At 41.2% G+C, this 115,343-nt stretch carries 115 protein-coding genes, 1 tRNA gene, 5 pseudogenes and 3 riboswitches (1 of these 124 only partly in view); of the genes and pseudogenes, 25 read left to right on the forward strand and 96 right to left on the reverse strand.

Features of this window, described 5'->3' with window-relative positions; all coding sequences use genetic code 11:
* Window positions 1-198 precede the first annotated feature (198 nt).
* Window positions 199-1,350 (forward strand): CdaR family transcriptional regulator, encoded by a 1,152-nt coding sequence (locus ACJROX_RS22505; protein ID WP_408007441.1) that lies wholly within the window; start codon window positions 199-201, stop codon window positions 1,348-1,350.
* 126 nt (window positions 1,351-1,476) lie between these two features.
* On the opposite strand, the gene ACJROX_RS22510 is transcribed toward ACJROX_RS22505, so the two are convergent.
* From ACJROX_RS22510 to ACJROX_RS22565, 12 genes and pseudogenes are all read right to left on the reverse strand, one after another.
* Window positions 1,477-3,294, reverse strand: coding sequence for a glycoside hydrolase family 97 catalytic domain-containing protein (locus ACJROX_RS22510; RefSeq protein WP_408007442.1), 1,818 nt, complete (start codon window positions 3,292-3,294; stop codon window positions 1,477-1,479).
* A 26-nt stretch (window positions 3,295-3,320) separates the two neighbouring features.
* On the reverse strand, window positions 3,321-4,394 hold the full coding sequence (locus ACJROX_RS22515; RefSeq protein ID WP_408007443.1) for a glycoside hydrolase family 97 N-terminal domain-containing protein: 1,074 nt from the start codon (window positions 4,392-4,394) through the stop codon (window positions 3,321-3,323).
* A 192-nt stretch (window positions 4,395-4,586) separates the two neighbouring features.
* Entirely contained in the window at window positions 4,587-4,724 is a 138-nt protein-coding gene (locus ACJROX_RS22520; RefSeq protein WP_408007444.1) for a hypothetical protein, read from the reverse strand.
* Window positions 4,725-4,910: 186 nt separating this feature from the next.
* Complete coding sequence (locus ACJROX_RS22525) at window positions 4,911-5,225, reverse strand: hypothetical protein (RefSeq protein ID WP_408007445.1); 315 nt, start codon at window positions 5,223-5,225, stop codon at window positions 4,911-4,913.
* A 12-nt stretch (window positions 5,226-5,237) separates the two neighbouring features.
* Entirely contained in the window at window positions 5,238-6,329 is a 1,092-nt protein-coding gene (locus tag ACJROX_RS22530; RefSeq protein ID WP_408007446.1) for a hypothetical protein, read from the reverse strand.
* 295 nt (window positions 6,330-6,624) lie between these two features.
* A pseudogene (gene tnpA, locus ACJROX_RS22535) lies at window positions 6,625-7,086 on the reverse strand (IS200/IS605 family transposase).
* 192 nt (window positions 7,087-7,278) lie between these two features.
* Complete coding sequence (locus ACJROX_RS22540) at window positions 7,279-7,989, reverse strand: DUF6710 family protein (RefSeq protein WP_408007447.1); 711 nt, start codon at window positions 7,987-7,989, stop codon at window positions 7,279-7,281.
* A gap of 141 nt (window positions 7,990-8,130) precedes the next feature.
* Window positions 8,131-8,206: transfer RNA gene (locus ACJROX_RS22545), tRNA-Ala, on the reverse strand.
* Window positions 8,207-8,363: 157 nt separating this feature from the next.
* Window positions 8,364-9,974 (reverse strand): FMN-binding glutamate synthase family protein, encoded by a 1,611-nt coding sequence (locus ACJROX_RS22550; protein WP_408007448.1) that lies wholly within the window; start codon window positions 9,972-9,974, stop codon window positions 8,364-8,366.
* 108 nt (window positions 9,975-10,082) lie between these two features.
* Window positions 10,083-11,801 carry a pyruvate oxidase gene (locus ACJROX_RS22555; RefSeq protein ID WP_408007449.1) on the reverse strand — a complete coding sequence of 573 codons (1,719 nt, stop codon included), beginning with the start codon at window positions 11,799-11,801 and terminating at the stop codon, window positions 10,083-10,085.
* Window positions 11,802-11,938: 137 nt separating this feature from the next.
* A complete protein-coding gene (gene chbG / locus ACJROX_RS22560; protein ID WP_408007450.1) occupies window positions 11,939-12,646 on the reverse strand; it encodes a chitin disaccharide deacetylase in 708 nt (235 codons plus the stop codon).
* Between the two features lie 71 nt (window positions 12,647-12,717).
* Complete coding sequence (locus ACJROX_RS22565; protein WP_408007451.1) at window positions 12,718-13,017, reverse strand: YggT family protein; 300 nt, start codon at window positions 13,015-13,017, stop codon at window positions 12,718-12,720.
* 86 nt (window positions 13,018-13,103) lie between these two features.
* On the opposite strand from ACJROX_RS22565, the gene ACJROX_RS22570 reads away from it, so the two are divergent.
* Window positions 13,104-13,859 carry an ion channel gene (locus ACJROX_RS22570; protein WP_408007452.1) on the forward strand — a complete coding sequence of 252 codons (756 nt, stop codon included), beginning with the start codon at window positions 13,104-13,106 and terminating at the stop codon, window positions 13,857-13,859.
* Here ACJROX_RS22570 and ACJROX_RS22575 read toward each other — a convergent pair.
* From ACJROX_RS22575 to ACJROX_RS22595, 5 genes are all read right to left on the reverse strand, one after another.
* Window positions 13,856-14,260 carry a YugN-like family protein gene (locus ACJROX_RS22575; protein ID WP_408007453.1) on the reverse strand — a complete coding sequence of 135 codons (405 nt, stop codon included), beginning with the start codon at window positions 14,258-14,260 and terminating at the stop codon, window positions 13,856-13,858. The two genes, ACJROX_RS22570 and ACJROX_RS22575, sit on opposite strands and share 4 nt — an antisense overlap.
* A gap of 197 nt (window positions 14,261-14,457) precedes the next feature.
* Window positions 14,458-15,810, reverse strand: a complete 1,353-nt coding sequence (locus ACJROX_RS22580; RefSeq protein WP_408007454.1) for a glucose-6-phosphate isomerase — start codon at window positions 15,808-15,810, stop codon at window positions 14,458-14,460.
* Between the two features lie 99 nt (window positions 15,811-15,909).
* Complete coding sequence (locus ACJROX_RS22585) at window positions 15,910-17,106, reverse strand: MFS transporter (protein WP_408007455.1); 1,197 nt, start codon at window positions 17,104-17,106, stop codon at window positions 15,910-15,912.
* Window positions 17,107-17,333: 227 nt separating this feature from the next.
* Entirely contained in the window at window positions 17,334-18,986 is a 1,653-nt protein-coding gene (locus ACJROX_RS22590) for an SLC13 family permease (RefSeq protein WP_408007456.1), read from the reverse strand.
* A 184-nt stretch (window positions 18,987-19,170) separates the two neighbouring features.
* Window positions 19,171-20,334, reverse strand: a complete 1,164-nt coding sequence (locus tag ACJROX_RS22595; protein ID WP_408007458.1) for an iron-containing alcohol dehydrogenase — start codon at window positions 20,332-20,334, stop codon at window positions 19,171-19,173.
* Window positions 20,335-20,538: 204 nt separating this feature from the next.
* Between ACJROX_RS22595 and ACJROX_RS22600 the strand changes: the two genes are divergently transcribed.
* Window positions 20,539-20,769 carry a DUF378 domain-containing protein gene (locus ACJROX_RS22600; protein WP_408007459.1) on the forward strand — a complete coding sequence of 77 codons (231 nt, stop codon included), beginning with the start codon at window positions 20,539-20,541 and terminating at the stop codon, window positions 20,767-20,769.
* 39 nt (window positions 20,770-20,808) lie between these two features.
* Here ACJROX_RS22600 and yugI read toward each other — a convergent pair whose 3' ends face one another.
* The 5 genes from yugI to ACJROX_RS22625 all read right to left on the reverse strand — a co-directional run bounded on the left by yugI (window position 20,809) and on the right by ACJROX_RS22625 (window position 25,957).
* Window positions 20,809-21,201: a S1 domain-containing post-transcriptional regulator GSP13 gene (yugI, locus tag ACJROX_RS22605; RefSeq protein WP_408007460.1), complete on the reverse strand. Its 393-nt coding sequence runs from the start codon at window positions 21,199-21,201 to the stop codon at window positions 20,809-20,811.
* A 163-nt stretch (window positions 21,202-21,364) separates the two neighbouring features.
* Complete coding sequence (asnB, locus tag ACJROX_RS22610) at window positions 21,365-23,278, reverse strand: asparagine synthase (glutamine-hydrolyzing) (RefSeq protein WP_408007462.1); 1,914 nt, start codon at window positions 23,276-23,278, stop codon at window positions 21,365-21,367.
* 369 nt (window positions 23,279-23,647) lie between these two features.
* A complete protein-coding gene (locus ACJROX_RS22615; RefSeq protein WP_408007463.1) occupies window positions 23,648-25,045 on the reverse strand; it encodes a class II fumarate hydratase in 1,398 nt (465 codons plus the stop codon).
* A 76-nt stretch (window positions 25,046-25,121) separates the two neighbouring features.
* Complete coding sequence (locus ACJROX_RS22620; RefSeq protein ID WP_408007464.1) at window positions 25,122-25,403, reverse strand: hypothetical protein; 282 nt, start codon at window positions 25,401-25,403, stop codon at window positions 25,122-25,124.
* A gap of 152 nt (window positions 25,404-25,555) precedes the next feature.
* Window positions 25,556-25,957: a hypothetical protein gene (locus tag ACJROX_RS22625; RefSeq protein ID WP_408007465.1), complete on the reverse strand. Its 402-nt coding sequence runs from the start codon at window positions 25,955-25,957 to the stop codon at window positions 25,556-25,558.
* A gap of 200 nt (window positions 25,958-26,157) precedes the next feature.
* Between ACJROX_RS22625 and ACJROX_RS22630 the strand changes: the two genes are divergently transcribed.
* Window positions 26,158-27,027: an alpha/beta fold hydrolase gene (locus ACJROX_RS22630; RefSeq protein WP_408007466.1), complete on the forward strand. Its 870-nt coding sequence runs from the start codon at window positions 26,158-26,160 to the stop codon at window positions 27,025-27,027.
* 94 nt (window positions 27,028-27,121) lie between these two features.
* On the opposite strand, the gene ACJROX_RS22635 is transcribed toward ACJROX_RS22630, so the two are convergent.
* Entirely contained in the window at window positions 27,122-27,403 is a 282-nt protein-coding gene (locus ACJROX_RS22635) for a hypothetical protein (protein WP_408007467.1), read from the reverse strand.
* Window positions 27,404-27,523: 120 nt separating this feature from the next.
* Here ACJROX_RS22635 and ACJROX_RS22640 point away from each other — a divergent pair, with 120 nt between their 5' ends.
* Complete coding sequence (locus ACJROX_RS22640; protein WP_408007468.1) at window positions 27,524-28,687, forward strand: CapA family protein; 1,164 nt, start codon at window positions 27,524-27,526, stop codon at window positions 28,685-28,687.
* A 59-nt stretch (window positions 28,688-28,746) separates the two neighbouring features.
* Here the strand turns inward: ACJROX_RS22640 and ACJROX_RS22645 are convergent, their stop codons facing one another.
* The gene (locus tag ACJROX_RS22645) at window positions 28,747-29,568 is read right to left on the reverse strand and encodes an SRPBCC domain-containing protein (protein WP_408007469.1); all 822 of its coding nucleotides are present in this window, start codon (window positions 29,566-29,568) and stop codon (window positions 28,747-28,749) included.
* Window positions 29,569-29,882: 314 nt separating this feature from the next.
* Between ACJROX_RS22645 and ACJROX_RS22650 the strand changes: the two genes are divergently transcribed.
* The 3 genes from ACJROX_RS22650 (at window position 29,883) to ACJROX_RS22660 (ending at window position 32,515) form a co-directional block, all read left to right on the forward strand.
* The gene (locus tag ACJROX_RS22650; RefSeq protein WP_408007470.1) at window positions 29,883-30,200 is read left to right on the forward strand and encodes a DUF3870 domain-containing protein; all 318 of its coding nucleotides are present in this window, start codon (window positions 29,883-29,885) and stop codon (window positions 30,198-30,200) included.
* A 100-nt stretch (window positions 30,201-30,300) separates the two neighbouring features.
* Window positions 30,301-31,467, forward strand: a complete 1,167-nt coding sequence (locus ACJROX_RS22655; protein ID WP_408011738.1) for a DUF819 domain-containing protein — start codon at window positions 30,301-30,303, stop codon at window positions 31,465-31,467.
* Window positions 31,468-31,495: 28 nt separating this feature from the next.
* Window positions 31,496-32,515 (forward strand): NlpC/P60 family protein, encoded by a 1,020-nt coding sequence (locus ACJROX_RS22660; protein WP_408007471.1) that lies wholly within the window; start codon window positions 31,496-31,498, stop codon window positions 32,513-32,515.
* 275 nt (window positions 32,516-32,790) lie between these two features.
* Here the strand turns inward: ACJROX_RS22660 and ACJROX_RS22665 are convergent, their stop codons facing one another.
* The 5 genes from ACJROX_RS22665 to ACJROX_RS22685 form a co-directional block, all read right to left on the reverse strand.
* Window positions 32,791-33,384: a sulfite oxidase-like oxidoreductase gene (locus ACJROX_RS22665; protein WP_408011739.1), complete on the reverse strand. Its 594-nt coding sequence runs from the start codon at window positions 33,382-33,384 to the stop codon at window positions 32,791-32,793.
* A 268-nt stretch (window positions 33,385-33,652) separates the two neighbouring features.
* A complete protein-coding gene (locus ACJROX_RS22670) occupies window positions 33,653-35,140 on the reverse strand; it encodes an IS1182 family transposase (RefSeq protein WP_408006191.1) in 1,488 nt (495 codons plus the stop codon).
* Between the two features lie 121 nt (window positions 35,141-35,261).
* The gene (locus ACJROX_RS22675; protein ID WP_408007472.1) at window positions 35,262-36,584 is read right to left on the reverse strand and encodes a Na+/H+ antiporter family protein; all 1,323 of its coding nucleotides are present in this window, start codon (window positions 36,582-36,584) and stop codon (window positions 35,262-35,264) included.
* Window positions 36,585-36,799: 215 nt separating this feature from the next.
* Window positions 36,800-38,299, reverse strand: a complete 1,500-nt coding sequence (locus ACJROX_RS22680; RefSeq protein ID WP_408007473.1) for a leucyl aminopeptidase — start codon at window positions 38,297-38,299, stop codon at window positions 36,800-36,802.
* Between the two features lie 54 nt (window positions 38,300-38,353).
* Window positions 38,354-38,731, reverse strand: a complete 378-nt coding sequence (locus ACJROX_RS22685) for a DUF309 domain-containing protein (RefSeq protein ID WP_408007474.1) — start codon at window positions 38,729-38,731, stop codon at window positions 38,354-38,356.
* 121 nt (window positions 38,732-38,852) lie between these two features.
* On the opposite strand from ACJROX_RS22685, the gene ACJROX_RS22690 reads away from it, so the two are divergent.
* On the forward strand, window positions 38,853-39,335 hold the full coding sequence (locus ACJROX_RS22690; RefSeq protein WP_408007475.1) for a divergent PAP2 family protein: 483 nt from the start codon (window positions 38,853-38,855) through the stop codon (window positions 39,333-39,335).
* Window positions 39,336-39,347: 12 nt separating this feature from the next.
* The gene (locus ACJROX_RS22695) at window positions 39,348-40,169 is read left to right on the forward strand and encodes a cobalamin-binding protein (protein ID WP_408011740.1); all 822 of its coding nucleotides are present in this window, start codon (window positions 39,348-39,350) and stop codon (window positions 40,167-40,169) included.
* Between the two features lie 227 nt (window positions 40,170-40,396).
* On the opposite strand, the gene ACJROX_RS22700 is transcribed toward ACJROX_RS22695, so the two are convergent.
* The 5 genes from ACJROX_RS22700 to ACJROX_RS22720 form a co-directional block, all read right to left on the reverse strand.
* Window positions 40,397-41,092, reverse strand: coding sequence for a 3D domain-containing protein (locus tag ACJROX_RS22700; RefSeq protein ID WP_408007476.1), 696 nt, complete (start codon window positions 41,090-41,092; stop codon window positions 40,397-40,399).
* A 323-nt stretch (window positions 41,093-41,415) separates the two neighbouring features.
* Window positions 41,416-41,739, reverse strand: coding sequence for a YuiB family protein (locus tag ACJROX_RS22705; RefSeq protein ID WP_408007477.1), 324 nt, complete (start codon window positions 41,737-41,739; stop codon window positions 41,416-41,418).
* 118 nt (window positions 41,740-41,857) lie between these two features.
* Window positions 41,858-41,992: a YuiA family protein gene (locus ACJROX_RS22710; protein WP_408007478.1), complete on the reverse strand. Its 135-nt coding sequence runs from the start codon at window positions 41,990-41,992 to the stop codon at window positions 41,858-41,860.
* Window positions 41,993-42,131: 139 nt separating this feature from the next.
* Entirely contained in the window at window positions 42,132-42,617 is a 486-nt protein-coding gene (locus ACJROX_RS22715) for an NUDIX hydrolase (protein WP_408007479.1), read from the reverse strand.
* Window positions 42,618-42,854: 237 nt separating this feature from the next.
* Window positions 42,855-44,054 carry an NAD(P)/FAD-dependent oxidoreductase gene (locus tag ACJROX_RS22720; protein WP_408007480.1) on the reverse strand — a complete coding sequence of 400 codons (1,200 nt, stop codon included), beginning with the start codon at window positions 44,052-44,054 and terminating at the stop codon, window positions 42,855-42,857.
* A 275-nt stretch (window positions 44,055-44,329) separates the two neighbouring features.
* Between ACJROX_RS22720 and ACJROX_RS22725 the strand changes: the two genes are divergently transcribed.
* Entirely contained in the window at window positions 44,330-45,322 is a 993-nt protein-coding gene (locus ACJROX_RS22725; protein ID WP_408007481.1) for an NAD(P)/FAD-dependent oxidoreductase, read from the forward strand.
* Between the two features lie 108 nt (window positions 45,323-45,430).
* On the opposite strand, the gene ACJROX_RS22730 is transcribed toward ACJROX_RS22725, so the two are convergent.
* The 7 genes from ACJROX_RS22730 to ACJROX_RS22760 form a co-directional block, all read right to left on the reverse strand.
* Entirely contained in the window at window positions 45,431-45,562 is a 132-nt protein-coding gene (locus ACJROX_RS22730) for a hypothetical protein (protein ID WP_408007482.1), read from the reverse strand.
* Window positions 45,563-45,721: 159 nt separating this feature from the next.
* Window positions 45,722-46,075 carry an iron-sulfur cluster insertion protein ErpA gene (erpA, locus tag ACJROX_RS22735; protein ID WP_408007483.1) on the reverse strand — a complete coding sequence of 118 codons (354 nt, stop codon included), beginning with the start codon at window positions 46,073-46,075 and terminating at the stop codon, window positions 45,722-45,724.
* A 57-nt stretch (window positions 46,076-46,132) separates the two neighbouring features.
* Window positions 46,133-46,330, reverse strand: a complete 198-nt coding sequence (locus tag ACJROX_RS22740; RefSeq protein WP_408007484.1) for a Spo0E family sporulation regulatory protein-aspartic acid phosphatase — start codon at window positions 46,328-46,330, stop codon at window positions 46,133-46,135.
* 63 nt (window positions 46,331-46,393) lie between these two features.
* On the reverse strand, window positions 46,394-47,278 hold the full coding sequence (gene dapF / locus ACJROX_RS22745; protein WP_408007485.1) for a diaminopimelate epimerase: 885 nt from the start codon (window positions 47,276-47,278) through the stop codon (window positions 46,394-46,396).
* 13 nt (window positions 47,279-47,291) lie between these two features.
* On the reverse strand, window positions 47,292-47,522 hold the full coding sequence (locus ACJROX_RS22750) for a hypothetical protein (protein WP_408007486.1): 231 nt from the start codon (window positions 47,520-47,522) through the stop codon (window positions 47,292-47,294).
* Window positions 47,523-47,887: 365 nt separating this feature from the next.
* On the reverse strand, window positions 47,888-49,105 hold the full coding sequence (locus ACJROX_RS22755) for a NupC/NupG family nucleoside CNT transporter (RefSeq protein WP_408007488.1): 1,218 nt from the start codon (window positions 49,103-49,105) through the stop codon (window positions 47,888-47,890).
* A 668-nt stretch (window positions 49,106-49,773) separates the two neighbouring features.
* On the reverse strand, window positions 49,774-50,010 hold the full coding sequence (locus tag ACJROX_RS22760) for a YuzB family protein (protein WP_408007489.1): 237 nt from the start codon (window positions 50,008-50,010) through the stop codon (window positions 49,774-49,776).
* Window positions 50,011-50,225: 215 nt separating this feature from the next.
* Between ACJROX_RS22760 and ACJROX_RS22765 the strand changes: the two are divergent.
* From ACJROX_RS22765 to ACJROX_RS22775, 3 genes and pseudogenes are all read left to right on the forward strand, one after another.
* A pseudogene (locus ACJROX_RS22765) lies at window positions 50,226-50,399 on the forward strand (TetR/AcrR family transcriptional regulator); the annotation flags it as partial.
* A 411-nt stretch (window positions 50,400-50,810) separates the two neighbouring features.
* On the forward strand, window positions 50,811-51,875 hold the full coding sequence (locus tag ACJROX_RS22770; protein WP_408011741.1) for an NAD(P)/FAD-dependent oxidoreductase: 1,065 nt from the start codon (window positions 50,811-50,813) through the stop codon (window positions 51,873-51,875).
* A gap of 285 nt (window positions 51,876-52,160) precedes the next feature.
* On the forward strand, window positions 52,161-52,382 hold the full coding sequence (locus ACJROX_RS22775) for a NifU family protein (RefSeq protein WP_221566648.1): 222 nt from the start codon (window positions 52,161-52,163) through the stop codon (window positions 52,380-52,382).
* A gap of 80 nt (window positions 52,383-52,462) precedes the next feature.
* Here ACJROX_RS22775 and ACJROX_RS22780 read toward each other — a convergent pair whose 3' ends face one another.
* Both ACJROX_RS22780 and yutH read right to left on the reverse strand, forming a co-directional pair.
* The gene (locus ACJROX_RS22780; RefSeq protein ID WP_408007490.1) at window positions 52,463-53,437 is read right to left on the reverse strand and encodes a 2-hydroxyacid dehydrogenase; all 975 of its coding nucleotides are present in this window, start codon (window positions 53,435-53,437) and stop codon (window positions 52,463-52,465) included.
* Window positions 53,438-53,568: 131 nt separating this feature from the next.
* Window positions 53,569-54,588 carry a spore coat putative kinase YutH gene (gene yutH, locus ACJROX_RS22785; RefSeq protein WP_408007491.1) on the reverse strand — a complete coding sequence of 340 codons (1,020 nt, stop codon included), beginning with the start codon at window positions 54,586-54,588 and terminating at the stop codon, window positions 53,569-53,571.
* Between the two features lie 283 nt (window positions 54,589-54,871).
* On the opposite strand from yutH, the gene ACJROX_RS22790 reads away from it, so the two are divergent.
* Window positions 54,872-55,378: a phosphatidylglycerophosphatase A gene (locus ACJROX_RS22790; RefSeq protein WP_408007492.1), complete on the forward strand. Its 507-nt coding sequence runs from the start codon at window positions 54,872-54,874 to the stop codon at window positions 55,376-55,378.
* A 35-nt stretch (window positions 55,379-55,413) separates the two neighbouring features.
* Here the strand turns inward: ACJROX_RS22790 and ACJROX_RS22795 are convergent, their stop codons facing one another.
* From ACJROX_RS22795 to ACJROX_RS22815, 5 genes are all read right to left on the reverse strand, one after another.
* On the reverse strand, window positions 55,414-56,181 hold the full coding sequence (locus ACJROX_RS22795) for a TIGR01457 family HAD-type hydrolase (protein ID WP_408007493.1): 768 nt from the start codon (window positions 56,179-56,181) through the stop codon (window positions 55,414-55,416).
* Window positions 56,182-56,357: 176 nt separating this feature from the next.
* On the reverse strand, window positions 56,358-56,807 hold the full coding sequence (gene hepT, locus ACJROX_RS22800) for a type VII toxin-antitoxin system HepT family RNase toxin (protein ID WP_408007494.1): 450 nt from the start codon (window positions 56,805-56,807) through the stop codon (window positions 56,358-56,360).
* A gap of 24 nt (window positions 56,808-56,831) precedes the next feature.
* Complete coding sequence (locus tag ACJROX_RS22805; RefSeq protein WP_408007495.1) at window positions 56,832-57,185, reverse strand: EAL domain-containing protein; 354 nt, start codon at window positions 57,183-57,185, stop codon at window positions 56,832-56,834.
* Window positions 57,186-57,199: 14 nt separating this feature from the next.
* Window positions 57,200-57,829 carry an EAL domain-containing protein gene (locus ACJROX_RS22810; protein ID WP_408007496.1) on the reverse strand — a complete coding sequence of 210 codons (630 nt, stop codon included), beginning with the start codon at window positions 57,827-57,829 and terminating at the stop codon, window positions 57,200-57,202.
* Between the two features lie 14 nt (window positions 57,830-57,843).
* Window positions 57,844-58,113: a hypothetical protein gene (locus ACJROX_RS22815; RefSeq protein WP_408007497.1), complete on the reverse strand. Its 270-nt coding sequence runs from the start codon at window positions 58,111-58,113 to the stop codon at window positions 57,844-57,846.
* 191 nt (window positions 58,114-58,304) lie between these two features.
* On the opposite strand from ACJROX_RS22815, the gene glpX reads away from it, so the two are divergent.
* The 3 genes from glpX (at window position 58,305) to ACJROX_RS22830 (ending at window position 60,134) form a co-directional block, all read left to right on the forward strand.
* Entirely contained in the window at window positions 58,305-59,273 is a 969-nt protein-coding gene (glpX, locus tag ACJROX_RS22820; protein ID WP_408007498.1) for a class II fructose-bisphosphatase, read from the forward strand.
* A gap of 14 nt (window positions 59,274-59,287) precedes the next feature.
* Window positions 59,288-59,560, forward strand: coding sequence for a DUF3055 domain-containing protein (locus ACJROX_RS22825; protein WP_408007499.1), 273 nt, complete (start codon window positions 59,288-59,290; stop codon window positions 59,558-59,560).
* A 346-nt stretch (window positions 59,561-59,906) separates the two neighbouring features.
* Complete coding sequence (locus tag ACJROX_RS22830; protein ID WP_408011742.1) at window positions 59,907-60,134, forward strand: hypothetical protein; 228 nt, start codon at window positions 59,907-59,909, stop codon at window positions 60,132-60,134.
* 32 nt (window positions 60,135-60,166) lie between these two features.
* On the opposite strand, the gene ACJROX_RS22835 is transcribed toward ACJROX_RS22830, so the two are convergent.
* Window positions 60,167-60,511, reverse strand: coding sequence for a YutD family protein (locus tag ACJROX_RS22835; protein WP_408007501.1), 345 nt, complete (start codon window positions 60,509-60,511; stop codon window positions 60,167-60,169).
* Window positions 60,512-60,625: 114 nt separating this feature from the next.
* Here ACJROX_RS22835 and ACJROX_RS22840 point away from each other — a divergent pair, with 114 nt between their 5' ends.
* Window positions 60,626-61,240 carry a YhcN/YlaJ family sporulation lipoprotein gene (locus ACJROX_RS22840; RefSeq protein WP_408007502.1) on the forward strand — a complete coding sequence of 205 codons (615 nt, stop codon included), beginning with the start codon at window positions 60,626-60,628 and terminating at the stop codon, window positions 61,238-61,240.
* Window positions 61,241-61,385: 145 nt separating this feature from the next.
* Here the strand turns inward: ACJROX_RS22840 and lipA are convergent, their stop codons facing one another.
* Window positions 61,386-62,285 carry a lipoyl synthase gene (lipA, locus tag ACJROX_RS22845; RefSeq protein WP_408007503.1) on the reverse strand — a complete coding sequence of 300 codons (900 nt, stop codon included), beginning with the start codon at window positions 62,283-62,285 and terminating at the stop codon, window positions 61,386-61,388.
* Window positions 62,286-62,501: 216 nt separating this feature from the next.
* Here lipA and ACJROX_RS22850 point away from each other — a divergent pair, with 216 nt between their 5' ends.
* Complete coding sequence (locus ACJROX_RS22850; protein ID WP_408007504.1) at window positions 62,502-63,497, forward strand: M23 family metallopeptidase; 996 nt, start codon at window positions 62,502-62,504, stop codon at window positions 63,495-63,497.
* A gap of 59 nt (window positions 63,498-63,556) precedes the next feature.
* On the opposite strand, the gene ACJROX_RS22855 is transcribed toward ACJROX_RS22850, so the two are convergent.
* From ACJROX_RS22855 to ACJROX_RS22935, 17 genes are all read right to left on the reverse strand, one after another.
* The gene (locus tag ACJROX_RS22855; protein WP_261130437.1) at window positions 63,557-63,661 is read right to left on the reverse strand and encodes a methionine/alanine import family NSS transporter small subunit; all 105 of its coding nucleotides are present in this window, start codon (window positions 63,659-63,661) and stop codon (window positions 63,557-63,559) included.
* Complete coding sequence (locus tag ACJROX_RS22860) at window positions 63,662-65,185, reverse strand: sodium-dependent transporter (RefSeq protein ID WP_408007505.1); 1,524 nt, start codon at window positions 65,183-65,185, stop codon at window positions 63,662-63,664.
* 628 nt (window positions 65,186-65,813) lie between these two features.
* Entirely contained in the window at window positions 65,814-67,382 is a 1,569-nt protein-coding gene (locus ACJROX_RS22865; protein ID WP_408007506.1) for a Na+/H+ antiporter NhaC family protein, read from the reverse strand.
* 393 nt (window positions 67,383-67,775) lie between these two features.
* Window positions 67,776-67,962: riboswitch (Lysine riboswitch) on the reverse strand.
* Window positions 67,963-68,064: 102 nt separating this feature from the next.
* Window positions 68,065-68,841 carry a sporulation protein YunB gene (gene yunB / locus ACJROX_RS22870; RefSeq protein WP_408007507.1) on the reverse strand — a complete coding sequence of 259 codons (777 nt, stop codon included), beginning with the start codon at window positions 68,839-68,841 and terminating at the stop codon, window positions 68,065-68,067.
* Window positions 68,842-68,915: 74 nt separating this feature from the next.
* On the reverse strand, window positions 68,916-69,221 hold the full coding sequence (locus tag ACJROX_RS22875) for a YunC family protein (RefSeq protein ID WP_408007508.1): 306 nt from the start codon (window positions 69,219-69,221) through the stop codon (window positions 68,916-68,918).
* A gap of 67 nt (window positions 69,222-69,288) precedes the next feature.
* Window positions 69,289-70,686, reverse strand: a complete 1,398-nt coding sequence (locus tag ACJROX_RS22880; protein ID WP_408007509.1) for a bifunctional metallophosphatase/5'-nucleotidase — start codon at window positions 70,684-70,686, stop codon at window positions 69,289-69,291.
* A gap of 42 nt (window positions 70,687-70,728) precedes the next feature.
* On the reverse strand, window positions 70,729-71,574 hold the full coding sequence (locus ACJROX_RS22885; protein ID WP_408007510.1) for a DUF72 domain-containing protein: 846 nt from the start codon (window positions 71,572-71,574) through the stop codon (window positions 70,729-70,731).
* 170 nt (window positions 71,575-71,744) lie between these two features.
* On the reverse strand, window positions 71,745-72,977 hold the full coding sequence (locus ACJROX_RS22890) for an SGNH/GDSL hydrolase family protein (protein ID WP_408007511.1): 1,233 nt from the start codon (window positions 72,975-72,977) through the stop codon (window positions 71,745-71,747).
* Between the two features lie 116 nt (window positions 72,978-73,093).
* Window positions 73,094-73,564 carry a peptide-methionine (S)-S-oxide reductase MsrA gene (gene msrA, locus ACJROX_RS22895; RefSeq protein ID WP_408007512.1) on the reverse strand — a complete coding sequence of 157 codons (471 nt, stop codon included), beginning with the start codon at window positions 73,562-73,564 and terminating at the stop codon, window positions 73,094-73,096.
* Between the two features lie 114 nt (window positions 73,565-73,678).
* A riboswitch (SAM riboswitch) is annotated at window positions 73,679-73,800 on the reverse strand.
* Window positions 73,801-73,984: 184 nt separating this feature from the next.
* Window positions 73,985-74,179, reverse strand: a complete 195-nt coding sequence (locus ACJROX_RS22900; protein ID WP_408007513.1) for a small, acid-soluble spore protein, alpha/beta type — start codon at window positions 74,177-74,179, stop codon at window positions 73,985-73,987.
* Window positions 74,180-74,989: 810 nt separating this feature from the next.
* Entirely contained in the window at window positions 74,990-75,457 is a 468-nt protein-coding gene (locus ACJROX_RS22905) for a divergent PAP2 family protein (protein ID WP_408007514.1), read from the reverse strand.
* A 269-nt stretch (window positions 75,458-75,726) separates the two neighbouring features.
* Window positions 75,727-77,001, reverse strand: coding sequence for a M20/M25/M40 family metallo-hydrolase (locus ACJROX_RS22910; RefSeq protein WP_408007515.1), 1,275 nt, complete (start codon window positions 76,999-77,001; stop codon window positions 75,727-75,729).
* A gap of 357 nt (window positions 77,002-77,358) precedes the next feature.
* On the reverse strand, window positions 77,359-77,556 hold the full coding sequence (locus ACJROX_RS22915) for a hypothetical protein (protein WP_408007516.1): 198 nt from the start codon (window positions 77,554-77,556) through the stop codon (window positions 77,359-77,361).
* A gap of 168 nt (window positions 77,557-77,724) precedes the next feature.
* Window positions 77,725-77,970, reverse strand: a complete 246-nt coding sequence (locus ACJROX_RS22920; RefSeq protein WP_408007517.1) for a hypothetical protein — start codon at window positions 77,968-77,970, stop codon at window positions 77,725-77,727.
* A 448-nt stretch (window positions 77,971-78,418) separates the two neighbouring features.
* A complete protein-coding gene (locus ACJROX_RS22925) occupies window positions 78,419-79,726 on the reverse strand; it encodes a S8 family peptidase (RefSeq protein ID WP_408007518.1) in 1,308 nt (435 codons plus the stop codon).
* Between the two features lie 476 nt (window positions 79,727-80,202).
* Window positions 80,203-80,526 carry a DDE-type integrase/transposase/recombinase gene (locus tag ACJROX_RS22930; RefSeq protein WP_408007519.1) on the reverse strand — a complete coding sequence of 108 codons (324 nt, stop codon included), beginning with the start codon at window positions 80,524-80,526 and terminating at the stop codon, window positions 80,203-80,205.
* A gap of 114 nt (window positions 80,527-80,640) precedes the next feature.
* On the reverse strand, window positions 80,641-80,814 hold the full coding sequence (locus ACJROX_RS22935) for a helix-turn-helix domain-containing protein (RefSeq protein ID WP_408007520.1): 174 nt from the start codon (window positions 80,812-80,814) through the stop codon (window positions 80,641-80,643).
* 597 nt (window positions 80,815-81,411) lie between these two features.
* Between ACJROX_RS22935 and ACJROX_RS22940 the strand changes: the two genes are divergently transcribed.
* Window positions 81,412-81,660, forward strand: a complete 249-nt coding sequence (locus tag ACJROX_RS22940) for a DUF3231 family protein (RefSeq protein WP_408007521.1) — start codon at window positions 81,412-81,414, stop codon at window positions 81,658-81,660.
* Between the two features lies 1 nt (window position 81,661).
* Window positions 81,662-82,432 (forward strand): DUF3231 family protein, encoded by a 771-nt coding sequence (locus tag ACJROX_RS22945; RefSeq protein ID WP_408011743.1) that lies wholly within the window; start codon window positions 81,662-81,664, stop codon window positions 82,430-82,432.
* Window positions 82,433-83,216: 784 nt separating this feature from the next.
* Here the strand turns inward: ACJROX_RS22945 and ACJROX_RS22950 are convergent.
* The 17 genes and pseudogenes from ACJROX_RS22950 to ACJROX_RS23030 form a co-directional block, all read right to left on the reverse strand.
* Window positions 83,217-83,447 (reverse strand): hypothetical protein, encoded by a 231-nt coding sequence (locus tag ACJROX_RS22950; protein ID WP_408007522.1) that lies wholly within the window; start codon window positions 83,445-83,447, stop codon window positions 83,217-83,219.
* Between the two features lie 35 nt (window positions 83,448-83,482).
* Window positions 83,483-83,671, reverse strand: a pseudogene (locus ACJROX_RS22955) (spore germination protein); the annotation flags it as partial.
* Between the two features lie 136 nt (window positions 83,672-83,807).
* A complete protein-coding gene (locus tag ACJROX_RS22960) occupies window positions 83,808-84,893 on the reverse strand; it encodes an endospore germination permease (protein ID WP_408007523.1) in 1,086 nt (361 codons plus the stop codon).
* 426 nt (window positions 84,894-85,319) lie between these two features.
* A complete protein-coding gene (locus ACJROX_RS22965; protein ID WP_408007524.1) occupies window positions 85,320-85,589 on the reverse strand; it encodes a hypothetical protein in 270 nt (89 codons plus the stop codon).
* A 503-nt stretch (window positions 85,590-86,092) separates the two neighbouring features.
* Window positions 86,093-86,473, reverse strand: a complete 381-nt coding sequence (locus tag ACJROX_RS22970) for a VOC family protein (RefSeq protein WP_408011744.1) — start codon at window positions 86,471-86,473, stop codon at window positions 86,093-86,095.
* A 109-nt stretch (window positions 86,474-86,582) separates the two neighbouring features.
* The gene (locus ACJROX_RS22975; protein ID WP_408007526.1) at window positions 86,583-87,062 is read right to left on the reverse strand and encodes an SRPBCC domain-containing protein; all 480 of its coding nucleotides are present in this window, start codon (window positions 87,060-87,062) and stop codon (window positions 86,583-86,585) included.
* A complete protein-coding gene (locus tag ACJROX_RS22980) occupies window positions 87,001-87,465 on the reverse strand; it encodes a DoxX family protein (RefSeq protein ID WP_408007527.1) in 465 nt (154 codons plus the stop codon). Before ACJROX_RS22980 ends, ACJROX_RS22975 begins: the two co-directional genes overlap by 62 nt.
* A gap of 62 nt (window positions 87,466-87,527) precedes the next feature.
* A complete protein-coding gene (locus ACJROX_RS22985) occupies window positions 87,528-87,842 on the reverse strand; it encodes an ArsR/SmtB family transcription factor (RefSeq protein ID WP_408011745.1) in 315 nt (104 codons plus the stop codon).
* Between the two features lie 305 nt (window positions 87,843-88,147).
* The gene (locus tag ACJROX_RS22990) at window positions 88,148-88,504 is read right to left on the reverse strand and encodes a hypothetical protein (RefSeq protein ID WP_225068300.1); all 357 of its coding nucleotides are present in this window, start codon (window positions 88,502-88,504) and stop codon (window positions 88,148-88,150) included.
* A 1,570-nt stretch (window positions 88,505-90,074) separates the two neighbouring features.
* Window positions 90,075-90,740: an AroM family protein gene (locus ACJROX_RS22995; protein ID WP_408007528.1), complete on the reverse strand. Its 666-nt coding sequence runs from the start codon at window positions 90,738-90,740 to the stop codon at window positions 90,075-90,077.
* Window positions 90,737-91,681, reverse strand: a complete 945-nt coding sequence (locus tag ACJROX_RS23000; protein ID WP_408007530.1) for a DUF1177 domain-containing protein — start codon at window positions 91,679-91,681, stop codon at window positions 90,737-90,739. Before ACJROX_RS23000 ends, ACJROX_RS22995 begins: the two co-directional genes overlap by 4 nt.
* Window positions 91,678-92,334, reverse strand: a complete 657-nt coding sequence (locus ACJROX_RS23005; RefSeq protein WP_408007531.1) for an aspartate/glutamate racemase family protein — start codon at window positions 92,332-92,334, stop codon at window positions 91,678-91,680. The genes ACJROX_RS23000 and ACJROX_RS23005 overlap by 4 nt, the downstream gene beginning before the upstream one ends.
* A 67-nt stretch (window positions 92,335-92,401) precedes the next feature.
* Window positions 92,402-93,857: pseudogene (locus ACJROX_RS23010) on the reverse strand (hydantoinase/oxoprolinase N-terminal domain-containing protein).
* Window positions 93,854-94,946: pseudogene (locus ACJROX_RS23015) on the reverse strand (DUF917 domain-containing protein). Before ACJROX_RS23015 ends, ACJROX_RS23010 begins: the two co-directional pseudogenes overlap by 4 nt.
* 34 nt (window positions 94,947-94,980) lie before the next feature.
* A complete protein-coding gene (locus ACJROX_RS23020; protein ID WP_408007532.1) occupies window positions 94,981-96,306 on the reverse strand; it encodes a cytosine permease in 1,326 nt (441 codons plus the stop codon).
* An 89-nt stretch (window positions 96,307-96,395) separates the two neighbouring features.
* Entirely contained in the window at window positions 96,396-98,045 is a 1,650-nt protein-coding gene (locus ACJROX_RS23025) for an OPT/YSL family transporter (RefSeq protein ID WP_408007533.1), read from the reverse strand.
* Window positions 98,046-98,133: 88 nt separating this feature from the next.
* Window positions 98,134-98,910 (reverse strand): IclR family transcriptional regulator, encoded by a 777-nt coding sequence (locus ACJROX_RS23030; RefSeq protein ID WP_408007534.1) that lies wholly within the window; start codon window positions 98,908-98,910, stop codon window positions 98,134-98,136.
* A gap of 244 nt (window positions 98,911-99,154) precedes the next feature.
* On the opposite strand from ACJROX_RS23030, the gene ACJROX_RS23035 reads away from it, so the two are divergent.
* Both ACJROX_RS23035 and ACJROX_RS23040 read left to right on the forward strand, forming a co-directional pair.
* Window positions 99,155-101,257, forward strand: coding sequence for a hydantoinase/oxoprolinase family protein (locus ACJROX_RS23035; RefSeq protein ID WP_408007536.1), 2,103 nt, complete (start codon window positions 99,155-99,157; stop codon window positions 101,255-101,257).
* Window positions 101,214-102,944, forward strand: coding sequence for a hydantoinase B/oxoprolinase family protein (locus tag ACJROX_RS23040; protein WP_408007537.1), 1,731 nt, complete (start codon window positions 101,214-101,216; stop codon window positions 102,942-102,944). The genes ACJROX_RS23035 and ACJROX_RS23040 overlap by 44 nt, the downstream gene beginning before the upstream one ends.
* A gap of 560 nt (window positions 102,945-103,504) precedes the next feature.
* Here the strand turns inward: ACJROX_RS23040 and sufB are convergent.
* From sufB to ACJROX_RS23090, 10 genes are all read right to left on the reverse strand, one after another.
* Window positions 103,505-104,902 carry a Fe-S cluster assembly protein SufB gene (gene sufB / locus ACJROX_RS23045; protein ID WP_408007538.1) on the reverse strand — a complete coding sequence of 466 codons (1,398 nt, stop codon included), beginning with the start codon at window positions 104,900-104,902 and terminating at the stop codon, window positions 103,505-103,507.
* Between the two features lie 110 nt (window positions 104,903-105,012).
* A complete protein-coding gene (gene sufU, locus ACJROX_RS23050; RefSeq protein WP_408007539.1) occupies window positions 105,013-105,453 on the reverse strand; it encodes a Fe-S cluster assembly sulfur transfer protein SufU in 441 nt (146 codons plus the stop codon).
* A complete protein-coding gene (locus ACJROX_RS23055) occupies window positions 105,443-106,663 on the reverse strand; it encodes a cysteine desulfurase (RefSeq protein WP_408007540.1) in 1,221 nt (406 codons plus the stop codon). Before ACJROX_RS23055 ends, sufU begins: the two co-directional genes overlap by 11 nt.
* Complete coding sequence (gene sufD, locus ACJROX_RS23060) at window positions 106,660-107,979, reverse strand: Fe-S cluster assembly protein SufD (protein ID WP_408007542.1); 1,320 nt, start codon at window positions 107,977-107,979, stop codon at window positions 106,660-106,662. The genes ACJROX_RS23055 and sufD overlap by 4 nt, the downstream gene beginning before the upstream one ends.
* 19 nt (window positions 107,980-107,998) lie before the next feature.
* Window positions 107,999-108,787 (reverse strand): Fe-S cluster assembly ATPase SufC, encoded by a 789-nt coding sequence (gene sufC, locus ACJROX_RS23065; RefSeq protein ID WP_408007544.1) that lies wholly within the window; start codon window positions 108,785-108,787, stop codon window positions 107,999-108,001.
* Window positions 108,788-109,115: 328 nt separating this feature from the next.
* Entirely contained in the window at window positions 109,116-109,271 is a 156-nt protein-coding gene (locus ACJROX_RS23070) for a hypothetical protein (protein WP_408007545.1), read from the reverse strand.
* Between the two features lie 234 nt (window positions 109,272-109,505).
* Window positions 109,506-109,832 carry a carboxymuconolactone decarboxylase family protein gene (locus tag ACJROX_RS23075; RefSeq protein ID WP_408011746.1) on the reverse strand — a complete coding sequence of 109 codons (327 nt, stop codon included), beginning with the start codon at window positions 109,830-109,832 and terminating at the stop codon, window positions 109,506-109,508.
* A gap of 433 nt (window positions 109,833-110,265) precedes the next feature.
* Window positions 110,266-111,087 (reverse strand): MetQ/NlpA family ABC transporter substrate-binding protein, encoded by an 822-nt coding sequence (locus ACJROX_RS23080; protein WP_408007546.1) that lies wholly within the window; start codon window positions 111,085-111,087, stop codon window positions 110,266-110,268.
* Window positions 111,088-111,105: 18 nt separating this feature from the next.
* Window positions 111,106-111,774: a methionine ABC transporter permease gene (locus ACJROX_RS23085; protein ID WP_408007547.1), complete on the reverse strand. Its 669-nt coding sequence runs from the start codon at window positions 111,772-111,774 to the stop codon at window positions 111,106-111,108.
* Window positions 111,752-112,792 (reverse strand): methionine ABC transporter ATP-binding protein, encoded by a 1,041-nt coding sequence (locus ACJROX_RS23090; protein ID WP_408007548.1) that lies wholly within the window; start codon window positions 112,790-112,792, stop codon window positions 111,752-111,754. Before ACJROX_RS23090 ends, ACJROX_RS23085 begins: the two co-directional genes overlap by 23 nt.
* Before the next feature lie 168 nt (window positions 112,793-112,960).
* Window positions 112,961-113,075: riboswitch (SAM riboswitch) on the reverse strand.
* A 233-nt stretch (window positions 113,076-113,308) separates the two neighbouring features.
* On the opposite strand from ACJROX_RS23090, the gene ACJROX_RS23095 reads away from it, so the two are divergent.
* Window positions 113,309-113,734, forward strand: coding sequence for a TlpA disulfide reductase family protein (locus tag ACJROX_RS23095; RefSeq protein ID WP_408007549.1), 426 nt, complete (start codon window positions 113,309-113,311; stop codon window positions 113,732-113,734).
* Here ACJROX_RS23095 and ACJROX_RS23100 read toward each other — a convergent pair.
* Window positions 113,702-114,199, reverse strand: coding sequence for a hypothetical protein (locus ACJROX_RS23100; protein WP_408007550.1), 498 nt, complete (start codon window positions 114,197-114,199; stop codon window positions 113,702-113,704). The genes ACJROX_RS23095 and ACJROX_RS23100 overlap by 33 nt on opposite strands.
* Before the next feature lie 155 nt (window positions 114,200-114,354).
* Window positions 114,355-115,343: the 3' portion of an anti-sigma factor domain-containing protein gene (locus tag ACJROX_RS23105; RefSeq protein WP_408007551.1), read on the reverse strand. 349 nt of this gene lie beyond the right edge of the window; 989 of the gene's 1,338 nt are visible here — the last part of the coding sequence; its start codon lies beyond the right edge, outside the window; it ends in the stop codon at window positions 114,355-114,357.

A 115,343-nucleotide genomic window follows, 5' to 3' on the forward strand; every position in this document is an offset into this window, starting at 1 on the left:
TGAAAGTGAACAGCTATCCCTCCTTTAATTTGTTAAACTATTAAAAATCATCTAATAACTATATTAAATTTATGGTAATCTTTTTAGTAAGTGCAATCAATGTACAAACCTATAGAAATTATCGGTTTCCCAATTCTATTTTTTGTGTGTTTGTCTAATTAATTAGCCTTCCTAAATAAAAATCGCGGGGTGTTGCTAATGAAACTGGTAAATGAACTGGCACAGAAAATCGTTGATGAAACACGCAGGGTTTTGAAGGAAGAAGTGATTGTGGTTGATACAAAAGGGACCATCATTGCATCGGTAGATCCTAAAAGAGTAGGGTACTATCATGAAGGGGCTACCATTTCTTTGAAGACAAAGGAAAAGTTATATATTACACAAGACATGGCCAAAACCCTTAAGGGAGTGAAACCGGGAATTAACATGCCCATTTTATTTAGGAAGCAAGTCATTGGAGTGATCGGCATTAAAGGGAACCCATATGAAGTGGAACCATTTGCGGACTTGATCAGAAGGTTTACCGAACTATTAATAGAGGAATTCCAACATAGGGCACAGCTGGAGTGGAAAACAAGAGGAATCGAAGCTTTCTTTTATGATTGGGTACACAATCAGGACATTAATTCCGATTTTATTGATCGTGGGAAGATACTTGGGATCGAGATTTCGGAAGGTTACTATTGCACTCTATTTTATTTTGTTGAAACCCCTCCTGCTGCTGGGTTTGATGTGATCGGATCAGAAATGGAAGACTGGTTTCATCATTACTTTTACAAACGAGAGAATGATTACTTTATCCGCTGGGGCCATGAACACTTTTTATTAGTTTCAAACTCACCGAATGAATCGATGTTCATTACAAAGATAAAAAAATGGCAGCGATACTTTAAGCGACATCATAACTGCAGTTTTGCAGTTGGAATTGGGAGAAAGGCAGAAAGCAATATGATCCATTCTTCCTATAATGAAGCAAAAAAAGCCTTGAAGGCAGCCCTCCGCCAGAAAAGCATCGTTTTATATCATCATCTGCTATTAGAACTGATCTTACAGGACGTCTCTCCTTCAAATCAAAATGAATTTTCTCATCGTGTCCTTTATTCCATTTTAAATGATGAAAGTCTGCTTGAGACGCTGTCAAGCTATTTATCGCATGACCAAAGTATTTCAGAAACGGCAGAACACCTGCATATTCACATTAACACCTTACATTACCGTTTAAAACAAATTAAGCAATTAACCGGCATCGACCCCAAAAAAACAGAAGGAGCAGTTCACTTTTATATTGCCTTATCTTTTTTGTCTGAATACACTTCAGACCTTTTATACCAATACAATAAAAATGCATAGTTTCGCAAGTTCAAAAAATTTTACATAATAAAAGGAAAAGAGCCTGATTGCCGAGTATTTCAATACCAGGAATCAGGCTTTTTTCTTATTCTCGACCTCGCTAGAATGGACTAACGTTTAACCAAATTAATCTTTTGTTTCGAGTACCTGGATCGGGCCCAGCGGTCCGCTATATAGGCCACCGCCACCACGTGCATCGAATACTCGTACGCTGATGACATTTTTCTCCCCGTAATTGATTGCTTCTGACGGAATTTCATATTCTCGGTCCCAATCCCACGCAGAGATCATGCCTTCTTCCCCTTCCCCGGTCGGGAATTCACCAGATTGGGCGATCTTTTGGCCATTGAAATAGGTGGCATCGACATCATCGATTTTACCTAGGTTCACTTTCAAGGAATGACCTTCCCATTCGGCTGGGATATCGATGGTCTTTCGGTACCAGCCGTAGACATAATCTTCGTGATAATTGGAGTGATCTTCCCAACTTGATGGAAGCGTAACTTCTTGCCACTGGTTGTCGTCAAAGGCTGGATCTTTCCAGCTTAGGTCGTCTCCTTTTTCGAATAACCAGGTTCCGGCCATTTCAATGACTGGCAATGCAATAGATTTGGGTTCAGAGTAACCTATAGCTGTTTGATAGATCCCTGCCTCTTCCGTTACTTCATACGTAAAGGTTACTTCCTTCGTACCGCCCCCAGGTGCTGCAGGGACCTCTATTTGCTGTTTGTCTACTACCTCGCCATTTACGATGAGGGGAACATCAGCTGTCCCTTCATAGCTGCCATAGTTCGTCACGGCAGCTTTCGCCGTAATTGTTTGATCAGCTGCTTCGACTTCCAGCCCACTATAAGCATAGGTCGGTTCTTTTTCGGTCACGGTGATGGTCTTATCATCAAGACCCTCGATTCCAACTTCATGGTCTCCGGTTTCAAACAATCGATCATAACCCAAGGTGGCCTCCTTCGTATTTCCTGGTCCTACACGGATCGATTCTTCAGCTACAGTTTCACCGTCAACCTTCAGCGCTAGCTGTTTACCAACTGTAAGATTGCCTTGATTGGTTACATCCACTTTTACTTCGAACTCATCATTCGATTGGATTGTTTCCGGAACTTCTGTATAATCCATCGTTATCGCTGGCGCTTCATAATCAGGAATCTCTTTGACTTCCTCTTTGTCAGCTGGATAGAGTCTTACAGCATGTCCTCCCCCTGCTGCCATCGAAGCTACCAGCGTATCTTTCGAATCCACGAGGACTCTATCAATTGAAACTGATGTAGGATTCGTCTCCAAATCCGCCTCCTGTCCATCTGAGTAGATTTCCGCAACATATTTCTTTCCATTATCCAAGAAATCAAGGGGTACATCGAGGTCTCTCGCTTTTTCATCAGTTACACTTCCGATATACCATTCTTCTCCACTGCGTCGAACAATCGTAGCATAATCTCCAATTTCAGCATTCGGAACCCTAATATCATCCCATGTTACTGGCACGTCTTTAATAAACTTGAATTCTGGTAAGATATTGCCATCTTCATCCTTATAATTTTCTGGTAAATCCGCAACCATTTGAGTTCCAGTTGAAATGGTGACATACAGTGCTAGTTGTTTGGCACGTGTGGAATGTACTCGGGTGTCCGCATGAGAAATTTCCACATCAAATATACCTGGAGTAAAATCGATCGGTCCAGCCATCATTCTAGTAAATGGCAGAATCGTATCATGTTCTGGCGGATTGTTTTGATCTCCAAAAGCCGCATATTCCATTCCCATTACACCTTCACGGCTCATCCAGTTCGGATAAGTACGTTCAAGACCTGTAGATTTAATGGGTTCATGTGTATCAATCATAATTTGGTAGTCGGCAGCTTTCTTAACTGCATTATTATAGTGATTCACCATATATTGTCCGTGGTGTTTCTGGCCCTCCGGATTATGCATGCCATGATCAGCAACGTACCCACTCTTTATCGCTTTGCATATTGAACAACTTCATCTAAATCATAGTCAGGGGCAAAATCGATATACCTTTTAGCATTTTCTGTTGTTGCCCCATGCTTTTCTCCTGATGACCAAGTTGATTTGCCACTGATCATCTCCCACCAGACACCCACATATTTCATCGGCTCGATCCAGGATGTATCCTCTATCGCAGATGGTTCATTAAGGTTTAGGATCATATCCGATTCAACAAGATCGCCGGCATCCTCACCGATTTCGATTGTCCTCCATGGTGTTTCAACAGGTAAGTCGTCTTTCTTTACTTTTACATCACTGTTCGGCCATGGCGCAAAATGACTTTTTAAAGTATTTTCTTCTCCATCCACTGCCTTCAGTGCCATGCCTGCATAATCGATCAATGCTGCTTCATGTATTGTAAGGTGGACTCCATCAGGTGTTTTCATGGTGAACGGTGTGCTTACTTCGTCTACTTCACTTAAAGGAGTTTTAGTATAGTTATACTCATAGCTGTCCCAGTCATTTGGGATCCACCAGGAAGTATTATTGTCTGAAAAACGGAATTCTGTATCCTCAGAAGTGATTTGAAGGTTTTGATCCAGGTTTTGTTGTTCTGGCAGTACATAACGGAAGCCGACACCATCATCAAATACTCTGAATTCGATGTTCATTTTCCTGTTTGGTTCGTCTTTCTCCTGGAGATGAACGGTCAATTGTTTATAATGGTTTTTAATTTGTTTCTTTTCTCCCCATACGGGCTTCCAAATCTCGTTGAAAGTTTTCACTGAAGTATTTACAATTTCGAAGTTGTTTTTCATTGGAGCCTGCTCTTTAAACTGGAATCCTAATGAAGATGGTTCAATCAAGTTATGATTGCCATAAGAAACCTCATATTGCGGCTCGCCCTCATCTGTAAGATGGAAATCAAGGTTGACCTTTCCGTCAGGTGAACTTACGGATGTTTTCATCACCTTATGAGTATCCCCTGATATTTCCGGAGAGTTAGCCCAAACCATTGATACGGAAAGTGAAAACATCATACACAACATAAACAACCAAATGAAACTTTTTTTGATAGCCATTTTCTCCTCCCAATGATAATGAAATAGATTAACCGGATTACAAAATAAACCTCCTTCCTCACCAATTGATTACGCTTTCATGCATTTTATCATGGTAAGAAGGAGGATAAGTTCCTAACTTTCTTCATTTTTTTGCCCTAAGGTGCATTATTTTGTCATCACGTTTTATAGGTATATACGATTACTTTTTTTTTACTTTTTCTTAATAAGGATACCTGTTAATAAAATGATTTGATCAAAAATTTCTTTTCTTTTGTCTTCTGGGAGATTTTTTTGAAACTCCTTGATCAAGCTTCTTATCTCTTTTATTAAATCTGCCTCTCTATCCATTGCCCCTCCCTATGTTTCTAATGATCATTTTTATTTCTTGCAAGAATTTGTAAATAATGCGAAGTTAGTTCTATATGTAATTCGGGAAAATAGTCACTGTATCCATGCGGATAAGGGAATTGCCTTTGAAAAGAAAAAAGTGCCGATTTCTGGCACTTAGGAATCAAATATTCATATACCTTGTATCTATACGCGATTTGGAGGAGAGTCTTTGATGATTCCATCGTGTGCTAGTAGGTTCACAGAGTCTTTAATGATCCCATCATGTGCTAGTAAGGTCACAGAGTCTTTAATGATCCCATCGTGTGCAAGCTTCGTAGATGAATCCTTGATGATTCCATCGTGTGCTAATTGGTCCACGGAATCCTTAATGATCCCGTCATGTGCTACCTTTGCAGGTGAATCCTTGATGATTCCATCGTGTGCTTCACTTGTGTTGAGGAACATTGGCAAAATAACGACAGACAGTGACAACATCAACAAGACAACCACTTTCTTCATCCAAAATCCTCCTTAACTTAATTTGTTTTTGGCGTGGATGACCAGTTTGTAATACTTCATGGCCTCTTCGATGTTTCTCTCTTGTTCATAATATTTCGCCAATTCCTGACTAAATTCCTCTAAATTTCCCCAATATTTTTTGTCGAGAAACGAAGAAATTTCTTCTCTTAGTATATACATGTAATCCTGAAGGTTTAATGTATGCTTTGCTTTTAGTATATTCAGCTTTCCAAGATATTCAGAGTCCTGGGTGTGTCGACAAACGTCATAGCATTGGGTTACCCAGTACATTGCATGATCAACTTGTCTAAGTCTAAAATACTCTTTTGCCATTATGTACATGGTTTTTACTTGGTAATGATATTGATTATTCTCCACCATCCATGTAAGGCTATTTTCTAAATACTCAATTGCTTTATTCGATTCCCCCATTTTTGAGTACATCCATCCCAGGTTCTGCAAGGACACCGATTCAGTTTCTAAACATTTTAAAAGTTGAGCATATTTTAAAGCCTTATTCAAATAATATTCAGCGCGTTTATAGTTCCCGAGGAGAATATAATTTGTTCCTAGTAAGTTTTTACAATCGGCTGTACGTGAATGATAATGTTCGTCTGTTTGAAATATTTCTAGACCCTTGAATGTATGCTGGATCGAATTTAAAATATTCATGTGCTGTGAATAAACCGATGCTAATTTATAATGGAATTCTGCTGTCTCAATAGGGTCAGGTATAGAAGTCAGCTTTTTTTCTGCATAATGAAAGTGGGCTAGGGCATCTTCATAATTCTTTTGTTTATATAAGTAGATACCTTTGAAAAAATGATAGTAATATTCAAGCATATCGTCCATCTCATTTTTTCCTTGATCGATTTCAAACATTAGTAGATCTGCGTCTTGCATAGTTTTGGAATGGATCAGATTGTACCGAAAAGTTAAAAGCGAGTAGTAAAGAAGCAGATTCTGATTCTCCTCCATATTGTTAATCTTTTCATCAATCTCTTCCTTTAATTTAAATGCTTTTTCGACATTACGATCACGAATCATTACGTACCAGGAATTCAAAAGGTTAGTCATCTCACTTGAACTTACCATGACTTTCATTTTAATTATCATCTCCTTTTAATAATACGAATGACGTCTATTTACACAGTTTTTCGACTTTCTTCTAAAAAAACCTTTCTATTATTGATAGATAGTCCATTTACACTATGAAAAATGAAGAATGGCAAAAAAGCCCTAAATTTGTATTATTGTAGAACATTGAAATCAAAACCACCAGTGTGAACTGGTGGTTTGCTCTGCGGCTGAAAGCCTTTGTTACCGGCCTAGGCCTCAAAGGCCACCGAAAGGGTTTCCCTCCTGCACCACACTCACTCACGAATTCTAAAGAATTTCTTTATTTCTTCCGATTTTTCTCTCCTGTAAATGGGTCATACTCTTCAAATAATGTTAGCTGATCGGCCATATAGTCTTCTTTCAGCTGATTTCTAATATAGTCTTGTTTTTGTTTCTTATTTCTTCCCACTGTATCAACGTAGAACCCTCGGAACCAGAATTTTCGATTCCCATATCGATATTTTAAATTGGCATGCCGATCAAATATCATGAGACTACTCTTCCCTTTTAAATAGCCCATAAATTGAGACACACTTAATTTTGTTGGGATGCTTACCAACTTATGAATGTGATCTGGACAAGCATTTGCTTCGTGGATGATTACACCTTTCCGTTCACTTAAGTCCCTGATAATTTCGCCTATACTCTTTTTGTATTTTCCATAAATAATTTGTCTTCTGTATTTCGGGGCAAATACAACATGCTACTTACAATTCCATGTTGTGTGTGCTAAACTGTTCATGTCCTTCACAGGGCACTCCTCCTTCTATGGTGAGATGAAGTGGTCGGGAAACCAGCTTTATCCTACCATGAAGTGAGGTTTTTTTATTACCACGCTATAAGCTCCCTGGAACCCCCGGCATAGCCAGGGGTTTTCTAAACCATTAAAAAGACGCCGTACTTTAAAGCGGCGCCCATAATGAAGGATTTCGTTTTAGAAAGTTATTTTTTTATCATTCATCATTCTTCCGATTTCGAATATAGCAGCAAACTCAAGATTCTGTACTGGGGCAATTACACTATTATCCTCAGTTCTATAAAAGTTAAGCCCATCACAAGAGACATGATCATAGATTTCACTTATGTCATCTACATTCGATGTATTGATCACCCCTTCACCTCTTATTATTCCTGAGGCAATTGAATGACTTCCGCCATGAACCCATACGATTCCCATCGGCATCCAGACTTCAACTTTATGATTGAGATCATCCTGTGTCCACGGTCCCCAATCTCGATCAAAGCCGATTTTTGTTAAACTTTGGACCAATCTGGATCGCTGCCAAGGTAAAGGTAAAATCAAATCCCGTTTCAACTTGATCGTTCTTTCTAAGTTCACTTTCTTTTTAAAATCGTTAAGTTTCCTTCCATCTGGGGTTATCGGTACAGTATGGGAAAATAACAATCTTTCCAGCGGAGGCGCTGATGTCAATGTCTCATTGCATTGAAGTAAATCTGAAATCATTTCAGATTGGGTTTTTCTTCCTAGAAGACAAATGACGTCAATGATGGGATGTTTCGATTTAAAGTTCACCTCCCCTTTCTGTATGACCGATTCAGCGAAATTCAAAATATGTTGAAATCTCTTCCGTCGTTCCATCTCAAGGTCTCTGCCCACCATCTTGACCATCAGTTTTTTAAACAAAAAACCAACTCCTTCAGTTTATGAAATTATATGAGGAGTTGGGCGTAACCTATTACACAGTATGGTTTTTGGGAAATGACAATATTGTTAAATAAAGGTAATTAAAAAGCCCTTGAACCAAGGACTTGTTGTGATCTGTTATGGTGGAGCATAGCGGGCTCGAACCGCTGACCTTTTGGCTGCCAGCCAAACGCTCTCCCAGCTGAGCTAATGCCCCTTATCTATTGATGGGTAATGCAAAATAGGTCACATCTTGTATTGTACTTCGTTCAAGTGAATACGTCAATTGGATGATTGACGATCCGTTACTTTTTCGTTTACAAAATACAAAAGAAAAAAGTCGATCTTAGCACGGAGATGATCGACAATCCATGTCAACGCACGGTATTTAGGGGCTGTTGATGCCGGTTACCAAATTCCATATCCTCCATGGATATCATTCGTCCATTTTGATCCTTGTAAATGATATGATCCCTTGTAAATTTAGTCGGCGTTTCAATTCCAACAGAAGCTGCAAGATGGAAGAGCCCTTCCCGTAAAGATAAAATGTAGTTGCATACCCTGTAAGACTTCTCTTCTATAATCAATGCTTTCTGCAGCTTAGGATCTGTGGTGGCGACTCCCACTGGACAATTATTCGTATGACATACTTGCGCTTGGATACATCCAACCGAAAACATCAGTCCTCTGGCGATATTAACAAAGTCAGCTCCTAGACCTAACGCTACAGCCACTTTGTCAGGAGTCAGAAGCTTACCAGATGCAAAAATCTTCACTTTCTCACGGATACCGTATCTTTCCAATGTATCGTGAACGAAGGGGAGAGCCGTCTTAATCGGAATCCCAGTCGAATCAGCAAGTTCTTGGTAGGATGCCCCTGTTCCGCCCTCGCCTCCATCAACCGTGATGAAGTCAGGGTGTTTCCCTGTTTCAGACATATATGCTACCAGATTCTCAAAATCATTTGTATTTCCTACTACCATTTTGATACCAACCGGTTTACCACCTACATCTCTCAATTCGTTTATGAAGTCTAACATCTCCTCATTATTCCCGAATTCCTTGAACCGGTTAGGGCTGTCAATGGATTGCCAAGGTTCTACGGTACGGATTTCAGCGATTTCAGGAGTAACTTTGGAGCCATCAACATGTCCTCCCCTGGTTTTCCCACCTTGGGCCAATTTCAATTCAAATGCTTTCACTTCTTTATGGTCACTCTTCTTTTTGAATTCTTCCCAGGAAAACTTTCCGTCTTTGGTACGTACCCCAAAGAGTCCTGGTCCTATTTGGCAAATGATATCTACCCCGCCTTTTAAATGATATTCAGAAAGCCCTCCTTCCCCCGTGTTCATCCATGTGCCTCGGGCTCGGGACAGGCCTATGGATAAGGCAGTAAGTGCCCGATCACCAAGCGAGCCGAAACTCATAGCGGATTGACCTACCAGACCTCTTACTTTAAAAGGATGGCGGGAAGTCCTTTCACCGATGATAGGTGAATCCTCTTCGTTCAATAAGAAGGGATCAGCCTGGATATCTTCCCTATGTTCTTTACGTAAAAATAAATTATCCTTATCAATCTGATAAATTTTAGTTTTCACCTTATCGTCATTGTCTACCCCTAGTTCATTCCTCTGAACGGGGAACATGGTATTCCGGATATAAAAACCCTCTTTTGAAAAGTCGCGTTCTGAACCGAAACCGAGCATCCTGGATTTGTATTTCCCGGCTATCACTGTATTCTTGAATTCCCTTCTTGAGAATGGCGTTCCTTCATTATCATTCAGATACAAATATTGTCTGAGTTCAGGACCCATTTTTTCTAATATATACCTCAACTTCCCGAGGATAGGAAAGTTCCGTAACACAGCATGTTCCTTTTGCTTCTGATCGGTCCACCACAAATACAGGACAAGGGAACATGGCGCAACAAAGAAGAATAAGAGAATCACGATAAGGAATACGAGTATGAAGATATTCAGATCCATATGAACCACCTCCCTATACCAAAAAATCAATAAATACAATGGAAAGAACGGTATGAACCCAAAAGCCCTTCACCAGTTATATGTTCCTTTTATCGAAGTAGTAAGGCGTTAAAATAAGCGTTTCAGTACCTTTTTTAGTGGAGGCATATCCATTTCATGTTCCTTGGAGAATTTTTTCATGACATGCTTCGAGTAACCTGCAGCCTGGCCGTATGTGATCTTACCAGGTAAAGGTGGCTGATCCTCGATTATCACATCGATGATGATGGGCTTCTTCTCTTGGGAAGCCTTTTTAAAGGTGGGACTCAACTCTCGATGGTCTGCCACAGTATATCCTTCACCCCCGCACGCTTTTGCAAATGCTGCAAAGTCGATATTTTTGAGGTCCGTTCCATATTCCAGATGACCTTGTTCTTCCTGTTCGTATTTGATCATCCCGATCTTTTGATTATTCATGATTACCACAATAATTGGCAAGTCGTATTTGACAGCTGTGACAAAATCATGCATGACCATCGAAAAACCTCCGTCCCCACAAACGGTTACCACTTGCCGTTCAGGATAAGCAAGACTACCGGCAATCGCCCCTGGTAGTCCACAACCCATTGTCGCCATCCAGCTTGAGATAAGGAATTTTTGATGGGTGATCTTGAAATGTCTTGCCATCCACACTGTCACATTTCCGACGTCTACAGATACGATCGCATCATCATCAACGACTTCTAGTAGCTTTGGGATGACTTCTTGCGGTTTGATTGGAGAGGATACTTGATTTTCTTCCTTTTCGATATGTCTCCACCAATTCGCCATATTTTCTTGACATTTTTTCAAGAAGGACCTCTCTTCGGTCATTTGCAGTTGATCGTTCCATTTCTGGAGCGCGATGGCTGCGTCTCCTACAATGCCTACCTTCACTGGATATCGCTTGCCTATCTGACTTGGATCAAGATCGATCTGAACAGCCGGAGCTTTATCGGGCAGAAAATCTCTGTAAGGAAAAGAGGTGCCGACCATGATAAGCAGATCGGTTTCTTCCATGGCCTCATAGGCTGGTTTGGTTCCGATCTGTCCGAGCTGACCAAGGTTGTAGGGATGTTTATCAGGTAAAGTTCCTTTCGCCGGTAAAGTGAAAATGATCGGTGCGGCAATTTTTTCTGCAAACCTTACCAGTTCTTCCCTGGCCGATTTCGTTCCTGTACCTGCGAGGATGACTGGCTTTTTGGCTTCTTTTATGTATTTCAAGCCAGCATCCAGGTCCTCGGCAGAAGGAATGTGCTTTGAAACAGAGTTCGTCTCCGTCAGGCTCGGTGTATAACCTTCGATTTTTTCCATGGGAATATCGTCAGGAATGACCAAGACGGATACCCCTTTTTCAGCATACGCTTTACGTATTGCTTGGTCGAGCAATGAAGGAAAAGATTCTGGAGATGAAACCCTTTGGCTGAATACCGATACATTTTCAAACATTTTCTCAAGATCAACCTCTTGAAAAGCATCATGGCCTACTTTATCCGTAGGGACTTGTCCAGCTAAGACCAATACAGGGGCATTGTCTGCTTTGGCATCATATAAACCATTGAGTAAATGGATCGCACCGGGACCCCCGATCGAGAGACAGACTCCGATCTTACCTGTTAATTTCGAATAAGAAGCAGCAGCTAACGCACCTACTTCCTCATGTCTTATTTGAATGAATTCAATGCTTTCTTTTTCTCCTCTGAGATGTTCAACAAAGTTGTTGATCGAATCACCTGGTAATCCAAAAATATGGTTGATACCCCAATGTTCAAGAACTCCAGCTGCTGCCTTACCTGCAGTATGCTTCATTTCAGTTCCCTCCAAATGCTTGTTTCTAATTCGTTACCACAAAGCATCGGGAGTGAAACAAATCAGTGTCGTAAAAACTGTAACCTCAAGTCCTAAAGTACTTAGGAGCCCTTGCTGAGTACCTTACATCTGTTTTTTTATGATAAGACAAATCGCTTGTTTAAATTTGTCTTGATCAAGATCTCCAGTTCTTCTGCTCTCTTTTCGCAATAAGAGGAACCGTTTATCAGTTCTTGGTCGATATATCCGGGGTGGCACATGACCTCGACACTAGAAACATCTTTTACCCTTATGTGTAACGTAGAAAAATAGGCTTCAGTAACATTTTCCCAGATAAAGTCACTATAGAAAACATCGGTCAACAGTTTCATACCGTGGACCTTTTCGCTAAAAACATTGCGTACTGGCAAATCATATTTTTGGGATAACCTTTTTACGATTGGAAGCAGTTCGGGGTGTTTGTGCATATGATGATGACTGTCAAAGTGTGTGGGTTCGAGTCCCATCCTGAGGAAGTGTTCAATCTGTGCTTCCCATTCTATATCGATGTCCTTAAGCTTTGAGGATAGGTCCTGTTGAAGATCACTCGACAGGATGAATTGACCGTCATCGTTCGTCAGTGAAGGGACATTTGGGGAAATAGCGTTTCCGCACGTCAGGGTCAGATGAATACCGACACGTAAGCCGGGATTGTTTTTCGCTAACTCAACTGCATGCTCTGTTCCTGGCATATTCACAAGCATCGTGGTTGAATTCACGATCCCATATTTATAAGCATCGATGATTCCATGGTTTACTCCTCTGGAATAGCCGAAGTCATCTGCATTTATAATCAATTTTATCATGAAAAAAAACCGCCCCATCCTTCTTTTCTTTCATTGTAGTTGGAGCAAGTGGTTTAATAAAGTAACCTGTATCATTTATTTCCCGAGTTCAGCATCAGGATGAATTGGACGAGGAAATAGGATAAGATTGCATAAACGATCAATGCAAAAATACTCGTCAGTTCCAATTCATACCGCCCTTGAATGACAGGCGTAGGAAAGATATTTTGAAAAGGTGATAATAGCGGAATCGTCAAATTATAGACCCATTGGACAAACGGTGTATAGGGATTTGCACCGAAAAGCTTCAGGACAATACGCAATAAAATGAGTGCTTCGATAATACCCATGAACAAGTTGATCAAATAAATACCAAATGGCCTCCGTTTCATCTTCATTCCTCCTTTCTATAAGTTTCTAACAATTAAGATATGGTTATACTGCTGATAATGACTCTACTTGACCATAGGTGAATGGAATGAAAACAATCACTTTGCAATATTTACGTCTTCCGCCTATCGTGCGGTTGATCATCATCGTATTTTCTGTAATTTTTATTTTTGGAATGACAATCCATTTTATTGAACCAACCAATTTTGGGTCCATCTTTGATGGGGTCTATTGGGCGATCGTGACTGCAGCCACAGTGGGTTATGGCGATTTTGTTCCAAAGTCAGGTTTGGGAAAGCTGATGGCGATTTTGTTGATACTGATCGGAACCACTTTTATTACTTACTTTTTTGTACAGGTAGCTGGATATACAATCAAGCGTCAATCTGGACTCATCAAAGGTGATGTCGCGTTTGAGAAAAGCGGGCAAATCGTCATCATTGGTTGGAATGAAAGAGCGAAAGACTTGATCGAGCAGATCCACAATCGAAATCCTGAACAAAAAATCGTCCTGATCGATCGGACACTTCCCCAGAATCCTTACCAGTATGGTAATATCCATTTCATCCATGGAAAACCATTTGAAGATCTGACCCTGCAGAAAGCCAATGTCCAGGAAGCAAAAACAGCCATTTTGACTGCTAACAATCAGGTCAGTGAAGAACAATCCGATATGGATGCTATCCTCACTTTATTAGCAGTAAAAGGAATTTGTCCAGTAACGTATACGATCGTTGAGATTTTGACGCCTGCACAATATGAAAATGCGAAACGTGCAGGTGCGGATCATATCATCCACACATCGAATATTGTAAGTCTAGCCTTTTTTGAAAACCTCCGTTAATTGAGGAGCTGTTCCTCTAAATCCCGAACCATCTCTTCACTGACTTGGATCCATTTATCGTCGATGGAGCCATCTGGGTCCTGAGGTTCTGAAAACTGGTTGATGGAGGCGGCGGGATTACCGACATTCGCGTTGTCGTCCAGACCTCTCTGATAGACATGATGCAGGAGATAAGGGGTTCGGATACTGACGATACAGTCATTTTTGTCAAGCTCTCCCTTAATCGCCTGAAAAGGAATCCGGAGATACATATAACCTTGTTCGTCATCAAGCTTATAATCGAATGAACCGTGATCGTAATCCCAGCCCCCGCCGATGTCATACCCTATTGGTTTGAGCGTATATTCCAGTTCATTCAATTCAAACTGCTCTCCATCTAATTTCGATTTTATTTGAATCATATTCGTTTCTCCCTTCAGAAATCTATATCTTTATCGTAACCACTCTCATCTGTTTTCATTAAAGAAAACTTGGCAAAGCCAAGACCTAGATGTAGGCTGAGCTATAGTTGCACTTATAACTGAAGAAAGGATTTTATACTTTCTTAAGTGTAAAAAAGGACTGACTCTTTGAGAAGTCAGCCCTAGTTTGCATCCATTTATTTCAATCGATGTTCTAATTCTTCTTTCAATTCTTCAAATCCTGGTTTCCCAAGCAATGCGAACATGTTTTTCTTGTAAGCTTCGACACCTGGTTGATCGAACGGGTTCACACCTAAGAGGTATCCACTGATTGCACATGCTTTTTCAAAGAAATAGACCAAATAACCGAAGTTGTATGCGTTAAGTTCCGGAATGTTTACGACAAGGTTCGGCACTCCGCCATCTGTATGGGCAAGCAATGTTCCTTGGTATGCTTTCGTATTAACGAAGTCCATCGTTTTGCCAGCCAGGTAGTTGAGTTTATCAAGATTCCCTTCGTCCTCTTCGATTGTCACTTCTTTTCTAGGCTTTTCAACGTTCAAAATTGTTTCAAACAAGTCACGGCGTCCTTCTTGTACGTATTGACCAAGTGAATGAAGGTCTGTAGAAAAGTCAGCAGCCGCTGGGAAAATCCCTTTGTAGTCCTTCCCTTCACTTTCACCGTAAAGCTGTTTCCACCACTCTGCTACATAATGAAGCGCAGGCTCATAATTGACCATCAATTCTGTCGTTTTTCCTTTGTTGTAAAGGGCATTCCTTACAGCCGCATATTGATAGGCTTCATTTTCAGCCAAGTTCGGATTGTTGTATTTGTTACATGCGTCTGCTGCACCTTTCATCATCTCATCAATATCGATTCCAGTAGCTGCAATCGGAAGAAGACCAACTGCAGTCAATACGGAATAACGACCACCAACATCGTCAGGAATGATGAAGCTTTCATAACCTTCTTGATCAGCGAGAGTTTTCAGGGCCCCTTTTTCGCGATCGGTTGTTGCATAAATACGCTTGCGTGCTTCCTCTTTTCCATACTTCTCTTCTAAAAAACTGCGGAAAATACGGAAGGCGATTGCTGGTTCTGTCGTTGTTCCAGACTTCGAGATGACATTGATCGAAACGTCCTTGTCTTTCAATACATCAAAAAGGTCCTGCACATACGTAGAACTGATATGATGCCCGACAAATATGACCTGCGGCGTGTTGCGCTCTTCTTGATTCAACATGTTGTAGAACGAATGGTTCAGCATTTCAATTGCGGCTCTCGCACCAAGGTAAGACCCACCAATTCCGATCACGAGAAGGACTTGCGAATCGGATTTGATTTTTTCAGCCGCTTTTTGGATACGGGAAAACTCTTCTCGATCGTAATTTTCCGGTAGGTCGACCCAGCCAAGAAAATCGTTTCCGGCCCCAGTCCCGTTATGTAACGCCTCATGCGCTGTTTTCACTTGATCTGTCAAATGGTCAATCTCATGTTGACCGATAAATGACAATGCTGTTGTATAATCAAAACGAATTAAAGATGTCATAATACCCCTCCGTCTTCTAGTACTACTTCATAAATCACTTTATCGGAATAAAAAATCGAACGCAACCACTTCCCTTAATGTAAACGATTACACCCTCAATTATTTCAGATCTTTTAATTTTGGCAGGAAAATAACAACGATCAGGAGTAAAAAACTGGTACTTATGATCCCGGTCCAGGCGAAGTGATCCCAAAGTTTCCCGACTGCTGTACTTCCGATTGCTACGCCGACATAGTAATTGATCAGGTAAAAGCTAGATGCACCGCTTTTATGATGTGTCGCTGTCCTGCTGACAAGGGCCGCAGCCATCGAATGAGCGATGAAAAACCCTGTACAGATCATTCCGAGTCCTATTAGGATGAGCGGAGTATAGTGGATTGCTGTCAGCCAAGTTCCGAGCGCCAGCAAGCTGAGCCCACCGAACAAAACCCGTGAAAGGCCGACTCTAGGCGTAATACGGCCAGCCATTGGAGGGGCTAGCACACCTAGAGCATAGGCAAAGTAAGTGAATGAAATCATTTTCAAAGTCCAGTTGAAAGGTTCGCTATGTAAATAGAATGGCAGGTAGGTCCAGATGGCTGTGAACATCGTTTGCAGAAAAAGCCCCATGATGAACAAGGGAATGAGACGTGTATCCGTCAAATGCACAAACATACCTCTTAAATCTGAAACAAGGGTAGCTGGTTTTTTCTTAAAAAGGCGTTCTTCCGGCAATAAAAAGAGAAAGAGCAGAATGACGACGACTCCGAAACCGGATAGGCTCAGAAGTGTCGTCTGCCAGCTGAAAAGATCTGTGAAATAACCCGCAAAAACTCGACCGCCCATTCCTCCAAGTGCATTGCTTGCAATGTAAAAAGTCATCGCCAGGTTCAAATGATGATTATCGATTTCGTCTGCTAAGTAACCCATGGCGGCTGCTGGAACTCCTGCAATGAAAAAACCTTGCAAAAACCGCAAAGCGACGATGAGTGAAAAGCTTTCTGCAAAGGGCATTGCAAATAGAGTAGCGACTGTTATGATGAGCGATAGGTTCATGATTGTCCTGCGGCTATATCGGTCAGCCAGGAAACCGAGCACGAAGAGTCCGATGATCATCGTTATGACTGATGATGACACCAATAAACTTGAGTACGTCGGGGTTATGTCAAATTCTTTTACAAACACAGGCAGCAATGGTTGGAAGATGTATAATGTCGAGAAAATAAGTAGGGATGCCACTGCCAGCGCAAGTATGATACGCCAGAACTTAGGACTTTGCTTCGTATATGGCAATGTTTTTTCATGTTGAACATCCATTGTCTTCATCCTTTTGTAATCCGAGTTCATTTGCGGAAATTCAAATTTATCGGCGATAATTCAATTTTATCGGCGGATTTAGGCGTTTTATCGGCGATAATTCAGTTTTATCGGCGATTTTTAAATATTTATCGGCGAAACGACATCAGACGACAATAAACGAACCCTAGTTATAAAATAAAAAGAAGAAAGGCATAGGAAGCCTTTCCTCACGCCTTTCAAAATAGTTATTTTCTAAATGTCTCCGGGAAGCTTGTGATGTCGATTCCCCAAACAGCTGGTAAGTATAAATAAATCGCTATTGTAATGATAACAACTGATAAGAGATTCAGCCACAATCCTGCCCGAGCCATATCTGGGATGCGCAGATATCCTGAACCGAACACGACTGCGTTCGGAGGAGTCGCAACGGGAAGCATGAACGCACAGCTTGCCGCTAAGCCTGCACCAATCATCAACGCATACGGATGAACTGACAATGCAGCAGCAAGTGATGCCATGATCGGGAACATCATTGTAGCAGTTGCAGTATTTGAGGTGATCTCAGTCAAGAAGATGACCATGGCTGTTACAATTACAATGATCAGAATCAGATTGACGCCTTCAAGAACTGCCAATTGAGTACCGAACCACTCTGCAAGCCCTGACTCCTGGAAACCAGCAGCAATCGCCAATCCACCTCCGAATAAGAGCAGGATGCCCCAAGGCACACCTTTTGCCGTTTCCCAATCGAGTAGGAACTCTCCCCTTTTCGTAGCTGATGGGATCATAAATAACACAATTGCTGCTATCATCGCAATAATTGTATCGTTGATGTTATCATTCAGTTCAACCAAAACAAAAGATCTAGAAATCCAAGCAAGAGCGGTCAATGTAAAAACAGCCAGGATGATTTTCTCTTCCGGCCCCATTAAACCAAGTGACCTTTTTTCCTTCTGGATCACTTCTTTTCCACCAGGAAGCTCGCGAATTTTCATTGGAAATGCAAATTTCACCAGGTAATACCATGTGATGGCCAACAGCACGATGACAATCGGTACGCCGAACATCATCCATAACGCAAAGGAAATTTCGATTCCGTATGTGTTTTGGACAACCCCTGCAAAAATGGTATTCGGAGGCGTCCCGATCAAGGTTGCAAGCCCCCCGATTGAAGCGGAGTAGGCAATTCCAAGCATGATCGCTTTTCCGAAATTGAAATTCTTTACATCGGTATTTTCATGTCCTTCCTTCTTCAACTGTTCAGATACTTGATAGATGACGGCCATGCCGATCGGGACCATCATCATGGCAGTAGCTGTATTTGAAATCCACATGGAAAGGAAACCAGTTGCAACCATGAAACCGAGGATAATCCGTTCAGTACTCGTACCGATTGCAGATATGATAAAGAGGGCAATCCGTTTATGAAGATTCCATTTTTGCATCGCTAAAGCGATCAGGAATCCACCTAAGAATAGGAAAATCGTGTTGTCTCCATAAGATGAGGCGGTGATATCACCGCTCAATCCACCGGTCAGCGGGAAGAGAATCAACGGTAGTAAAGAGGTGGCAGGTATCGGAATCGCTTCTGTAATCCACCAGGTTGCAATCCAGATTGTGCTTGCCAAAATCGCCAATCCTTCAGAAGAAAGGCCTTCTGGTTGGAAAAACATGAGTGTTGCCAAGAAAAGCAATGGACCCAAAATAAGGCCAATTCCTTTCCGCCTACCGTATGCAGGTCCAGGGCCGGATCCAGATGAATTTGCAGCATGATTATTCGTGTTTGATTGAGTGTTAGACGACGATCCATTATGTGGAGAAGAAAGTTTCAATAATTCCTTTGCCTGATCGTGCCAGTTCCACAAAGTTGTCCAAATGTTACGTAATGATTGTTGCATCATTTTCCCTCCTGTTCCCTTCATATTATTCCTTTTTCACTTACCCTTCAGAAATCATGATAAAACGCTTTCATTTCAACATAAAAGAGTAAATGAATGGAGATGAGTCGGTAAAATGGAAAAGAGGGTGACCCAAATTTCATCTCCTTGAGCGGACTTACTTTTGGGCCATCCCATTGTTTTTTTACAATGACATTTCTAAGATTTTCTCTACATCCACTTTATTTTGCGGTCTGAAGTTCCCGAACTCTCCTCGTGCCATTGCCCGATCTGCCATCAAGTCAATTTTCGAGTCATCAATATCGTAGTCTGCTAAGCGGGTTGGCGCACCCAGAGAGGTCCAAAATTCTTGAATATTCTCAATTGCCGTTAAGGCAAGTTCGCGATCCGATTTAGGCGATGGATCTACATTGAACACACGTACAGCCAATTGTTTCAATTTACGCTCTGCATTATCGATATTATGTTTCATCCAATTCGGGAATAGAATAGCTAAACCGCCTGCATGCGGTATATCATACACGGCTGAAACAGCGTGCTCAATATTGTGTGTTGCCCAGTCTCCGCGGGCACCCATCTGTAAAATACCGTTCAATGCCATCGTACCGCTGTACAAAATGGTTTCACGATGTTCATAACTTTCAAGGTTTTCAAGCAGTTTTGGTGCGGTTTCGATTACTGTCAGCAATATCGCCTCAGCCATCCGTTCTTGCAGCTTCGTATTCGTAGCTGGATGGAAATAGGACTCCAGTACGTGTGACATCATGTCGACAATACCATAAACTGTTTGATCTTGTGGAACGGTAATTGTATTGACTGGATCAAGGATAGAGAATTTAGGGAAGTTCAAAGGGCTTCCCCATCCATATTTCTCGTTCGTCTCCCAATTGGTTATGACTGAACCTGAATTCATTTCTGAACCAGTGGCAGCTAATGTCAAAACAGTACCGAATGGAAGAGTTTCTTTCACTTCAGCTTTTTTGGTTATGAGGTCCCAAACATCTCCGTCGTATTTTGCTCCAGCGGCAATCGCTTTCGTACAATCAATGACACTTCCTCCACCGACTGCCAACAAGAAGTCAACATTATTTTCGCGGACAAGTTCAACCCCTTTACGAACAGTAGTCAATCTCGGGTTCGGTTCAACTCCGGATAATTCTGTTACCCCAGCTCCTATAGTTGAGAACCGTTTCATAACCTGGTCGTACAAACCGTTCCGCTTAATGCTTCCTCCACCGTATACTACCATTACATTTTTACCGTATTGAGGGACTTCTTTTTCCAGGGCCTCTACTTGACCTTTACCAAAGATCAATTTGGTCGGATTTCGAAATTCAAAAGATTCCATCATACTCCTCCTCTTTATTTATTAGGACTCTGTAGACGAGCGATAATTTTTTGAAGTACGTTAATATTATCTCGAATTCAATCTTTTTAAGTAAAGTAATTTGTTTCACATAACGAAGCGAATAAGAAATGTATAAAAAACGTCTATTTTTTCCAAAATAAGAGATAAGTAAATTCTTCCACATTGAAGGAGGTATAGCACAATATGAATGGACTTCAACGCACAGCGTTAACATTAGCAATTATTGGTGCCATCAACTGGGGACTTATCGGCTTTTTCCAATTCGACTTAGTGGCAGCGATATTCGGCGGACAAGATTCTGTTCTATCACGTATCATTTATGGATTGGTAGGTCTTAGCGGACTGTATTGCCTAACCTTGTTGTTCAGGCCTTCTGAGGAGTTTGAACGCGAAAACAGAACTGAAATGACATAACAGAAAAAGCAGCTAACGGAAATGTAGCTGCTTTTTTGCTTATTTTTTCAAACGCTTATTCAATTGTGCTTGGCGGTCGTTGGATTCTTTCAGCCAAACCTTGAGTTTATCTTCAAGAGTGTTAAACCCTTGAGCGTTATCGTTTTGAGCTGGGCGCTTACGACGAGGGCGCTGTTGCTGCTTAGGCTCAGGCGCAGCCTGAGTTTTACGGATTGAGAGGGAGATCTTCCCGCTATCTTCTTCTACGTTCATAACCTTCACCTCTACTGCATCTCCGACAGATAGGTGATCATTTATATCTTTCACGTAATCGTGAGAAACCTCTGAAATATGAACGAGACCTTGATGCTGGTCATCTAGGGCAACAAACGCACCGAACGGTTTGATCCCAGTGACTTTCCCCTCTACTATGCTTCCAACTTCGTATTTCATACAAGTAACAACTCCTACAAATTTTTTAACTTTAACAGTATAACACACAACACGGGTTTATACAAAAGCGATGTGCGTTCAAAAAAGGAAGAAACCACTGGAATGACAATGGTTTCCTTTTAAACCCTAATGAAATTTTCATCCATGCTTCTATTCAGATATATTAGCTCGATAAGGCGTTTTTCTCTGTGAAAGCTTCGTCCTCAAGCAAATGACCTTGGAAGTCATAAAGGTTTTCCACATAAATTTGGTGCCAGACCATGAATATAAGGACAGTCCATAGTTTACGGCTGTAATCGAGCTTTCCAGTACGATGTTCATCCAGTAGACGCAAGACGATTTTTTTATCCAAATAACGTTCTGTCTTACTTTCTCTAATCAATCTCCTCGCCCAATCATACAATTCATTTTTCAGCCAATGACGGATCGGTACCGGGAATCCTAACTTTCTGCGGTAAAGGACCGAGTCTGGTACAATCCCTTTCATCGCTTCACGGAAAGCGTATTTCGTCGTTCCGTTAGTCACCGTATCTGTCGGCGCGATTTGAGACGCAACCTTGAAGACTTCTTTATCAAGAAACGGCACACGCAGCTCTAGAGAATTAGCCATCGTCATTTTATCTGCTTTTACAAGGATATCTCCTCTTAACCATGTATGCATATCCACATATTGCATTTTGTGGATGTCATGGTAGGATTTCGCGTTCTCGTAAATGGAAGCTGTGACTTTCTTGTAATTCCAATCTTTGTTGTACGATTTGAGCAGATATTCTTTTTCTGGCTCACTGAACATTTTCGCGTTACCGATATAACGCTCTTCCATTGACATACTGCCGCGTTCGATGAAGCTCTTCCCTTTTGTCCCCTCAGGCAATAGATCGGATAGTTGTTTCAACCACTTACGCAAGACTAAAGGTAACGATTGATAGTTTCTTAATGAGTTCGGTTCATTGTAGATCGTATACCCGCCGAACAATTCATCTGCTCCTTCACCGGAGAGTACGACTTTCACGTGCTTACTCGCTTCTCGGGAAACGAAATATAAAGGGATGGCCGCTGGATCTGCAACAGGATCATCCATATGCCAAATTATCTTAGGTAATTCACTTATGAATTCCTCTGGTCTGACGATATAATGAATGTTCTCAACATTCAAGGCAGCCGCAGTGGAGACTGCAACGTCAATTTCGCTGTACCCTTTCCGCTCAAAACCAACTGTAAATGTCTTGATCTTAGGATTGATTTCACTGGCTAAAGCAACGATCGCACTTGAATCGATGCCACCAGACAAGAAACTGCCCACCGGTACATCACTACGCATATGTACCTTCACGGAATCTCTTAAAACATTTCGGATTTCTTCTATGGTTCGATTAATCGGTGCATGTTTTACATTAAACGTCGGCAACCAGTAGGACTGGATTTTCATTTTTTGTCCGGGTTGCTTTAGGAAGTAGTGGCCCGGCATCAACTTCTGTATGTTTACTGACATCGTATCTGGTTCTGGAACGAACTGATAAGTCAGATAGTGATGAAGTGATTCTAAATTGACTTCATCCTCTCTCTTTAAAGCTAGCAAGGTTTTCTTTTCGGATGCACAATAAAGATGTCCATCCTCTTCCAAGTAAAAGAACGGCTTGATTCCAAAAGGATCGCGTCCACCAAACAATTCTTTCTTCTCTTTATCCCAGATCAGAAAACTGAACATGCCGCGAAGATCCTTGATCGATTCTGGACCTTTACATACATAGTTAGCTAAAATGACCTCAGTATCAGAATGGGTTTCAAATTCATACCCATCCTTAAGCAGAGAATCACGAAGTTCGATATAATTATATATTTCACCGTTAAAGATGATCCAATATCGGTCGTTTTCATAAGATAATGGCTGATGACCGCTTTCTAAATCTATGATACTTAATCTGCGGAAACCGAACCTGACATGACCATCATAAAAAAACCCTTCATCATCCGGACCTCTATGAGTGATAAGGTTGGTCATCCCTTTTAATTGTCTTGTTTCACATGCATCGATTTCTTGTTGTTGGTCAAAGACATAACCGACAAATCCACACATCTGACTTGCCTCCTTCAATTCATTTCTAAAAATACCCATACTTTTACATTATAATCCTGTCCTTTATATTAGACGAGTGACTATGGTCTATGTTTCAAGAATAAAACTATATTTTTTCCAATTTCACTTATATTACCCATATAATTCACAAAAAGTTTGTCGTAAATACAGTTTTTTGAAAATTTTTTTAGAAAAGTAATTCTGAGGGGTGTTTTAGCTTTTAAAAAGCCTATGTTTAAGTTCCTTGTTGATATATGCAAATTTACAGCAAAAATCAACATAACTGTTTAACAAAGGCTATAAAAAGGAAAAAGACAGACTGGTGTCTGCCTTAAGAAGTATGCAAGCATATTATAGAAGAGGAAGTTTTTAAACAAGATTTTCTGGATCGAGAAGTTCTACTGCTTCTTTTTCAGACATTATTCCTTTTTCAAGGATGACTTCCCGAACAGTCTTTCCTGAACGAAAGCTTTCCTTAGCGATTTCCGCTGCTTTCTCATAGCCGATTTTCGGGTTCAATGCAGTGGCCAGCGCGAGGCTGTTTTCCATCAGTTCACTCATTCTGCCTTCATTCGGTTCGATCCCTTTTATGCAACGTTCAGTGAATGTTTCCATACCAGTCGACAAGATCGTGATCGATTGCAGGACATTATAGCCAATGATCGGCATCATCGGATTGATTTCCAGCTGGCTTCCTATACCAGCTGTTGATACACAGGTGTCATTCCCTATGACTTGTGAACAGATCATATAAAGGTTTTCAGGGATGACCGGATTCACTTTCCCTGGCATGATGGATGACCCTGGTTGGACTGCAGGCAGATTCAACTCGGCGATTCCTGTTCTTGGCCCGGAACTTAAGAGACGGAAATCACTTGAAACCTTAATCAAGTGGATCGCGATTTCTTTCAGTGCATGGCTGACGCGAATGGCTGCGCCAGTATTTTGCATGAAACTGAAACGGTTCTTCGGCTGCTTAAAATCCAAGCCTGTGATTTCTGCCACCGCTTCAATCGCCCTGTCACTATATTCAGGATGTGAGTTGATCCCGGTTCCGACAGCATTGCCTCCAAGGCCGATCTCATATAAGAACGGTTCGGACATTATTACAGCGTCATAGGCATTCCGAATACTTTGTACGTAACCTTCAAAGGATTGTCCCAATCGCATCGGGACAGCATCCTGCAAGTGGGTGCGACCTGATTTGATATACGGGTGGAATTCTTCAGCCTTCTCTTCCAATGCTTGGATCGTTTTTTTTAGTGCCGGATACAACTGACGATGAAGTTCTTCGGCGACAGCGATATTGATGGCAACATGAATGGTATCATTCGTCGATTGTGCCATGTTGACGTCATCATTCGGGTGGACCTTTGTCCAATCTCCACGTTCTCCACCTAAAATTTCACTCGCCCTTGAAGCGATGACTTCATTCGCGTTCATGTTTTGGGATGTTCCAGCACCAGCTTGGTAGGCATCGACCACGAATTGATCATCGAGCTTCCCTTCCATCACTTCTTCAGCAGCCTGGATGATGGCATTCGCCTTCTGTTCTTCAATTTGACCTGTATCACGGTTTGCAACCGCGGCCGATCGTTTAATGATCGCTTGTGCCCTGATAAAAGCTCTCGGCAAGCGGAGCCCGCTGATTGGGAAGTTTTCGACAGCTCTTTGGGTTTGTGCTCCATAATAGGCATCTTTCGGAACTTTGATTTTTCCTAATGTATCTTTTGCAATACGATAATTTTCCAAATTTACAGCTCCCATCCATGATAATCTGCTATTGTGTTATGTTCCACTTCTTCAGCTTTTTAAACCCATTTAATTTCCAGATCCTGGTTGGTCATCTCCATCTCATTCTCGGGTAGTATGGAAAACATCTACTGTCTTGAGGAGGGAACTGATAGACCTTTGCAACTGGCTTGTTGATTTTACGATACTCTGTCCGGTACCCTGCTCTTGCTCTTTCATAGAACGTTCTCTCTGAAATCGGACGCGGGGCTGACCATTCCAATGATTTCGGGTTCATCCAAGAATCATGGGTGATCAGTTCCCTTTTATAGTAATAACGGTTGCCGCTTGGATATTCTTCACAAATGTAAATGACTGTTTGACGTGAATGCATGGTATACCTCCAAAAATTATCGAATTATGTAACAGTTTACCCAACTATCAGGAATTACAACGATCAAGGCTATCGCCCGCTTGTACGAATTTAAACTGACCTAAAGAAAAGAGCTTGAGTTTCGCCAAGCCCTTTCTTTAATGTCAGATCGTCTAACGCCAACCTCCGAACCACCACCAGAATCCACAGATGATGAGCAGGATTACCACTATGACAATTACAGCCCACACCCATGCATAACCATACCCGAATCCTCCGAATCCTCCGATTCCTGGATAAAAAGGATATGGATAAGATGGGGCTCCGCCATAAGGTGCTTGCGCACCTGCTACCAATCCGTTAGATTGTACACCTGCGACTAAATTATTAGCACCAACAGGGACACATAACAGCGGGCTCTGCGCCGGTGCCTGTACTCCAGCTACCTGTTGCGGCTGCTGCGGCTGCTGCGGTGGACAAGGCGGTGGGCAATATGGTTTCGGATAACAACCTGGACGTTCATCCGATACATTTGATTCGAAATCGTATTCATCGTTATCGTAATACTGAGGCATTCCCCTAAACCTCCTTCTATTTCTTCATAATAAAATATGTACTTGAACCAAAAAACGGAAGGCTTATATGCACGAAAAAGAGCCCTTTTTTCAGACGTTTGTCCAAGTGCACGGCTAAATTTATTGTCATTTTTTTACCTACATGACCTTTGGAAGGATGGAAAACCTAATTAAAAAAGGGGAAGTTGGAGGGTAGTAAAATGGAGATGATGGTATCTACAGCTGAGGAAACAAACCCAGCAAAACAGATGCGGCTTCAGGATATCAATATATATTATGAACATTATCCTCATGGGAAACCGGATGCTCCTGTCTTAATTATGATTCATGGCTTCTTAAGTTCCTGTTTCAGTTTCCGACGGCTCATTCCGATCTTGAAAGAACATTTTCATATTTATGCCATCGACCTGCCTGGTTTTGGAAAAAGCGAAAAATCCAGAAAGTTCATGTATTCGTTAAAGAATTACGGTCAGCTAATCGCTGATTTCATTGAAAGTTTAAAGATAGAAAATGTTTATGTCATTGGTCACTCTATGGGTGGGCAGGTTGCGATGCATGCTTCCAAAACTGCACCGGATAAAATCGAAAAACTGATTTTGATCGGTTGCTCTGGTTATTTGAAGCGGCCAAGCCGCTTTATCGTCCAATGCTCTTATTTGCCCTTTTTTGTTTCTGTAATCAAGCATTGGATCGGTAAAAAAGGAGTGCGGGAAAACCTTCTAACCGTCGTCCATAACCCATCTTTGATTGATGATGAATTGATAAATGGATATGCTCAACCCTTTAACGATCAAGAAACATTCCATGCGCTCATCCGAGTGTTGAGGCACCGTGAAGGGGATATGCAGCCAGAAGAATTGCAAGAAGTGAATCATCCTGTCCTTTTACTGTGGGGAAAACACGATCAGGTCATCCCCTTGCCTGTTGGCGAGCGGATGGTCAATGATTTACCGAATGCCAAATTGAAGGTATATGAAAACGCTGGTCATTTATTGCCTGAAGAAATCCCCGAGGAGATCAGTGAAGAAATCTGCGGGTTTTTAGATATCGTAAAACTGAAGCAGATGTAGAAGGAGACTGGCACAAATGGCGGAGCAGATGCCTCTAAAAACCAATTAGGACTGTCCAACAAATTAATGTATGGGCAGCCCTTTTTTTGTTTATTTATAGCAGTTTTTTGTCCTTCAACAGAGTGATCAGCTGCTCTTTTTCCAAATCTGTCAGCTTATATTCCGAGTCGCAGCCTTCATTCAATAGAACGATTTCCATCACAGTATCCCCGTCAGCTACAACTAAGAGCGAAGGGTCAGTCAGTCCTTCAGGTATCTCTCCTTTTTTCAAATCAAACGAAAGATGAAGGTTCTTCCACCTGTCTTCTTCCATCAAGTCCACATGAACATCCGAAAACACCCAAGGTGAATATTCTCCTAAACCATATTGAATCATAATGTAAGTACTCCTTGTTATGAAATTCTTTATTTAAGTCTAAAGTTCGACTCTTTTCGCCAAAAACAGTCATAGCTTGTATTAATTAATAAGCTAAAATAGAAGTAAGGGGGTTGATTTATGAAAAAAGTCACGGCTATCTCATTATTTGTCGTTTCCTTCAGTCTGTTTTTTGTGTTGTTATTGAATCTGGGTCCTTTTTCAGAAACAGCAACTAAAAAGAATGGTGCTCAAAGGGGAGAATCCACACATGCAGAAGCAACTGAGCCTAATGTTCCTGAAGCGGAACCTGAAGAGATCATCACCACCGCGTCCTTAATGGCAGTCGGTGATATTTTAATACATGATTACGTGTATAATCAAGCTGCGACCGGCAATGGAAAATATGATTTCAACCCTATGTTCCGACTTGTAAAACCATACCTTGAAAGCGCTGATATAACGATGGCAAACCAAGAAACGATGATCGGCGGGACTGAGATCGGGGTTTCGACCTATCCATCATTCAACAGTCCCTATGAGATTGGCACCACTTTGAAAAACTCTGGTGTAGACCTTGTTACGATTGCTAACAATCATACCCTTGATCGTGGTGAAAAAGCAATCATGAATGCGCTTGATCATTGGGATAGAATCGATATGGCTTATACCGGGGCTTATCGCTCTGAAGACGATCAGGCAGACATCCGACTCATTGAACGAAATGATATTAATTTTACATTCCTAAGTTATACGTATGGTACAAATGGCATACCTGTCCCAGAGTCAAAACCCTATCTTGTCAACCTGATTGATATTGATTTGATCAAAAGTGAAGTTAAGGAAGCAAAACGTGTATCAGATGTCGTCGTTTTGAGCCTTCATTTCGGTAATGAATATGAAAGGATGCCGAACGAGCAACAAAAGCTTCTTGCTAGTGAAGCGGCAGAAGCTGGAGCAGACATCATTATCGGCCATCATCCACATGTCCTCCAGCCAGCTGAATGGATCGAAAACGCTGACGGCAGCCGTACTTTCGTCGTTTACTCCTTAGGAAATTTCCTATCAGGCCAGAGAAGGGATTATAAAGATATTGGCGGTATTGTGCAAGTTACCGCAAAAAAGGTCGTTAAGGGGGACGAAGTGGCCGTTTCTCTAGAAGATCCAGCATTCCTGCCAACTTGGGTCGATCGCCAATATACCATTCAACCGATGTTCCAGCTTACTGAACAACAACAAACCTATAACGAGATCAAGCAACATATGTCACAATGGATTCCTGATATGCAATTCATAGAAGACTGACATCCATAATTAAAGGTGGCACCTTTCCTTAGAGAGGTTGGCCACCTTTTTTCACATTATTATTCAGCTTGTTCAGGTCTTTTCCCAGATTCAACATATTCTTTAAGGAACTTTCCAAGCAGTTCTTGCCAGCCGCCTTCATGCATCTCTTTCCATTGGGGGTCTAATAATCCACTCGCATGGTGGGAAAGCTTCAAGATCGTTTGGTCGCCTTTTTCCTCTAAAAGAAATGTATAAGCACTATTCACAGCGCCTCTCATGCCTAAGAGCCCATTCAACCGGATTTCTTCTGGTGCTTTAACATACGTAACGCTACCCCAAAGTGCCCCTTCATCTTTGTTCCACGTTTCTAAGAAACGGCCACCTACTTTCGGTTCAAGTGTCAATGTAGACTTCGCTATCCCGCTAAGCCGATATGCCCACCATTGATCGATATCTTCTGTTAGAGCCTTATAAACCTGGCCCCTTGGTGCCTCGATTGTGATTTCTTGTTCAATTTGAAACGTATCTTGCTTGAGTCCGTTATCCAATTCAACATCCCTCTCCTTGGTTTGTTCGATTTGTTCTTTTAACCCTAACATTAAACTTGCATCTTGATTTTCGTACTTATTTACCCAACGATTGTAAATTTTTCGCAACGGAACTGCGTTCAAATAATTTAAACGTACTCTGCCCACCCTTCTGATTGTGATCAGATTTGCACTTTCCAACATATCAAGATGTTTCATGACAGTGTATCGGGTCACATCCGGGAATTTCTCATCCAGATCTCCAGTCGATAATGGTCCATTATTGAGAAAATCTAGAATTTGCCGCCTGATCGGATGACCTAACGCTTTGAATGTAATTGAAAGTTCATCAAACTTTTCATTGATTTTCAACACCTTCTTTTATATGTGATAAAAAGGTAACATTAATAATGTGACCTAATAGTAACATTACGGATTTATCGATCTCAAGTCTCGTTTCTTATAACCGGACCCTCATGGTTTTTAAATGGGAGGTAGACTTTTGTCGTTGTAAGTTATCTGATAACATCGACCTATTTTTCCACTATAAAATAGATTAAATATTGAGAATATTCATCCGCTATATTACAATATGGCTGAAGGTCCAGAACGCCTATTTTGATGACTGTTCATCCATCCGATGGACATCTCTCATTATACCCGCGTTTTGCCTTAGGAGGATCAGCATGTATAGTGAAAACACGATTTACATAATTGGAGATGCCAAAACCAGTTCCAATAATCCGATCACCCAAAAGTTCAACGCGTTCTTCATCGGACTTGTCATCGATAAAGGCAGCGGTCTGATTGTAGATGCTGATTGTTCTTCGACCATCCAACTTACAGAGAAATTCGTCAAATCACTGTTCCTCGGAAAATCGATCATGGATACTGAAAAAGTATCCAGGGAGATCGAGACGCGCTATTTTGGTTCCTCCCAAAAAGCGTTGGTTGTCGCTTTTAAGAATGCAAGTATCAAATTCCAGCAAATAACTGAAGAATAGTTGCTTCTTCTAGCCACTTAGAGGAAATCCAGCTAATCGGACGTCTCCGTCTATTAGCTGTTTTTTTATTCAATCAAATTTTGAAGGGAGTTGAATGAATTTGATTCAGGATGGGATCATGTATGTCAGTGTCTTACTGGTCATCACCGCCATCATCGCTATTGCCGAAAAAAGAAGCCGTTCGAAGTTCTTCAAGTATGTTCCCGGAATCGTCTTGATTTATCTTGTATGTGCTTTGTTGCAGACATTCGGTGTTTTCGGTGCGACCGAATCCAATGATACCGCCTATGGGACCGTAAGAGGTGTCCTGCTGCCGGCGATGTTGATGCTTATGCTCCTCCATTGCGATTTACGTAAGATCATCCGACTGGGACCGAAAATGCTGGGTGCATTCTTTGCCGCCTCAATAAGCATCGTTGCTGCCTTCACGATTACATACATCTTGTTGAAAGGTTTCTATGCAGCTGACACATGGAAAGCCTTTGCGGCATTGAGCGCAAGTTGGACAGGCGGATCGGCGAACATGGTGATTCTCCAGGACATCCTCACTGTGCCAGAAAACATATTCGGTTACGCATTGATCATGGATACGGTAAACTATTCGTTCTGGGTGATGTTCATGTTTTGGCTCGTACCATTTGCCGATAAATTCAATCGATGGACCAAGACGAATACGACGTACCTCGATCAGGTTTCCGCAGAGATTTCAGCATCGAACGAGGAAAATGAAGGTGTGGGGTTCGGGTTCGTGGAGATGCTCAGCCTGCTTGCTCTTGCCATCTTTGTGTCAGCACTAGGTACAAAGCTTGGGAACAGTCTCCCTGAACTTGGCACAGCTGTTAATAGTACGACCTGGACGATCACTTTCGCTTCAGTTGTCGGAATTGTGCTTGCGATGACAAGAGTGGCAAAGATACCAGGCTCATTGGAGATTTCTAAAGTGATGTTGTATATCGTCATTGCTTTGATCGCATCACACGCAGATTTTTCACAGCTTTTCCAGGCGCCTGTCTATATCATTTCGGGCTTCATGATTTTGTTTTTCCATGGTGTCTTCATGTTCCTCCTAGCTAAACTGTTCAAGCTTGACCTCTTTACAATGGGTGTCGCGTCCCTTGCCAACATTGGAGGAGTTGCATCCGCTCCGATCTTAGCTGGTGCCTTCCATCGTTCTTTGATTCCCATCGGAATATTGATGGCGGTGCTTGGAAGCCTGCTAGGAACTTACTTTGGGATTTTGACAGCAAACATATTGTCTGCCCTTTAATATTCAAAAACGAAAGGAGAATCATTTTATGGGGAAGTTACGGAAATGGATGATCGGATTTCTTTCGGTCATGTTGGTTACTTTTTTCTCAATGGATATGGTCAGCGCAAAAAATTCAGCTGAAACTGGGTCAGAAACAGCTTATGTCGATGTCGCTGCTGCAACGCTTTGGGTCGCGCCGGGCCTACTACGTCCTGTTGATGAGCCGTCAGCATCAAACCCAGTCGATCTTCGTGCATGGACGAGTTCAATGTCATACGAGGAGAAGCTTTGGCTTGTCGGAAACTTGGAAACCCAAGCTTTGCTCGGTTCAAAAGTTACCATCTTAGAAAAGCAAGGAGACTGGGTGAAAGTAGCAGCCCATGAACAGCCTACCCCTCGAAACGATGAAGGCTACCCTGGATGGATGCCAAAAGATCAATTAACTGACGGGAAAGGGTTCGAGAAGATGGTCGATCGTAAGTCGGTAGCTCTGGTAAATGAACCGACTACTTGGTTATATGAAGATATGGAAAAGACATCTGAATACATGGAAATCAGCATGAACACCAGACTTCCTGTGTTAAAAGAAGTCGGCAGCATGTTATTGGTGATGACCCCGAGTGACGGTGCTAAATGGTTATCAGTTCAAGATGTGAATGTTTATGAATCTAAAAGCGATATTCCTGCGCCGACTGCAGATGATGTGATTGAAACGGCTGAAAAATTTCTAGGACTCCCCTATTTATGGGCTGGAATGTCAGGGTTTGGATTTGATTGCTCAGGGTTCACCCATACTGTCTATAAAACAAACGGGATCACGATTCCACGTGACTCCTCTGTACAAGCTACACATGGCACACCAGTCGCCCGGGAAGATCTACAAAAAGGTGACTTGATCTTCTTCGCTTATAATAATGGTCAAGGCCGTGTCCACCATGTCGGTATGTACATCGGCGATGGTAAGATGATTCATTCACCAAACTCAAGCACTACTGTGAAAATTGATGATTACGACGCACCAGGATACGGAGAAGAATACGCAGGCGCAAGAAGATACCTCGATTGATGACCGTACCAGGCACCGGAGAAAGCAATAGAAAAGAGCAACCTAAGAGTTTTATTTTCCCTCAGGTTGCTCTTACCAATATTTAAACGACGTTTACCTTTAACATACATACCAATATTTTCAGGCTGTTACCAATAAAATCAGGGTATTTACAAATATTCAGTGTATTTTTGCCCTTTTTCATCCGCTTAAACCACTTAAATTATCTAACTATCCTTCAAGCACGCTTTCTATTGAACTTATGTAACTCAGTCTTGTCCATAATTACTCTGCGATCAATCCCAACTGAACCTTTCTTCCTTCCATGGACGCCCTTGCATATGATACCCATTCCGTTCCCAGAATCCTGGCTTATTTTCAGCTGTAAATTCAATCCCACGGATCCACTTGGCACTTTTCCAAAAATAAAGATGTGGAATGACGGCACGGAGAGGGAATCCATGTTCAGGGGTCAACGACTTCCCATCATGCGTATGAGCAAGAAGGCTTGTCTCTTTTAAAAAGTCTTCGAGAGGTAGGTTCGTTGTCCAATCTTCTTCAGCATGAATCAATACATAATTCGCTTCAGGAAGGAGTTTAATCTTCTTTACAATTTCCTTCGTTGATATTCCTTCCCATTGGTTATCAAGCCGCGACCAACCTGTTACACAGTGGATATCGTTTTTCAACCGTGTAGACGGCATTTCCATCACCTCATCAAACGTCAAATGGACTGCTTGTTCGACAAGACCAAACAGTTTGAGATCCCATTCGCTAAGATCATTATAATAAGGTACATTCCCGTAATGCAGTACTGGCCATTTTTTTGTAACGACTTGATTAGGCGGCACCCGCTCGTCTTTTTCCGATTCCTCTTTTCCGAAATACATCATTAAACACCTCTTCCAGTTGAAATATCGTGAGAATTGTTGGTGCGATAATTTTACGTTCTTTCGCGATTTCTGATCTATTCTCAGGCTCCCCAAACTACTCTACGTTACTCTCACAATTCTTCATCAATAGAAAAAGACCTCCCATAAAGAGAGTCCTGCAAAATAGGGCGAAAAAATCTTTAATAGAGAAAAATCCACCAGTTAGAAAAGTTGACCTTAACTTTCTGGTGGATTTTTACATTGTTTCAAGAAGTATGGGCTGATATTACACATTTCCCAGCTCATTTTGTGGTAATAATTTTGTCATTCTTTTAATGTTTACAGCGAACACCGAGAGATAGGTTTGTATTTTCATACCTAATAAACCACGGTATTTCGCCCTGGTTAACCCATGGAATCTTTTTAATTCCGCATTCTTATGCTCTATAGATGGACGTACCTTTTTCCGTTCTTGATACTCTTCCGAGTCTAAGTACTTCATTTGTTGTTGATGTTCTTCAGAAATGATCCGAATGGAGTATGTTTTTGATTTTTTCCCCTCTTTATAACACCCTTCTTTTAACGGACATTCTTTACATATATCAACGTCAAAATAAAAAGTGTTCATTTGGTTTGTTCCAGTATCTTTTTTACCCGTTCGAGCTTTTCGAATACTATGGTGTCCTGCTGGACAAATCACTTGATCTCTTTCTTTATCATATTGAAAGTTGTCCTCTTCTCGTGCTCCATAAACAGATGGATTGAGTGGGATGGATGCTGTGATTAAATTTTGTTGTAAGTAGGATAAATTATGCTTAGATGAGTAAGCCGTATCAGCGAGAATTTCGTTAACTTCCATTCCACCAGCTTTAGATTGGTTCACTAATTCTTTTAATTGCTTACCGTCATCTACATTTCCTGGAGTGACCTGAACACCCGTAATAATTTCTTCTTCGGTCATCGCAAGATGATTCTTATAACCATAAAAGGATTTTGTAGTAGACTTCCATCCAAAACGCGCATCCGGGTCTACTGCTGACAGAATCCCTTTCTTCGAAAGAAGCCTTTCGTCTTCGACAATTCTCTTTGCGGTCTCCAGCTTATCCTTTATCGCGCCTTCCGCATCTGGAAGAGCCTGTTCGATTTGTTCACCTAAATGGGCTAAATACCGAAGCATTTCTTTAGCTTGTTCTTCCTCTGGAATATCATTAAGCTTTGGAGCTTTAGGTAATTTTTTATGTAGTTTGGTATGTTGTTTTTTAACGGCTCTGGAGAGCCTTGAAGCTGCTTTTGTTAGCACTTGTAGAGGCGAACGCTTACTTGCGTTTGCTTGGGCATGTGTAGAATCTAAAATGAGTGCTTTCGATTGGATGATCCCTTTTTCCTGGCACTGCTTGACGAGTTCTTCCAATACTTCCTCTACACGATTAGCTCCTAATCGATGGTTTCGAAATCGACTTAATTGTGTAGGATGGGGTAAAGAACTTTCGGGATTCAATCGTAAAAACCACTTATAAGCTAAATGTAAATTGGCATCTTGAATGACTTGATCATCGGATAAATCATATAAGGTCTGGATGAGAAGAATTCGAAGTAGTAACTCTGGTTCAGTCGCTGGTCGTCCGTAATACATACAATATGATTCCTTCGTAAGGTCATATATAAATGAAAAATCAACCACCTTATCGATTTTCTTTAATAGGTGATCTTCTGGTATTAAATTGTACAACTCGGCATGAAAGGAAAGAGTTTCCTGATATTGATCTTTTAACATTTATCCAATTCCTTTGCATTTTTCTTTCATCATATCAAAAAACGCCCCGAAGGGCGCTTTTTCCAGTTACTGTATTCGTTTTGCAGGTCTCACCATAAAGGAAGGTCTTATCATTCCTATTTTAAAAGATGATGGCAGCAATCCATCCAAATAACACAAGCGGAATATTATAGTGCAGGAATGTCGGCACACAGGTATCCCAAATGTGATTGTGTTGGCCATCGGCATTAAGTCCGGCTGTAGGACCTAGTGTACTGTCAGATGCGGGAGAACCTGCATCACCAAGTGCGCCTGCTGTTCCTACCAGCGCAACGATCGCTAAAGGACTGAAGCCTAACTCCTGGGCGAATGGAACAAAGATCGTAGCGATGATCGGAATAGTTGCAAAGGATGAACCGATTCCCATCGTGACGAGCAATCCGACAAGAAGCATGACAAGCGCTGCAAGAACTTGATTTCCTGCAAACACTGCTGAAGCATTTTCTACGAGTCGTTCAATATGCCCGGTTTCACGCATAACTTCAGCAAATCCAGCGGCTGTAATCATGACGAACCCAATGAAAGCCATCATTTTCATCCCATCTGTAAAAATGACGTCGGATTCACGGATTGAGAATGAACCGCTGAATAATAGGATGATGATTCCAGTCAAGGCACCCATGATCATCGATTCCGTCAGAATTTGTATCGCGACCGTCGCTACAATCGCAATGATGGCAAACGTGATTGATCGAATAGAATAGGTCGCCTTGATGCCTTCACTCTCACTTGCGATGTCCCTACTTTCATAATTACGCGGTTTTCTGTATGAGACGAATAAGGCGAACAGCAAACCGATCACCATTCCGATGACAGGCAGACTCATCGCTTTCGGAATCGTCGCCATGTCAACAGCCAAGCCGCTTTTCTCCATTTCTTCCTGAATGATCTGGTGAAATATCAGCCCAAAGCCGACCGGCAACAGAATGTACGGTGCCGTCAATCCGAATGTAATAGAAGAAGCCAATGCTCTCCTGTCCATTTTCAGCTCATTGAAAATCATCAACAACGGCGGGATTAAAATCGGAATAAAAGCGATATGGATTGGTATGAGGTTTTGTGAAAAGATGGAGATGGTCACGATAATCAAAAGCAATAGTGCTTTTGATAAAGCTTTTTTTCTTGTATCCCCTTGCTTTTGTGTAACTTTCAATACTCCAGAAACAAGCACCTCTGGCAATCCTGTCTTCGATAAGCCTAAAGCAAATGCTCCTAATAGTGCATAACTTAGTGCAATTACAGCATTGTTGCCTAGCCCCTCTGTAAAAACAGTGATCGTCTCGGTTATCCCCAGTCCCCCGACGATTCCACCTGTAAACGCACCGATGGCAAGTGCTAATACAACCTGTACACGCATCAAGCTCAAGATAAGCATGACCAGCACAGCAATTAAGACTGCATTCATGATGTTGACCTCCAAATATCCTTTATCTCGATAAATCACTAATGTATTAAAACCTTACACAATCTAACATGAATTTTTGGGAGTGTCAACACATCCGGTTCCTGCATCCGGTATTATGCCATAAAGAAATCTTGGCAAAGCCAAGCCTTTAGCGTAGTCTGATATTTAATGAAAAATCCTCTCCAGCATGTTCACTGAAGAGGTATCAAATGAAATTATGATTGCGTTTCGAATTTTTCAATCAGTTTTAAAATAGACCGTGTCATGACACCAGTTGCGCCCTTAGGCCCCAGATCGCTCGTCTTGTTGCTGTAGGCTGTTCCCGCAATATCAAGGTGCAGCCAAGGTGTTTCACCAACGAATTCAGAAAGGAAGACACCCCCTTGGATCGGATGAGCAAGTCTTCCGGCTGAGTTGACGAAATCAGCAACATCGCTGGTTTTTAAAATCTTTTTATATGGATCCAACATAGGAAGCCTCCAAGCATACTCGCCTGCTTCTTCTGCAGATCTTTCAAACTTCTCGAAGAAATCTTCATCATTCGTCATGACACCTGAGGCGATGTCTCCCAATGCCACAACGACACCACCAGTCAGAGTAGCAAGATCTACGAGATAAGATGCACCAAGCTCTTTTGCATACGTAAGCGCATCTGCTAAGATCAGACGACCCTCAGCATCGGTGTTCGTCACTTCAATTGTTTTCCCGCTCATGGATGTAATTACGTCACCTGGTTTCATCGCAGAACCGTTGATCAGATTTTCACTCGAAGGGATGACAAACATGATATTCACGTCTGGCTTAAGTCGTCCAACCGCTTCCATCGCACCAAGAACAGCAGCACTGCCACCCATATCGGATTTCATTTCATGCATGTTAAGCGCTGGCTTGATGGAATATCCGCCTGCATCGAAAGTAAGACCCTTCCCGACAAACGTGAGCACGTCATTCCAATCCTTTTTCGCCTTATATTTGACGACAATCATTTTCGGATCTTGTTCAGACCCCTGGCTTACCGCTAACAAGGCGCCCATGCCAAGCTCCTTCATATCTTCACGCTCAAGAACGTCGTATTCGAAGTCGTATTTTTTCGCGATGCTGACCGCTTGCTCGGCAAGATCCGTCGGTGTAAGCATGTTTCCTGGCGTGTTAACCAAATCACGTGCGACATTTGTACCTGCAGCATACGCTTCACCAATTTTTAAAGCGTTATTGACCGTTGTCTCATCTTCTTCAGAAAAGACAGAGATCGATTTCAACTCATAGCGTTTATCGTTCTTCTTCTCTTTATAATCTTCGAATTTATATGTGGCAAGGATGAACGCTTCCGCTAATGCATGTGCCGTTTGAGTAATTTCAATCTCTGAACTGAATGAATCAAGGGCAATAGCGATTTCTTCCTGCTTACTGTTCTTAAGCTCCTTGGCAGCCTTTCCGAAAGCACCACGTACAGTACGGTATGTAAGGCCCTTTTTCTTGCCGAGTCCAACAAAATAGATACATTTGACGCCGAGTCCCCCTAAAGTGTGGACCCGTGTCACTTTTTTCAATTTTGCTGAAAGCTCGTCACTTTTGAAAAGTTCGGTGATATGACCATTGAGCGCATCATCGATTTCTTTCGTAATACCTGTTGGTCTCTTGTCGTCAGAGCATACTCCAACGACTAAAGTATGTAAGTCTTCTTTAAGGTCGATACCATTTTTAATTGTAAACATCTAATTCCCCCTATTGTCCTCATTATACCTATTATATCGAAATACTTCGCTGACCTAAACATCTTCTTCTAAATACAAATATATTCGAGGTAATTCCGGCAATGTCTTGACTTCATCAAATGGAACCGATTCAAGTGGAGGTATCCGTTCGAGGCATTCATTTACAAAAGCGGATAGGTCCTTAGTATTCAATCCCCAATAGTACGTCGGATACGCCTCGAAACATTCAATGGCTCGCTCGAACATTGATCTTGCTCCTTTTACATTGCCATACTCGTAATGGTAAATCGCGACTGACATCTGCAGCAACCCTTTTAAAAACAGATTCTGCTTGTCTGTCATCCAGATTTCCTCAAGAAGATCGTGACATGTGTAATAATCACCTTCATTGAATTTTATGAAGAATTGATAATATTCCATCGGATAATCCATGTCATCTCCTCCCCTTTCCATCATACCATGTGCATACCTGGAGCAAAATGCGGGTAATCAATACAAAGAGGATATGGTAAACTTAAAAATAATCAGTTTTATAGAAAGGACGTTGCTTTTCTTGGACGCACTTATCACTAACTTTCCATTGTGGTGTTCGATTTTCGCAATATTATTTGCACAAGCGATCAAAATTCCGATCATGTATATTTCCACTCGAAAGATTGAATGGAATTTATTTTTCAGTACGGGAGGAATGCCCAGTTCACACTCAAGCGGTGTCACGAGTTTAGCTACCTCAGTCGGACTACTTGAAGGAGTCAGCTCAACGATGTTTGCTATTACGGTGGTTTTCAGTGTCATCGTCATGTATGATGCTAAAGGTGTTCGTTGGCAAGCTGGAGAACAGGCAATCGTGCTGAATCAATTAGTACGTGATTTTCAGCATCTCACCACAGAAATTAAGAACTGGCCTAACAAGAACGAAGAAGAAAAGCGTAGGGAATTGAAAGAATTGCTCGGCCATCGCCCGAGTGAGGTCTTTTTCGGGGCAATCCTTGGTATTGGGTTAAGTCTTGGTATTTATTACGGTTTTATTCACTAGGGGGCGTTTAAAATCCGCATTGTATCGATTTGTCCAAGCAATACAGAATTAGCAACCTATCTAGGGCTGGCCTCTTCTCTTGTCGGCGTGGATGATTTCTCAGATTGGCCCAAAGAAATTGATGAATTACCTCGTTTAGGTCCTGACCTTGATATTGATATCAATAAAGTCGAGGCCTTGCAGCCAGACCTCGTACTCGCCTCGTTAAGTGTGCCGGGTATGGAGAAAAATATTGAGAAACTAAAGGAACGAAACATCCCTTTTCATGTATTTAATCCAAACTCGTTGGATGAAATCGCTGTTGATCTTCTCACTTTAGGGAAGTTGACAGGTATTAAGGATCGTGCTGAGACGATTGTGGAGCAATTTCGTTCGATGATAGAGATGTATCGCGGAATAGCTGTAAAAATTGATGAAAAACCTGAGCTGTATTGGGAATGGTGGCCAAAGCCCGTTTTCACACCTGGAGGTATCAATTGGCTTACGGAAATCAGTGAGCTGGCCGGTGCTGTCAACTGCTTTGCAGAGGAGGATACAGCGAGTTTTCAGACAGATTGGGAAACAGTACGAAAGAAGGAACCAGACCATATCTGTCTCGTTTGGGTAGGTGTCCGAACCGAGAAAGTAAAACCAGTTGTTTTACAAAAGCGCCCTGGTTGGAATGAAATGAAAGCGATGAGAACCAAAAATGTGCATGTGCTGGAAGAACCCTACTTTTGCAGACCATCACCCCGTTTAATGATCGGGTTGCAGAAAATCGCCTCGCTCATTCATCCGGATCACTACCCTGCTTTTAATGAAAGACAAGGAGATCCGTTGTTGAAGTTGATTTGAAATCAGCTGGTTTTAAGATAAATTTGCGGAATTAAAGATAATATTAGATTTTTAAAGATAATCCCAAAAATTTAATGATAGAATGCCAATTTTTAAAGATATCGAGAGACAGGTTTTCGGTAGCTGGGGAAGCGATTATACTAGTTAATAAGTGAAGAGGACTGAGGCCTTTATCCATAGCAATCATGGATTTTCCAGGTCAGTCCTCTTTTTATATGGGGTTCTTATTAAGTATCTTTTGGTGGAAACAGCTGCTGACGGAATACTTGCATGGATTCTTGCTCATTCAATTCGTTCAACTCTTGTTCTGTCAGAGCGCCATTACCCTTTTTTATGATATATACTTCTAAGGTTTTCTTTCCCCACTGTTCGAATACATCTTTCACTTCCTCGTAATAAAGATCAATCTTCTTATTTTTAATGGCCGATCCTGTATCAGCAACCACGCCGTATCCATAACCAGGGATAAATAGAATACTGCCAATCGGGAAAACAGATATATCAGCTGCGATGGTAGAATATAAATCGCGACGTACTTTAACACCTGATTTTGTTATTCCAAAAGCTGGGTGTGCCTCCGTCTTGCCTGTCGATTCAGCACCCGCAGTATACCCAGTCGCAACGACCTCCACTTTAGGGTATCGATCTGTATCTACCATTGCTTCTAGTGAACTTTCTTTAGCAATCGCATCTGATGCGAGTAATAAAGGTGTCTTCTTGTTGAATAACGACTTGAACATCATAGCTGTTCTCTTCTTCATATGTTCCATTGCTTCTAAGTTGATAGAGATTTCTTTTTGATTTGTCCAACCCATTAATCCTGAAGCCTCTACTCCGGAGAGCTTACCGATTGTCATGAATAGGGCAAGGATGAACAAGCAACACATAAGAGAGCGTTTCAGGATTGTTTTTGTAAACTGCATCTCTTCACTCCTCTCATGCCTAATACTTTCCATAATCACCAGAAAGTATTCATGAGAGGAACGATTTGTCTGAATATTCACTTTAAATCATCGTGAGTTGTGGTACCAGGTACCGAAGGAGAATCCATTAGTACCAACGCTTCCAAATCGGTGCCTGGTACACTTTCAAACCCCTTGTCCTACAAGGCTTCTTTGAAGGTGCCTGGCACAGCCTTTCCATAAAAAGAAGGGACTCACCCAAACATCCGCTGTGTGGATGATGCTTTGGGTCAGTCCCTTGTTTACACTATAAGAAAGAGTTTTCTTTATGAATTTATGACATTCTAGAACATTTGATAGCCTCTGACTCTGAGCATTTTGATCGAGACTCCAGAGAGAATAGCGCCAAGTAAACCGAATAATAGAACTAATATATCAGAAAAGTGCAATTGAACAATGCTATTCGTCAGTTCTGGAAACGAAGAAGCTGGTGCAGTGATATACTCTGTCAAGTTTATATCATCGACGATCATGATGACGACAATCGGGTAAATGACTGCCATCACCCAGGTCATTCTCAGAAGCATATTGAGTAGAAAGCCGATTCCAAAAAACAAAATCATAAACAAAAGCATGGAAATGATCAGCGTTGGAATAGTTAACGGCATAATGGTCACCCCTTTATATCCATTGACTAGTTTACTTTATTTAAACCTATAGAGTCAATGCTAGCGAAAGGGGTCCATTAAATAAAAATCACTCGTGTTCAAAAACCTGTCATAACTATTAATTGTTTTTTCTTCCACTACCGCCGCAATGGTCACAAGTTTCAGATCCACCAAGCAGTAATTGGAAATATCCCATTCCCTTGCAATATTGGCATACAGATTGAGGATTTCGATTCTTTTGTTCTTTTTTCATGGTTGTCACCTCTTTTTTAAATTTTCAGATAATATATCATCCGAGGAGTTTTTTGAAAAATCTGATATCGGTCTATATGCCTCCATGTAAACGTATACAACGGTTTTTTACTCTTCCTTTTTATGTTTTTCAGACTTTTTTAACGTAAATTGAAAATTTTATAATTTGTGTATCCAAATTGTGTTCCTGGGTTCAAATCATGTGTCGAGAAGCCGCTTAAATCGTTGCTTTTCCCTAGAAAAAAGTGAATCATGAGGGACGAATCCGGGTCGTTCAACAACTCGGTTTGGGACCGGAAAGCTACTTCTCCGATTTCACTTTCTTGAGCCTTGAGCTCCCCACCTTTTGCCTCCAATTGAAAGATGATCATGTTATCGCTGATTTGTTCCTTGATGACGCCAGAACGGATTCCAAGAACCCCAGTAATCTCCGCTTCAATCCCGGTTTCTTCTAAAATCTCACGCTTAACCGCTTCGTCCACTGTTTCGCCTTCATCAACAAATCCAGCAGGAAAGGACCACTTACCAGTCAAACCACCATATTTCTTTTTTACCACTAACCATCGATCATCATGTTTAACGATCCCTGCAACTGCCAGCCAAACATTCTCTCTTTTCCTTTTCACAAAATTCCTCCCCTTTCCCTTTTTATGTGTATTTAAAATGCTATTTGCGAATTCGAAAAAATACTATCTTAATTTGAGCCAATAAACGCTCGTGAATCTGCTCCTTTGTTCCCCCAAACGATATTTTAACCGCAGCCATTAAAAGGCAAATGGAAAATGAAGTTGTCATGATTGATAGACAAAACTAAAAAAGGGTGAAGCCGATTCAACCAGCTTCACCCTTTATTGTATCAAATATTAGAATAACTTAAGTTTACCTTTTTTCACAACAAGTGGGATTCCGCCTAATAAGAACAAGTAGCGGTTGTCGATGATCTTTTTCATCGCAGCAGCTGTTGCACCATAAAGCTTCTTATTCCCAACTTTACCGATTGCTTCCCCTTTACCTAATGAAGCAACTGTACCTTTGATTTCCGGTACGAAAGTCTCTGTCTTGGTACCATTAATCAGTGCTTTCAAGTTACGAGCAACCGTGAACGCTTGTTGGATAGCAATCTGTGCAGTTGGCGGGTACGGGCGATTGATCTCTTCATTGATGATCAATGCACAGTCACCGACGATGAAGACATGATCTTTACCAGGCGCACGAAGGTCACCTTCAACCTTGATCCGGCCGCGCATCGTTTCAAAACCAGAGTTCTCAACGATGGAGTTTCCACGGATTCCAGTCGTCCAAACAATCGTATCAGCTTTGATTTCCTCTTCTTCTAATACAACACCGTCTGCTGTCACTTCTTTAATTGGTGTGCCGAGCATAAACTCTACACCTTTGCTTTCAAGAAGGTTGACTGCGTACTCTACAAGCTCTTCATCAAAGCCCGGAAGTACTGTCGGTGCCGCTTCAGCACAGATCAAACGTACTCTTTCACGCGGAACATCAAATTCAGCGCAAAGCTCAGGAATACGATCTGCCATTTCCCCAATGAATTCGATTCCAGTGAATCCAGCACCTGCTACTACGATTGTAAGCATGCTGTCAGACGGATTCGGCTCATTATTGTAGCTTGCGAATAGATATTCGATGTGTTCTCGGATTTTCCGAACAGTGTTTACGCTTCGGATATTGAATGCATAGTCCTTAACACCAGGGATTCCGAATGTTTCAGACTCGAAGCCAAGTCCTATGACGAGATAATCGTAAGCAAGTTCCCCGTTTTCCAATTTAACGGTCTTTGTGTTGTCATCGATAGAAACAACAGTATCTTGGACGAAATTGATACGATTCGTGTCGATGACGTCTTTGATCGGCATACGTGTACGATCGTGGTGCAATGTTCCTGCAGCAGGCTCATGCAACCAAGTTGTTTGGTAGTGGTAATTATGTTTGTTGACTAGCGTGATTTCCGCTTCGTTCATCCCAAGTTCTTTTGTGAGACGAGTTGCTGTCATTATTCCGCCATATCCGGCGCCAAGAATGACGATTTTTGGTCTGCTCATTTCTCTCCACCTCTTCTAGTGTGTTATTCTGGACAATCATACTATTTTATAGATGTTCCCCGAAAGTTTGTTACACATTTCACGTACTATTGCGTAATATGTCATAATTTAGACGCATTTGTCCCATGGTCAATCTTAGACCTTTTTTGAATTTTTTTCAACCCATAGCCCGGAACTTTTTTACGAACAAATCTATTACTTAGTTTTCCCCTTTTCTAAATTGATTATTAAAGGTTATAATGGGTACAAACAGATAACTGGGGGTGTAGAATGATATGACCGAGCAACACGATGTCTTTGACGTGACGATCATAGGTGGAGGGCCGACAGGGTTATTCACCGCATTTTACGGAGGCATGAGACAGCTAAAGGTAAAAATCATCGAAAGTATGCCTCAGTTGGGAGGCCAATTATCGGCGCTTTATCCTGAAAAATACATATATGATGTGGCAGGATTTCCGAAGGTTCTCGCACAAGATCTCGTCAATAACTTGAAAGAGCAAGCATTTCAGTTCAATCCAACAGTTGCCTTGGAGCAATCTGTCCAAAAGGTAGAAAGAATGGACGATAATAACTTCAAGCTTACAACTGACAAAGAGGTCCATTATACAAAAGCTGTCATCATCACAGCAGGAGTCGGTGCTTTCCAACCAAGACGCTTGGAGCATGACAATGCGAAAAGCTATGAAGGGAAAAACTTACACTACTTCGTAAATGATCTGAATGCATTCGCTGGTCAGAAGGTTGTTGTTTGCGGTGGTGGAGATTCCGCTGTAGACTGGGCTAACATGCTCGAACCAATCGCTCAAGAGGTAACATTGACTCACCGTCGTGATAAGTTCAGAGCGCATGAGCATAGTGTCGAACAACTAATGAATTCCAAAATCAATATCAAGACGCCTTATCAAATCAAAGAAATCATTGGCGATGATAATGGTGTCAACAAAGTGGTTTTAAAAGAAAGTAAAGGTGAAAATGAAGAAGTGATCGAATGTGATTCACTTATCGTAAACTATGGTTTCATCTCTTCACTTGGACCCATCAAAGAATGGGGCCTTGAAATCCAAAAGAATTCCATCGTCGTAAACTCCCGTATGGAAACGAATGTACCTGGCATCTATGCAGCTGGTGATATTTGTACTTATGATGGAAAAGTCAAATTGATCGCGACGGGCTTCGGTGAAGCACCAACCGCCATTAACAACGCGAAAGCTTACATTGATCCGAACGCTAAAGTACAACCAATGCACAGCACAAGCTTATTTTAAAAAAAGACTTCGGCAACCAGGCCGAAGTCTTTTTCATCTGTTTGGGTGCCAGGCACATTTTGAAAGCCTTGCTACGCTTGACTTCTTTGAATGTACCTGGCACCGATGTTACATCAAGTAGTACATCAAATAAATTAATAATCCCAGAACCGGGATACCTAATATGACTGCATATACCATATAGTTGGCGTTCATGATTTTCCGATCGCGTGTCGACTTGTCATCTGTCCTTTCTGCCACTGTTCCAGTCATCTCCTTTTTCTGTTAGTATGACCGAAACCGCCTGATTTTTATTACGGATTCAGAAACCGAGTGATCTTCAATCACTACACTCGAAAATCTTCCCTTTAAACAAAAAAAAGCTGACACCATAATGGTACCAGCTCGTTATCCTCATAATCAGCATTCTTCCGGAGTTCCTTCATTCGTTGCGGTTTTGAATGATGAACCACATCCGCATGAAGCGATCGCATTCGGGTTGTCGATCGTGAAACCGCCACCCATCATGTTTTGTTTATAATCGATGGTCGTACCTTCCAAAGCCTTCTTACTATCAGAATCGACCACTACACCTATGCCATGTTGTTCGAATGTCGTATCCGTGTCTTGAACTTCACTATCAAATCCCATGCCATATGAAAGGCCACTACAACCTCCGCCTTGAATTCCAACACGCAGAAATAGGTTATCTCCTTCTTCAGCAGCCATCATCTGCTTGATTTGATTTACAGCAGCTTCTGTAATTGTAATCATCAGGGATCACTCCTTTCATATCTCTATACATTAGTATACAGCGGTATCCATCGAACCTCAACCATCCAGGCTCGTAATGCCATCTTCCTTTAATCGGTTCAAATCATTATGACGTCGATCTATTTCTTGACTATAATACAATACTTTCGGGTGATTCAAACCTAATACTCGAGCGGTGCGGATCATTTCACTACGTAGGCACTCAATTTGCTCATTATATTTTTTGAACAATATCGATTTCGATGTCTGAATCATACGCCACCACTCCTATACTCTACACTGGAACAAACAGGTGTACTTTACGGTTATTGTACTGTCCTATTGTTTTTTGAAGTCCGTACTTTCATAATAGTATGTTCCTTCACAAATGGTGACGGCCGGCCCAGTCATCAATACATCACCACTTTCAGTCCACGTTATGCGTAAATCCCCACCCGATAAATGGACAATCACTTCTTCATCCCGTTTCGCCTTATCGTTCAAGACAGCAGCAACAACAGCTGCGCAGGCTCCTGTTCCACAGGCCTGAGTTACACCAGAGCCTCTTTCCCATACGCGAAAGTGCATTTCCTTTTCATCAATCATTTCGACAAACTCTACATTAACACCTTCTGGAAAATTTTCCGACTTTTCCAAAACAGGCCCGACAGTAAGGACAGGAGCTGTTTCAATGTCTTCAATAAAAAAGATGGCATGTGGATTTCCCATCGATACGCCTGTAAGCTCGAGGTGATAGTCCATAACATCCATTTTTTCTCGCAAAACATGATCATCAGGATTTCCCGTACCGACCATAGGAAGGTCCGAGCGTTTAAACCGTGGTTTTCCCATGTTGATCGTAATCTGATGAACCTTTTCCCCTTCTGGAAGAACCTGAGCTTGTACAATACCTCCGAGAGTTTCAATCGTAAAATGTTCTTCCTCGACGAGGTTGTGTTCATAGACATATTTAGCGACACAGCGTAATCCGTTTCCGCAATTCTTCGCTTCAGAGCCATCGTTATTAAAAATGCGCATAAGTACATCTGCACGATCAGAGGGAGCTATCAAAATGAGTCCATCAGAGCCGATCCCTGTATTCTGATTTGAAACAGAAACTGCGATTGAAGATAGCTGGTCTTCCCGAAGTGATTCTTCAAACATATTTACATAGATGTAATTATTCCCCAGTCCGTGCATTTTAGTGAAATTAAATTGAGCCATTATGCTTCCTCCATCATCGCAATTGTTCTGTCGTCCAGAAGTAATCTTCATCTGCCTTAAGAATCGTCATTTTCGAGTGGCAACAAGGCATTATCAAATATGTTCGAAAGCCTTCTTTTGCATTTTGAAGGTCTTCTTCTTTTAAATTTGTCAATATATTTTCCTTGCCGCAATAAGGACACTGCTGGATATATATATCTTTCATCATCCGTTCATACGGCCATGTGTACCTGAAAGAAGACATGCTTTTCCCCCTGCTCTTTCTCTTTGTTTTATTAGTATAATCAGCTTTTCGTGGATTGACAATGGATACTTCCTACCGTTACAACAACATTACATCTTACTACAAAAATGTCTAAAGCAGTCAGCGACTGATGTTTGAAAATCCGCTTAGTACGATAGGTACATTTTACCAAAATGCAGGTCCAAATCCATACATTGTAAGGAATAAGGATAAAAATTCGTGTTTAAGGTAAAAATCTGACTTATTAGTCTAAAAAATCCACTTATGTCTAAAACCGTACGATTAAGTGAAATACGGCATGGACACAATGGAAAATAGCCCCCCGCCTGTGACGAGGAGCTACTTAGCTTAAAGAGTTCTTATAATCAGATCAACATACCAGCGATTGCTGCACTCAACATGTTCGCAAGTGAACCAGCAATAATGGCTTTTATACCGAGTCTTGCAATGTCTGGACGACGGTTTGGCGCAATACCACCAAGGCCACCAAGTAGAATTGCAAGAGATGATAAGTTTGCAAATCCACAAAGCGCAAAACTGACAACTGCTACCGTCTTGGCACTTAGTTCAGGAATCTCAGGAGCGAATGCAGAGTATGCAACGAATTCATTCAGTACAAGCTTTTGTCCAATGAAGTTTCCTGCACGAACTGCCTCTTCCCAAGGGACACCGACGATGAATGCAAAAGGTGCGAAAACATATCCAAGAACCAATTCAAGGGATAGTTGTCCATATCCGAACAATTCACCGATCCAACCTAGGAGACCGTTCAACATAGCAATCAATGCGATGAATGCAAGCAACATCGCCCCTACATTCAAGGCAAGCTTCAATCCATCAGAAGCCCCTCGTGCTGCAGCATCGATCACGTTGACTGCTTCAATATCTTTTTCCATTTTGATTTCATCTGTTGTTTCAGATACTTCTGTTTCAGGCAAAATAATTTTCGCCATGACTAATCCGGCTGGTGCCGCCATGAAACTTGCAGCTAACAAGTATTCGAGTGGTACACCCAGCAAGCTGTAACCAATCAATACAGATCCAGCAACCGAAGCAAGTCCACCGACCATGACAGCAAAAAGCTCAGATTGTGTCATTCGTGGTAAGTAAGGGCGAATAACCAATGGTGCTTCAGTTTGACCTACGAAAATGTTTGCAGTTGCTGAAAGGGATTCTGCTTTACTTGTACCTAGTAGGGCAGAAATAGCTCCACCAATCAAACGGATGATCCATTGCATGACTCCGAGATAATAGAGTACGGCGATTAAAGATGAGAAGAAGATAATGATCGTCAATACTTGGAACGCAAAAATGAATCCAAGACCACTATCTTCAGCAACAAGTCCTCCGAACAGGAACTCAATACCTTCGTTTGCATTGTTCACGATGTTTTGAACAACCATGGAAACCTTTTGTAATGCGGCTTTACCAGCATTCCATTTCATAACAATCAGCGCAAACCCAATCTGGATTGCTAGACCGCCTAACACTGTTCTTAGTCGAATTTTCCTTTTGTTATTCGACACAAGAAACGCAATGAGTAAGATCGTTATAATACCGACGATCCCCCATAAATATTGCATAATGTTCACTCCCCTAATATATTGTAATGAAACCGAAAACGCTTTCTTTTCGCGTCAAGGTATGTTGTCTGACATCTAACGTTTCACAAATAATAATGTAACAGAATTCGACAAAATTACAAGAGGTAATTTTGTTTTCACTATTGTTCCTCATACACCAACGTTTTCCTATTACCCTAAATAACAAAGCATTTAACTATCTTTTTTGTTGCAAAATTTTTTCAAGTATGGATAGGTTTACGGTTATATTCCCCTTCTTGTCCATATATATCCATCTTAATTCAATAAACTCAGCCGCTTAAAGTCTTGATTTCTTAGGTTTTGCAGGAAAATTCTCTAAAGTGAAATTTATGACACTCCTGCGGGAAAAGCGAGCCAGAAGTGATGTCTAGCTCAGCGACCAGTCACTTGGATCACTTCAAACTTCCTGCGGCGGTCGACACATTGATTTACATCTTATGTGTGAGCCCACACATTACCGAACTTTGTTTGGTTCGAGCCTCCTCGTCAGTTTTCCAGTGACCTACGTGACTAAGCGGGGCGCTTCCGCTTTTCTTTATCCCTCGAAAGGGAGTGAATTTCGTATATGAACTTTCACAGAACTTGGATAAAAAAGAACAGACCTCTTCCATTTGAAAGAGATCTGTTCCGAAATCTATTTACACCCTTTAAAACATCGGGTTTTCTTCTAAATATTGATAAATATTGTCGACAAGTTCCTCTGGTGTTTCACCAGGAACGTATTCACCGTTCACTAATGCGTACGGTGATCGAAAGCATTGTCCACAGTTTCCGAGACAACCATATTCAATAACATCGAGGTTCGGATCACGTTCAAGTACTTCTCTTGCACTTTGAGATCCGTTAGCCAGATTACTTACACAAAATTCGATGATTGGCCTCATTTTCAACCACCTTTCTTTCCATCCTTATCCTACATCCTTACACTGATTTCCGTCAACATACGGGGCTTATCAACATATTTTTTACAGATGATTGTTGTAGATTTGTCACAATTTCGTTATACTACAGATGACCACGGTCATTTACTTGGAAAACGGGGTGTTAATTCCCTATTTCATACAGGTATGATCTATTTCTTTTTTAACACGTAAAGGAGATGCGGCTTAAAGTGAACCGCAACAAAAAAAGGAATTTTACAGAAGATAACATTGTGAAAGCTGCATTGGAACTTTTCTATGAAAAAGGATATGCCCATACAAGCGTCAAGGAAATTACCGAAAGAGCTAATATTGCAAAAGGTACGTTTTTCAATTATTTCCCTACAAAAGAGGATTTAATGCAGCATTTTGCTGAAGAGCGCCTCGATACATTGAGTATTTTCCTGGAAAAAGGGTATATTCTTTCACAACCCTTCCAAAAGCAAATGGAAGTGTTAGTCCGTCATCTATTAACGTATTATGATCTTGATTCGGATTTCACGAAAGATCTCTGGGCAACTGTTATAAAAGAAAAAAGCCCTCTAATCAAGCATTGGAGGACGATTTTAAATAGAGGAAGCATTAGAGGTGAATTAAGTTCACACATCGACTTGACTTCTTGTGCTCATGTTTGTAACAGCCATTTCCATTATGTTTTGTCGACATCTCACACCGACGATACGAAAGAATCTCTGATTCAACGTGTCATGACATTATTGGAAGTCAGCATACAAGGATTTTATGAAAAAAGGGGAAATGACAGAATGAAAAAGCTTGTCATCTTAGGTGCTGGATACGGTGGTATGAAGATCATCCACGGATTGCTTGATTCCGAGCTTCCAGAAGACATACAAATCACATTAGTAGATCGTCTACCGTACCATTGTTTGAAAACAGAGTACTACGCTCTTGCAGCGGGTACAGTTTCAGATCATCACATCCGGGTCAGCTTTCCAGAAGACCCTCGTGTCATAGTCAAGTATGGAGAGGTCACCAACATTGACCTGAACAATAAGGAAATTGAGTTCGAAGATGATGAATCGCTTGAATATGATGATCTCATCATCGGTTTAGGATGTGAAGACAAATATCACGGAGTGCCTGGTGCCCCTGAGCATACGTTAAGCATCCAGACAATTGATAAATCACGGGAAACCTATCAAAAACTGAACAACCTTTCGCCTAAAGCTGTTGTTGGTGTAGTGGGTGCAGGATTAAGCGGTGTTGAACTTGCCAGTGAACTTCGTGAAAGCCGCCCGGATTTGTCGATCAAGCTATTTGACCGCGGTGAAACGATCCTATCTACTTTTCCTAAGCGCCTGAGCAATTATGTCCAGAAATGGTTCATCGATCATGGTGTAGAGGTCGTCAACAGATCCAACATAACACGTGTTGAACCGAACATCTTATATAACAATGACCAAGAAATTCCTTGTGATGCAATTGTTTGGACAGCTGGAATCCAACCGAACCGTCTTGTTCGAGAACTTGATGTAGAAAAAGATGATTCCGGGCGCGTTGTCTTGTCACCGCATCACCATCTTCCCGATGATCAACATGTATTCGTTGTAGGCGATTGCGCAAGCTTACCTCACGCGCCAAGCGCCCAGCTCGCTGAAGGCCAAGGAGATCAAATCGTGGAAGTCCTGCTGAAGCTTTGGAAAGATGAACCGCTTGAGGATCTTCCTAAAATCAAGCTTAAAGGTGTCCTAGGTTCACTTGGTAAAAAGCACGGTTTCGGTATGATGAAAGGTACGGCTCTAACTGGCCGGGTCCCAAGGCTTCTGAAATCAGGCATCCTCTGGATGTACAAATACCACACAAATTAAACCTTATATCGGGGTTGTCCCAAAAACAATCGTGTTAGACACTGTTATGGGGCAGTCCTTTAACTTTACCAAATTTTTCATACATATTATCTAGGTTATTATTATTTAGGTAAAGGTAATTGAGAAAAAGGCAGTACCTTGAGGAAACTTTCAAAATCCTTCAAACGGCTTATTTCAACCGCTTTTTGGATGTGATAAGATAAAAAATGAGGATAAACAGCTTTTAACAATAGCATTTTTTCATGAAAATGATTATAATAAGGATTAAGAAAGGGGTAGATATTTATGCGTGAACAAGTCGAAGAGGTACTTGATAAATTACGACCTTTCCTGCTTCGTGATGGTGGAGACGTTGAACTGGTAGATATCGAAGACGGAATCGTCAAAGTTCGATTGATGGGAGCATGCGGAAGCTGCCCAAGTTCAACCATTACATTAAAAGCGGGTATCGAGCGTGCATTACTTGAAGAGGTACCTGGTGTAACGGAATTAGAACAAGTATTTTAAAATCAACCTGGCAAAGTATGCTTAGAGCAGGCTTTATAAACGGAAGAGCGGACCCGAATGGAGATCCGCTCTTTTTTCTTTCACTTATTCCAATTCACCGCTGCTTCAGGCTTTTCACCACGCAGTACCGCCCTGATATTCCGGGAGGTCAAACTACACATTGCTTTCCTTGTTTCAACACTCGCACTCCCTATGTGCGGCAGGCAGACGACATTCGGAAATTTCATCAATGGATGATCTTCTGGAATCGGTTCTTTTTCAAAAACGTCTAAACCAGCCCCGGCTATCTCACCATTTTCTATTGCTGCAACCAAATCTTCTTCTACGACTGCTCCCCCTCTACCTACATTCAGGAAAATCGCATTCTTATTCATCTTGCTGAAAACATCTCGGTTGAACATGCCTTCTGTTTCTGGTGTCAACGGGGTCAAGTTAAGAACATAATCCGCAGTATCTAAAAGTTCATCGAAGGAAACATAAGCAGCACCAAACTCTTTTTCCGCTTTTTCATTCCGTGAACGATTGTGATACAAAATATTCATCTCAAAACCAGTTGCCCTTTTCGCTACTGTTTCCCCGATCCGTCCCATACCGACGATTCCGAGGGTTTTATGGTGAACATCTTGCCCTGCTAATAATAAAGGACTCCAGTTATCCCATTTTCCATCTTTTATATATTGTTGGGCTTCTGGAATCCGGCGCGCTGCCGCCATCAGAAGAGCGAAAGCCAAATCTGCTGTCGTATCGGTCAATACATCTGGAGTGTTACAAACGATAACGCCATGTTCTGTCGCCGCTTCTACGTCCACATTGTCATAACCCACAGCAAGGTTCCCGACAACTTTCAAATTCTTTGCTCTCTCTAATAATTCCCGGTCTATTTTATCGGAAAGGATTGAGTAAATAGCTGTTGCAGTTTCGGCTTCTTTCAACAAAACCTCTCTCGGCACAGGGGTATCTTCGTAATCCCACATTTTTACGTCTGCTACCTCTCTTATCGGTGCAATCGTATCTTCAGGAACTTTCCTTGTGATGAATACATAAGGGTTGTCCATTTTTGTTTCACACTCCTCGTTCGTAGTTTTTGTTATATATGTATAGGAAGGAGTGCATAAGTGTCTGGCTTCTTACAAGCATACCACTTGTCAAAAGACGCCTGACGCCCAGCAGAAACCCCCTCCTGGCACTATGACTTTGTCAACCATCCTACAGGCTCAATCTGAACGACATCCTTTGGAAGCGCACTGATTTTGAAGAAGTTTTTCATAAAGGACTCATGGTTTTCCTCTAATGATAACACGTACTTCAAATGATCCACTAAGCCGTCTCTCTGATGAGCTCTTGTCGCATTGTAATACGTCTCCACCACATCAAAATACGTAGCAGGATACAATAACCGCCCATATAAAAGACGCCATCCTCCTCTTGTCAAAGGCTTTTCTTCGGTATAATCATTGAGGAATTCCGAGATCACATCTCCTTTGGCTTGCTGTGTGACCAGATAGCGAACATATTCTGCAACATCCCGGACTGGGTGGTCGATAACCAAATTAAGAGGTAATTTCATAAATAGGTTATCATCTTGTTTGATCGGAATCCATGATCCTGAATGGAATCGTTCATGCGTAATCGTATAACTGCCTTCCTCTTTCCCATTACGATCCCACTCATAATCGACAATATATTGGATCGCATTCTCCGTCAAACCCTCATAATAAGGGAACGATTCATAGAAAAGAAGCTCGAACTCACTTGAGGGTCCGCTTTGACTGATGGCATCGTAACTCTCTTTGAGTTGATCAAGTCGTGATGTCCATAGTTCAACCCACTTGTTGTAACGAATCAGATCTTCATTCATCACCGGAAACTGTTCCCCAGCTTTATGGAATTTACCCAACTGTTTGCCGATCGACCCTCGCTCCGATCGTTCAAACCTCGGAAGTTCAAAGAGAATCATATCCTGTCCTTCAACTCTGGAAACCACTCTTCCTCTTTGGTTCGTCACCCAGGCAGGCAGATCTTTTTCTCCTTTTTCATATAAATATGACATTAGGGTCTGCATATCCTGCAGCATTAAATAATTCCCATCCATCATTGGCACCAACACATAATAACGATCATGTGCACGAAATCCCTCATATCCCCCAATACGAGTTCGATGATCGACATATAAGTTATAGTGGTGATATATTTCGCGCTCTAACAAATGCTTTCACTCCCCTCCCATGTATAAGTAGTTTATGAAACAGATGGGTGGAGTGTTTATCATTTGCACGCAATTTTTGATTTTGTTCATAACATAACCTAAACACCATATACTAAGAAAACTTAAACCAGAGCCTGAACTTCGGAGGAATCAGACATAGGGGAATACCAGCGAGCGTACCGTCCCTTCCTAAGTGACTAGCTCGTTAGCTGAAAATCTTTAGAAATCAACAATAGGCTTTAATGGAACCAATGATTAAATTGAAAAGATTGGGGATCAGACTATGACAGAAAACCATTCAGATAAACAAGATCAACTCGAGATCAAAGCTCGCCAATGGCTTAGGGATCGTGGAGTAACGGAAAATGATATAGCGGAACTCGTGTATCTTTTACAATGCCAGTACCATACAGATCTCGATATTGAGACTTGTAAATATAATGTTGATCGGGTACTCGCCAAGCGTGAAGTGCAAAATGCAATCTTAACGGGAATCCAAATCGATATATTAGCTGAAAACAACAAGATTGAAGAGCCTTTACTTCATATTTTGAAAAAGGATGAAGGGCTATATGGCGTGGATGAAGTAATCGCCCTTTCCATTGTCAACATTTATGGATCGATCGGATTTACGAATTACGGATATATTGATAAACAAAAGCCAGGAATCTTAAAGGTTTTGAATGACAAAACCTCAGGAAAATGCCATACGTTTTTAGACGATATCGTAGGTGCCATAGCGGCCGCTGCGTCAAGCAGACTGGCACATAGAGCCGCTAACACAGAGTAGAGTTGATTTCCTATTCGGCTCTGCTTTCCTCCTCTTTAGAGTTGGATATCCCATAAATCTAATGAATCAATTGAATAGGTCGGTCTTTCTTCGAGTGGAATGTCTTCAAGTGTGGTGGTGACTCCAGTAAAGACAAGGAGTGTGTCGATTCCAGCCCTTATACCTGCCAAAATATCCGTTAGATAGTTGTCACCTATCATGAGAACTTTCTCCTTAGGCAAGCCCATTTTTGTCATTGCCAAATCCATGATGATCGGCTCAGGCTTGCCGACAAAAGTCGGATCCGTACCTGTGGAAACTGCTACGACAGAAGTCAATGCCCCATTACCTGGTACCAATCCCCGGTCAGTAGGAAATGCCACATCTTTATTTGTAGAAAGGAAACGTGCACCCTTCCGTACTTCCAAACAAGCTTTCTCCAATTTTTGATAGGTAAGGCTCCGGTCGATACCCATGACGACATAATCGGCATCCTCTTCTACAATTTCAAATCCATTACTTTCAATTGCTTCTCGAAGACCTACTTCGCCTATCATGAAAACACGCTTCCCTAGCTTTTCTTGCTTCATATATTCGGCAATCGCCATTGATGATGTAAACACATGCTCCGGTGATACGGGAACATCGAAGTTCTGAAGCCTTTCAGTCACTTGTTGACGTGTATTTGCTGAATTGTTTGTGATGAATAGGTAGGATAAACCCTCTTTTTGTAGCTTCTTTACAAACTCAACTGCTTCTTCTATTCGTTCCTTTCCTTTATACATCGTACCGTCCAGATCAATCAAATAACCTTCATATTTCATTTCTCTCCACTTCCTCAAATACGTTGAATTTATTTTATCTTATTTATTGTAGGATACCACGGAACATTGGGAAAAATGTTGTATAAAGGTTTGAGAATAGGTTTTTAGGATAGATTTGTATTAAAGTTCTTTCTACAATAAAAAAGCCACCCATTACAGGCGGCTGTACGTGTGTATTACAAGTGATCATCGGGCAAAAACGCTGACACTGGACCCAATTCCTCTGTCAAATACCTTCGTACTTGGCTCGGAAAGTTCTTCAAAGGCTCCAAATTGGCTCTTAAAACGTGTTCAACTTCCTTATGATCAACTTCTGTGTAATTTTGTACAAGCATTTTGCGCAATGAAATGACTTGTTTCAAGCTTTCGGCATCTTCACTAGAGACTACCTTTTCATCTTCCAAAATGTCTATGATGTCTTCATAACTTCCGGGGTCACGCATGATGAAGCCATCGATCATCTTGTTTCCAACATCTATGATCGTTTCAATCACCATATGACCGATCCGCTCAAGGAACAACTGATCATTCATCTTTTCCCCAAACTCTTCAGATTCAAAGGCATCAAGCCGATGGTTCATGAAACGCAACAGTTCCTCAATTTTTTTCCGGTCGACAAAATACATATTATCACCTGATTTCTAAAAGCTTTATCCTGCTGTTGGAGTGGGGATTAACCTTGGGCGTGCGTAAAAGAAGCCTTGTACCATATGAACCCCATTACGTTTCATGACCGATGCTTCTTCCGCTGTCTTAATACCCTCTACTACAATCTGCGCGTTCGCCTCCCGCGCAATATGGATCAACCCTTGCAGCATTGACTCCTTCAGCTTGTTCCCATTGATATTTTCGATTAAGGAACGATCCACTTTAATAATATCAGGGCGCAAGAAAGAAATCGAGTTTAAACTCGCATAGCCTGCTCCTGTATCATCTAAAGCAATCTTTATCTTCCGCTTTCGGAGGTCTTTGATCGTCTTTGACAGATGACTATAACGCTGCACCGATTCACTTTCTGTTATTTCAAAAAAATTTGCGAAGGGTTGATATGCACATGATTTTGTAGAATTTCATCTACATCATCGATAAAATGTTTATGGGCGATCGTTTGAGGTGTGACATTTATGAAAATTGCATCTTGGCCCCTCATTTTTTGCAGGTTTTTTTTGATCACCAGTAATTCCAATGTATAAAGCATATTCGTCTGCCTGGCCATACTGAAAAGCTGTAATGGATGCTCATAGACGGTATGTTCAGGACCTCTTGTCAAAACTTCCCACGCCATTACATCTAATTCATGGACATTGACGATGGGTTGTGAGTATAAGGAAAAGTTTTCTTTTTCGATGATTTCCTTAATCTCGTGGACCATTTGGTTGTACTTTGACCCGACACCCTTTTTCGCCATGACAAGAGCTTTTTGATAGGTAATCAAAATTGACTGGAAAGGGTGATCGGTATAGGCGTCCATCACTATATAACCGGTTTGAAAGCTTTCTTCATCTTCTTTATCATAAGCGAAGAAATGCTCATTGATATTGGCTTTAATATTTTCTATGTATTTCTCAATCATATGGATGACATTACTTTCTTGCGGTAATGACAGGAGAAGTACAGTATCGTCACCCCAATATTGATGTAAAAACAATATCTCTTCGTCTTTTACTGTCTCGCAAACGACCTTTTGAACAACCTGCGTACATCGTTTTCAAATTGTTGGACATAGGTCATACCGAATTGTTCAATCTGATGCTTATAGGTATGGACATCAAAAACGACTACAACATGCGTTCGGTTGCAACGATATGATTTTTTTAAAATCGGTGTAACAGGATTACGCAACCAGAAGTGAGGCGGGAAAAACCGCAGACTTTGGTTAGGAGCAAACAGCTGCTTCCAGAAATGGAGCCAATACTTTTGTTGATTCTGCAAATTATATCACCTCAGAGGTTGAACCATAGTCCATTAAGTGTACCATAAATATTTGAAAATTCTTACTATCAATGAAATATTTTTCTATTCGACAATTACTTGTTATCATAATAAGAGTAACATGTCATACGAATGTTTGTTTTAGGGGATTTAGTATAGAACATTAATATAAAAGAACTAGGGGGCATACAATGGATCGCGAATTAGCTTTAGAAATTGTACGAGTAACAGAATCTGCCGCAATCGCTTCAGCACAATGGATGGGCAGAGGATTGAAAAATGAAGCGGATCATGCTGCTACCACGGCCATGAGAGCTATGTTTGATTCAGTCAACTTGAAAGGTACTGTCGTAATCGGGGAAGGTGAACTCGATGAAGCACCTATGCTGTATATCGGTGAAGAAGTTGGTACCGGCCATGGACCGGAAGTCGATATCGCTGTTGATCCGTTGGAAGGCACGAATATAGTAGCAAAAGGACATCCGAATGCCATGGCTGTCATTGCTATAGGTGATCGAGGAAGTTTATTGCACGCACCTGATATGTACATGGAAAAGCTTGTGGTCGGGAAAGCGGCTGCAGGGAAAGTAAGTTTGTCAGACCCGATTGAAAAAATGATCGATATTGTTGCTGAGGCCAATGATAAGCGCCTGCATGATCTTACTGTGATCATTCAAGAACGACCTAGACATGATGAGTTGGTTGAACGTATCCGTAAAAAAGGAGCCCGTGTTAAACTATTTGGAGACGGGGATGTTGGCGCTGCTATTGCCGCAGCACTTCCGAACACTGGTATTGATTTGTTCATTGGAACAGGCGGCGCACCAGAAGGCGTAATCTCAGCTGCTGCGATCAAATGTCTGGGTGGAGATATGCAGGCACGTTTAGTTCCACACAATGATGATGAACGTGAACGTTGCATCCGTATGGGATTAGAAGATCCAACACAGCTCTTACAATTAGACGACCTTATCCGTGGGGATGATGCCATCTTTGCAGCAACTGGAGTAAGTAGCGGGGAACTATTGGAAGGTGTGCGTTTCCTATCTGGTGATTATGTCGAAACAGATTCCCTCGTCATGAGAGCAAAGACAAAGACAATCCGATCGATAAAAGCACAACATCATTTGGAGCACAAACCGAACTTAGTAATGGAATAGGAGTTGAGATAAAGGTGACAGAACGATTCTTTTTATACGACGATGTTGAAGAAACGAAAACACGATTCGTAAGTTTCATGGGAGAAAATCAACGCTTCGATCTCGCGATTACGAAAACAGATCGGCATTACGGAAAAACACTCATTTTGGATATACAAGGCGGCCGCTTTGGGATTATCGGCCGTGATGACTTGGATGAGCCAGGTTATTTAGAACATGCCTTCAATTTGAACGAAGAAGATGCGCAAGAGCTTCGAGAATTTTTAGAAGAAGAGGTGCTTTCTTAGAAGGAGCTGCTTTCATGGATTTAATGACATTTGAGACCTTATTTGCCAAAAACCACTGTTATAAAAAATAGAGGACACCAGAGACCTTTTTTACGTAAAATCAAAGGAGATCAACTGCCGTTTATCCAAATAACGGAAAGATGGCCACTAGACCAACAAAAAATGCTGGAAAATGACAATTATAATGTAAGCTTTTAACTTCAGTAATAACCTACTCCACAGGGCAATATAATAAAGGATAGAAGTCCCCTATCCTAAAGCCTAGAAGGAGTGGTGTCCTTTGGCAAGAAGAAGAGGTTTCCGAAAAGAGAATGAAAAGTACACTGATTTCTCGAATGTAGAGACGATGCATAAATTCGTCTTACCTGAGGACTTACCTGAGGGTCCTTACGGCTCTCCGATCAATGCTAAGTTAGGAAAAACGACTCCGTTTGATGAAGACCAGCGTTATTACAGTGCTTTCAACTATGAGAACAAAACGCTTCATCAGGACATTCCGCGGCAATTCCCAGGTGCACACCCCGTGCATAGTGATCCAGATCGGGAAACAGAGCCGCCATATCAGGATTATTAAAATCAACTAAAGAAAAAGGGACTGACATCAAGTCAGCTCCCTTTTTCTGCTTTACTCATCTCTTTTTTGTTCGAGGGTTTACTTGATTCTTTTTTTGGGTCATTCGTTTTGACTTTTTTTACAATGAAATAAGGACAACCGAAATTACAAAACTCCAACAGATATTCAGGCACTGTACTGAATTTCGTTTCATAATTCGCTTTATCGCTATTGTCCTCAAAAAAGCCGCGTAACCGAAGCTGATTATAACCCCAATCACCAACGATATAATCGTATTTATGTAAAATTTCGCTATATCTGGATGTAAATTCTTCCTCGTTCCATCCATTTCGAAACTCCTCTATAACTTCATAATTGATTCCATTTACGCAAACCAATTTCATCACTCCATTCACATTTCTATTTTATCACGATTTATGGGTAGATGTACAAGTTCTGGCAGTATAGCCATAAAAGTTGCAGCAAAATCTATAGGTAGGAGGTGACAGTAAATGAAAAAATTCATGATAGCTGGATTAACATGTACAATGCTTATCTTACCAGCTTGCGGGATGGATAAAGGTGATTATGATGGTGCAAACGGAAATGGATTGAATCCTACCATCGATGTTAAAGATCGGGCGGGTACCCCAGGCAAAACGCCGCCGGAGGCAATGGATGACTTCGGCTATACTCGGATCCAAAGTCCGAGCAATGATCGTCGTAGCTTCGGCAGCGCACCACAAATTGATAAGAAAATCCTTTCAGACACTATTTCGAGGATGGTCATGCAGAATCGAATAATCAGAGATTCGGCTACCCTCGTAACAAGTGATAAAGTACTTATTGTTTATGATGCCAAAACTGATGATCGGGATCGAGCTGCTGATATCGTAAAAAGATCCGCAATGTCAGTGGTGCCACGCTGGTTCCATGTATATGTGTCCGACGATACGACCCTTTTCGAATACATTGAACGATATAAAAATATGGATGAAACTTCGGCTAACGTGAAGCGCAGTATTGATGGTCTGGTTAAAGAAATGAAAAAATCCCCTCAAGGTTACACAGATCCAGATAAAGATGGTGAAATGGAAGGCGATGGAAGATCTGAGGGAGGACAATGAGTGAGGGGTCGTCTTTCTTCGTCTGAGCATTTCTATTTCATTAGTTGTCGAGATATTTTGGCTTTTAAAAAGACGAAAACAAGAAAAGAGGCTTATACCGTTCCCTTTTTCGGACGGTTCAGCCTCTTTCTCTTTCCAATTAAACTTATTTTGCTTCTTGTTGGCGTTGTTTAGATGCTGAATTTACTTGTTCGTCAGCATGGTATGATGAACGTACTAACGGTCCTGATTCACAATGGCTGAAACCTTTTGACATGGCGATTTCTTTAAGCTCCGCAAATTCATCCGGGTGATAATATTTCTGGACTTTCAGATGTTTCTTAGTTGGTTGGAGATATTGCCCGATTGTCATGATGTCAACATTGTTAGCACGAAGGTCGTCCATCGTCTGGATGATCTCCTCCTTCGTTTCGCCAAGACCAACCATAATACTTGATTTTGTCGGGATATCCGGCTGCATCTCTTTTGCACGACGCAAGAATTCCAGTGAGCGTTCATATGTTGCGCGGGCACGGACTCTCGGTGTCAATCTTTCAACAGTCTCAATATTGTGGTTCAGGATGTCTGGACGGGCATCCATCAATGTCTTCAAGTTTTCGTATTTTCCCATCATATCTGATGGCAGTACTTCTACTGTGCAGAAAGGATTTGCTCGGCGTACAGCACGTACTGTTTCAGCATACACACCTGCCCCGCCGTCTTTCAAATCATCCCTTGCGACTGCTGTGATGACCGCATGCTTAAGTCCCATCAATTTTACAGAATCAGCAACACGTTCAGGTTCTTGTAGATCTAATTCATTTGGTAAACCAGTCTTTACAGCACAAAAGCGGCATGCACGCGTACATACATCGCCAAGGATCATGAAGGTAGCCGTTTTACGGACTGCCCAGCATTCGTGGATATTCGGACAACGGGCTTCTTCACATACCGTATGTAAGTTTTTCTCGCGCATCATTTTTTTCAGACCAGTGTAGTTTTCGTTTGTATTTAATTTGATCTTAAGCCATTCGGGCTTACGAATATATTCTTCTTTTTTCGCCATCTAACTCACTCCAATATTGGATTAGTTTAAGATTCCGGCATTGAGTGACACTACTCTGATGCGTTGATCTAATACCTTTCTACTGTATCATATTGTTCGATGAAGTTCCATTATCCAAGCATACGACCTGTTTTCCAACATTTGATAATCATTATTTACCTTTTTCAATACAAACTAACATTATGAAAAGATACAGGAAAGGACTGAACTCCCTGTATGAAAAAAATTGTAGTGTTACTCATTTTCATAATAGGTCTAAGCATATGTACAACTGAAAAAGCTGAAGCGAAGAAAGCGTATCAAAAAGAAGATGTTGAGCGTTATGCCCTCTATCATAAGATGGAGGCTCTCACATCGATCCCATGGTATTACCTGGCAGCGGTTGATCAATATGAACGATCGATCCGGCGTGCTCAAAAAGACCTTCCTGAAGAAGAAGGCTTGATCGGGATCTATTATTCGCCCATACAATGGGTTGGGCCTTTGAATCCTAATTTGGACGACTCGGATGCATCGACTATTTCACTGTTTGGTGGTAATGGCCTTGACGGCAACAATGATGGAAAAGCGGATCGAAACAATGATGAGGATTTACTTTACACGTTCGCCAATTACCTTCAAGCTTACGGTTTTGATGAAGAAAATATTAAAATCGGTTTGTGGGATTACTACCACCGAGATAAAACAGTCGATATCATCCTCGGCATTGCGAAAGTCTTCCGGGAGTACCAGACACTAAGTCTCCATGATCGAGCATTTCCTGTACCAATAAGGTCAAATTACAGTTTTAAAAATACTTGGGGTGATCGACGGGGATTCGGTGGGCTGCGGATCCATGAAGGGACCGATATTTTTGCTGATTATGGTGTACCTGTCAGAGCAACAACGTATGGCATTGTAGAAATAGCGGGTTGGAACCGTTTTGGAGGATGGCGTGTGGGAATTCGTGATTTGAACAACGTTTACCATTATTACGCCCATCTAAATGGATTTGAGAAGGGTATCGGTAAAGGCTCGGTTGTCAAACCAGGGCAAACAATCGGGTTTGTAGGGAGCTCAGGGTACGGGCCACCGGGGACCGCAGGAAAATTTCCTCCGCATTTACATTATGGAATGTACCGTGACAATGGTTACAACGAGTGGTCATTCGATCCTTATCCATATCTGAAAGCATGGGAACGGCAAGACCGTATTAAAAACCGGAAAAGATAAAAAAGACCCATTAAACAGAAAAAAGGATGAGCTTGGTTAGAACCAGCTCATCCACTTTTTTATTTTTGTTTAGAAGTTTTAACCGCGTTAGCAATGCTTGCAGCTAAACCTCCCCAAAGGACAACCATTCCGATGACCATCATAGTAATTGCTCCACCAGACATTTAGTTAACCTCCTTTTCGGACTCAAGAGAAGTATTACTATTCCACTTCTTTAAAGAGAAGAGGATTCCGACTACTACAGCTCCGATTGCAACAGCCCATCCGGAATAGAAAATGAAGAAGTCTGAATAACCTTCATAGTTTCCAGTCTCCGTTGGAAATTGTCTCATCAGATTCTGCTTGAAAAGTTGGAACATCATGTATCCTAAGATGAGTGGTGTAATGATGCCTAAACATATCTTCCACCAGCCACCAAGGCGGATATCCGAAATTTCATTCGAATGCCCTTGGAAATCGGTAAGTTTCTTCAAGAACCATGCTACTGCGATTACTTCGACTAATCCTACAAGGGCGATACCGAATTGGTTGATGAAGTAGTCTGCAGCATCAAGGAAGAACAAGCCGCCTTGTGTAGCAAATAGGATTGAGACTAGTGCTGCAAGTCCCCCACCCACAAATACAGCTTTTGTACGTGAAGTTCCGAATTTCTCTGAGAAACCAGCCACGTACGTTTCCACAATCGAAATCAGTGATGATAGACCTGCAAGGACTAGTGTTGCAAAGAATAAGAACCCGAATAATTCATTAAGCGCTGGAAACTGGTTGATGATCTGAGGGAAGACGACGAATGCAAGGCCGACTCCACCTGTAACAACTTCATCCACAGGCACGTTAGCTGCCACTGCCATGAATCCAAGAGCACTGAAGACTCCGATACCTGCCAAAAGTTCAAATCCTGAGTTACTGAATCCGGTGATGAATGCATTGTTTGTAATATCAGATTTTTTCGGCAGATAACTCGAATAGGTGATCATGATCGCGAATGCAATCGATAAACTGAAGAAAATCTGGCCATAAGCTGCTACCCAGACCTTTCCATCCCAAATCGCATCAAAGTTCGGTTTGAAGAAAGCATCAAGACCTGCCGCCGCTCCTGGTAATGTAATTGCACGTATGACAATGATCAAGAATAATACCACTAGTGCAGGAATGAAGATCTTGTTAGCTGCTTCAATCCCTTTCTTGACCCCTTTGAATAATACGCCCAATGTGATGACCCAAACAATTAATAATGGAATGAATACCCCTGGTACCAAGCTTCCTACTTCACCTGGCGCACTTAAATTCAAATATTCCGAGAACAAGAATCCTTCTGTGTCATCACCCCACTTAAGATTTAATGCGAAAATGGAATAAGATATCGCCCAAGCGATGATGACGGCATAATAAGTTGAGATTACAAAAGAAATAAATACTTGCCACCACCCAATCCACTCGTACTTTTTATTCATACGGTGGTAAGTAAGCGGTGCAGATCCCCGGTACTTGTGGCCCATAGTGAACTCCATGACCAATAGTGGGATTCCGGCTGTCAATAACGCGATTAGATAAGGAATAAAAAAGGCCCCTCCGCCGTTGTCATAGGCTACTGCCGGAAAACGCCAGATGTTTCCGAGACCGATTGCAGACCCGACAGCAGCTAATATAAAGCCAGCTCTCGTGCCCCATTGTGCTCGATTTTCCATACATTCTCCCCCATTCTGATGTGTTTTTCCTGACTAAAGTCCCTTTTTAAAAAACTTCCGTTTTTTCTGACTTTTTCGATTATAGTATATCTATTACGCTTGACCATGTCAAAGAATTCTTAAAATTTTTAGTGATTTCTATCCAAATTTTGCAAACGTTATTATAGTATAAAGCTACTGCATAAATACAAAAAACTGACACTAAATAAAAGTGCCAGTTCTTTATTCGAAGACTGTGTTATTTTTCATCATTGATTTCTGCGAAATTCACTCCATTCCCGGACGATCCGCGAGCTTCTTCACTCACTTGCACAGGATCTCAACACAAAAATGAAATCATTTTCGTGTCTGCGATGAGAATTCTTAGAAGCTTTCCTTATGTTGGATTCGACGTTCACCACAAGACCACGGACTCATATTCTATCCTTGTAGTTTTGCGCCGAGTAACCGCAGGCGCAGGACGTGGTGGTATTTAGTCGAAGATCCTTAAATCGCTGTGGGGTTTCGCCTGGCTCGCTGTTCCCGCAGGAGTGTCGCAAATTTCGCTAAAAGAAAATTCGCAATTGAAAAAATCAACACCAGGATTTAATAGAGCTTTATCGAAAATTATCATTCAAGCCTTTTCAGGTTAGTTTTTTTCAATACTTGTTAAGCTCATCTTTCTTAATATGAATGCGATGATAATCATCAGTGCAAGCGATACTAACAATGCCAATGTGATGCTTTGCGTAAATCCTAGAATGAGGAAGCCAATGGAGCTGACAACAGCTGCTAAAATGGCATATGGCAATTGTGTCATCACATGATCGATATGGTTGCTTCCTGCTCCAGTCGAAGAAAGAATCGTCGTATCGGAAATAGGTGAACAATGGTCCCCGAATACGGAGCCCGCAAGGACTGCAGCAAGTACCGGCAAGATATAACTGATATCTGTCGCGGCTGCTATTTCACCAGCGATCGGAAGCATTACACCGAACGTTCCCCATGATGTCCCAGTCGCAAAAGCCATGATTCCAGAAATCACGAACAATAATACGGGCAAGAATGCGATATTGATGTTATCATCTACAATTCCAGCCAAATACTTTCCAGTTCCGATTTCATCAATGATAGCAATGATCGCCCATGCAAAAATCAAGATATAGATGGCAGGGAGCATGGATTGGATTCCTTTCCAAATCCCTGTACCGAAATGCTTCCCAGGCAGTTTCTTCGTCAAGAAAAGGAGGATGGTTACTGCTAAGCCGAATAGTCCTCCATACACAAGTGATTTTGCTACATCGGTATTTTCAAACATCGATAGCAGGGTGACATTTCCTTCAGTTGCTTGTGCACCAGTATAAAGCATTGCTCCTACAGTCCCGATAATCAACGCGATGATCGGCCAGATCAAATCCCCTACCTTCCCTTTATCACTTTCTGGCAATCCACTTTGTTGTCCAGGTACTGCTTTGTTTTCCGGGTCCAACACTTGACCTTCATTGATAGCTCTCTCTTCATGTGTCTTCATCGAGAAAAGGTTGATGTTCCATAGCGCTGTCGCAAATACAAGTAACAAGGCGGATAATGCATAAATGTTCATCGGAATCATTTTTACAAAGGCTTCTAAAGCCCCGATTCCTGCTACTTCATGAGTGGCAAGAATACCACCGATCAAACCAATGATATAAGCCCCCCAGCTCGAAACTGGTGAAATGACACATACGGGGGCAGCAGTGGAATCAATATAGTATGCAAGCTTTGCTCTTGAGATACGGTGGCGGTCCGTCAGGGGACGGCTTACATTACCTACTGCAAGAGAATTGAAGTAATCATCAATGAAGATGATAATCCCGAGGACAATCGTTAGAATTTGAGCTCCAACACGCGTTTTCACCTTTTTGATCGCCCATTCACCGAAAGCACGGCTTCCACCCGCAATCGCAATCATGGACGTCATTATTCCGAGAATCAATAAAAATAATAAGATGAATACGTTCCAGGTGTTCACTTCCCATGCACCTGCATCGTTCTGTGTGACAAAGAGGTCCCGTACAATTTCGAAAATCTGGGTAAGGCTTGCTAGAATATTAAAATTATTAAGCATGAATGCTCCGACAAGAATCCCTGTGCCAAGAGACAACAGCACTTTTCTCGTCAATGCCACCATCAGCAATGCCAGCAGCGGCGGAATCAAAGAATAAATTGTATTTTCCATATGAATTTATTTACCTCCTAGAAATTTTTAAAACGGGCTCTGTTATACTTAATTGCTGATTTTCGCGAAATTCAATCCCTTTCCGCGGGATAAAGAAAAGCGGAATCGCCCCGCTTAGTAGGTCACTGGAAAACTGACGAGGAGGCTCGAACCAAACAAAGTTCGGTGACCAAAAATCAATGTGTCCCCCGCCGCAGGAAGTTTGAAGTGATCCAAGTGACTGGTCGCTGAGCTAGACATCACTTCTGGCTCGCTTTCCCGCAGGACGCATTTCACTTAAAGCATTTATCTGTTAGAAATCAACAGAAAATTTTACAAAGCCAAAAAATAAAAAAGGCAACGATAGATAGAAAATAACCTATCGTTACCTTTTAAGTAACAGTTATCCCCCATCGATCACGTAGTTCTCCACTAATTCAATCTTCCCGAATAGTGACAGTGCTACACCTATTTGATGCAGCCCCAACAGTAAACCTTTCGACAAAAGTAAACTGTTTCGGCAAATAACCCTTTCCAGTGATGGTCATCGATGTCTTTCTCGCACCAAAGTACTGATATTATTTGCTCCACTACCTCATCTGATGATAAGGTCTCTATGAATTTTACGACACAATGGATTATAACGGATAACCTGTCAAAAAACAAGCATATCTCTGTTTTTATTCATTATTTCTAATAATTACTAGTTGTTGCTTTCATTTTCTTTTTTCTCGATTGGTAATGTCGGTTGCAGTGTACCATTCCCGCCATTGTTATAGTAATCCGGAACTTCACCATTAATGAACATATTCACAAGGGGTATATTGGTTACGATCCTCGATTTCTTCGTTTCGAATGGAACGACGATCTGTACATCCACTATGACACTGATCCATACTTTATAAACCTGGTTATTGATCCCTGATTGTATCAGTTCCTCTTTTACATCCGTTTCGACTGCTCCTGTCAAACGGAACCCCACAGGGATTTTCGGCCCCAAGTTTGCCAATAACGTGTTATGCGTAGCACGCCCCATAGGGATTTCGGTGAAAATCCCCCGGTTCCCTTCACTTTCGCGTTTCACCTCTACATCCGAAAACTCAGCATGGTCCGGCACATTCCCCGCTTCGATCTGTTCAAGATAAAATTGTACATTCGTTGTTGCAAGCTGGAGGATTTCATTGGCAACCTTAGGGTTGGTATTTACCGAAGAAACTTTCCCATTATTGTCCCTAGTCACGTCAATGATGTTTTCAATGCTGTCCGATTCAACGATCCGTTTTTTAATTGCGCTTTGTATAGCAAGCTGGGCGTACTTCTTTGTTTCGTTTTCCGCAATTTCCATCAGAGTAGGCTGTAAGCCCTTATCGACGAGCCATAATGCCTGTGCTGTCAATAAGATGAAGATAATGAACGATATGATGAAGACATATTGGAATGGAAGAGGACGTTCTCGGGGACGCCTCCGGATTCTCCACATAAAGATACCCCCTATCTATTGCTATATGTATGCAATGATCGGGGGTTGTATCGCTATTAATTTGTACATGATTATCATCGAGCCATTTTAAGAAGAGCTTCACGTCCACTGGTGCCTTTGGTGATCCCCATGGCTTCCGCTTCTAATGTAACGGACTCTAAAGGAGCATCCAAGAGCTGATCCAATGTTCGTACACCCACAGCTCGACCAGCGATAATTTTTCGCTCAGCCAATTTCTCATTCAGTAATGCAACATCAAGTGCCCCGCACATGATATATCCTTTATCATTACTGATCGACATGAAATTCGTTTTCGGTAACGCAACTGTTACGCCTGTAAATAGATGCCCATCGATTTCGATTGGAGTGACCGTAATCATCTTTCCTCACGCTCCTTTTCCCTACTATCAATATGACATAGTAGTACAAAGCGTGTTGGCGTAGTGCCTATCTTTCAAAGGTTTTTAACTTCCATGCAAGGACATCCCTCAACATTTCCGGCAAGTAATAAATCTTTTCCGCTGCATAATGGACTGATGGAAGTAAACGTCCGAAAGTAAACATGTCAATTGCTCCAACCGAATAAATTCTTTCAGGGACTATCGGTTCCCCATTAATTGAAATCTCCTGAACATGATATTCGCCATCCTCCATCTCTTCACCTTTGATCTCTACACCATCGAAAACCATTCGTCCCATCACTTTTCCGCGGAAACCGAGGCCTTTGACTTCAAGGTTTTCCAATTCCTTTGTCATGGCGTGGTGGATCAACTCTTTTAAATACTCGCCCTTGAGCATGATTCTACACGGATTGATCGGATGGGGACAAACACGGTGGAGATCACCTTTTGTAACAGGCCCTTTCTTTAACGGTTCAAGCAATAAGCCCGCATTGACCATGCTGATTTCGGATTCGCACCATTCTCTGATCGCTTCAGCTAATAAAGTTGTAAAAGGAGAAGAACCAAACCACTCCAAATCAAGAGGATGGTCCAAATCAGCCACGACTTCATGTAAATTTTCATTGGCTTGTTCAGATAATCGAGAAAGAAGTTGTTCGCTTGCTTCGTCAATTTCATACTCCTGGAGATCAATACAAGTAGCTTTCACATGTTCAATTCTACACAGTTTTTCATCCCATTCGATTTCAATATGACCAATGTAAACACCGAACTTTCCAGCCTGCCCGATTGTCGTATCATTGGCGTGTAGTCCGTTTGGAAGCACATGATGTGTATGAGCCCCTAGTATGATATCAATATCACTCATTTCGGAAGAAATCTGTTTATCAGCTTCCAGTCCAAGATGAGAGAGCAGAATGAGAATATCGACTTGACTGCGGATTTGTTTTGTCGTCATTTCAATCGCTCCATACGGATCCTCTACTTCCCAACCAAGCTGTTGGTAATAGGCTTTATATGGAGCTGTCACCCCAATCACACCGACCTTCAATCCATTTGCCAGTGTGTGGATATCATAAGGTTTCGCCCATTTTGGCAAGCAGCCATCTTTTTCTTTAAGATTCGCCACCAATACTTGAAAATTCGCTTCATCGTATAGGTGATCCAACTGATCTTTAGAAAATGTGATTCCTTCATTATTCCCAATGGTGGCATTAAGTAAATCAGCTTCATTCATCAATTGGACATTGCCCTTTCCTGATGTCCCTTCTGTTATCGGATGGAAGCGATCGGCATGGTCTCCAATATCAAAACGAATGAAAGTTTCATTATTCTCGTCATGTAATCGTTGTCGATCTTTTAAAAATGCCATGATCTTCGGCCACTGTTCCAGGTGGCTATGCAGATCATTGATATGATACAGATGGAGCATTTGTCTGCTCATTGTATCATCTCCTGTCTAGTAGTAATCTTTTTGTCGGTAAAATCAGAAGAAATCGAGCTGTCGAGGCGCAAGTCCTTCGTAATCGATTCCCAGGAGCGCGACCATTTGCCTTGCATTATCTGCTGCATCTCCACCGGAATTATTATTAAAAAGAGCCGTTACCTCATGTCCCGGTTTTTCAAGCTTCAAGAGGTTATCCTTCCATTCTAAGAGCTCTTCCTCATTGTACCGATATAAATACCGCACATCACGCCAGTTAGGATTCCCTTTTTTCTGCCAGCCATGAACATTACGGCCATGAAAACGAACCAGCGTGTGATCCGGATGCGTCGGTTCCAGAACAGTCGGTATCGAGCCTGTTCCTGATTGAGGCTCGTCACAAATGCTATGGATCCAGCCTTCTTCTTTCATAAAATCCAATGTACGTTCCTTAAAGGCAGGATGGAACCAAGACTCATGCCGGAACTCAAGCGCGACAGGGATATCGCCCATCCTTTCCTTCGTACGTCTTAATAAATCGACGTTCTCGCGATTGCAATCAAACCAAGGTGGATACTGGAAAAGAACCATCTTTAGCTTATTGGAAGCTTCTAGTGGTCTGATAGACTCTTTATATAGCCGGTACATCTCCTCTTCACTTGAGAAAGGAATATCCCCTCTTGAATGGCCAGTCATCCCCTGGTATGCCTTGACCACGTATGAAAAACGATCCGGGGTTTCTTTCACCCATTTTTCATAGTTTTTCACCGGTTGGACAGCGTAAAAAGCTGAATCGATTTCTACGGTCGGAAAAAAACTGCTGTAGGTCTGCAATTTTTCATTTGATTTGATATCTGCTGGGTAAAGTGAATCGTGGTCACCCCAACCAGTCAGTCCAATCTCAATCATGTCACTGAATCCTTTCCTATGAATATCGATAATAGATACCTTATATTTTGAGTCGTCTCAATGAAAAGTGCAAGTATTTAATGCGTTATCAGGAACCAAGTATAATCACGCCGATCGGTGCTTTTATACCACTAAAAAAAGAGCCCTTTATCGAGAGCTCTTCTTGTATATTATTCAAACATTGAAAGGTCTACAGTCTCAGCCATTACCTCATATCCAGCGTCATTCGGATGCAGATGATCTCCCGCATCATATTTAGGAAGATAGCGTTCAGGGTCTTCTGGATCCCTCAGTGCTTTGTCAAAGTCGATGACACCATCAAACTCTCCACTTGTCCTGATCCAGTCATTGACCTCCTTACGGGTTTTTTCCTTTTCCGGTGTGTACATTCCTGATCCTTTGAAAGGGGTTAAGGTCCCGCCATAAATTTTAAGCCCCTTGTCATGAGAAGCATCGATGATATCCTTCATTCTTTCAATGATTTTTTCCGAATCATACTCAGGATGATGCCTTATATCATTCAACCCTTGATTGAGGATCACTGCCTTTACCCCTGTTTGGCTGAAAACATCCTGCTCTAGTCTTGCCAGGGCATTCTCACCTTTGTCGGGTAGACTGTTGATCAAATGATTAGCAGAAACGCCAGCATTCAATACAGACATTTTGGTGTCTGTTTCCTGATTGAACCGTTCTGCTAAAAAGTCAGTCCATCGATGGTTGGCATTCTGCTCCGAATGATTTCCATTGGCAATTGAACTTCCCAAGACAACAATCGAGCCTTTTACAGTAGAATCTGGGATGACGTCCACCCCATCCAGCCAAAACCAAGCTTCTTCTTTTGTTTTAAATGCAGAAGCATCAGAGTCTGTAACATGATCTCCTGTTGAAATATATGTTGTTTGCATCGAACGGGGATGCCAGGTTGCAGGTCCGGTTTTATCACGGACATAAACACTGACCGCGAGGTTTTTGGCATTCTTGACCTTAAAGGACATCGGATCACTGAATTCTTTTCCCCCTGCAGGGATTGTGACTTTTTGATCACCTCCGAATGTAACCTTGCGATTTGTCCCCGGAATGATTTCAGCTCCTTTTTTTGAAACAGCAACATTTATCTTGTCGATTGTTAACGGTTCTGAACCGAATGTATTAGAAAGACGTATGCGCATTTTTTCACCATCGGTATGAGGATGAATGATGAAACGAATCGTTTGGTTTTCAAATCCTCTTTGGGATACCCCGTCTTCAAAAGGGGCTTGCATACTTGCAGACCAAGCGCCTACCCAGTTTCCTTCATCCTGTCCTTTTTCGGTTGAAGATCCTATATCTCCATAAGCAGCCATGCATACAGAAAGTAAAATGATAATCCCGCTTGCGAGAACAAAATACTGTAAACGTAACATAAATTCCTTGCCCTTCATATCTTGTCAATTTTCTCTCCTAAGAGAGTTTATTCGACAATTATAAACCCTTTCTTGGGGTAAAACCAAGGAAAGGGTATTTGAGCTGGACACCATTACTACATGCCGCAAGCGACCGAACCATTCTTTTGTAAATACTTTTGATGATCCTCTTCTGCATCATAGAAGATCGAAGCTTCTTGGATTTCGGTTACAATCGGAAGCTTAAAGACAGCTTTTTCTTCCAATTCCTTGATTTTTTCTGCGGCTAGATATTGTTGATTTGCATCTGTATAAAAAATGACTGAACGATATTGATGACCAATATCCAGGCCCTGTCTATTTCGTGTGGTAGGGTCATGGACTTCAAAGAAAGTGTTGAGCAATTCGGAATAGGAGATCACGGCAGGATCATATTGGATCTTGACTGCCTCCGCATGGCCTGTTTCTCCAGTCTTCACATGCTCATATGTTGGATTCTCGACATGACCGCCTGTAAAACCTACACGTGTCGAGATAACCCCTTCAAATTTTTCAAAGAATGCTTCAACTCCCCAGAAGCATCCAGCTCCAAAAATAGCTGTTTTCACTTATCATCTTTCCTTTCATAATAACGAAACTTCTATCGAGAGCTTTTCGTATATGCACGAAAAAACCCTTTTCTTATCCAGTAAGAAAAGGGTTCGTAAATATCTTTAACGATCCTCTCATCTTCTAGGATGTTTGATCATCCTACAGGAATTGGCACCGTTCTCCTCAATCTATGGATTGATTCGATGGTTGCCGGGCATCAAAGGGCCAGTCCCTCCGCCTCTCTGGATAAGAAGTTTTCATTATTCATTTTAGTTTGATTATCATCTTACCACGTTTAAGCAACGAAGTAAAGAATGATTTATGATTAAACCATTTTACTTTAGTTTCCGTTGACTATAGTTTATGATATGACCTCGCATTTGGTGAATGGATTTTTCAAAGAGACCAAAAATTGGTCTCTTATTTAGAAAGCAATGTTATTGCTTCGGTTTATTGCTTAGTTGCTGTTCAGCCATTCCGACTAGACGTTTGGTCATCTGTCCGCCAACAGCACCATTTGCTCGTGAGGTAGTATTTGCACCAGGTTGAACACCCATCTCATTAGCAGTTTCTTGCTTCATCTGATTCAATGAATTCTCTGCATTAGGTACCAAAGGTTTATTTCTTGCCACGATACATCACTCCACACGGTTATTCGAGTAATGAAAAATTACTCAACTTTAATTTAACCTAAAGGATATGTTTTAATTAGATGAAATCTTTCCTAAATCTTTATATACTGGTAATCGATCAAAATGTTTTATCGTTTTTCAATCTCAATCGGTACAAAATCGGGGGCGTTTTTTTACTTTATAACAATTGCTTGTCCTCTTCACTACGATCTTTTTGAAAGGGGTAACACATATAATAGATGATAAGGAAGAAATTGATAATTATTTATTAGAAATCTGTGTTGATAAAAGAAAGGAGAGTTATAACACAGTTTCTTTTGGTATCATGTAGTTCTCTTTCCTTCAAATATCGGTTATAATAAAATCAGATAAGATGGAATACAGTATAAAAGACCGTAGGTGCTGGTAACACCAACGGTCATGCAATAGACGGTTCCCTGCAAGGGGATCGACTAAGGGTAGAATAATCCACCTGAGCCGACTAACTCAAGGGTGGATTATTTTTTATGATTAAACGACAGTACTACAACAATTAAAGTTGTAAACGCGCAAGTGAACATCAACGCTTCAAATACCGTCATGCAGCACCACCCCCTTCCGATTGGGAGTGTGCCGACCACCCTTGAGAAATCCTATTCTATTGCTGATTTATTATAACATAGAAAAGCGCTAACAATCAGTCGGTGTTCAAGAGACTAGATTTTTGCGATCATTTAAACTGAGACAAACCTTTTTTAATATTCACTTCCTTTTCGATACAACTAAGTGATGTCCAGTCCAACACCCTAAACGAACAAAAGTCCAGTCCTTTCACCTATTTTCACATTTAGCAGAAATATAACCTAAAATAGCTCCTAAAATTGCACCACCAAGAACCTCGATCGGTTGATGTCCTAACATCTCCTTCAGTTCCTTATCCCTTTGAACAAACTCAAAGCTCGGAAAATCACCTGAAAATGCAGCGAATTCATCCTCCAAATCGTTCACAAGTTGAGCAATTTCACCTGTGTGACGACGGATCCCTTGGGCATCATACATGACGAGCATACCAAAAATGGTTGCCAGTGCTGTTTCCGTGTGACGCGACCCTTTATTGGTTGCTATATAAGTAGCCAGTGATGATACGCCCGCTGAATGGGAGCTTGGCATCCCACCTGTCGTAACCACCTGTTTAATATCCCACTTACCCGTCAACCTCTTATGCGTCAGGATCTTCAGGCCTTGTGCAATTCCAATCGCCGAAAGCGCGGTCAATATCCCTCTGTTCATCTTCTGCATAAACTTAGGCCCTCCATTATAAAATCATCTTTGTTACAGAACTTGTCTCCTCTTATTTTCTTTCCTTAAATGGAGTTTTTATGCGACTGAACGAAAAGACGTTTTTTTAAGATCACCTGCGCAAAATGTTATGAAAATCTGTATCGATTAATACCGCTTAGTCTCACCTAATAATCAGCTTGAATGTATTTTATTGTTGGTGGCTATCGTTTCGTATTTATGATCCCTTTTCCAGAGAACTGAAAAATGGAGACAGTACTTAGTCTCCATCAATTCTTATTTTTTGTTAAAAGTGGCTCGCTTACATTTTCTACCCCGACCAAACCAAGTATGGTTAAAAAGATTTTTTGTACGCCATAAAAAGCGTCAGTCGGATCATAAAACTCACACAGGGTGTGGCAGCCGCCAAATACCCCTCCTCCACCAAGGGTAATCGCCGGGATTCCCAGACTGATGGGAACATTCGAGTCAGTACTGCTCGGCCCATCCAGAACGGGGGCAAATCCGAGTGCATCAGCAGACGCCAAAGCAGCCTGAACAATCATACTTTCCTCCGATTGGGTGCCAGCTGGCCTGTCGCCGACAAGTTTGATATCAACTTGTATCTCATTGGTTTCCCATCGCCTATTTTCGTCTTCAGCTGCACTTTTTAATACATCAACCACTTTTTCTTCTAACTCTGTCAATGTATCAGATGAAACCGAACGTAAATCAATCACCATACCAGCACTGGCTGCTATCGTATTGACGGATGTCCCACCATTTATTTTACCTACATTGAATGTTGTTTTCGGATTTTTCGGTGTTTCAAGTTCACTTATCCTTGAAATGGCTCTTCCCAATGCATGAATAGCACTAGGCTTTCCAAAATCTCCAAAACTATGGCCGCCAGGTCCTGTATAGGTAACACTATACCTGCGGCTCCCTGTTCCGAGGTAGGTGATGCGGTCTGGACTACCAGGCTCTATCGAAATAAAACCGTCGATTTCCCGGTTGTTTTCGAAAAATGCTTTGACTCCGTTTAGATCCCCTAATCCTTCTTCACCGACAGTAGCACCAAAAATGATATCTCCAGTTGTATGTATATCCGCTTCTCCAAATGCCCTTAGTAGAGTAAGGACGGAAGACAGCCCCCTACCATCATCGGCAATACCTGGTGCATGTATCCTGCCATCCTGTTCTTTCACCTTTACATCAGTATCCTTGGGAAATACGGTATCAAGGTGGGCGGAAACAACCAATTTTGGTCCATTCCCTATACCTGGCCTGATTCCAAACACGTTGCCATGATTGTCAACTTCTACATTTTGAAGTTCGTATTCGATCAACCTCTTTTTATAATCCAAACCACGTTCTAGCTCTTGAAACGTCGGGGCAGGAATTTCTGTAATTGCGATCTGCTCAAGGGTCGTATATTCGTTATCCCTTTCAAGAAAATCAAGCCCTGCTTTTATTTTCAGATCCTTTGTCAAAACTTCATAAACGGTTTTTGTCTGTTTTGAAATTAATTTTAAACCATTACCGGTAACCATACGATTCCCCATTTTTCTTTCCCCCGATCGGTAGATTTTTCTAACGACTCTCCAATTTAAGTATATTATAGCAGAATACAAGATGGTTCCTTTTTTGAAAACGACTATAATACCATGAATTCCCAAATAACCTCCCACAATCTCTCGATCTGGCTAAAGACAAAATAAACCACCCGTGTTGTTAGCGGGTGATTTTTATTTATGTTGTATTTAAGCGTTGATCAGATTAGTAGGGATTATTAACATTTAATTGAGGGTTTTGCAAAATGAGTCTTTGAGGATCATATTCAAAAAAATTTAAACAGGACGTCGGGTTAGGATATTCAAGCATTCGTATACAATTATAAACATGGCATTTACTACGGTAATTCACTGTTCTTCTTTCGATTCCAGAAAAGAATCGATTGATTCATCTAATAACCTTTCCCGATTTGGGTCTTCATTGACATCTGTATCTACTTCCATTTCTTCTTTAAATATGCCGTATGTATCCTCTGCTTTATTTAATCGATTAACCTGATTATTATATGTGGCTCGTTTAGTCTGTTTGTTTTTTTGATGTGTCATATTTTCTCCTTCTTTAACAGGTATTTTAATTTAGTATGGACGATTGACTCAAAAGAATCCAATACGATTTTAAAAGGTTTATCATTTAAGTTCGAATTTCACTTTATTATTTTTGATTAATTTTTCGTATGATAGGATTTTTTCTTTGCTCTCCATCCGCTCTTATTTTCACTCGTTAAGATAGTCCATACACACTTCTTTTAATCCTTCCAATTTGGTAATAAGTCCATCAATATCATACGTATGTATTGTATCAACCACAACGTTATCTTCTTCAGTCATTGAATGTATGTGTATTTCCATAGATCCATCCCATCTGACATTGGCATCGAATGTGCCATCCTCATCCTGCAATTCTAATCCAATAATCTTCTCTTCCCCATTCAAATGCTTTGATTTGATGACCCACTTCATTTTTTACCCCACCTTAGATAATTAAGAGTTTATTTTTATTTTATCCCTTTTTACAGATGGCCATTATTAATTCGTGGAATTCTTTCAGAAACCCAGCAGTGTACTCGTTACTCTGCCAATCTTCGTCTTTGCCCCAATGTGGCGCTGGAATAGAACTGAACCACCCAATGAATGACCGATGGGAATCACTTCACCGTCAAACGTAGCGAGTTCATTTTCAAGCTTAACTTTTAAAAAATAAGTGTGCAAATAGAGATATAAGTCACAGAAAAAAGCGAAACCCTTTTTCTTCTCAAGGATTTCGCTTATGTTTAATAAATTAACAAAATAAACAGGTTAAGCATACGGAAACCATTCTTGTTTTGAATGACAAGGAATTCAAAAGTCATTTCTACACGTTTGTCATTCAAACGGTTAGACAAACGATAACCTCTATTATCAAAAAGAATTAATGTACTGATTTAGCACCAATCAGCGCTTCTTGGTACCTAGGATAACTTTTTGCCATTTCTACCGCAGCTTTCGCTTGAATGTAACCTGGTTGAACACCAGACAAGGGCTGTGCTGTCGTCACCAAAATACTTTTCACATCATTAGGACTGAGATAGGGGTTGGCTTCCAACATTAGTGCAACGACTCCAGCGGTAATTGGAGTGGCCATGGACGTCCCGGACAGGCGAATATAATATTCCCCCACGAGTTGTTCGGGTAATTCCTTCTCTAGGGGGGAACCCGGCACGGTAAGAGAAGTGATATCGGTCCCTGGCGAATAAATATCGGGCTTCATCCTTAAATCAATTGTCGGTCCTCGGCTGGAATACCGAGCAACCTCATCATCCTCACGTGTAAGCGTATTCTCGTCATCCATAGCTCCAACGGTGATAATGAGCGGATCAATACCAGGCGTACTAATGGTAAATGGATAAGGCCCACTGTTTCCAGCTGCCGCACAAACAGTAATCCCATTATGCCAAGCTTTTTCAACAGCTTGTGCCAAAGGATCATCCCGATACGATTCAAAGGCCGGTGCACCCAAAGACATGGAGATCACTCGAATATTCAAATCGTCCTTTTGTTGTATACACCAGCTGATTGCTTCGATAATGGTCGATAACTGTCCACTTCCGTCTTTATCCAAAACCTTCACACCAACCAATGAGGCTTCCGAAGCGGGTCCAATAAAACGGCCTTCCGAACGATTACCGTTACCCGCTGCATCACCTGAACAATGAGTACCGTGCCCCTGATCATCGTAAGGCTCTTCTTGATTGTTTATAAAATCTTTAAAAGCAATAATTCGATTATTCGGTTTGGTTAAATCATCGTGGGGATAAATCCCGGTATCAATAACAGCAATCGTTACCCCTTTCCCGGTGTACCCTAGATTCTTTTGTACATCTACTGCCCCAATTTCCCTCGTAGCCACGTCAAGCAACGCAGTAACCTTACGGTCGTAGAAGATGCGATTCACTGCATCGTAATCTTTGATTTGACGAATCATTTCTGGATGGAGATGCCCGTGTACAGCACCGATGATGTCCAGTTGACCTTCTATCGAACTGTGGGGGTCTTTCTGACAGGTTTGCAATAGGTGGTTCTTGTGTTCATCCTTAATATTATCCTGGAGAGAAACAATCACTGGGATCAGCGTTTGATCAATAGGATCTGTCTTACGTAGTCGCCTTAGTTCCTCAACTAAACCCGGGTCTAGTACCCCGCCTGCTTCTTCGAACCATACTCGTTTTCCTTGACTCATGTCGCAAAGACCTCCTTGAATCTTTTAGAGGGAACTTGATAAACATTCTGAGAAAAAGGAAAAATAGGATTGGGCGCTTCATAAAGGAAATGGTATACTACACTAATAGATACAAGCCCCTCTTGATCAAGCATAGCGGATTTCAAATATACGAACAATAGTTCGAAATTATCATTTTTATCGAAACACCTATTCTTTGTTTTGAATTGAACACTTCGGAATGTCATAAGGTTCTTCAGGAAATTCATGAAATTAAAAATACTGGCGTATCTAAAGACGTTGAAGAATTTGCATGTCTTGTGGTAAATAAACTAATGAAAAAAGGTTTAATATAATCAATATTGTTTTCTTTTTTAATTGTATCGGATATAATAAAGATAGTTGACATATATTAAAAAAGACCGTTGGTGCTGGTAACACCGACGGTCATGCTATAGCAGGTTCCCTCAAAGGGGGATCAGCAGATATAACGGACACTAAAACCGCCAGAGCCAGCTAAAACTCAAGGGCGGTTTTAGTTTTTTTATATTATCAAACATTACCTTTTCGGTTACGCCCCCGAAGTATTCAAAAGCATTCGTCAGGCAGTGTAATAGGTGTTCTCGATTTTGTCTTTCGGCGAAACAAGCATAACTCATTCGTGAGTAGGAAAGAGTAGCGACAAAGATCATTAGTGGTATGACTTCACCGTCAATCTGGTAATGGCCAGCTTCTTTCCAATCGACTTGCATCCGTTCTCCAGGTTCGGTTTCATACAGTCGGGTATGACTTTCTTTAAATGCCTTACGATATGGCTGCACAAACTCTTTTAATATCGTACTGCCACCTGAATAACCTCTTTGTTTAATCTCCTGAATGAGCTTTTCACAATTGAAAACATAGTCTTCTTGAATTCGCTTTTAAGCAGGTAATCTTTATATGGATCTAACTTCGATTCTCTTTTTGAACGTTTCTGTACATGATTTTTCTCTCTCACATAAAGCTTTCACGGTATACCTATGTATCCCCAACTTCTTCGCGATATCTGATTGAGACATACCTCGTTCCAATAATTCTTTCACTTTTAGTCGCTCTCCCTCCAACTTCATAAATCAAATCTCCTCCTCTTAGGATTCAATCTAATTATGAAGTTTGTCGAAATTGAAGGTGACGATTTTGTATATTTTTAGCCGGCTATATTGTCCATTTTAAATGTGACTCTATCAAAGTACGGATGAGATTGTGAAAAATTATACTTAAGCTAACGAAGCAGTAAAGTTAAATAAATAATTTAACAAAAAAACAGCAGAAGAAAAATCCCGCTGCTATTTGCGAGATTTCAAAAGGGTAATCATTACCCATTTCAATATAATGGCTGCATACATAATTAAGGAAAAAAAGAATTCCATTGAATATATTGATAAATATTTAACCAACGAAATACAATTTCAATCACAAATGCTAAAAATGCTCCTTTTATCACATTAGCGATAAAAAATGATTTCCAACAAGTTGAGAAAAATTGATAAAGCAACATATAAATAACTGGTAATATGATATAAGTTGATGATGTAAAGAATGGTGATGATATAGAGCTGGTTGGGTATGCAGTTAATAAATTTTATTCTTTTTTTTAAAAAAAAGGTTAATTAATGTATCAGATGGGATACTAAGCCTAAAAGTATTTTAAAGGAGGATTCATAAATTTGAAACCTCAGGAAAAACCAACAAATATAGAACTGACATGTACCGAAATCGGTGGTCTTTGGGGCGTTTTTATTCAAGAGAGTATGAGCGTTTGTTTCCTTACATATTTTTTGCACCATCTTCAAGATAAAGAAACCATACCGCTAACAAAAGAAGCATTGAAAATATCTCAAGGGCGATTAGACAAAATAAAAAGTATCTTTCTTAAAGAAAATTTCCCGATTCCCGCAGCTTTTTTCAGAAGGTGATATCAATTTATCTTCACCTCCATTATTTCATGATGGATTTACCCTGAGTTTTATTTACATGATGAATCGGTTGAACATGATTAATTTTAGTTATACAGCCTCCAACAACGTTCGACTTGATGTACTTGATTTTTTTAACGAATGTATTCATACATCTACAGAGATGTTTGGTAAAGCAGTCAAAATGATGTTGTCAAAAGGTATTTATGACCGTCCACCTAAAATAGAATACCCAAAGGAAATCGAGTTTGTTCAAAAAAAATCGTTTGTTTCAGGTATAATCGGTAAAAAGCGTCCGTTGAATGCAATTGAATTATCAGAGATATTCTTTAACATTGAGCGAAATTACTTCTCAGTTCTAATTATGCAGGGATTTGCTCAAGTAATAAAGGACAAGAAACTGAAAAATCACGTTATTAGAGGAAAAACTATCAGTGAAAAACAAATCTCATTTTTCAACAATTTATTAATGGAAGAAGACCTTCTCGGTACGGTGACAGTGAGTATGGAAGTAACTGACTCTACTGTATCACCATTTTCAGATAAACTTATCTTGTCTATGATAAATGTATTGAATTCTGTAGACATAAACTTAATTTCACACGCCTTATCAGTGTCCATGAGAACAGACCTTACAGCTCAATATAGTAAAATTATTACAGAGGTAATGGTGTACGCGAAAGACACATTTGATTTAGTAGTTGAAAAAAAATGGCTAGAACAGCCTCCGCTTGCCACAAATAGGAAAAAGTTGATAAACACAGAGAAATAAAGCTAACTACATTAAGAAACAAAAAGATCTTTCGGCGAAGATCCTTTTTCAGTACCAATCTTGTTTAACAATCGGGCGAGAGCTGAAGATCAAAATTCTTCAGCTTTTCCTTTAATCAAATAAATCTTAGGAGACTTCAATATGGTAAAAATAGTATTATGGTCTTTCTTTATAATTCCCTGGATCTCCTTATTCGTTTTACATAAATTAAATAAAGATGCTGTTCGTAGATACATGCCTTTGCCTTGCTTGCAACGGTTATAAACACAATCATATATCAAATTGCTTGGACATATGATTGGTGGAAGTATAAAGAAACCCTTTTTGCATGGCAGAGCTATAAATCATTAATTAAATATAAGGTATTAAATCCATTATAGAGTTCAATTAATATATATTTTCTTCTTTGTAATTAAAATCGACTCCTATTCCAAAACCTTTAATTCCCATGTTTATTGCTAATTATACATCTACTGTTGAGTCACCAATCATAAAGGACTCCTCCAAATTAATTTCAGGATATTTATGAATTACTTGTGATCATTCCAATTTTGGGCTTGAAACAAGTACATCCTTCATCTTTACCATGTGGACAATAAAAGACATCAAGCAGTTCAATACCTTGACGAGTTAACTCACATTTAAATTGATTATTTATATCATGGTATTGGTCAATCGTAATGTATCCTTCGTTAATAATGTATTGATTGGCCCCATTCGTAAAATACGTTAAGGACTATCCCTAATTATAGTCTTGGTTTTGTCACGGTTGCTGATTCTACCCCTACTTCAATAGACTCATTATTAAATCACTCAGCGGCTTGTAAATTGTTGCTATCCAATCGAGAGGATTTGGAATATTTAAATCTAAACTCTCTGCAATACTTAACCCGACCCCAAAAAGAAGCAGCAGGGAAAACACCCATAATTCCTTCTTCTGTTTTTTCTTCCAAAGTGGTGGCACTTCTAGAACAATGATCAAAATTGCTACGAGAAGTATTCCCGCAATCACCATATCGAATTACCCCTTTAATTTTTCTAGGAAGGAATTCCAACAATCGAAACCCCTTGCCCAATCGTTCTTGGAATTTGAACACCAGCTTCCCGCAAAATTTCAAAAGTGACTTCCATCATGAGCGCTTCAATGAAGGCGGGAAAGGGAACCCCTTCTCGCTGAGCAGCCAGGTTAATGAGCAACGAAGTCGGCAATATTTCTTAATGAAACGTCGTGATGGCGATGTTAGGAAGTAAAGGCAACGTTAACATCTTGATGTTTGTTGTAGCTCCCGGGACCTACTCATCTGAAAGAAAGAGGAGACTGGTAAGGAAGAGTAAAGAGGAAATAATCACTACTTTCACTGAGGGAGCATTTTTTCTAAATTATTTTCCGTAATTTAGCCACTGCTATCAATAATAAAGGTAAAAATAAACCGTAACTGAAGGTAAACGCCCACCATATGGATAAAAGAAAGTCACCAATATACGTTATATTCGGCGCTATTATAAGGGCAAGGACATATACAATGACAGCTAAAGGAAATGTCAACACTTTATAATCTTTTATTTTTAAAATTTGTCCAAAGCCTGCTGCTGCCGCATAAAAACAGATTGTCAGTTTGAAATAAACCGTCAAAATCCATATAAAAGCTAAAACAGCTTCTACTCGTTGGAAAAAATCACCTATGTTTATTTTTCTGGCTAATACATAAGTTGGATAAATGTTGTTTGATGTTAAATGAGTTCCAAAGACTAAAATACTTAAAAGTATAACGATAAGTAGAAAACTACTTCCAATGATCATTCCGATAACATAGCCTTTTTTGATTCTCTTTACCTGATTGACATAAGGTAAAACCATTAAAAGAATAACCGACTCCAAATAAAAGCCAATAAGCGGGAGAGAACCGCCCAGTACGGGTTTCACGCCGTCCTCTAATATAGGCTGGATATTCTCAGGCTTAATTTCACGGGAAACCGATATAACCAAAATCAAAAAAAGCAGGATAACTATCGGAAAATAAATTTCCGCTGCACGAGCTAATGGTTCCAGCCCGATTTTTATTCCGATAATGACAATACTTAAAAAAAGAATAAGAATGGCATTAATTGGAGTTTCCGGCATGATTTGAGTCGTCATGAAATCCCCCAAGTCCCAAAGGATACCCCCTGAATCAATTAAAAAGAAAAAAACAAATAGAACCCCAATGATTTTTCCAACCCATAAACCAAAAACTTTCTCACCAATGGAAATAATATTCATGGAAGGAAATCGCTTCCCAAGAAAGCTGTATAAAGTAACTAAAAAGATTCCAAAGAAACCTGCAAATATCGCTGAGAGCCAAGCATCCTGCTTCCCTAGAGACGTAACATATGAAGGAACGAATATTATCGTATCTCCGATCACAAATAAAGTGACTAAACATGTAAATTGCCGGAGGCTTATCTTATTGTCATCAATCATTAATATCATCTTTTCTTTGTTAGAAAATAATAGTTAATATCTTTTATTTCCTTCAGTTGGCAGTAATATTCCCAGGACTCTGACCTTTGTTTAACACTTTAATGCAAGGAAGGCCTCTTCATTGTTAACATAACTGCAGTTTTTGGAAAATAAAACCCCATGATCTGTCAGTCATGACGCATGCAGGAGTATTGACGGGATGGTTTCGGGAAACATGGTTCTGTCATACCCATCCTCCGTTGTACAGTTAGGATTGATCATGAATAACCCTCTGTATTTCACGCTTTTAAAAAAAGCTTATAACAGAACTTGTTGAGCGGCGCCCGATTGTTGAATATTGAACATCGTTTTTAGACTGTCTGTATAGCTTATTGCAGCAAAGCCCCATAATCTTGAGTAAACAAACAGCTTTATTAAGATCATCCGTTATTTGCAATAATCAAAATAACTCATAATCTTTCCTTCTTTCTGTTTTTGGTATTCCTTCTCCCATTTGTCTTCGCCAAGGTGTAGTTTTATTAATATATTGGTACCATCAGTTTTCTTATAAATTAAATAACCTGCAATATCACTACTATATTTTGTATTAGTTTCCCCTCCAAAAATATAAAGTTTTCTTTGGGTTATACTCTGGCCTTCAAAATAACTCAATAGAGATTCTAAATGTTTGTCTTTCTTTCCTATCACTAATTGCATTTTAAGTAAGTCATTTACTTCGTATTCTTGAGCATTTTTTTCTTCTAATATCCTAAGTTCAGGAAAGCTCTTCTTAATATCTTTAAATACTTCAGGTTCAAGTTTTTTTCTTTTACATTCATCATCAAAATTTGTTTTAGGATGTACAGTTTTCGTTTCAGCAATGTTATTAACTATTAAATTAATAATGAAGGTTTTTGGTCAAAAGTAAAGTGGTGTTTTATTCAACCTCTTACTCAATTAAATGGCCCTAAACATGAAGAAAGAGCACAATTCTTGTTTCAGAATTGCGCCCGATTGCGGAAAATCGTTTTACTGTATGTTGGCTGTACTTTTATTCCTGAAAAGCCCCCGTTTGTTCAATAAGAAATAAGAGGCTTAATATTAATTTAGGAGGATAGAAAAATAATATATAGGATTAGTTTAACTTTATTACTATAAATCCAAAACACCGTCCAACAATGAACGGTGTATGAATTACTTTGTTATTTTTTCATTGTGGTTTACTTTTTTTCCATGACTGCAAAGTAATTTTCTTCATTATCGGCAAAGTTAAATACCCTACCAGAAGGCATATTTACAATTTCACCGACTTTGATATTTTTATTAGATAAATCGGTATATAATTCATCAAAGTTTCCCGAGAAAAACATTAACGAAGGTGTACCAAGATTTAATCCAGGTGACATTTTAGCAACAAATTCCTTATTGTGCAGAATGATGCTTGTTTCTGTGTCCTTTGTTGGAGCCATTTCAATCCATCTCATTCCTTGACCGTTATCTTCATCAGAAATTACGCTAAACCCTACTTTTTTTGTCCAAAAATTCACTGCCTCATCTTGGTTATTTACATACAACATAATTTGACCGACTTTACTAATCATTGATTTTTCCACTCCCTTGTATAAGTAATTGCCAAACTCCATGCTCCTAATCATTACTATAGATACTGGTTTCTTTACTGAACCGGCCTGCCGTACGCGTGGTATTTCCTTACTTCAGGTGCTGAAGAACTTCTTCCAGGCGGTCCCAAGTTTCGGTGATTCCTTGCATCATGCCCATGTCAGTGACGGTCTTGAGGGTCTCTGCCGACGCATATTCAGCACGGTTGATCAGCTTCGTCTTGCCGCCGCCTAAATCGATGAATTCCAATGTAACATCAGACGATGGCATGGCATCATTCGTATTGCCTTCGGCATCCGAGAAGAAATCGACGTAGATGATCTTTTCAGGCTCGATAATCTCCTTATAAACCCCTTTTTCCCAAGATTCCATACCGAAAAATTCACCTTGGTTTTGATCGACGCACTTCATGCAGTAGTGCCAAACGCCGCCCGACCGAAAATCCACGTTGCATACAGGAAGCTCCCAGCCTCTGGGCCCCCACCAGCGTTTGAGATGCTCGGGGTCTTTAAACATATTGAACACGAGGTCGCGCGTAAACGGCATTTCGTTTTTTATGGTAAAAAACATAGGACCCTGCAATCAAAATGTACCCAATAATGAAAAATTCCCAAGGATCGCCCACTGCTATAATTGAGTACATGGCACCCGTCAAATCGATGACAAATCCGGCATAAGCCCATTCCTTAATTCGCGGAAAGCCAGGCATCAGAATCGCTATTACACCTAACAATTTGGCAACGCCAATAAAGGGAAGAAGGTATGCAGGGTACCCTAAATGTTTGAATAAAGCAACTGCTTCAGGGGCAGACATTATATCAGGAATAGAACCTAAAAGCATTAATGCTATCAAAAGCCCCGTAAAAAACCAGTATCCGATTGTTATTTTCTTCAGAGATACCTTATTTCCTTCATTGGTTTGGTCATTTCTAATGAGTTTCCGATCTTCTACAGACGTCAAAAGGTTTTCCATGATCTCATTCCTCCAATATCGTTTTTTTAATCTTTGGCAGGACTCCTACTTATCGTCATGGTTCAATCCTTTCTTTGTAGGTCCTGCAGGTAATCGTCAAGGCGGTCAAATCTCTCGTTCCAAATGTTGCGGTAGGACTCTAACCAAGAATCAAGCTCTTTGAACGGCTCGGCCCTCAGCTTGTAGATCCGTCGATTGGCGATTGCATTTACCTCGACGAGTCCTGCATTACTAAGTACACGAAGATGTTTGGAAGCTTGAGGCTGGTTTAGCCCAAGTCGGTCAGCAATTTCCCCTACAGTGAGAGGGCCGTCACGCAAGAGTTCTACAATGTGTAGCCGGTTGGGCTCAGCAAGAGCATTCAAAGTTGTTTTCATGAATTTAATATACCTTAAAAGGAATATTCCTGTCAAGGAATATTAAAAATATTTTTTAGCAACGGTTTTCTGATGCTCGATAAAAAAGGATAGAGGACATTAACACCAGGAATTAATGGTTCTAATGTCCTCTAATAAAAAAAGATTTTATTATTTCCGCTAAGGTTTAAATGTAGAGATTACAGATATCTTGGGGTTATCCGTTATTCAAGAATATGGCCCTATACATGAAGAAAGAGCGCAATTCACTACTTCAGAATCGCGTCCGCTTCAGGAATAACTTGCATGCTGGGTTTATTTAATTCCTATTTTCGTGGATTGACTCTAAGGATCGTTCCACAGGGATCCGAAATCCAGTAACCCTCTGAGTTCTCGTGTACCTCCACTTCGTCTCTTCTATTAATGTGATTCTTATGTAAATACTCTGCTGCTATCTTCACATTGTCTGTCTGAATCTCCAGCCATACATCTTGTTGAGAATAATTTTCCATACAATCCAACCACAGTGTGGCGTCACCAAACTGAAAGGCATGTGATTCAGACATGAAGCCTAAATATGGTAGCTTTATCACTTCCTTATAAAAATGCACCGTCTCGCTGTATTTGAATTTAGGAATCTTTAGAGCAATGTTATTTCCACCTTTGAATTCTCCCCTTGTCATTTCCAAACAGACTACCTCCTTTATTTTTATCTTTACTATACCATCTGCTACTTTTTTCCGTTTCTTCCAGATTGCTTTTTTTCTTGTCGATCTTCATACAGATAGGTAAGGGTTTGAAGTTATCGCTCCCTTTTCCCCCTGTTCACACCGTATAGGAAACTTTCGAATCATACGGCGTTCCAACTAATCCAATTCAATCTAACCATAACACTTTTGAGATCGAGACTATCTCCCTGTGTTTCAATTCTTCCGTTTCAATAAGTCGGTGCCTCCCTTGGGAGGTGACCCTCTTTTAGTCTTACGAGAACCTTATTAACCGATAAAGATTTGCCCTACATGATTAAATGATTCTTCATTAGGTCTAGTGGCTATCCCTCCATGTTGATTAGACACTTCATTGGTACTGTGCCACCACTTTCACTGATACAAAGATAAGTTATACAATAGCTATTTCCACTATTGGTTTCCTTGTCACCGTTTCTTAGGGAGTAAGCCCTCCACGTTATCAGCTTACAACGTTGAATTATATCTATTATGGAATAAACTTAGGTGCCTCCTGTAGGCCTGTTAGCCATTCATATGCCTGTAACATATCATGGATTTTCATAATTGTTATTCTTACTCATCCACAGCTAACTTCACATTAGGTGATATACACATTTCTATGTATTGCCAGTTTAGACCCGTACATTCGGAAGTTCGTCAGGTTAACCTTTTACTTTAGGTTCTTTTGCATTCTCACCCTATTCATTCAACTCAAGCTTCATGATTTACACCACCCCTGCGGGTAGGCTTTCGTCAGCCGAACCTGTTTCGGTAAATTCTTACACCTTTTTGCCGAGCTTATAACTTTTTCATTCTTACTAAATCAAGTGCTATTCGACTAAGAGAGAGCCCTTTAGGACGTTACTCCTTCATTTGACTCTTCGATATAATCCTTCAGTTCCAATGGAACTGTCTAACCTTTACCTGAGAGATGTGACCATCCTCAATTTAAGCTAGAAACATTTCGCACAACAATCTGGCCCGTTCGTATTATAAGGTCAATCAGATTTCTTTTCTGGTTGGCCATTTTTAATGGTTTAATGAGAGTAGCCGGGGTAGGACAATCTGGCCCGTGGGACTTGATCCCGTCCGCAATACTGTCCGCCCCCTATTTGTAGAAACATGTTTGAGGCTGGTTGGGACTTGGATCCCGTATAACAAGCGAAGCTATGACACTGCAAGATAGTTAGGGGCTGCCGGTGAAAACAACATAAAGAAGTCGTGATAACCAATGGATCCAGTGATTGGCCTGGATGTCGCAAAAGGAAACAGCCAAGTTCAAGCCTTTTTACAGAAGAAATTAATGTTTTGTTTCTGCACTTCAGTAAACGTAAAATGCACTTTAAATATCTTTTTATTTATTTAGAGCCTAATAAATAGCTAATAAGGCTCTTAATTTTTTACTCGTTGGATTTATAAATTGTTCCATTTAAATGTCCAAGGTCATTTTCTAGCTTTTTGTACTGCCTAATGATTAGAATACAGTTTAAGACATTTATACATTTGTTTTCTACTCAATCATTTACTACGAAAGCTCATCCGCTACTTTTGCAATGATACTTCTAGGCAGAACCACCGGCAAATTACTCGTGTTTCTTACTATAGCTTTCTGTTGCTGCGTATATCCCATGCAATCCAACACAATAAGATCCACTCCCCTTTCCTTCAATCGCTTAGAGGGTAATTCAAAATCCTCAGAGCCATATGGGGAAACGGCAGCATATTCGATCCCTAACGAGGCGCCTTCCCATTTTTTCCGTAAGTATCCCTCTTGTTCTGATAAAGGGCCCAACACACCTAGGGTTCCGTTTGTTAATAGGTTCTTGATCAATCCGTTCATCAGTTTATCCGGGAAAAATATCAACTTTTCATGAGAAAACGTTGGAAATTTTCCGGTACATGCTAGAATCGTAGAGGACACCCCTGATCGTTCCAGATTATGGATTTTTTCCTGAATATAGGGAAGCAAGCGACGTTTAGATAACGTACAGGAAGTCCCATCTTTTAACCGTGTAATATAGGTCGCTTCATTACGGCTCGGTTGTAATCCTCGTAATTCGCTTTGCGTCAGCGCATCGATTGCTCCCATTTCTACAAGTTCCGATTCTTCTCCTAGAAAACAGTTTATTTCAGGAGTCAAATCTATCCGCGGTGTCTGTCCAATTGTCAATAGGCCGATTTTCCGCTTCATTGGGATACTTTGCTCCCCAGGGTCTGAAATTTCATCATGGATCCGTACAGGGATGTCAACGTTTCAAACTCATCCTCATCATAAAAACTCGTTACCCCATTGGTGAATTCTTTTGCAACTTCAATCGAGTATCGCGATGCCATAGCAATGTCCGTTTCATGGCTCGCGCCTGTCCCGCATCCGGGAACAATAGATTCCGCTGTAATCGCGAGACCAACTACAGGAGCAGATGTAGCAGCCACGGGTTGTAGAATACTATTGATATGATACAAACCATTTCCATAAGGCGTGATATCCTGCATGGTGATTGGATAGGTGACTGGTAATCTTCCTGTTGTCATTTCCATCAATCGGAGGAGATCCTCACTCACTCTTAGTATATAACCTTCCTTTATTGTCGGAGAAATCGCAATTCCTTTGTGGTTGATGATCCGGTTTCCTTTGGTCGTATCAATGGAAAGGATCGCATCCATTTCCGGTAGGACCTCATACTCATTCAACGTGGACATGTCAACAGGGGAACCCATGAATTCCACCGGTTCATGGGGAATCGTCGGTGCAAAGGGACAGATTTGGGTGGTGATGATGACATCCCCTTCGAGTCGATCGCTCCTTTCACTCATTTCGGCTAATTTCAGCGCAGCCGATAAAGCAGCCACGGCGCCATCCGCATCTGAAACTATACCGATCCGTTTTGGTCTAGCCCCGATTCCTCCCAGCCTACCGATGATTCCAAATGTAGGTGCATCCCCATTAACCAGCTTCCCGTTCGTACCTTTTATGCTTATTCGGACGAAATCGATAGAACCTTCCGCTCCCTTTACGGTCGAATAGGATGCTTTCACCAATGCAAAATCCTTGAATAATGTTACTACTTCGTTACCTGTTATCTGGGTGCAGTCAAGCAGATCACTAATCGTGATTGTTTGTTTTAACGTCATACTCGTCCCTCCTGTGATAACAATGACAAACTGGCTATCCCCTGCGCCTCTACTAAATCGATGATGGGTACTTTAAAACATTTCCTTGCTTCCGCTGCCAATTCGATCGTCGAAAAACCTGTACATGCGAACAGAATGGCTTTTGCCCCTTTATCGAGCAGTTTCTGAATGGATTGGCATGCGCGTTGAACGGAATTAGATTGGAAGAGATCATTCGTACGAGTAACTCCTTCAATACTTTCGTATCCAACCAAATGACGGCCGACTATGTTTTTAATGGAAATAGGTGCTTCCTTTGTAATCCCGATAATGCCGACATTTTTGGAAAACATAAGAGCGTTGAAGGCTCCTGTTGAACCTGCACCGATGACAGGTACAGATACAGCCTTTCTTACTTCCGCTAATCCAGGATCTGCCGCACAGCTGATAGCAATGACCGATACTTTATCCTTTTCTACCAAATGTCGAGCAAGCTGGATAATCTTCGGGATTGCAGTTTTCTCCGTTTCATCATCATGAATGCCATTTGGCTGATCAGGTATACAGGCTGAAATTGTTTTGATTTGAAATTTATCCTCAATCTGTTTCCCGTGTTCATGTAAAAGGATAGGATCCGTTGTGGTCAACACCCTGATAATTCCTAACGTACTCACATCACAGCCCCTTTCATCAAACAAATGGAAAAGTTTCCTGATCTTTGACATGTCTGATTCGTATGTCTTATACAACAACCTGTTTTTTCAAGCTGCCCGCTGCTTTCACTCTTATCCTTGTTGCATTTCCAGGAAGGTAGGCGAGCGGTACATCTTCCATATCGACGATGGCGATATCTTCTTGATCTGCCCCTGCCTTAATTGCTTCTTCAATCGCTATACGTTTTGCAAGCTCTAAAGTCTTTTCACGGCCAAGTTCATCAAGGGAAAAGACTCGCTCCACTTGTCCGCTCACCTGGGCAATGGCAGCACCGATCGCATTCGCAACACCGAAGCTTTCCGGCTTGATGACATGTGATGCACCTTTCAGATGATCGGGTAACAGAATGCTTCCTCCACCTACGACTATGACAGGTACGGGTTCAGAGCTCGTTTTCATTTTGTCAATCGCAATCTCAACATGTTCTATGATCTTTGCATATATGTTTTCTAACAACTCAAGGTCAAGATGAGATACTTTTGACGGGTCACCGATATGTGCTTTCCCTAATGCAACCACCACATCTGTGGTTGTCACAGTATCGCCACCGAAAATAAGCGCTTTTTCCGTAAGCCGGTATCCGACACTGTCTGGACCGACTGTAAAGTCGCCATTTTCTCCCACCCGGATGATCGTGCCACCGCCTAAACCGATCGATACCAAGTCTGGCATCCGGAAATTGGTCCGTGCCCCGCCGATTTCAACCGCAAGCGACGATTCTCTTGGAAAAGAACCAATTAAAACCCCGACATCCGTTGTTGTACCACCGACATCGACAACGAGTGCATCTGAATGACCCGTTAAAAAGGAGGCACCTCTAAGACTGTTCGTAGGTCCGCAAGCAATCGTCAATATCGGATAACGGATCGCATAATCGACCGCCATCAACGTTCCATCGTTTTGCGAGTAATCCTACGCTCCCTATTTCACTTGACAAAGAAAGGGGTACATCATCACCTAGGACTTCTTTCAAAATTTCTGCCGCTCGTGTTTCATGATCCTTCGATACCGATGAAAAAACAGATGTAATCGCGACAGAGTCAACCGACCCTTTAATTTTATGTGCAATTTTGTACAGTTCGGTTTCATCGAGATCGACGATTTCCCTACCGTCAAATTCATGTCCACCCCGGATAATATAGGTATGTTTTCCTAAAATAGACCGGAGATCTTCAGGAACACCAATCAGCGGTTTTACTGCAAGTGTTGCAGGTGCACCAATCCTGATCGCTGCAATCGAATTTAGTCGTTTTCGTTCAACAATAGCGTTCGTACAATGAGTCGTCCCTAACATTGCGTATTTAATTTTTTCAGGCTCGACCTTGGATTTTGAAAGCACTTCCCTCATCGCTTTAAATATTCCGGAACTGACATCCTCGGTCGTAGGGGATTTCGTATCTACGACCACCTTGTAATCTTCATCCAAAATCACGGCATCCGTATGTGTTCCTCCAACATCAATCCCGATTCTGTATAGACTCATTTGGCTTCAACCCCTTTTCTAACTAATTCTTCCACAGGTGTGTAATCTATGTCATAGCCGAAATAAGCGGGTCCACATGTTTCAATCCCTTTTTCGGTCCGCCATTTCGGGTTACATGGGATGCCGATCACCACACAGCGCGATCCGTAACGAAGTCCTTCTGTCGTAATCGGAAGGCCTGTCTCAGAATCCAACACCGCAATCAGATCCGGTGTTATGCAGATAGGGCGATCATTGGTCATAGCAAGCAAATGCTCATTTTGAAACCGCAGTTCAAGTGTTTGGCCACTATAGGTATCAAAACCTTCGATTATCGCCGTCCCTCTCGCAAATCCTGTTTCCGTTTTCCGATTCACATCGATGACTTTGCCTCTAAACAACTGGAACCCCCCCGGTAAGTTTGAGGACTTCCTCGATTGCGTTGAGATTCTCTTGTTTTGCAATACGTATAGATCGGCCGATCTCCTCTTCAAGCTTCAAAATGTTATGGATACCACTTTCTTTAATGTTCTTGCCTGTCATCGGATAAATCGCCATCATAACGGAGCCGCCTTTTTGGATGGTAGCGTTCCTTGCAATCCGTTCCGCCCAAACATTGTCAATCGTATTGAGTAAAGAGCTGTTCCCTTTTTCATCCGCAATAACCATTGGTGTTGCTGAAATACCGTCGAGATAGAAAGTTACCATTTGCAATTCTGGGAATGCCCTTCCCATCCCGTCTACATCTACAACAGGAAGATCAAGTCTCGCAGCTAGCGCGAGTGGTAACAGCGAATTGATACCACCAGCTTCGATCGGCATCGTGGCGAAGATTTTTTTCCCTAAATAGTTTTCAAGGGATTTGAAGGCACCGATAGCTTCTTCACCATTCGGTGCTTTTTCAATCATGACAGTCGGTGCCCCCATCATCCCTGAAGGGACGACCAATGCATCATCTGAAACCTCATCGATAGATAATAAGCGGATAGGACCGAATTCTTCAATTGCCTGTAATGCCATGAGTTTCCCTATATAAGGATCGCCTCCGGTTCCAAGCAACGCTGCACCGACTGCGATGTCTTCGATTTCTTGTTTTCCTATTAATCTCATCCCGATTCCCTCCATAAACAGTTAAGATAATTTTTTATGCTATTTTTGTTTTCTTCTCGGAACTGTTGTTTGTATTGAATACTTTCACTAAAATCACTTGTAAGACGAATGCAACAATGAAAGCATCTAATCCTGAAGCATTTGTAAATGTAAAGAGTCCAAAACCATTGGGCTGGGGTGTTGTCATAAACGCAAACAATGCGGATATCGCCCACGTCGAAACCCCGATTGGATTGACGTTTTGCATCTTATCCAAATTCTGAAACTGATACTTTTTCTTATCGAGCAGATAATCCGCGACATAGAGACCCCCTATTGGCGGAATAAACGCACTTAGAAACGTCAAAAACGGAATAAAGTTATCGTAAATCCCTGCGATTGCCATGATGGTCCCGACTGTACCCGCAATAATCGTAAGCTGGTATTTTGGCATCTTTTTGAAAATGACAGAAAATCCTAGTGCAGCCGAATAAAGGTTGTTATCATTGGTTGTCCATTGAGCAAGTATCAAAATCAACATTGCGAATGTGCCCCATCCGATGCCAAGCATGATTTGGACAATGTCGACTTCGCTTGTCGCCTTGGCAAGCAATGCTGCAATGATCAACACTGCACTGAAGCCAATTAAAAAACCGGAAAAAGAAGCGAACACAGCATCTTTTGGACTTTTTGCATATCTTGAAATATCCGGTCCGATCACGGCACCAATCGCCAGTGAACCAATGACAAGTGAAATGGCAATCCCTAGAGGCAATGGTTCTCCAAACAAAGGTGCATTTGAGATTTCTTCAAAGTCACGGCCTTCAAGTACTTTCCATAAGGACGCGAGGAGCAATAAGGACATGAGTGGTACAGCTAAAATGCTTAACTTTTCAATCGCCTGATAACCGAACACCGCTGTAGAGGTCATCATTATACCCCCTAGAATAACGAGGAACGTTACATTTACTTCTAGGCCAAATGTGTTTTTCAATACATTTTGAAAACTTGAGCCAAACAGCGCTAATTGTACGCCAAACCAACCGAATAAAGCGATTGCTATAACAACCGAAACGGCGTAGGACCCAAATTTTCCTAGTGCAAACCTGGAAACAAGTCCAGTAGAAAGACCAGTTTTCGCTCCAACCATACTGCAAAAGGCGCTGACAACTGCTAGTACGAAAGAACCGATTAATGCAGCCAGGATTGCCTGGGACAAGGTCAATCCGCCACCTAGCGTTCCGCCTAGCACCGTTGCTGAAAGTGCGATAGCAATTCCCAGCCATACCAACGATAAATGCAACCAACCTTTTCTCATATGTTTAGGTACCGGTTCTCTTTCAAAATCATTCTCTTTCTTCCTGTCGAATCGATCCGCCATTATTATCGACACCCCAATCTCTATCAGATCTGTCTAATACTATGGTTTCGTTAACAAATCAACAAATATCTTTTTCTATGAACCACCGGTTATTTTGCCTTGAACACCGAATTAAAGAATGAAAACAAGGCATCCCCGGCAATGAAACCCGCAGCAGTCGTATACATTGCAGACTCAGCTTTTTTGCCGAATACCTTCAATATCGACGCTCGAATCGCAATACCAACAAGTACAGCCCAACCCGCAATCGGGAAATTGATCAATAAACCTGTTGCCCCTAATACACCCATTTGCCGCTTAGGACCTCCGATCAATTGTAGAATTGCGCCTGGGATCGCCCATATCAACAGGCTTTTCGCAATATCGGTTGAGACTCCGGCTTCAATTGTGGCTACATATACCCGATCGACTGGTGGAACGAGATCCTGTTGGAAATAATAATTGAACGTTAGTAATACGACGATAGAGGCAATCACAAAGCCAAACATTCCAACTTTGAATTGCTGTTTACGACCGAACAGTTCCGCCTCCCGGTCTTTCCCATTACCTCGTAGAATATATCCAGTCTTAAAGTCATATGCCATATCTGCGAAAGCAGGACCGGTAGCAGCACTGAACCCAACTAATAAAGCCAGTGCGACAGGAGGGAATCCGGCCAAGATACCAACCACCAATGTGATCAACGCAACGGCGAATGCGGGAAACCATCCAGAATGCATTGCTGCTACACCGACGATGATTTCATGGATGAAAGCAGCAAATGCGGCAAACAACAAATAAGCAATGAACATTCCGAACGACATGTCCGTTAGTACTCCACCCAATACGGCAAGTACGAGGGCAACACCTAAATAAGCCAGAAATCCGTAACCGAACGCTTTGGACATATCCTTCTCTGAACGGGTATACGTTTCATCCGATTCGGGAGCCCCGTCAATTTCATCTTGCATATGTTGGGCTGCCGCAGCTACCTCCGCAGGCGGTGTCGGCGGATTGTTCTTTTTGCGTCCTTTTATGACAATATAGATCATCTGGAATAATGCGACGAGCCCTGCTCCCACCATGAATCCATGTGGGATATAAAGCGCATCGATATTGATGCCGAAAAGTGGTTCGGTATAACCACGAACCAACAACCCGATACCAAACATGGTTAAGGCTACGATATTACCGATGAATGCGACACCGAATGCCGACATCGGAACACCTAACCATGCGCCGAAAATACCTCCGGCTATACCTGCTCCAAGTAATCCAGCTTTCTTACCACCTTCATCTCCAGCTTTAATTGATTCTGCTGTTGCAATCCCTGGGGGCCAGACACCAGAAGCGGGAAAGATTTTCGAATCAAAAAACCGGTAAAGTAAAACTGCGTCTACCACTAAGGCAAGGAACGCACCGATGAACATAGGAATGATCAAATCTGGTCTTCCGAGCAGAAAAGGAATTCCAATCGGAATTAAAAGACTGTTCGCTGCACCGAATGTTGCTGCTGAGATCGAAGTCTGGAGCAGATTTTGGGTATGGATCGATTTGAATTTGAAAAATAACGTAATGGGGATACGTGCGATTATGATAGCAAGTAAGGCACCAATGATCGATGTATTTGCAGATATACCCAGTGAAGTGATGAGCTGTACACCAATAACAGCCCCGAATATCGATACTACCAGGATCGTGATCAAAAAGATTGGAGAAAATAAGGACGGAGTTTCTTTTTCCAACTGCTCTTTCTTCATCGACTCACCTCTTTAATGGATTGATTGAAACATTTTTAAACGCTGAAAGAGAACGTGGATAAAAAAATCAATGTACTGGTTCAAACCTTCAAAAGGTCGAAACTTTTTTGGATAGTTGGAAGGTTCGTAATTGCCGTTCAATTTCACGACTCGCCTCCTGAAGAAGTGCCAATAACGTTTCTTCCTTTTCCCTTGTTATCCGATAGGATGGTGCAGCAATCGTCAAAGAGGCGACCACCTCATTGTTATGATCGAATAAGGGAATCCCTAACCCCCAGACCTCATCTGAATATTCACCAACAGAAGAGCACCAACCCTGTTCCCGGATCGCTTGTAGATCTTCCTTAAGCTTTATCGGATCCGTGATGGTATTTTTTGTTCTGGCAATTAACCCTGTTTCGATTATTTCCTGTTGTGATTCTTCAGAAAGGAAAGCCATGATCGCTTTACAGGATGCACCTGCGTACAAAGGAGTCCGAGTTCCTATCGATACTGCGAATTTGATACTGTTGCTGCTTTCCGCAATGGACAGGCACAATCCTTCTGTTCCATCCACCCAGGTCAAAAAAACAGTTTCATTGGAACGAGCAGCCAATTCCTTCATTACCGGATCGATAAAATCATGAATTTTGAGCTGATCCTGTACCAAGATTCCATATTCAAAGAATGCTAGCCCAAGTTCATATTTTTTCGTATCTGGATTTTGTCTTAAAAATCCATGGTTTTCGAACGTCGTCAAAACGCGAAATACGATCGAATGGCTTTTTCCTAACTCCTTGGCTAATTCACGTACGCCCCATGATGGATGTTCCTTTGTAAAATACTTTAAAATTTCTAATGAATGCTCCAGAGTTTTTAATGACATACCAATTCCCCCTCATCCAACCTGTCTCTATATAAGAACCAGTGTTCTGATTTTATTTTTTATAATGCTACCTTATCTTCTTTTTACTTGCAACAATTTTCTAAATATTTTGCTATTATATTATCTTTTTATTGAAAATCTTCCGGTAATTCTGTACAATCCTTTTAACAAATGAGAAACAACGGTTCTCATTTAGGTACAATTTTGCTCATTTATATTAAAAAAGTCGAAGGGAGTAATCGCTATGAGAGTTGCGACGGATATTGGTGGTACTTTTACAGATCTGGTATATGTTGATGAAAAAGGAAAAGTGGGTTTGGCTAAAAGTCATACTACCCCACCTCATTATGAAGAAGGGGTTATGAATGTTTTAAAAGCAAGTGGAATCGAATCCCATTCGATCGATACATTCATTCATGGGACTACCGTAGTCATTAATACTCTGACAGAACGGAAAGGTGTAAAGACTGGATTAATCACAACAAAAGGATTTCGAGATGTCATTGAAATTGCTAGAGGGAATCGGCCAGATTTATATAATGTGCGATATCAAAAGCCCTCACCTTTTGTCGATAGGTATTTGCGTTGTGAAGCAGAAGAACGCCTGAACAATAAAGGTGAAGTAATTACGTCACTGAATCGTAAACAGGTCAAGGAAATTGTGGAATATTTCAAGAAGGAAAATGTTAAAGCAATTGCTATCGCCTACTTACATTCGTATATAAACCCCATACATGAACAACAAACGAAGCAAATCATCAGGGAATTATGGCCGGAAGTTTCCGTCACCGCTTCCCATGAAATTACGAAAGAATGGCGAGAGTACGAGCGGACCACTACGACGGTATTAAACTCCTATGTAAAACCAATTGCGTCATCCTATGTGAACAAACTAGAGACCAGACTTGAAGGAACGGAAACAGGTTCACACAAATACATCATGCAATCAAACGGGGGTGTAACTACCTTCCATCATGCTAAACAAACTCCAATAAACCTAGTTGAATCAGGACCTGTTGCGGGAATATACGGTGCGAGTATCCTGGGTGAAATCTTAGGTGAGGATAACATCATCGCTTTTGATATTGGAGGCACGACCGCTAAATGTTCCTTGATCAATAAAGGGGAAGTTAAAATAACCACGGATTACTATATCGAAAAGACAGAACGAAATGCTGGTTATCCAATCAAAGTACCTGTTGTGGATATTGTCGAAATAGGTAATGGGGGTGGATCAATCGCCTGGATCGATGAAGCAGGCTCACTAAACGTAGGTCCTCGATCAGCCGGGGCGATACCCGGACCTGTTGCTTATGGCCAAGGCGGGACAGATCCGACAACAACCGATGCTAACCTAGTGACTGGCCGTCTCTCAATAGAAAACTTCGATTATAAAGTAGACCTTGATAATGTTCGAGATGTGATCAATAAAAAAATAGCGACATATTACGGAACCTCAATCGAAGAAGCAGCACTTGGTATTATCCGTATAGCCAACTCCAATATGTTGAACGCATTAAAACTGATATCTGTACGTAAAGGACATAATCCAAGGGATTTCACCTTGGTTGCATTCGGTGGTGGCGGGTCCATGCATGCACCGGCATTAGCAAAAGAACTTGGCGTCAAAAAAGTGATCGTGCCCCTCGCCTCCTCTGTTTTTTCGGCATGGGGCATGTTGATGACCGACTTACGCCACGATTTTATCAAAACAAGAATTGAACGAGTAGATATCCTTGATTTATCAGCATTCAATGAACAGTGGAAGAAGTTGGAGGAAAATGCGGTTTCACAGTATAAAGCTGAAGGAGTAGTTGAAGATCGAGTGGTTTTTGCTCGGTTTGTAGATATGCGTTACCTTGGACAGGAACATACGGTAAAGGTGCCTGTTCGGAATGGAGCGATCACAAAGGAATCTTTAACTGAACTAAACGAAAGATTCCATCTTCTCCATGAAAGGAATTATACATTTAAATTAGTGGATTCGCCAACCGAAATCGTCAATTTCCATTTGACTGCTTTTGGTAAAGTGGACAAACCGGAATTGGAGAAGCTTGCACCCCAGAGGAATGATCTAGTTTTAAAAGACAGACGTAAAGTCTATTTCGAGGAAGAAGGATGGGTAGAAACGGTCGTCTATCAACGAAGTTCATTAGTTCCTAGAATGGAAGTCTATGGACCAGCCATCATTGAAGAATCCTCCGCTTCTACTGTCCTATATCCAGACCAGTCTCTTGTCGTAGATGAGTATGGCAATCTTGTCATTGATACTGGCGTTGAATTAAAAAAACATGTGAGAGGGGATGTATCAAGTGAAGGTGAAAACAGTCGATCCATTCACGCTTGAAATCATAAAAGATTCTCTCTTGGCTATCGGAGACGAAATGTTCCATGCTTTGGCCCGGACCTCGATGAGCCCAATCGTTTATGAGGTTCTTGATTACGCAACAGGGTTGACCGATGCAAAGGGGCAGCTTTTGACACAAGGAAATGGAGTCACCAGCTTCATCGGTATGTTAAGTTCGATGGTACAAGAAGTCATGAAGAAATTCGATGATGGAAAAGACCTGCAACCCGGAGATATCATTATCATTAATGACCCGTATGTAGGCGGAGGTTCACATTTATCCGATGTAGGTCTAGTCATGCCGATTTTCTTTAATGGCAAATTAGTTGCATTTTCGGTTAACAAAGCTCACTGGACAGAGGTTGGTGGAAAAGATCCAGGATCGTTTACAAGTGATTCAACTGAAATCTACCAGGAAGGATTGCAATTTCCAGGTGTGAAACTATTCTCTAAAGGTGAGTTGAATAAAGCGATTGTGGATATCATCAAAGCTAATGTACGTTTCCCTAACTTATCAATTGGTGATATGTGGGCTCAAGTTGCTGCACTACGTACAGGTGCAAAACGGTTCATTGAACTTTGCGAGAAACATGACGAACATCAAATGTTGAGTGCAATCGAACATCTCCTGAACCATGGTGAAAAGTTGACCAGGATTGAATTGAAGAAATTACCGAATGGAACCTATCGAACTGAAAACTTTATTGATGATGATGGTTTTGGAAATGGTCCTTTTAAAATCAAGGTGGAGGTAACGATTACAGATGATGAGTTTGTTTGTGATTTCCGAGGTAGCCATCCCCAGGTTACAGGACCTGTCAACTGTTCGTATTATGCTTTGATGGCTGGTGTACGAGCGATTTTCCTTGCAATCATCAATCCGTCACAAAACGTTAACGATGGTATTTTCCGACCCTTACGGGTTATCACCGATGAAGGGACGATTCTATCTGCAAAACGCCCGGCACCCGTTTCAATCAACTGGGAAAGTCGGTTAGGAGGAGCTGATTTAATTTGGAAGGCGCTGGCTCCTGTCTTACCTGAACGTCTAACAGCTGGACATCTTTTATCGGTTTGCTCGGTTGTCTTATCTGGTGATCATCCTGAAACGAAGGAACCCTTCCTTATCGTTGAACCTTCTGTCGGCGGCTGGGGTGCTGGTGCCGGTTTAGATGGAGAAAAGGGTCAATTTTGCGTCGGAGATGGCGAGACATATAATGTTCCCGTCGAAGTCGCTGAATCACGATATGGTGTGTTAGTAGATGAATATCGTCTCCGTTGTGATGGTGCTGGAGCAGGGGAATATATCGGAGGATCAGGAGTAGTACGTTCTTATCGGGCGTTAAGTGATAAACAAAAATTATCCGTCATGTTCGGGCGTCATAAATTTTCTCCATGGGGATTGAATGGCGGTGAAGATGGATCTCCTAACAAAGTTTATATCAATAAAAAGGATGGATCGGTTGAAGGTCCATTCGGAATAACGGCTCGTTACGTGTTAAATGAAGGGGATGTCGTCCGACTGGTCACCGCAACAGGCGGCGGGTACGGAAACCCTACAAACCGTAATCCTGATCAGGTTGCATACGACGTTAAGAATGGATACATTTCCATTGAGCAGGCAAAAGAAAAATTCGGAGTTGCGGTAGACTCGGAAACTTTCGAAATTATAGACTCTGCAAAATAATCATGAGGCTACTTGCTGTACGGAAATACCTCTTGAGGGATCAAGTCACGGAAATCATAGGGAAGACTGGGATTACTTCAGTGTTCTGTTAAAATTACAGTGGGCTTAATTTAAAGGGTTTTTCCATTAAAATAGCATTGAGTACAACAATAACGACTCGTCGATTGACGAGTCGTTTGTCTTTCCAGGAGCTTGATCATCCGTTATTTCATTAATCCCCTATTTCAATAGGAAATAGAAGAATAATTACCATGATGTTTATCTATAAATGTGAGTTATGATCCATTCCCATTTTAGAAATGTAAAGGGGCGATAAAAGTGAATCCTTTTCTGGTATTCTGGTATGACTTAGGTATTCAATATCTTTAGTTTATAACCCTTTTCACTCGACGATTTCGATTTACATAATAAGTTTTTCATTTTTTGTACTGCATAAAAAAAACGAACTAAGAGTTCGACTCAAATAAAAATAAAATTTGAGTTGGCACAAATTTGGCACGGCTTAAATTCATAAAAATAACCCTTGGCATAAACGTTGTTATACCAAGGGTCATTAGATGTTATCCGATTGAACCTTCCATTTCGAACTTGATTAGACGGTTCATTTCTACCGCATATTCCATTGGAAGTTCTTTCGTGAATGGCTCGATGAAGCCCATTACAATCATTTCTGTCGCTTCTTCTTCTGAAATTCCACGGCTCATGAGATAGAAAAGCTGCTCCTCAGATACCTTCGAAACCTTCGCCTCGTGCTCGAGTGAAATGTTTTCGTTCAGGATTTCATTGTATGGGATTGTATCAGAAGTCGATTCGTTATCCATGATTAATGTGTCACACTCGACATTCGCGCGTGCACCAGATGCTTTACGTCCGAAGTGGACGATACCACGATACGTTACCTTACCTCCACCTTTAGAGATGGACTTGGAAACGATCGTCGATGATGTGTTTGGAGCTAAGTGAATCATTTTCGCTCCAGCATCCTGGTGCTGTCCTTTACCAGCAAGTGCAATCGATAGTGTCATACCACGAGCGCCTTCACCTTTTAGGATGACAGCCGGATATTTCATCGTCAACTTGGAACCGATGTTACCATCGATCCATTCCATTGTCGCGTTCTCTTCGGCTACCGCACGCTTCGTTACTAGATTGAATACGTTGTTCGCCCAGTTCTGGATCGTCGTATAACGGCAATTCGCGTTTTTCTTAACGACAATTTCAACAACTGCACTGTGCAGTGAGTTTGTTGTATAAACAGGTGCTGTACAACCTTCAACATAGTGTACAGAAGAATCTTCGTCCGCAATGATCAACGTACGCTCAAATTGTCCCATGTTTTCAGAGTTGATACGGAAATACGCTTGTAACGGCGTATCACACTTGATTCCTTTTGGTACATAGATGAACGAGCCACCAGACCATACTGCAGAGTTCAATGCAGCGAATTTGTTATCTGTCGGCGGAATTGTTTTTCCGAAGTGCTCTTTGAAGATGTCTTCATTTTCTTTAAGCGCTGTATCTGTGTCCTTGAAGATGATCCCCATATCTTCGAGGTCTTCCTGCATGTTGTGGTAAACAACTTCAGATTCGTATTGGGCAGATACACCCGCTAGATATTTTTGCTCCGCTTCCGGGATACCAAGCTTATCAAACGTACGCTTGATTTCTTCTGGCACTTCATCCCATGAACGCTCGGACTTTTCCGATGGTTTTACGTAATACGTAATGTCATCGAAGTTCAATTCTTTCAGATTGCCGCCCCATTGAGGCATTGGCATGCTATAGAAATGTTCTAGTGATTTTAAACGGAAATCAAGCATCCATTTAGGTTCGTCTTTCATACGCGAAATCTCTTCAACGATTTCCTTCGTCAAACCACGCTTGGATCTGAAGATCGAGACGTCCTTATCTCTAAAACCGTATTTATATTCGCCGATCTCTGGCATTTTCTTAGCCATCGTTTAATCCCTCCTTAAAGGATACATACACAATAAAACCGAAACGAGTGTCTAATGAATCTATACTACTATTGTAAAACGGATTAGTGCATCTGACAACCAAGCAGAATTTACTCCTCTTCTTTTTGGTTTACTCCCTTTTCCAATGCTTTCCATGCAAGTGTTGCACATTTGATACGTGCCGGGAACTTCGAAACACCTTGAAGGGCTTCTAGATCTCCAAGGTCCAAGTCGCCTTCATCGTAATCTTTTCCAAGCATCATTTCCGAAAAGATGTTTGAAAGCTTAAGGGCATCTTCCACTGGAAGACCTTTGATGGTTTCGGTCATCATGGATGCTGAAGCGAGACTGATCGAACAGCCTTCACCTTCGAACTTGGCATCTTTGATTTTCCCATCTTCGATTTCCATAGACACTTTGATCCGGTCTCCACATGTCGGGTTATTCAAGTTGAAGGTCAATGCACCATCATCAAGCTCCCCCTTGTTACGGGGATTCTTATAATGGTCCATGATGACCTGCCGATATAGTTGATCCAAATTAGAAGACATGACCAAAATACTCCTTTGTAGTCTTTAGTCCATCGACCAATGCATCTACATCCTCTTTCGTATTATAAATGTAAAAGCTTGCTCTGGCAGTTGCTGTCACATTCAACCATTTCATCAATGGTTGCGCACAATGGTGCCCGGCACGAACAGCAACTCCCTCAGCATCCAGTACTGTAGCTACGTCATGAGGATGTACGTCATCAATGTTGAATGTAACCAATCCTGCTCGTTTTTTCGGCCCGAAGATCTTCAAGCCTTCAACAGCTGACATACGTTCCATCGCATATTCAACAAGTTCATGTTCGATTTTCTCGATTTCATCCCGGCCGATTTGCTCTAAGAAATCAATTGCTGCTCCCATACCGATGGCTCCGGCGATGATTGGAGTTCCGCCTTCAAACTTCCAGGGAAGGTCCTTCCAAGTGGATTCATACAAACCGACGAAGTCGATCATTTCTCCACCGAATTCTACAGGTTCCATGTTTTCTAAAAGCTTCTTTTTGCCATACATTACTCCGATCCCGGTCGGCCCACACATTTTATGGGCAGAGAAAGCATAGAAATCACAGTCTAGATCACGGACATCAACATGCATGTGCGGTGCCGCCTGCGCACCATCCACAACCATGACTGCTCCGTTTTTGTGTGCAATCTTGGCAATTTCCTTGATCGGATTGATCGTACCAAGAACATTTGAAACGTGCATGATCGATACAATTTTAGTATGTTCTGTAATTGTATTTTCAACATCACTTAAATCAATTGTTCCGTCCTCTTGAAGAGGAATATACTTTAACGTCGCACCAGTCTGTTTTGCAAGCTGTTGCCATGGAATGATGTTGCTGTGGTGTTCCATCGGTGTAATGACGATTTCGTCGCCTTCACCCACATTCACCTTACCATAGCTTGACGCAATCGTATTGATCGCAGTCGTCGTACCTCGGAGAAAAACTACTTCTTCAGTAGACGAAGCGTTGATGAAACGACGGACTTTTTCACGAGCCCCTTCATAACTGTCGGTAGCCCGTGTTCCTAACGTATGCACACCACGATGTACGTTCGAATTATCGTTTTTATAATAGTGGTCGAGGGTTTCAATCACCGAAATCGGTTTTTGAGATGTCGCTGCGCTATCCAGGTAGACGAGTGGCTTTCCATTTACTTCTTGATCAAGTATAGGGAACTGTTTGCGAATCTCTTTTGAAATCATTTAGTGACTTTCCCTTCGATTACTTCTGTCAACATCATCTTGACACCCTCGATCGGAAGCTCATTAACGACAGGTGCAAGGAATCCGTGGATGACAAGGCGTTCTGCTTCTTGCTTAGAGATACCGCGGCTCATCAAGTAGAACATTTGGATCGGATCCATCCGTCCTACTGAAGCAGCGTGTCCAGCTGTAACATCATCTTCATCGATGAGAAGAATCGGGTTTGCATCACCACGAGCTTTTTCACTAAGCATGAGAACTCGTTCAGTTTGCTCGCTGTTCGCTTTTGTTGCACCATGTTCAATCTTAGCGATTCCGTTGAATATTGAGCTGGCACTGTCCTTCATGACTGCGTGTGCAAGAAGTTGGGCATCCGATTGTTTACCCCATTGGTTTACACGGATCACAAAGTTTTGTTTTTGATTTCCACGTCCGATGGATACAGTTTTTGTATCTGCAACTGAACCATCACCAACAAGGTTTGTCGTGTTATCTGAGATCGTATTGCCATCGTTCATCTGGCCTAGCGCCCACTCGATTTTACCATCACGCTCGACGTGCCCCCGACGATTCACGTAAGTCGTCATTCCTTTGGCAAAATTATCGACTGCACCGAATTGTACACGAGCGTTTGGTCCAGCATAAACTTCAGCTACGATGTTCGCTACAGATTCTTCTTCTGTCCCATGAGAAAGATAGTTTTCTACATATGTGACAGAACTGTTATCTTCTGCAACTACTAAAACGTGATTGAATAGGGATGCTTCCGCATCTTCTTGCCAGAAAACAGACTGTAATGGAACGTCGATTTCAACGTTTTTAGGAACGTAGACGAAGACTCCGCCGTTAAGCAGTGCAGCATGCAGTGCCGTCAAGCGATGTTCATCAATTGGCACGACTTTATCCATGAAATACTTTTCAACTAGCTCGCTATGTTCGAGGACTGCTGTAGCGATATCTGTGAAAATGACTCCTTTATCTTTCAAATCCTGAGAAAGTTGCTTGAAAGCAGGAGTCGAATTTCGTTGGACAATAAAATTATCTGTGCGATCCTCTTTCCCGATCAGGTCTAAAATATAATCTGGAAGGTCATCTGCCTTCTCGATTTCAGCAGCCTTCACTTCATGTTGGAAGGTTGTGAAATTCCAGTTATCGATTTTGGTTTTTTCCGGCTTCGGCATCGGTAGGCTTTCAGCCAGTTCCAATCCACGAAGACGAAGGTTTTTCAGCCATTCTGGTTCATTTCGTTGTTTGGAAAAGTCACTTACATATGATTGATCGAAGGCAATCTTCGTTTCGTTCATCTCCACTGACATATAAATCCTCCTTCAAAGCCTATGCTTGTTCTGCTTGGACAGTTTCGTCTTCAATTCCGAGTTCATCTTTAATCCAGTCATATCCTTCTGCTTCAAGACGTTGAGCAAGTTCAGGACCACCGGACTTCACGATACGGCCTTGCATAATGACGTGGACTTTATCTGGTGTGATGTAGTTCAACAAACGTTGGTAGTGTGTAATGATCAGTCCGCCGAATTCTGGATTGCGCATATCATTTACACCCTTAGAAACGACTTTCAAGGCATCGATATCAAGACCAGAATCGATCTCGTCAAGGATTGCAATTTTTGGCTCCAACATTAATAATTGAAGAATTTCGTTACGCTTTTTCTCACCGCCGGAAAATCCCTCGTTCAGGTAACGCTGTGAGAAAGATTCATCCATATCGAGAAGCTCCATTTTGCTGTCCATTTTACGAATGAATTTCATTAATGAAATTTCTTTACCTTCTTCACGTCGAGCATTGATTGAAGAACGCAGGAAGTCAGCATTCGTTACACCGCTGATTTCACTTGGGTATTGCATTGCAAGGAATAGACCTGCTTTTGCACGTTCATCGACTTCCATCTCTAGAACGTTTTCACCGTCTAGGGTGACTGACCCTTCTGTGATTTCGTACTTCGGATGGCCCATCAGAGCAGATGCAAGTGTTGATTTACCTGTTCCGTTCGGACCCATTACTGCATGTATTTCTCCACCGTTTATCTCAAGGCTGAGGCCTTTAATGATCTCTTTTCCTTCAATAGAAACGTGTAGATTCTCAATCTTTAAATTTGGTGCAGTCATGACTATAACCCTCCAATTTCATATTTCTTATCACTACTCCATTTTACATTGTAACGAAAAACAACCTAAAATGAAATAATCGTGATTATTATAATTTAGTATCATTCTAATTTTATAACAAATTAAAATAATTCTCAATATCGATCTAGAAAATATCGGTGATTTCAAATGCTAATTGAGAATAAAGCTTTCTTATTGAAATCAAACCTTCCTTCAACTGCTCTCTATGGGTGCTTATATACAATGAAAGGACCTTATCAGTATTCGATAAGGTCCTTGTTATATACACGTATATCTTCTTATTACAATGTTTCTTGATTGTTGTTCATTAAGACTTATTGACTTTACCCGTAAATTCGTTGAGCATTTGTTGGCTTTCCTTGTACTCCTGCTCTCTCTTACGCTCGATTTTTAGACGTTTTTCTAGACTACGATCATATTCTGCATAGCCTATACCATGTGCCTGATGCATGGCTTTTTCCATTTCACCAGTATGGTTCGTGTCAATAGGGTGGATAATGAATCAATCCTTTCAAGTTTTATAAAATTTCACTACACTCTATACCCTATCAATATGAAGCTAAAACGCCAAATATGATATAGAATGATTATTACTCTTATGCCACTTTAAACTGTGATGGGGTTATATTAGGGGCTATATTTATATATATCCACTTCATATATCCCATTTTCTCGATATTCTGAGGAATCTGACTTTTTAGTGCTTCATTTGTTTCAAATCGGTCATCGCTTCCTGGACAAGTGTGACAGACTGGCTCATAGCTGCACCGCCACCGAAAGCTGCACATACACCAACTGTTTCTAAAATTTCTTGTTCAGAACAGCCTTGATCAAGACATCCTTTTGTATGATAGATGATGCAATATTCATCCTGGGAGTAGATACTGATTCCTAGCGCTATCAATTGCTTTTCTTTTTTTCCCAGCTTCCCTGCTTTGAAACAGGATTCAGTAAAAGCATTGTACTTTCTTGCGAGGTCTGGCATCTTTTCAGTGAAGATTCCTAAACCATGTTTGTAATCCATTAAAGCCGCTTCTGTAGGGCTTCCTGGTTGTCCTTGTTGTATTTCATTCTGATTCACTTTGATCACTCCTCATACGATAAAATCATCATTAGTTAGTATGATTCTTCTGTCAGAAAGATATCCGCGAGAAATAATCTCCAGATGAAGGCTTTTTTAATAATGTCATGAAACACTTTCACACTGTTTTTCGCATTCAAAGTGTCTTATGAAGCTTTTATGGAGCACTTACTTCCTGTTTTTCAAGCGCGAAGTGTCTCATAAAGCTTTTATGAAGTACTAAGCTTAAGCTGAAACCTCAAACTCAATTTCGCGTTTGAAGGTCTCACAAACCAAACGAAGTGTTGTCTTGTAATCATATCTGAACTCGGGCAATCGAAGTGGTTAACATCATATAAAAAGAGTGCCGATAAAGTCAGCACTCTTTTTTAGGAAATTATTCTTTTACAGGAACGACTGCACCATTGTATTCTTCATTGATGAAGTCTTGGATTTCTTTAGATTGAAGTACTTCAACAAGTGTTTTGATCGCCTCGTCGTCTTTGTGTCCTTTATTGACGGCTACGATGTTCACATATTCAGAATCGGAGCCCTCAAGAGCGATGGCATCCTTCTGTGGATCTAGACCTGCATCGATCGCATAGTTGGTATTAATGACAACAGCTTCCCCTTCACCGTTTTTATAGATTTTCGGAAGCAACCCGGCTTCTACATCTGTCTTGAACTTGATGTTTTTCGGGTTCTCCGCGATATCTTTAACAGTAGCATCGGTTTTGGCTACGTCTTCCTTCAATTTGATCAGACCTTCTTTTTCAAGCAAGCTTAGAATACGGCCGTGTTCACCGACAGAGTTACTCATGATGACAGTGCCGCCCTCAGGTAGTTCATCCAAGCTTTTATAATCTTGGGAATAGACTCCCATTGGTTCAATGTGGACGCCACCGGCATTTTCAAAATCGTAGCTCTTGTTGTCTTCCATTTGGGATTCCATGTACGGTACGTGTTGGAAGAAGTTCGCATCTAATTCTCCTGCAGCAAGCATTTTGTTAGGTGTTACGTAGTCCTGGAGCTTTTCAATTTCCAGTTTGATCCCTTTTTCCTCAAGTAACGGCTGTGCTTCTTCCAAGATTTCAGCATGTGGAACGTTCGAAGCTCCCACCACAAGTTCCTTCTCATCTCCGCCTGAACCGCCATTACCGCAAGCTGCGAGTACAGAAATGATGAAGACAGTTGTTAAAAGTGTAATGATTTTTTTCATGATGTATTCCCTCCATGTTTATCGTTTATCTGTTTTTTGTGTTAAGAAATCGCCTATCCACTGGATTATAAAGACAATGATTAAAATGATCACGGTTGCGACGAACGTCACGTCATTCTGGTATCTCTGGAATCCATCCAGGTAAGCCAGGGTTCCCAACCCACCAGCTCCGACTACACCAGCCATTGCGATATACGAAATTAGCGCAATGGCTGTAACAGTAATCCCGGAGATCAAGGCTGGCAATGATTCAGGTAAAAGGACTTTATAGATGATTTGTGCATCTGTAGCCCCCATTGATTTCGCTGCTTCAATGACACCTTTGTCGATTTCTCGCAGTGCTATCTCGACCATTCTTGCATAGAATGGGGCTGCCCCGATAATCAGTGCTGGCAATGCTGCATTTGCCCCAAGCATCGTTCCTACCAGCCAGGTTGTAAAAGGCACTAAAAGAATGATCAAAATGATGAACGGAATCGATCTGAAAATATTCACGACTGCAGCAATCACCAATTGGATCGGCCTATTCTGCCACAGGTTGCCTCTTTCAGTAAGGAACAATAATAAACCTAATATGATTCCAAGCAGGAAGGTTGCACTTACCGAAATCCCTGTCATATACAGTGTTTCAAGTGTCGCTTCCCACATATCTTCCCAATCCACGTTAGGAAACAGTGTTATCAACATTTGTGATCACCTCGACTTCCACTTCCTGCTGTTGAATATGATAGATGGTTTCTTTTACAGTCTCAGGCTGACCATCAATTTGCACGAACAGTGTTCCGTATGCCCCATCTCTTGTTTGAGAAATCTTTCCCTGGAGAATATTGACGTTGACCTCAAACTTTCTGATCAGATCACTTATGAGTGGGCGTTCAGCTGTTCCACCTACAAAAGTCAGTTTGACGATTTGAGAGTTATCACCTTTTTGTATAAGGTGTTGAATCGTCTCCTCTGTTTCCTCAGGCTCTGTAACTTGTTTTACAAAATCCTGCGTAATTGTCTGCTTCGGTGTTTTGAACACCTCAAGAACAGGTCCTTCTTCGACAACTCGTCCATCTTCCATCACTGCTACCCGGTTACAGATCTTTCGGATGACATGCATTTCATGCGTAATCAGTACGATTGTCAATCCGAGCTTTTGATTGATGTCTACAAGAAGATTCAAAATGGAATCTGTGGTTTTCGGATCCAGAGCTGAAGTTGCTTCATCACAGAGCAAGACATCTGGATTATTAGCAAGGGCTCTTGCTATCCCTACACGTTGCTTTTGCCCTCCACTCAACTGTGAGGGATAAGAATCTCCTCTTCCGGATAAGCCGACGAGATCGATCAATTCGTTGACTCTCTTGTTCCGTTCCTCTTTTTTGACCCCTGCGATCTCCAAAGGGAAGGATATATTTTCACGTACAGTGCGAGACCACAGTAAGTTGAAATGTTGAAAGATCATTCCAATATTTTGTCTCGCAATACGGAGCTGCTTATTATTGAAGCTTGTAAGGGGATCGCCATTTATGTCGACTGAGCCTTCAGTCGGTTTTTCCAGCATGTTCAACATTCGGATCAACGTACTCTTGCCGGCCCCGCTGTATCCGATCACACCGTATATTTCTCCCTTTTTAATATTCAAATTGACTCCGTCGACTGCATTGACCACACCATCTTTTGTATGGAAAACTTTTTTGATATTTTTTAACGTAATCATGATGTTCAGCCCTTTCTGTCTCTTATCTTCTGCTAAAGTCTGTTTTCTAAATACTAAAGAAAGCGTGATGGAGCAATCTAAATATAGAAAGCTATAAATTTTCTTTAGAAACTAAAAAACCTTTCTGCCCTGAAAACGAGCAGAAAGGCTGAAAAGTTCAGTCTCTCCATCTCATCTTCCAAAGCATTACACTTTGCAGGATTTGGCACCTTCGCATAACCAAAGTCGGTTTGCTGGTTGCCGGGCTTCACAGGGCCAGTCCCTCCGCCGCTCTCGATAAGATTCTTTATATATCAAAAAATGTTTTACCGCTTTACTTTATTTAAACATGAATGCATTGTAGCATGGGATATTTTTAAGTGTCAATAATTAAAATAGTAATCTTCCTGCTCAAAAAGGTCACAATGTGACAAATTTGTGTCGCGGGTTAAGATATTGTTGGTAGTTACACATATCATTATGGTACGTTCAACATAGACAATCATTCGAATAAGGGATAAGGAGTTAAAAAGTCATATGGATAAAGCCATTTCCTTCAGCCTTAAGGAGTATAAAACAGAGCGTACGATTAGCCTTTCAGATTTTAAAGATAAGCCTGTGATCATCCAATTTTGGGTAGCCTGGTGTCCAGATTGCATGAGAGAGTTACCACTTCTTGACCAGTTTAATAAATCGATGAAAAACACGGAAATTGCTATATTGTCGATCAATGTAACAGGTAGGGAGGGTTCACTTGAACAGAGGGACCAATTTATCGAAAAGAGTAATATCACCGTGCCAGTTCTTCTGGATGAAGGAACCAAAATATACGATCAGTTCCGCTGCCAATCTGTACCGACTACAATTTTATTAGATAAACATCATAGGGTTCAATTCCGCTACACTGATCAAGATTCGTTTCAGGACATTTTAACCGGCATCCCTCGACTGCTTCCTCATTAGGTAGAAGATGGATTCCAGCTTTAAAATCGTTCTATAAGTAGCGTCTGTTTCAATCTTGCCTTGAGAGATCAAATCAGTTAATTTCATTTCACCTTCCACGAGGGATTTGAGTGCGTTCAATCCGCCATATATAAGAATGACTTCTTGGTCTATCTCATCTTTCATGATAACTTTACATGAACGCTTACGTAAATGGATGGAGACGCATTCCTCCTCATTGGAAAGGGAAACAAAATAATCATTCAATCGAAAAAAAGGGGACAAGTAAGATTGTTCTTCAAATCTTTTTGAAAAAAAATGAATAAGGCTATTGATCCGCATTTTCTTCTCCCTCACTTTTAAAAAAGTTCCAAAAGATGAAGTTAGTCCAATTGTTGTCCAATTAAATAGACGGTTGTATATGTAGATAATTTCTATGGATAAACCGATTGTCCTTTTATAATCCTTCGACAGTTTCTCTCGCACTTTTCGATAATTTCAGCTAGAAACTCACTCCAATCTCTTATATGTAAGCGTCCTGTACTTTTAATGGATACAAAAAATGCCAGACTCCATCAATAATTGGGTTTGTCTGGCACTGCACCTATTCAACTATTATGTATATAAAACACTACAAAGCGTCATGGCCTTTTACCATGACTTTCTTTTTTATGTTTATCTTCTTGAGGATGTATTCTATTCTTTTCCGATTTTCCATTGCCATGTGATTTACCATCAGCATTGAATATGTTGATTTGCAGGCTTTCAATTAACCTTAATTCCCGGGGAGATAACTCATCTTTATCCAATCCCTGGAGATCTAATTTAATTTTCACCTGCAAATCATCTTCATCGTCGTTATTTTTTGACGTTTTCCCTTTGTTTGAATCGCTCCGGCTTTCTTTCTCGTTTTCTTTTTCAACTTCTTTTTTAGCCGGACCTGATACCGGATTTTTCGGGTCAGTTACAGGGTCTTCTGCCAACGTAGCATTTTCTTTTTCGTTTTCTACACTTTCTAGCTTCGTGTCATCTGTAGAATCCTTATTTTCTGCCACATCTGCAGCTGCTGATCCTGGTTTTTCAGGTGTATCAGATGTCTTTTCAGGTTTATTAACGAGGCCATTGTTTGCTTTATCTGTCTTGGTATGATTGGTTTGATATAAACGGTCATCTGGTACTGTTTCCGGCAAGGCTTGCTCTTTATCTTCATCAACTTCTTCATCTTTCGCCATCATCAACTTTTTCAGTTCAGAATAAGGAGTTGAACTGACCTGTTGGATGGTGAGTGTTTTATCTTTTGCCAAAGCATCTTGAAAAACAAGGTATTTCCCCATGGATAAACCATTTTCATTCGCAACATTTCTGTTAGCTTCTGTAGTTTCCAATACGGATAGAATAACACCTGTATTTTCGATATATTTGCTGGATTTAAGTTTCTCGATGGAATCTTCTAATCGCTTACGCATTTCAGGTGATACGTAGTCCTCATCTAAGGATGACGCGATCAATAGATCATCATAAGTATCGAAGTATCCATATTCTTTCAGAGTTTCAAATAATGAATCAGAAAATAACAATAAAGACGCGTTTTCATAGTCAGTTGAACCATCAAGCAGGTTTTCAGCATCTT

The organism is Pseudalkalibacillus sp. A8 (genome assembly GCF_045920555.1).
Classification (GTDB): domain Bacteria; phylum Bacillota; class Bacilli; order Bacillales; family Fictibacillaceae; genus Pseudalkalibacillus.

Bases quoted from the DNA above. Each gene is read 5' to 3' on its own strand.
- ACJROX_RS22505 (WP_408007441.1), top strand. From the start codon at position 199: ATGAAACTGGTAAATGAACTGGCACAGAAAATCGTTGATGAAACACGC.
- ACJROX_RS22510 (WP_408007442.1), bottom strand. From the start codon at position 3,294: ATGCATAATCCGGAGGGCCAGAAACACCACGGACAATATATGGTGAAT.
- ACJROX_RS22515 (WP_408007443.1), bottom strand. From the start codon at position 4,394: ATGGCTATCAAAAAAAGTTTCATTTGGTTGTTTATGTTGTGTATGATG.
- ACJROX_RS22520 (WP_408007444.1), bottom strand. From the start codon at position 4,724: ATGGATAGAGAGGCAGATTTAATAAAAGAGATAAGAAGCTTGATCAAG.
- ACJROX_RS22525 (WP_408007445.1), bottom strand. From the start codon at position 5,225: ATGAAGAAAGTGGTTGTCTTGTTGATGTTGTCACTGTCTGTCGTTATT.
- ACJROX_RS22530 (WP_408007446.1), bottom strand. From the start codon at position 6,329: ATGAAAGTCATGGTAAGTTCAAGTGAGATGACTAACCTTTTGAATTCC.
- ACJROX_RS22550 (WP_408007448.1), bottom strand. From the start codon at position 9,974: ATGGATCTGAATATCTTCATACTCGTATTCCTTATCGTGATTCTCTTA.
- ACJROX_RS22555 (WP_408007449.1), bottom strand. From the start codon at position 11,801: ATGAAGCATACTGCAGGTAAGGCAGCAGCTGGAGTTCTTGAACATTGG.
- chbG (WP_408007450.1), bottom strand. From the start codon at position 12,646: ATGATAAAATTGATTATAAATGCAGATGACTTCGGCTATTCCAGAGGA.
- ACJROX_RS22565 (WP_408007451.1), bottom strand. From the start codon at position 13,017: ATGAAACGGAGGCCATTTGGTATTTATTTGATCAACTTGTTCATGGGT.
- ACJROX_RS22570 (WP_408007452.1), top strand. From the start codon at position 13,104: ATGAAAACAATCACTTTGCAATATTTACGTCTTCCGCCTATCGTGCGG.
- ACJROX_RS22575 (WP_408007453.1), bottom strand. From the start codon at position 14,260: ATGATTCAAATAAAATCGAAATTAGATGGAGAGCAGTTTGAATTGAAT.
- ACJROX_RS22580 (WP_408007454.1), bottom strand. From the start codon at position 15,810: ATGACATCTTTAATTCGTTTTGATTATACAACAGCATTGTCATTTATC.
- ACJROX_RS22585 (WP_408007455.1), bottom strand. From the start codon at position 17,106: ATGGATGTTCAACATGAAAAAACATTGCCATATACGAAGCAAAGTCCT.
- ACJROX_RS22590 (WP_408007456.1), bottom strand. From the start codon at position 18,986: ATGCAACAATCATTACGTAACATTTGGACAACTTTGTGGAACTGGCAC.
- ACJROX_RS22595 (WP_408007458.1), bottom strand. From the start codon at position 20,334: ATGGAATCTTTTGAATTTCGAAATCCGACCAAATTGATCTTTGGTAAA.
- ACJROX_RS22600 (WP_408007459.1), top strand. From the start codon at position 20,539: ATGAATGGACTTCAACGCACAGCGTTAACATTAGCAATTATTGGTGCC.
- yugI (WP_408007460.1), bottom strand. From the start codon at position 21,201: ATGAAATACGAAGTTGGAAGCATAGTAGAGGGGAAAGTCACTGGGATC.
- asnB (WP_408007462.1), bottom strand. From the start codon at position 23,278: ATGTGTGGATTTGTCGGTTATGTCTTTGACCAACAACAAGAAATCGAT.
- ACJROX_RS22615 (WP_408007463.1), bottom strand. From the start codon at position 25,045: ATGGGAGCTGTAAATTTGGAAAATTATCGTATTGCAAAAGATACATTA.
- ACJROX_RS22620 (WP_408007464.1), bottom strand. From the start codon at position 25,403: ATGCATTCACGTCAAACAGTCATTTACATTTGTGAAGAATATCCAAGC.
- ACJROX_RS22625 (WP_408007465.1), bottom strand. From the start codon at position 25,957: ATGCCTCAGTATTACGATAACGATGAATACGATTTCGAATCAAATGTA.
- ACJROX_RS22630 (WP_408007466.1), top strand. From the start codon at position 26,158: ATGGAGATGATGGTATCTACAGCTGAGGAAACAAACCCAGCAAAACAG.
- ACJROX_RS22635 (WP_408007467.1), bottom strand. From the start codon at position 27,403: ATGATTCAATATGGTTTAGGAGAATATTCACCTTGGGTGTTTTCGGAT.
- ACJROX_RS22640 (WP_408007468.1), top strand. From the start codon at position 27,524: ATGAAAAAAGTCACGGCTATCTCATTATTTGTCGTTTCCTTCAGTCTG.
- ACJROX_RS22650 (WP_408007470.1), top strand. From the start codon at position 29,883: ATGTATAGTGAAAACACGATTTACATAATTGGAGATGCCAAAACCAGT.
- ACJROX_RS22660 (WP_408007471.1), top strand. From the start codon at position 31,496: ATGGGGAAGTTACGGAAATGGATGATCGGATTTCTTTCGGTCATGTTG.
- ACJROX_RS22665 (WP_408011739.1), bottom strand. From the start codon at position 33,384: ATGTATTTCGGAAAAGAGGAATCGGAAAAAGACGAGCGGGTGCCGCCT.
- ACJROX_RS22670 (WP_408006191.1), bottom strand. From the start codon at position 35,140: ATGTTAAAAGATCAATATCAGGAAACTCTTTCCTTTCATGCCGAGTTG.
- ACJROX_RS22675 (WP_408007472.1), bottom strand. From the start codon at position 36,584: ATGAATGCAGTCTTAATTGCTGTGCTGGTCATGCTTATCTTGAGCTTG.
- ACJROX_RS22680 (WP_408007473.1), bottom strand. From the start codon at position 38,299: ATGTTTACAATTAAAAATGGTATCGACCTTAAAGAAGACTTACATACT.
- ACJROX_RS22685 (WP_408007474.1), bottom strand. From the start codon at position 38,731: ATGGATTATCCGATGGAATATTATCAATTCTTCATAAAATTCAATGAA.
- ACJROX_RS22700 (WP_408007476.1), bottom strand. From the start codon at position 41,092: ATGCAGTTTACAAAAACAATCCTGAAACGCTCTCTTATGTGTTGCTTG.
- ACJROX_RS22705 (WP_408007477.1), bottom strand. From the start codon at position 41,739: ATGCCGTTAACTATTCCAACGCTGATCATTTCCATGCTTTTGTTTATG.
- ACJROX_RS22710 (WP_408007478.1), bottom strand. From the start codon at position 41,992: ATGAAAAAAGAACAAAAGAATCGAAATCCTCAATCTGTATGCCAATAT.
- ACJROX_RS22720 (WP_408007480.1), bottom strand. From the start codon at position 44,054: ATGAGCAGACCAAAAATCGTCATTCTTGGCGCCGGATATGGCGGAATA.
- ACJROX_RS22725 (WP_408007481.1), top strand. From the start codon at position 44,330: ATGACCGAGCAACACGATGTCTTTGACGTGACGATCATAGGTGGAGGG.
- erpA (WP_408007483.1), bottom strand. From the start codon at position 46,075: ATGATTACAATTACAGAAGCTGCTGTAAATCAAATCAAGCAGATGATG.
- ACJROX_RS22740 (WP_408007484.1), bottom strand. From the start codon at position 46,330: ATGATTCAGACATCGAAATCGATATTGTTCAAAAAATATAATGAGCAA.
- dapF (WP_408007485.1), bottom strand. From the start codon at position 47,278: ATGGCTCAATTTAATTTCACTAAAATGCACGGACTGGGGAATAATTAC.
- ACJROX_RS22750 (WP_408007486.1), bottom strand. From the start codon at position 47,522: ATGTCTTCTTTCAGGTACACATGGCCGTATGAACGGATGATGAAAGAT.
- ACJROX_RS22755 (WP_408007488.1), bottom strand. From the start codon at position 49,105: ATGCAATATTTATGGGGGATCGTCGGTATTATAACGATCTTACTCATT.
- ACJROX_RS22760 (WP_408007489.1), bottom strand. From the start codon at position 50,010: ATGAGGCCAATCATCGAATTTTGTGTAAGTAATCTGGCTAACGGATCT.
- ACJROX_RS22770 (WP_408011741.1), top strand. From the start codon at position 50,811: ATGAAAAAGCTTGTCATCTTAGGTGCTGGATACGGTGGTATGAAGATC.
- ACJROX_RS22775 (WP_221566648.1), top strand. From the start codon at position 52,161: ATGCGTGAACAAGTCGAAGAGGTACTTGATAAATTACGACCTTTCCTG.
- ACJROX_RS22780 (WP_408007490.1), bottom strand. From the start codon at position 53,437: ATGGACAACCCTTATGTATTCATCACAAGGAAAGTTCCTGAAGATACG.
- ACJROX_RS22790 (WP_408007492.1), top strand. From the start codon at position 54,872: ATGACAGAAAACCATTCAGATAAACAAGATCAACTCGAGATCAAAGCT.
- ACJROX_RS22795 (WP_408007493.1), bottom strand. From the start codon at position 56,181: ATGAAATATGAAGGTTATTTGATTGATCTGGACGGTACGATGTATAAA.
- hepT (WP_408007494.1), bottom strand. From the start codon at position 56,807: ATGTATTTTGTCGACCGGAAAAAAATTGAGGAACTGTTGCGTTTCATG.
- glpX (WP_408007498.1), top strand. From the start codon at position 58,305: ATGGATCGCGAATTAGCTTTAGAAATTGTACGAGTAACAGAATCTGCC.
- ACJROX_RS22830 (WP_408011742.1), top strand. From the start codon at position 59,907: ATGCATAAATTCGTCTTACCTGAGGACTTACCTGAGGGTCCTTACGGC.
- ACJROX_RS22840 (WP_408007502.1), top strand. From the start codon at position 60,626: ATGAAAAAATTCATGATAGCTGGATTAACATGTACAATGCTTATCTTA.
- lipA (WP_408007503.1), bottom strand. From the start codon at position 62,285: ATGGCGAAAAAAGAAGAATATATTCGTAAGCCCGAATGGCTTAAGATC.
- ACJROX_RS22850 (WP_408007504.1), top strand. From the start codon at position 62,502: ATGAAAAAAATTGTAGTGTTACTCATTTTCATAATAGGTCTAAGCATA.
- ACJROX_RS22855 (WP_261130437.1), bottom strand. From the start codon at position 63,661: ATGTCTGGTGGAGCAATTACTATGATGGTCATCGGAATGGTTGTCCTT.
- ACJROX_RS22860 (WP_408007505.1), bottom strand. From the start codon at position 65,185: ATGGAAAATCGAGCACAATGGGGCACGAGAGCTGGCTTTATATTAGCT.
- ACJROX_RS22865 (WP_408007506.1), bottom strand. From the start codon at position 67,382: ATGGAAAATACAATTTATTCTTTGATTCCGCCGCTGCTGGCATTGCTG.
- yunB (WP_408007507.1), bottom strand. From the start codon at position 68,841: ATGTGGAGAATCCGGAGGCGTCCCCGAGAACGTCCTCTTCCATTCCAA.
- ACJROX_RS22875 (WP_408007508.1), bottom strand. From the start codon at position 69,221: ATGATTACGGTCACTCCAATCGAAATCGATGGGCATCTATTTACAGGC.
- ACJROX_RS22880 (WP_408007509.1), bottom strand. From the start codon at position 70,686: ATGAGCAGACAAATGCTCCATCTGTATCATATCAATGATCTGCATAGC.
- ACJROX_RS22885 (WP_408007510.1), bottom strand. From the start codon at position 71,574: ATGATTGAGATTGGACTGACTGGTTGGGGTGACCACGATTCACTTTAC.
- ACJROX_RS22890 (WP_408007511.1), bottom strand. From the start codon at position 72,977: ATGTTACGTTTACAGTATTTTGTTCTCGCAAGCGGGATTATCATTTTA.
- ACJROX_RS22905 (WP_408007514.1), bottom strand. From the start codon at position 75,457: ATGCAGAAGATGAACAGAGGGATATTGACCGCGCTTTCGGCGATTGGA.
- ACJROX_RS22910 (WP_408007515.1), bottom strand. From the start codon at position 77,001: ATGGGGAATCGTATGGTTACCGGTAATGGTTTAAAATTAATTTCAAAA.
- ACJROX_RS22915 (WP_408007516.1), bottom strand. From the start codon at position 77,556: ATGACACATCAAAAAAACAAACAGACTAAACGAGCCACATATAATAAT.
- ACJROX_RS22920 (WP_408007517.1), bottom strand. From the start codon at position 77,970: ATGAAGTGGGTCATCAAATCAAAGCATTTGAATGGGGAAGAGAAGATT.
- ACJROX_RS22925 (WP_408007518.1), bottom strand. From the start codon at position 79,726: ATGAGTCAAGGAAAACGAGTATGGTTCGAAGAAGCAGGCGGGGTACTA.
- ACJROX_RS22935 (WP_408007520.1), bottom strand. From the start codon at position 80,814: ATGAAGTTGGAGGGAGAGCGACTAAAAGTGAAAGAATTATTGGAACGA.
- ACJROX_RS22950 (WP_408007522.1), bottom strand. From the start codon at position 83,447: ATGGTGATTGCGGGAATACTTCTCGTAGCAATTTTGATCATTGTTCTA.
- ACJROX_RS22960 (WP_408007523.1), bottom strand. From the start codon at position 84,893: ATGATTGATGACAATAAGATAAGCCTCCGGCAATTTACATGTTTAGTC.
- ACJROX_RS22965 (WP_408007524.1), bottom strand. From the start codon at position 85,589: ATGCAATTAGTGATAGGAAAGAAAGACAAACATTTAGAATCTCTATTG.
- ACJROX_RS22970 (WP_408011744.1), bottom strand. From the start codon at position 86,473: ATGATTAGTAAAGTCGGTCAAATTATGTTGTATGTAAATAACCAAGAT.
- ACJROX_RS22975 (WP_408007526.1), bottom strand. From the start codon at position 87,062: ATGTTTTTTACCATAAAAAACGAAATGCCGTTTACGCGCGACCTCGTG.
- ACJROX_RS22980 (WP_408007527.1), bottom strand. From the start codon at position 87,465: ATGGAAAACCTTTTGACGTCTGTAGAAGATCGGAAACTCATTAGAAAT.
- ACJROX_RS22985 (WP_408011745.1), bottom strand. From the start codon at position 87,842: ATGAAAACAACTTTGAATGCTCTTGCTGAGCCCAACCGGCTACACATT.
- ACJROX_RS22990 (WP_225068300.1), bottom strand. From the start codon at position 88,504: ATGACAAGGGGAGAATTCAAAGGTGGAAATAACATTGCTCTAAAGATT.
- ACJROX_RS22995 (WP_408007528.1), bottom strand. From the start codon at position 90,740: ATGAAGCGGAAAATCGGCCTATTGACAATTGGACAGACACCGCGGATA.
- ACJROX_RS23000 (WP_408007530.1), bottom strand. From the start codon at position 91,681: ATGACGTTAAAACAAACAATCACGATTAGTGATCTGCTTGACTGCACC.
- ACJROX_RS23020 (WP_408007532.1), bottom strand. From the start codon at position 96,306: ATGGCGGATCGATTCGACAGGAAGAAAGAGAATGATTTTGAAAGAGAA.
- ACJROX_RS23025 (WP_408007533.1), bottom strand. From the start codon at position 98,045: ATGAAGAAAGAGCAGTTGGAAAAAGAAACTCCGTCCTTATTTTCTCCA.
- ACJROX_RS23030 (WP_408007534.1), bottom strand. From the start codon at position 98,910: ATGTCATTAAAAACTCTGGAGCATTCATTAGAAATTTTAAAGTATTTT.
- ACJROX_RS23035 (WP_408007536.1), top strand. From the start codon at position 99,155: ATGAGAGTTGCGACGGATATTGGTGGTACTTTTACAGATCTGGTATAT.
- ACJROX_RS23040 (WP_408007537.1), top strand. From the start codon at position 101,214: ATGTATCAAGTGAAGGTGAAAACAGTCGATCCATTCACGCTTGAAATC.
- sufB (WP_408007538.1), bottom strand. From the start codon at position 104,902: ATGGCTAAGAAAATGCCAGAGATCGGCGAATATAAATACGGTTTTAGA.
- sufU (WP_408007539.1), bottom strand. From the start codon at position 105,453: ATGTCTTCTAATTTGGATCAACTATATCGGCAGGTCATCATGGACCAT.
- ACJROX_RS23055 (WP_408007540.1), bottom strand. From the start codon at position 106,663: ATGATTTCAAAAGAGATTCGCAAACAGTTCCCTATACTTGATCAAGAA.
- sufD (WP_408007542.1), bottom strand. From the start codon at position 107,979: ATGTCAGTGGAGATGAACGAAACGAAGATTGCCTTCGATCAATCATAT.
- sufC (WP_408007544.1), bottom strand. From the start codon at position 108,787: ATGACTGCACCAAATTTAAAGATTGAGAATCTACACGTTTCTATTGAA.
- ACJROX_RS23070 (WP_408007545.1), bottom strand. From the start codon at position 109,271: ATGGAAAAAGCCATGCATCAGGCACATGGTATAGGCTATGCAGAATAT.
- ACJROX_RS23075 (WP_408011746.1), bottom strand. From the start codon at position 109,832: ATGGATTACAAACATGGTTTAGGAATCTTCACTGAAAAGATGCCAGAC.
- ACJROX_RS23080 (WP_408007546.1), bottom strand. From the start codon at position 111,087: ATGAAAAAAATCATTACACTTTTAACAACTGTCTTCATCATTTCTGTA.
- ACJROX_RS23085 (WP_408007547.1), bottom strand. From the start codon at position 111,774: ATGTTGATAACACTGTTTCCTAACGTGGATTGGGAAGATATGTGGGAA.
- ACJROX_RS23090 (WP_408007548.1), bottom strand. From the start codon at position 112,792: ATGATTACGTTAAAAAATATCAAAAAAGTTTTCCATACAAAAGATGGT.
- ACJROX_RS23095 (WP_408007549.1), top strand. From the start codon at position 113,309: ATGGATAAAGCCATTTCCTTCAGCCTTAAGGAGTATAAAACAGAGCGT.